The 113,146-nt window shown below is 62.5% G+C and carries 108 protein-coding genes, 4 tRNA genes and 1 riboswitch (1 of these 113 cut by a window edge); of the genes, 38 read left to right on the forward strand and 74 right to left on the reverse strand.

From position 1 onward, the window contains the following. From BUC24_RS19205 to BUC24_RS19235, 7 genes are all read right to left on the reverse strand, one after another. Positions 1 to 194, reverse strand: a 194-nt coding sequence (locus tag BUC24_RS19205; protein ID WP_229448425.1) for a GTP-binding protein, incomplete at its 3' end; no start/stop codon positions are given. An 84-nt stretch (positions 195 to 278) separates the two neighbouring features. Continuing rightward, positions 279 to 353 (reverse strand) — tRNA-Thr (locus BUC24_RS19210). Between the two features lie 40 nt (positions 354 to 393). After that, positions 394 to 467 (reverse strand) — tRNA-Gly (locus tag BUC24_RS19215). Positions 468 to 526: 59 nt separating this feature from the next. Further along, a tRNA-Tyr gene (locus BUC24_RS19220) sits at positions 527 to 611 on the reverse strand. Between the two features lie 284 nt (positions 612 to 895). After that, positions 896 to 2,452: an HDOD domain-containing protein gene (locus BUC24_RS19225; protein WP_073220407.1), complete on the reverse strand. Its 1,557-nt coding sequence runs from the start codon at positions 2,450 to 2,452 to the stop codon at positions 896 to 898. A gap of 19 nt (positions 2,453 to 2,471) precedes the next feature. Next, the gene (locus tag BUC24_RS19230; RefSeq protein ID WP_073220410.1) at positions 2,472 to 4,103 is read right to left on the reverse strand and encodes a response regulator; all 1,632 of its coding nucleotides are present in this window, start codon (positions 4,101 to 4,103) and stop codon (positions 2,472 to 2,474) included. A 113-nt stretch (positions 4,104 to 4,216) separates the two neighbouring features. After that, complete coding sequence (locus tag BUC24_RS19235; RefSeq protein WP_073220413.1) at positions 4,217 to 5,800, reverse strand: DUF3369 domain-containing protein; 1,584 nt, start codon at positions 5,798 to 5,800, stop codon at positions 4,217 to 4,219. 317 nt (positions 5,801 to 6,117) lie between these two features. On the opposite strand from BUC24_RS19235, the gene BUC24_RS19240 reads away from it, so the two are divergent. After that, entirely contained in the window at positions 6,118 to 6,600 is a 483-nt protein-coding gene (locus BUC24_RS19240) for a chemotaxis protein CheW (protein ID WP_073220417.1), read from the forward strand. Positions 6,601 to 6,609: 9 nt separating this feature from the next. Here the strand turns inward: BUC24_RS19240 and BUC24_RS19245 are convergent, their stop codons facing one another. Next, positions 6,610 to 7,593, reverse strand: coding sequence for a J domain-containing protein (locus BUC24_RS19245; protein WP_073220421.1), 984 nt, complete (start codon positions 7,591 to 7,593; stop codon positions 6,610 to 6,612). A 168-nt stretch (positions 7,594 to 7,761) separates the two neighbouring features. Between BUC24_RS19245 and BUC24_RS19250 the strand changes: the two genes are divergently transcribed. Beyond that, complete coding sequence (locus BUC24_RS19250; protein ID WP_073220424.1) at positions 7,762 to 8,982, forward strand: hypothetical protein; 1,221 nt, start codon at positions 7,762 to 7,764, stop codon at positions 8,980 to 8,982. Positions 8,983 to 9,000: 18 nt separating this feature from the next. Here the strand turns inward: BUC24_RS19250 and BUC24_RS19255 are convergent, their stop codons facing one another. Beyond that, positions 9,001 to 10,149, reverse strand: coding sequence for a class I SAM-dependent methyltransferase (locus tag BUC24_RS19255; protein ID WP_073220427.1), 1,149 nt, complete (start codon positions 10,147 to 10,149; stop codon positions 9,001 to 9,003). A 35-nt stretch (positions 10,150 to 10,184) separates the two neighbouring features. On the opposite strand from BUC24_RS19255, the gene BUC24_RS19260 reads away from it, so the two are divergent. Genes BUC24_RS19260 through ttcA form a run of 3 tightly spaced genes read left to right on the forward strand, consistent with a single transcriptional unit; the run spans position 10,185 to position 12,285 of the window. Then, positions 10,185 to 10,973, forward strand: a complete 789-nt coding sequence (locus BUC24_RS19260) for an SDR family oxidoreductase (protein WP_073220430.1) — start codon at positions 10,185 to 10,187, stop codon at positions 10,971 to 10,973. A 17-nt stretch (positions 10,974 to 10,990) separates the two neighbouring features. After that, a complete protein-coding gene (locus BUC24_RS19265) occupies positions 10,991 to 11,389 on the forward strand; it encodes a dihydroneopterin aldolase (protein ID WP_073220434.1) in 399 nt (132 codons plus the stop codon). After that, positions 11,386 to 12,285, forward strand: a complete 900-nt coding sequence (gene ttcA / locus BUC24_RS19270) for a tRNA 2-thiocytidine(32) synthetase TtcA (RefSeq protein WP_073220437.1) — start codon at positions 11,386 to 11,388, stop codon at positions 12,283 to 12,285. The genes BUC24_RS19265 and ttcA overlap by 4 nt, the downstream gene beginning before the upstream one ends. A 68-nt stretch (positions 12,286 to 12,353) precedes the next feature. On the opposite strand, the gene BUC24_RS19275 is transcribed toward ttcA, so the two are convergent. The 6 genes from BUC24_RS19275 to BUC24_RS19295 all read right to left on the reverse strand — a co-directional run bounded on the left by BUC24_RS19275 (position 12,354) and on the right by BUC24_RS19295 (position 16,784). Continuing rightward, positions 12,354 to 12,875, reverse strand: a complete 522-nt coding sequence (locus tag BUC24_RS19275) for an outer membrane beta-barrel protein (protein ID WP_073220440.1) — start codon at positions 12,873 to 12,875, stop codon at positions 12,354 to 12,356. Between the two features lie 13 nt (positions 12,876 to 12,888). After that, positions 12,889 to 13,137, reverse strand: coding sequence for a hypothetical protein (locus tag BUC24_RS26725; protein ID WP_143167594.1), 249 nt, complete (start codon positions 13,135 to 13,137; stop codon positions 12,889 to 12,891). 17 nt (positions 13,138 to 13,154) lie between these two features. Continuing rightward, positions 13,155 to 13,646, reverse strand: a complete 492-nt coding sequence (locus BUC24_RS19280; protein WP_073220443.1) for an outer membrane beta-barrel protein — start codon at positions 13,644 to 13,646, stop codon at positions 13,155 to 13,157. 189 nt (positions 13,647 to 13,835) lie between these two features. Further along, entirely contained in the window at positions 13,836 to 14,330 is a 495-nt protein-coding gene (locus BUC24_RS19285) for a porin family protein (protein WP_073220446.1), read from the reverse strand. Positions 14,331 to 14,410: 80 nt separating this feature from the next. Next, a complete protein-coding gene (locus tag BUC24_RS19290; protein ID WP_073220450.1) occupies positions 14,411 to 14,902 on the reverse strand; it encodes an outer membrane beta-barrel protein in 492 nt (163 codons plus the stop codon). 118 nt (positions 14,903 to 15,020) lie between these two features. Continuing rightward, positions 15,021 to 16,784 (reverse strand): M14 family metallopeptidase, encoded by a 1,764-nt coding sequence (locus tag BUC24_RS19295; RefSeq protein WP_073221561.1) that lies wholly within the window; start codon positions 16,782 to 16,784, stop codon positions 15,021 to 15,023. A gap of 135 nt (positions 16,785 to 16,919) precedes the next feature. Between BUC24_RS19295 and BUC24_RS19300 the strand changes: the two genes are divergently transcribed. After that, positions 16,920 to 17,312, forward strand: coding sequence for an MAPEG family protein (locus BUC24_RS19300; RefSeq protein ID WP_073220453.1), 393 nt, complete (start codon positions 16,920 to 16,922; stop codon positions 17,310 to 17,312). Here the strand turns inward: BUC24_RS19300 and BUC24_RS19305 are convergent. The 4 genes from BUC24_RS19305 to hppD form a co-directional block, all read right to left on the reverse strand. Further along, positions 17,305 to 21,174 carry a M48 family metallopeptidase gene (locus tag BUC24_RS19305; RefSeq protein WP_178372583.1) on the reverse strand — a complete coding sequence of 1,290 codons (3,870 nt, stop codon included), beginning with the start codon at positions 21,172 to 21,174 and terminating at the stop codon, positions 17,305 to 17,307. The genes BUC24_RS19300 and BUC24_RS19305 overlap by 8 nt on opposite strands. 111 nt (positions 21,175 to 21,285) lie before the next feature. Next, positions 21,286 to 21,678, reverse strand: coding sequence for a DUF3224 domain-containing protein (locus BUC24_RS19310; RefSeq protein ID WP_073220457.1), 393 nt, complete (start codon positions 21,676 to 21,678; stop codon positions 21,286 to 21,288). 341 nt (positions 21,679 to 22,019) lie between these two features. Further along, entirely contained in the window at positions 22,020 to 25,577 is a 3,558-nt protein-coding gene (locus tag BUC24_RS19315) for an indolepyruvate ferredoxin oxidoreductase family protein (RefSeq protein WP_073220460.1), read from the reverse strand. A 16-nt stretch (positions 25,578 to 25,593) separates the two neighbouring features. Further along, positions 25,594 to 26,724 (reverse strand): 4-hydroxyphenylpyruvate dioxygenase, encoded by a 1,131-nt coding sequence (gene hppD, locus BUC24_RS19320; protein WP_073220464.1) that lies wholly within the window; start codon positions 26,722 to 26,724, stop codon positions 25,594 to 25,596. 126 nt (positions 26,725 to 26,850) lie between these two features. On the opposite strand from hppD, the gene BUC24_RS19325 reads away from it, so the two are divergent. Continuing rightward, positions 26,851 to 27,360 (forward strand): Lrp/AsnC family transcriptional regulator, encoded by a 510-nt coding sequence (locus tag BUC24_RS19325; protein ID WP_073220467.1) that lies wholly within the window; start codon positions 26,851 to 26,853, stop codon positions 27,358 to 27,360. A gap of 112 nt (positions 27,361 to 27,472) precedes the next feature. On the opposite strand, the gene BUC24_RS19330 is transcribed toward BUC24_RS19325, so the two are convergent. The 9 genes from BUC24_RS19330 to BUC24_RS19375 all read right to left on the reverse strand — a co-directional run bounded on the left by BUC24_RS19330 (position 27,473) and on the right by BUC24_RS19375 (position 38,304). Next, positions 27,473 to 28,147 carry a GNAT family N-acetyltransferase gene (locus BUC24_RS19330; RefSeq protein WP_073220470.1) on the reverse strand — a complete coding sequence of 225 codons (675 nt, stop codon included), beginning with the start codon at positions 28,145 to 28,147 and terminating at the stop codon, positions 27,473 to 27,475. Between the two features lie 89 nt (positions 28,148 to 28,236). After that, positions 28,237 to 29,811 (reverse strand): chemotaxis protein CheW, encoded by a 1,575-nt coding sequence (locus BUC24_RS19335; protein WP_229448434.1) that lies wholly within the window; start codon positions 29,809 to 29,811, stop codon positions 28,237 to 28,239. Next, positions 29,798 to 30,289, reverse strand: a complete 492-nt coding sequence (locus tag BUC24_RS19340) for a chemotaxis protein CheD (RefSeq protein WP_073220473.1) — start codon at positions 30,287 to 30,289, stop codon at positions 29,798 to 29,800. The genes BUC24_RS19335 and BUC24_RS19340 overlap by 14 nt, the downstream gene beginning before the upstream one ends. Continuing rightward, positions 30,286 to 31,104 carry a CheR family methyltransferase gene (locus tag BUC24_RS19345; protein WP_083599038.1) on the reverse strand — a complete coding sequence of 273 codons (819 nt, stop codon included), beginning with the start codon at positions 31,102 to 31,104 and terminating at the stop codon, positions 30,286 to 30,288. Before BUC24_RS19345 ends, BUC24_RS19340 begins: the two co-directional genes overlap by 4 nt. A 1-nt stretch (position 31,105) precedes the next feature. Next, complete coding sequence (locus tag BUC24_RS19350) at positions 31,106 to 33,169, reverse strand: methyl-accepting chemotaxis protein (protein WP_178372584.1); 2,064 nt, start codon at positions 33,167 to 33,169, stop codon at positions 31,106 to 31,108. Positions 33,170 to 33,427: 258 nt separating this feature from the next. Beyond that, positions 33,428 to 34,576: a multifunctional CCA addition/repair protein gene (locus tag BUC24_RS19360; protein WP_073220476.1), complete on the reverse strand. Its 1,149-nt coding sequence runs from the start codon at positions 34,574 to 34,576 to the stop codon at positions 33,428 to 33,430. 18 nt (positions 34,577 to 34,594) lie between these two features. Continuing rightward, the gene (locus tag BUC24_RS19365) at positions 34,595 to 35,317 is read right to left on the reverse strand and encodes a glutathione S-transferase family protein (protein ID WP_073220479.1); all 723 of its coding nucleotides are present in this window, start codon (positions 35,315 to 35,317) and stop codon (positions 34,595 to 34,597) included. A gap of 13 nt (positions 35,318 to 35,330) precedes the next feature. Then, entirely contained in the window at positions 35,331 to 36,293 is a 963-nt protein-coding gene (locus BUC24_RS19370) for a complex I NDUFA9 subunit family protein (RefSeq protein WP_073220482.1), read from the reverse strand. Positions 36,294 to 36,333: 40 nt separating this feature from the next. Further along, positions 36,334 to 38,304, reverse strand: coding sequence for a lytic transglycosylase domain-containing protein (locus BUC24_RS19375; protein ID WP_073220485.1), 1,971 nt, complete (start codon positions 38,302 to 38,304; stop codon positions 36,334 to 36,336). Between the two features lie 118 nt (positions 38,305 to 38,422). On the opposite strand from BUC24_RS19375, the gene BUC24_RS19380 reads away from it, so the two are divergent. Then, the gene (locus BUC24_RS19380; RefSeq protein ID WP_229448436.1) at positions 38,423 to 38,980 is read left to right on the forward strand and encodes a 5-formyltetrahydrofolate cyclo-ligase; all 558 of its coding nucleotides are present in this window, start codon (positions 38,423 to 38,425) and stop codon (positions 38,978 to 38,980) included. A gap of 3 nt (positions 38,981 to 38,983) precedes the next feature. Here the strand turns inward: BUC24_RS19380 and metF are convergent, their stop codons facing one another. The 4 genes from metF to metK all read right to left on the reverse strand — a co-directional run bounded on the left by metF (position 38,984) and on the right by metK (position 43,229). Continuing rightward, the gene (gene metF, locus BUC24_RS19385; protein ID WP_073220492.1) at positions 38,984 to 39,817 is read right to left on the reverse strand and encodes a methylenetetrahydrofolate reductase [NAD(P)H]; all 834 of its coding nucleotides are present in this window, start codon (positions 39,815 to 39,817) and stop codon (positions 38,984 to 38,986) included. Next, positions 39,804 to 40,157 (reverse strand): phage holin family protein, encoded by a 354-nt coding sequence (locus BUC24_RS19390; protein WP_073220495.1) that lies wholly within the window; start codon positions 40,155 to 40,157, stop codon positions 39,804 to 39,806. Before BUC24_RS19390 ends, metF begins: the two co-directional genes overlap by 14 nt. 67 nt (positions 40,158 to 40,224) lie before the next feature. Further along, complete coding sequence (gene ahcY, locus BUC24_RS19395; protein WP_073220498.1) at positions 40,225 to 41,649, reverse strand: adenosylhomocysteinase; 1,425 nt, start codon at positions 41,647 to 41,649, stop codon at positions 40,225 to 40,227. A gap of 26 nt (positions 41,650 to 41,675) precedes the next feature. Further along, a riboswitch (S-adenosyl-L-homocysteine riboswitch) is annotated at positions 41,676 to 41,751 on the reverse strand. Between the two features lie 311 nt (positions 41,752 to 42,062). Then, positions 42,063 to 43,229, reverse strand: coding sequence for a methionine adenosyltransferase (gene metK / locus BUC24_RS19400; protein WP_073220501.1), 1,167 nt, complete (start codon positions 43,227 to 43,229; stop codon positions 42,063 to 42,065). 184 nt (positions 43,230 to 43,413) lie between these two features. Between metK and BUC24_RS19405 the strand changes: the two genes are divergently transcribed. From BUC24_RS19405 to dapF, 3 genes are read left to right on the forward strand one after another with little or no spacing between them, the layout of a single operon-like run. Then, positions 43,414 to 44,265: a lysophospholipid acyltransferase family protein gene (locus tag BUC24_RS19405; protein WP_073220503.1), complete on the forward strand. Its 852-nt coding sequence runs from the start codon at positions 43,414 to 43,416 to the stop codon at positions 44,263 to 44,265. Continuing rightward, the gene (locus BUC24_RS19410; protein ID WP_073220506.1) at positions 44,262 to 45,128 is read left to right on the forward strand and encodes an LpxL/LpxP family acyltransferase; all 867 of its coding nucleotides are present in this window, start codon (positions 44,262 to 44,264) and stop codon (positions 45,126 to 45,128) included. Before BUC24_RS19405 ends, BUC24_RS19410 begins: the two co-directional genes overlap by 4 nt. A 26-nt stretch (positions 45,129 to 45,154) precedes the next feature. Continuing rightward, complete coding sequence (dapF, locus tag BUC24_RS19415) at positions 45,155 to 46,021, forward strand: diaminopimelate epimerase (RefSeq protein ID WP_073220509.1); 867 nt, start codon at positions 45,155 to 45,157, stop codon at positions 46,019 to 46,021. Positions 46,022 to 46,082: 61 nt separating this feature from the next. On the opposite strand, the gene BUC24_RS19420 is transcribed toward dapF, so the two are convergent. Continuing rightward, a complete protein-coding gene (locus BUC24_RS19420) occupies positions 46,083 to 47,627 on the reverse strand; it encodes a tetratricopeptide repeat protein (protein ID WP_073220512.1) in 1,545 nt (514 codons plus the stop codon). A gap of 366 nt (positions 47,628 to 47,993) precedes the next feature. On the opposite strand from BUC24_RS19420, the gene BUC24_RS19425 reads away from it, so the two are divergent. The 11 genes from BUC24_RS19425 (at position 47,994) to BUC24_RS19475 (ending at position 59,526) form a co-directional block, all read left to right on the forward strand. Next, positions 47,994 to 49,055 (forward strand): porin, encoded by a 1,062-nt coding sequence (locus BUC24_RS19425; protein WP_073220515.1) that lies wholly within the window; start codon positions 47,994 to 47,996, stop codon positions 49,053 to 49,055. 232 nt (positions 49,056 to 49,287) lie between these two features. Next, the gene (locus BUC24_RS19430) at positions 49,288 to 50,559 is read left to right on the forward strand and encodes a porin (protein ID WP_073220518.1); all 1,272 of its coding nucleotides are present in this window, start codon (positions 49,288 to 49,290) and stop codon (positions 50,557 to 50,559) included. Positions 50,560 to 50,673: 114 nt separating this feature from the next. After that, positions 50,674 to 51,336 carry a DUF484 family protein gene (locus BUC24_RS19435; RefSeq protein ID WP_073221576.1) on the forward strand — a complete coding sequence of 221 codons (663 nt, stop codon included), beginning with the start codon at positions 50,674 to 50,676 and terminating at the stop codon, positions 51,334 to 51,336. 5 nt (positions 51,337 to 51,341) lie between these two features. Beyond that, complete coding sequence (gene xerC, locus BUC24_RS19440; RefSeq protein ID WP_073220521.1) at positions 51,342 to 52,286, forward strand: tyrosine recombinase XerC; 945 nt, start codon at positions 51,342 to 51,344, stop codon at positions 52,284 to 52,286. A 93-nt stretch (positions 52,287 to 52,379) separates the two neighbouring features. Further along, positions 52,380 to 53,447: a CobW family GTP-binding protein gene (locus BUC24_RS19445; RefSeq protein ID WP_073220525.1), complete on the forward strand. Its 1,068-nt coding sequence runs from the start codon at positions 52,380 to 52,382 to the stop codon at positions 53,445 to 53,447. A 147-nt stretch (positions 53,448 to 53,594) separates the two neighbouring features. Next, entirely contained in the window at positions 53,595 to 54,647 is a 1,053-nt protein-coding gene (gene dksA, locus BUC24_RS27340; RefSeq protein WP_229448439.1) for an RNA polymerase-binding protein DksA, read from the forward strand. A 221-nt stretch (positions 54,648 to 54,868) separates the two neighbouring features. After that, complete coding sequence (locus BUC24_RS19455; protein ID WP_073220528.1) at positions 54,869 to 56,185, forward strand: STAS domain-containing protein; 1,317 nt, start codon at positions 54,869 to 54,871, stop codon at positions 56,183 to 56,185. Positions 56,186 to 56,409: 224 nt separating this feature from the next. Beyond that, on the forward strand, positions 56,410 to 56,946 hold the full coding sequence (gene hslV, locus BUC24_RS19460) for an ATP-dependent protease subunit HslV (RefSeq protein WP_073220532.1): 537 nt from the start codon (positions 56,410 to 56,412) through the stop codon (positions 56,944 to 56,946). A gap of 4 nt (positions 56,947 to 56,950) precedes the next feature. Further along, positions 56,951 to 58,291: an ATP-dependent protease ATPase subunit HslU gene (hslU, locus tag BUC24_RS19465; RefSeq protein ID WP_073220535.1), complete on the forward strand. Its 1,341-nt coding sequence runs from the start codon at positions 56,951 to 56,953 to the stop codon at positions 58,289 to 58,291. 11 nt (positions 58,292 to 58,302) lie between these two features. Next, positions 58,303 to 58,491, forward strand: a complete 189-nt coding sequence (locus BUC24_RS19470; RefSeq protein WP_073220538.1) for a hypothetical protein — start codon at positions 58,303 to 58,305, stop codon at positions 58,489 to 58,491. Positions 58,492 to 58,791: 300 nt separating this feature from the next. Continuing rightward, the gene (locus BUC24_RS19475; protein WP_073221583.1) at positions 58,792 to 59,526 is read left to right on the forward strand and encodes a helix-turn-helix domain-containing protein; all 735 of its coding nucleotides are present in this window, start codon (positions 58,792 to 58,794) and stop codon (positions 59,524 to 59,526) included. A 116-nt stretch (positions 59,527 to 59,642) separates the two neighbouring features. On the opposite strand, the gene BUC24_RS19480 is transcribed toward BUC24_RS19475, so the two are convergent. The 18 genes from BUC24_RS19480 to gpmA form a co-directional block, all read right to left on the reverse strand. Further along, positions 59,643 to 61,895, reverse strand: coding sequence for a patatin-like phospholipase family protein (locus BUC24_RS19480; RefSeq protein WP_073220540.1), 2,253 nt, complete (start codon positions 61,893 to 61,895; stop codon positions 59,643 to 59,645). 8 nt (positions 61,896 to 61,903) lie between these two features. Next, positions 61,904 to 62,605: a type II secretion system protein N gene (locus tag BUC24_RS27475; RefSeq protein WP_143167595.1), complete on the reverse strand. Its 702-nt coding sequence runs from the start codon at positions 62,603 to 62,605 to the stop codon at positions 61,904 to 61,906. 12 nt (positions 62,606 to 62,617) lie between these two features. Further along, positions 62,618 to 63,838: a type II secretion system inner membrane protein GspF gene (gene gspF, locus BUC24_RS19490; RefSeq protein ID WP_073220545.1), complete on the reverse strand. Its 1,221-nt coding sequence runs from the start codon at positions 63,836 to 63,838 to the stop codon at positions 62,618 to 62,620. A 5-nt stretch (positions 63,839 to 63,843) separates the two neighbouring features. After that, positions 63,844 to 65,265, reverse strand: coding sequence for a type II secretion system ATPase GspE (gspE, locus tag BUC24_RS19495; protein WP_073220548.1), 1,422 nt, complete (start codon positions 65,263 to 65,265; stop codon positions 63,844 to 63,846). A 7-nt stretch (positions 65,266 to 65,272) separates the two neighbouring features. Beyond that, positions 65,273 to 67,474, reverse strand: coding sequence for a type II secretion system secretin GspD (gene gspD / locus BUC24_RS19500; protein WP_073220552.1), 2,202 nt, complete (start codon positions 67,472 to 67,474; stop codon positions 65,273 to 65,275). Then, the gene (gspN, locus tag BUC24_RS19505; RefSeq protein WP_073220555.1) at positions 67,474 to 68,247 is read right to left on the reverse strand and encodes a type II secretion system protein N; all 774 of its coding nucleotides are present in this window, start codon (positions 68,245 to 68,247) and stop codon (positions 67,474 to 67,476) included. Before gspN ends, gspD begins: the two co-directional genes overlap by 1 nt. Continuing rightward, complete coding sequence (gene gspM / locus BUC24_RS19510; RefSeq protein WP_073220558.1) at positions 68,244 to 68,765, reverse strand: type II secretion system protein GspM; 522 nt, start codon at positions 68,763 to 68,765, stop codon at positions 68,244 to 68,246. The genes gspN and gspM overlap by 4 nt, the downstream gene beginning before the upstream one ends. Beyond that, positions 68,762 to 69,979: a type II secretion system protein GspL gene (gspL, locus tag BUC24_RS19515; RefSeq protein ID WP_073220561.1), complete on the reverse strand. Its 1,218-nt coding sequence runs from the start codon at positions 69,977 to 69,979 to the stop codon at positions 68,762 to 68,764. The genes gspM and gspL overlap by 4 nt, the downstream gene beginning before the upstream one ends. A 17-nt stretch (positions 69,980 to 69,996) precedes the next feature. Next, positions 69,997 to 70,956: a type II secretion system minor pseudopilin GspK gene (gene gspK, locus BUC24_RS19520; RefSeq protein ID WP_073220565.1), complete on the reverse strand. Its 960-nt coding sequence runs from the start codon at positions 70,954 to 70,956 to the stop codon at positions 69,997 to 69,999. Continuing rightward, on the reverse strand, positions 70,953 to 71,573 hold the full coding sequence (locus tag BUC24_RS19525; RefSeq protein WP_073220568.1) for a PulJ/GspJ family protein: 621 nt from the start codon (positions 71,571 to 71,573) through the stop codon (positions 70,953 to 70,955). Before BUC24_RS19525 ends, gspK begins: the two co-directional genes overlap by 4 nt. Continuing rightward, positions 71,570 to 71,944: a type II secretion system minor pseudopilin GspI gene (gene gspI, locus BUC24_RS19530; protein WP_073220570.1), complete on the reverse strand. Its 375-nt coding sequence runs from the start codon at positions 71,942 to 71,944 to the stop codon at positions 71,570 to 71,572. Before gspI ends, BUC24_RS19525 begins: the two co-directional genes overlap by 4 nt. Beyond that, the gene (gene gspH, locus BUC24_RS19535) at positions 71,944 to 72,396 is read right to left on the reverse strand and encodes a type II secretion system minor pseudopilin GspH (RefSeq protein WP_073220574.1); all 453 of its coding nucleotides are present in this window, start codon (positions 72,394 to 72,396) and stop codon (positions 71,944 to 71,946) included. Before gspH ends, gspI begins: the two co-directional genes overlap by 1 nt. Positions 72,397 to 72,435: 39 nt before the next feature. Beyond that, positions 72,436 to 72,879 (reverse strand): type II secretion system major pseudopilin GspG, encoded by a 444-nt coding sequence (gene gspG / locus BUC24_RS19540; RefSeq protein ID WP_073220578.1) that lies wholly within the window; start codon positions 72,877 to 72,879, stop codon positions 72,436 to 72,438. 123 nt (positions 72,880 to 73,002) lie between these two features. Continuing rightward, entirely contained in the window at positions 73,003 to 75,114 is a 2,112-nt protein-coding gene (locus BUC24_RS19545; RefSeq protein WP_073220581.1) for an amidohydrolase family protein, read from the reverse strand. Continuing rightward, positions 75,111 to 75,875: a HesA/MoeB/ThiF family protein gene (locus tag BUC24_RS19550; RefSeq protein ID WP_073220584.1), complete on the reverse strand. Its 765-nt coding sequence runs from the start codon at positions 75,873 to 75,875 to the stop codon at positions 75,111 to 75,113. The genes BUC24_RS19545 and BUC24_RS19550 overlap by 4 nt, the downstream gene beginning before the upstream one ends. Before the next feature lie 34 nt (positions 75,876 to 75,909). Beyond that, positions 75,910 to 77,397 (reverse strand): S41 family peptidase, encoded by a 1,488-nt coding sequence (locus BUC24_RS19555; protein WP_073220587.1) that lies wholly within the window; start codon positions 77,395 to 77,397, stop codon positions 75,910 to 75,912. Positions 77,398 to 77,406: 9 nt separating this feature from the next. Then, entirely contained in the window at positions 77,407 to 78,819 is a 1,413-nt protein-coding gene (locus BUC24_RS19560) for a murein hydrolase activator EnvC family protein (protein WP_073220590.1), read from the reverse strand. Positions 78,820 to 78,858: 39 nt separating this feature from the next. Then, positions 78,859 to 79,605, reverse strand: coding sequence for a 2,3-diphosphoglycerate-dependent phosphoglycerate mutase (gene gpmA / locus BUC24_RS19565; RefSeq protein WP_073220593.1), 747 nt, complete (start codon positions 79,603 to 79,605; stop codon positions 78,859 to 78,861). 109 nt (positions 79,606 to 79,714) lie between these two features. Here gpmA and BUC24_RS19570 point away from each other — a divergent pair, with 109 nt between their 5' ends. From BUC24_RS19570 to BUC24_RS19590, 5 genes are all read left to right on the forward strand, one after another. Next, positions 79,715 to 80,116 (forward strand): rhodanese-like domain-containing protein, encoded by a 402-nt coding sequence (locus BUC24_RS19570; RefSeq protein WP_073220596.1) that lies wholly within the window; start codon positions 79,715 to 79,717, stop codon positions 80,114 to 80,116. 14 nt (positions 80,117 to 80,130) lie between these two features. Continuing rightward, positions 80,131 to 80,394, forward strand: coding sequence for a glutaredoxin 3 (gene grxC / locus BUC24_RS19575; protein WP_073220598.1), 264 nt, complete (start codon positions 80,131 to 80,133; stop codon positions 80,392 to 80,394). A gap of 140 nt (positions 80,395 to 80,534) precedes the next feature. After that, on the forward strand, positions 80,535 to 80,999 hold the full coding sequence (gene secB, locus BUC24_RS19580) for a protein-export chaperone SecB (protein WP_073220601.1): 465 nt from the start codon (positions 80,535 to 80,537) through the stop codon (positions 80,997 to 80,999). A 64-nt stretch (positions 81,000 to 81,063) separates the two neighbouring features. Continuing rightward, positions 81,064 to 81,507, forward strand: coding sequence for an SH3 domain-containing protein (locus BUC24_RS19585; RefSeq protein WP_073220604.1), 444 nt, complete (start codon positions 81,064 to 81,066; stop codon positions 81,505 to 81,507). Positions 81,508 to 81,528: 21 nt separating this feature from the next. After that, positions 81,529 to 82,548: an NAD(P)H-dependent glycerol-3-phosphate dehydrogenase gene (locus BUC24_RS19590; RefSeq protein WP_073220608.1), complete on the forward strand. Its 1,020-nt coding sequence runs from the start codon at positions 81,529 to 81,531 to the stop codon at positions 82,546 to 82,548. A gap of 163 nt (positions 82,549 to 82,711) precedes the next feature. Here BUC24_RS19590 and BUC24_RS19595 read toward each other — a convergent pair whose 3' ends face one another. The 4 genes from BUC24_RS19595 to mscL form a co-directional block, all read right to left on the reverse strand. Beyond that, positions 82,712 to 83,044 (reverse strand): cupin domain-containing protein, encoded by a 333-nt coding sequence (locus tag BUC24_RS19595; protein WP_073220611.1) that lies wholly within the window; start codon positions 83,042 to 83,044, stop codon positions 82,712 to 82,714. 84 nt (positions 83,045 to 83,128) lie between these two features. Further along, positions 83,129 to 83,818 carry a DUF2461 domain-containing protein gene (locus tag BUC24_RS19600; RefSeq protein WP_073220614.1) on the reverse strand — a complete coding sequence of 230 codons (690 nt, stop codon included), beginning with the start codon at positions 83,816 to 83,818 and terminating at the stop codon, positions 83,129 to 83,131. A 22-nt stretch (positions 83,819 to 83,840) separates the two neighbouring features. Further along, positions 83,841 to 84,992 (reverse strand): Do family serine endopeptidase, encoded by a 1,152-nt coding sequence (locus tag BUC24_RS19605; protein WP_073220617.1) that lies wholly within the window; start codon positions 84,990 to 84,992, stop codon positions 83,841 to 83,843. Positions 84,993 to 85,010: 18 nt separating this feature from the next. Continuing rightward, positions 85,011 to 85,427: a large conductance mechanosensitive channel protein MscL gene (gene mscL / locus BUC24_RS19610; RefSeq protein WP_073221586.1), complete on the reverse strand. Its 417-nt coding sequence runs from the start codon at positions 85,425 to 85,427 to the stop codon at positions 85,011 to 85,013. 282 nt (positions 85,428 to 85,709) lie between these two features. On the opposite strand from mscL, the gene petA reads away from it, so the two are divergent. The 6 genes from petA to BUC24_RS19640 all read left to right on the forward strand — a co-directional run bounded on the left by petA (position 85,710) and on the right by BUC24_RS19640 (position 89,913). After that, positions 85,710 to 86,318, forward strand: a complete 609-nt coding sequence (petA, locus tag BUC24_RS19615; protein WP_073220620.1) for a ubiquinol-cytochrome c reductase iron-sulfur subunit — start codon at positions 85,710 to 85,712, stop codon at positions 86,316 to 86,318. A 2-nt stretch (positions 86,319 to 86,320) separates the two neighbouring features. Beyond that, positions 86,321 to 87,733, forward strand: a complete 1,413-nt coding sequence (locus tag BUC24_RS19620) for a cytochrome b (RefSeq protein WP_073220623.1) — start codon at positions 86,321 to 86,323, stop codon at positions 87,731 to 87,733. Positions 87,734 to 87,767: 34 nt separating this feature from the next. Next, the gene (locus BUC24_RS19625) at positions 87,768 to 88,529 is read left to right on the forward strand and encodes a cytochrome c1 (RefSeq protein WP_073220626.1); all 762 of its coding nucleotides are present in this window, start codon (positions 87,768 to 87,770) and stop codon (positions 88,527 to 88,529) included. An 88-nt stretch (positions 88,530 to 88,617) separates the two neighbouring features. Next, positions 88,618 to 89,229: a glutathione S-transferase N-terminal domain-containing protein gene (locus BUC24_RS19630; RefSeq protein ID WP_054265664.1), complete on the forward strand. Its 612-nt coding sequence runs from the start codon at positions 88,618 to 88,620 to the stop codon at positions 89,227 to 89,229. 88 nt (positions 89,230 to 89,317) lie between these two features. Next, complete coding sequence (locus BUC24_RS19635) at positions 89,318 to 89,809, forward strand: ClpXP protease specificity-enhancing factor (protein ID WP_073220629.1); 492 nt, start codon at positions 89,318 to 89,320, stop codon at positions 89,807 to 89,809. 28 nt (positions 89,810 to 89,837) lie between these two features. Next, positions 89,838 to 89,913: transfer RNA gene (locus BUC24_RS19640), tRNA-Thr, on the forward strand. An 84-nt stretch (positions 89,914 to 89,997) separates the two neighbouring features. Here the strand turns inward: BUC24_RS19640 and BUC24_RS19645 are convergent. From BUC24_RS19645 to BUC24_RS19655, 3 genes are all read right to left on the reverse strand, one after another. Continuing rightward, positions 89,998 to 90,852 (reverse strand): nucleotidyl transferase AbiEii/AbiGii toxin family protein, encoded by an 855-nt coding sequence (locus tag BUC24_RS19645; protein ID WP_073220632.1) that lies wholly within the window; start codon positions 90,850 to 90,852, stop codon positions 89,998 to 90,000. Beyond that, positions 90,830 to 91,900, reverse strand: a complete 1,071-nt coding sequence (locus BUC24_RS19650) for a type IV toxin-antitoxin system AbiEi family antitoxin (RefSeq protein ID WP_073220636.1) — start codon at positions 91,898 to 91,900, stop codon at positions 90,830 to 90,832. Before BUC24_RS19650 ends, BUC24_RS19645 begins: the two co-directional genes overlap by 23 nt. Positions 91,901 to 92,099: 199 nt before the next feature. Beyond that, the gene (locus BUC24_RS19655; RefSeq protein WP_073220639.1) at positions 92,100 to 93,458 is read right to left on the reverse strand and encodes a heparin lyase I family protein; all 1,359 of its coding nucleotides are present in this window, start codon (positions 93,456 to 93,458) and stop codon (positions 92,100 to 92,102) included. A gap of 363 nt (positions 93,459 to 93,821) precedes the next feature. On the opposite strand from BUC24_RS19655, the gene BUC24_RS19660 reads away from it, so the two are divergent. Next, complete coding sequence (locus BUC24_RS19660) at positions 93,822 to 95,648, forward strand: heparin lyase I family protein (RefSeq protein WP_178372585.1); 1,827 nt, start codon at positions 93,822 to 93,824, stop codon at positions 95,646 to 95,648. Positions 95,649 to 95,733: 85 nt separating this feature from the next. Continuing rightward, a complete protein-coding gene (locus BUC24_RS27120; protein WP_218606522.1) occupies positions 95,734 to 97,596 on the forward strand; it encodes a polysaccharide lyase in 1,863 nt (620 codons plus the stop codon). 19 nt (positions 97,597 to 97,615) lie between these two features. Here the strand turns inward: BUC24_RS27120 and BUC24_RS19670 are convergent, their stop codons facing one another. From BUC24_RS19670 to BUC24_RS27355, 3 genes are all read right to left on the reverse strand, one after another. Continuing rightward, positions 97,616 to 97,909 carry a DUF5710 domain-containing protein gene (locus BUC24_RS19670; protein ID WP_073220645.1) on the reverse strand — a complete coding sequence of 98 codons (294 nt, stop codon included), beginning with the start codon at positions 97,907 to 97,909 and terminating at the stop codon, positions 97,616 to 97,618. 64 nt (positions 97,910 to 97,973) lie between these two features. Then, positions 97,974 to 98,573, reverse strand: coding sequence for a hypothetical protein (locus BUC24_RS19675; protein WP_143167596.1), 600 nt, complete (start codon positions 98,571 to 98,573; stop codon positions 97,974 to 97,976). 126 nt (positions 98,574 to 98,699) lie between these two features. After that, positions 98,700 to 99,308 carry a PEP-CTERM sorting domain-containing protein gene (locus tag BUC24_RS27355; protein WP_083599041.1) on the reverse strand — a complete coding sequence of 203 codons (609 nt, stop codon included), beginning with the start codon at positions 99,306 to 99,308 and terminating at the stop codon, positions 98,700 to 98,702. Positions 99,309 to 99,317: 9 nt separating this feature from the next. Between BUC24_RS27355 and BUC24_RS26735 the strand changes: the two genes are divergently transcribed. Genes BUC24_RS26735 through BUC24_RS19690 form a run of 3 tightly spaced genes read left to right on the forward strand, consistent with a single transcriptional unit; the run spans position 99,318 to position 100,629 of the window. Then, the gene (locus tag BUC24_RS26735; protein WP_143167597.1) at positions 99,318 to 99,566 is read left to right on the forward strand and encodes a hypothetical protein; all 249 of its coding nucleotides are present in this window, start codon (positions 99,318 to 99,320) and stop codon (positions 99,564 to 99,566) included. Positions 99,567 to 99,625: 59 nt separating this feature from the next. Continuing rightward, positions 99,626 to 99,829, forward strand: a complete 204-nt coding sequence (locus tag BUC24_RS19685; protein WP_073220651.1) for a hypothetical protein — start codon at positions 99,626 to 99,628, stop codon at positions 99,827 to 99,829. Positions 99,830 to 99,861: 32 nt separating this feature from the next. Further along, entirely contained in the window at positions 99,862 to 100,629 is a 768-nt protein-coding gene (locus BUC24_RS19690; protein WP_073220654.1) for a GIN domain-containing protein, read from the forward strand. Between the two features lie 62 nt (positions 100,630 to 100,691). On the opposite strand, the gene BUC24_RS19695 is transcribed toward BUC24_RS19690, so the two are convergent. The 13 genes from BUC24_RS19695 to BUC24_RS19755 form a co-directional block, all read right to left on the reverse strand. Beyond that, positions 100,692 to 101,006, reverse strand: a complete 315-nt coding sequence (locus BUC24_RS19695; protein ID WP_073220657.1) for a BON domain-containing protein — start codon at positions 101,004 to 101,006, stop codon at positions 100,692 to 100,694. Positions 101,007 to 101,090: 84 nt separating this feature from the next. Further along, on the reverse strand, positions 101,091 to 102,092 hold the full coding sequence (locus BUC24_RS19700) for a tetratricopeptide repeat protein (RefSeq protein WP_073220660.1): 1,002 nt from the start codon (positions 102,090 to 102,092) through the stop codon (positions 101,091 to 101,093). A gap of 13 nt (positions 102,093 to 102,105) precedes the next feature. Continuing rightward, a complete protein-coding gene (locus BUC24_RS19705) occupies positions 102,106 to 103,047 on the reverse strand; it encodes a type II secretion system F family protein (protein ID WP_073220663.1) in 942 nt (313 codons plus the stop codon). Between the two features lie 10 nt (positions 103,048 to 103,057). Beyond that, on the reverse strand, positions 103,058 to 104,035 hold the full coding sequence (locus BUC24_RS19710; protein ID WP_073220666.1) for a type II secretion system F family protein: 978 nt from the start codon (positions 104,033 to 104,035) through the stop codon (positions 103,058 to 103,060). A 16-nt stretch (positions 104,036 to 104,051) separates the two neighbouring features. Then, positions 104,052 to 105,395, reverse strand: a complete 1,344-nt coding sequence (locus BUC24_RS19715; RefSeq protein ID WP_073220669.1) for a TadA family conjugal transfer-associated ATPase — start codon at positions 105,393 to 105,395, stop codon at positions 104,052 to 104,054. Between the two features lie 14 nt (positions 105,396 to 105,409). Beyond that, positions 105,410 to 106,585, reverse strand: coding sequence for a CpaE/TadZ family protein (locus BUC24_RS19720; RefSeq protein ID WP_073220672.1), 1,176 nt, complete (start codon positions 106,583 to 106,585; stop codon positions 105,410 to 105,412). A gap of 22 nt (positions 106,586 to 106,607) precedes the next feature. Continuing rightward, positions 106,608 to 107,189 (reverse strand): TadE family protein, encoded by a 582-nt coding sequence (locus BUC24_RS19725; RefSeq protein ID WP_073220676.1) that lies wholly within the window; start codon positions 107,187 to 107,189, stop codon positions 106,608 to 106,610. A gap of 19 nt (positions 107,190 to 107,208) precedes the next feature. Continuing rightward, entirely contained in the window at positions 107,209 to 107,694 is a 486-nt protein-coding gene (locus BUC24_RS19730) for a TadE/TadG family type IV pilus assembly protein (protein WP_073220679.1), read from the reverse strand. Then, entirely contained in the window at positions 107,691 to 109,142 is a 1,452-nt protein-coding gene (locus BUC24_RS19735) for a TadE/TadG family type IV pilus assembly protein (protein WP_073220681.1), read from the reverse strand. The genes BUC24_RS19730 and BUC24_RS19735 overlap by 4 nt, the downstream gene beginning before the upstream one ends. Further along, positions 109,139 to 109,414 carry a hypothetical protein gene (locus tag BUC24_RS19740; RefSeq protein WP_073220684.1) on the reverse strand — a complete coding sequence of 92 codons (276 nt, stop codon included), beginning with the start codon at positions 109,412 to 109,414 and terminating at the stop codon, positions 109,139 to 109,141. The genes BUC24_RS19735 and BUC24_RS19740 overlap by 4 nt, the downstream gene beginning before the upstream one ends. A gap of 9 nt (positions 109,415 to 109,423) precedes the next feature. After that, on the reverse strand, positions 109,424 to 111,001 hold the full coding sequence (locus BUC24_RS19745) for a type II and III secretion system protein family protein (RefSeq protein WP_073220687.1): 1,578 nt from the start codon (positions 110,999 to 111,001) through the stop codon (positions 109,424 to 109,426). A 34-nt stretch (positions 111,002 to 111,035) separates the two neighbouring features. Continuing rightward, a complete protein-coding gene (gene cpaB, locus BUC24_RS19750) occupies positions 111,036 to 111,917 on the reverse strand; it encodes a Flp pilus assembly protein CpaB (protein ID WP_073220690.1) in 882 nt (293 codons plus the stop codon). Beyond that, positions 111,914 to 113,146 carry the 3' portion of a P-loop NTPase family protein gene (locus tag BUC24_RS19755; protein ID WP_073220693.1) on the reverse strand. The gene runs 162 nt beyond the window's last position, so the window shows 1,233 of its 1,395 coding nt (coding positions 163-1,395); its start codon lies beyond the right edge, outside the window; the stop codon is at positions 111,914 to 111,916. Before BUC24_RS19755 ends, cpaB begins: the two co-directional genes overlap by 4 nt.

A 113,146-nucleotide genomic window follows, 5' to 3' on the forward strand; every position in this document is an offset into this window, starting at 1 on the left:
GTGTTGATGGTAATGCCGCGTGCTTTTTCTTCTGGTGCTGCATCGATCTGGTCGTATGCTTTAGCTTCGCCGCCGAATTTCTTCGACAGAACGGTAGCGATAGCTGCAGTCAGGGTGGTCTTGCCGTGATCAACGTGTCCGATGGTACCGACGTTGACGTGCGGCTTGGTCCGTTCGAATTTACCTTTTGCCATTTTAGACTCCTAACGATTTTTAACGATTACCAGGCACACGCCTGACTGTCTTGAAATTACTGCGACCAGCGATGTTGCGAATTCTGGTGCCCTTTACGTGGATTGAACACGTGGCCTCTCCCTTACCAAGGGAGTGCTCTACCACTGAGCTAAAAGGGCTATTTTTTGCGATGAATTAACAGCGCATTGCGAGAACGTCTGGAGCGGGTGAAGGGAATCGAACCCTCGTCGTAAGCTTGGAAGGCTTCTGCTCTACCATTGAGCTACACCCGCGAGGACTGTCTTCTCAGACACTTTACAACTTCACCAACTCAAACATTCCTGCAATATCTTGGTGGAGGGGGCTGGATTCGAACCAGCGTACTCATAGAGAACAGATTTACAGTCTGTCGCCTTTAACCACTCGGCCACCCCTCCGCGAGGAACCGCAGAGTATGAAGCAAGCACAAAAAACTGTCAACTATATTTGCTGATCCGCTTGCGCAGATCCGTTGACGTCTTGCTTCGGGGCGTAATTGTAACCGGGGGCTGCGACAGAGTGCAAGGGGGTTAAAGCAAAAGGTGAAAAATGGGTGGAAAATATTTTTGGGGTGGGCGTGGTGCTGCGGCCACACATCGCCCTCGCGGAGGCGGGGGCCTATAGCACCCTGAACAACTTCGGCGGCGTGGTATAGGTCCCCGCCTTCGCGAGGACGAGGTAGCTATGGAGCGAGCGCCACCAAGACTTGGCCTTTTAGCGCCTTGATCAAGGCGGTTTCATCAGCCGGCACACCCTCCGGCGCCAGCTCGGTGCGGTCGGCGTAGAACAGGCCCAGCTGCAACTTGCCCACCACCAGCGGCAACACGATGAAGCTTTTGGCGTCGGGCAGCAGCTGGCGGTGCCAGGCCGGCAGCAAATCGCGGATCTTGGGCGTGGCCGCGTCGGCAATCATCAGGTCCGCATCATTTTCCATGGCCAGGTGAAACAGATCGCGCGAGCTTTCAAGCGGAAAAGCAAACCGGGCCTGGCGCTCCGCATGCGCTTCGCCAAACGCCACCCGCGCCCGGTACTGTCCGCTGCGAGGATCTTTCAGGCACACGGTCGCGAAGCGAAAGCCCATGCTGGTGTACAAGGTTTCAAGAACCGCAAGAATGACGTCATTCACCTTGCTCTTGCCCGCCGCCCGCATCTGCGTCACATCCTGCACGCCGGCCAGCAGCAGATCACGTGCATTGAGCGGCTTGCCACTGGGATGAAATCCCACCGGGGCCGCTTCGCCGCCGCCCATGGTCGCCAGCAGCAGCACATTCGGCAAGCCGCCCAGCGCATCAGGCTCGTCTTCCACGATCGGCGTGGGCTTCATGTTCATGCTCTCGAGCAGGGTATCCATCTCCCCCTGTACGGTCTCGAACAGGGCCGCCATGGCGTCATTGTCGAGGTCGAGTGCGGCGCCATAACGCACCAGCAGTGCACGCGCTTCATTGCTGCTCTTGGGGTCGCTGGAGCGTGCCATCAGGCGTGCCACATCGATACTGAACGAGGCCACCTGGCGCATCCACTCACCACGGTTGGCCGCCACTTTCAGCGTACCGGCAGGGAAAGGCGCCAGCGTGCGTATCAGCACATCCGGGATGTTCCACTCGGCCAGCACCGCTTCTGACAGGGTTTCGTAACTGCAGCCCAGGATCATTTGCGCGGCCTGGGCAAGGGTGTGTGCGTTGCCCACCAACAGCGCATTGATTTCGCGGTAGCGGTCCGGTTCGTGTGAGGCCACCAGCAAGGGTCCAAGGTTCTTGAACAAGGCCCCGATCGAGGCTTCTTCGGCGCCCTGGTAAAAACTGTGGCGCGCCATTTCACGCCCCACCAGGCTGGCGCACAAGGCTGCTTGCAGCTCGACCATGACGGCCTTGGCGTGGGCGCTGTTCGATAGCGCATCGACCAGCAGCATGGCCAGCGCCGTGGTCTTGACGTTGTCAAAGCCCAGCAGGGAAATGGCACGCGAAATGGTGGTCACGTTCGTGCCCGAGGCGGTGCGGTACTGGGCTGTATTCGACAAGCGCAAAATGCGCTGTGTCAGGGCCGCATCCGACAGCACGTAGTAGGCCAGATCGTGGGTGCCCTGGTCATCCGACGAAGCCATTTGCACCACGCGCGCCACCGAACTGCCCAGCGCGAACATTTCCTCGTCACCGCAGACTTTTTTCAGCAGCGCCGCGCGCACCTTGCGCGGTTCGACGGACGGCCCTGGTGGTGCGGGAGGTTGTGCTGGATTTGCCATGATCGTCTCGTGTGGGCTGCTACGCCGTCTTCAGGCGCGCGCCCTTGTCATATTTTGCCAGAATGGTTTGATGCAAGCCGGCCAGCGCCGGCAGCTTGGGATTGAGCGGGTCGAGCCGGCGCACGCTGTCGATCAGGGTCCGCGCGTACTGGCCCAGCTTGTCTTCCCAGCCCATATTTTCCAGACACTTGAGCACCGCCACAGCCGCATTGAAGACCACTTGCGGATTGTCGGGCAACTGGTCGACCGCATCGATCATCAGCGTGACCGCGCCGCGGTAATCGCCTTCCTTGGCCTTGTTGGCGCCGGCCGCCACCAGCTCGACCACGGCCTGCTTGCTTTCCTGCGCCAGGGCGTCGGCCAGGTCGCCCCGCCCCGCTTCTTCGAACACGCGCATGGCGCGCGCCATGGCGGCATTGTTGGAAGCATTGCGCATCACGTCGCGCATGACGTCGGCAGCGCCCTCTTCCATATTGTTGTTCAGACAGTTGCGCGCCAGTTCCAGCTTGACCTCGGACGACAACCCCGGGCTATCCTTGCAGGCAGCCAGGGCCGTGTTCAAGGATTCGGCCAGACGCGTTTCGTTGCCCGTGAATTCGTGCACCATGGCCGAGGAAATGGCGCTGCAGGCACCCACATGGCGCTGGCCCGCCATCGACTTGTCGAGATCGCGGATCACGGCGGCGGCCTGCACCGGGTCGCCCTTCTTGATCAGGGTCTGGACCAGCCGCACATGGTCTTCCGGATCGCGAAAGGCCGAATACTTGGCCTTGCTGACCACTTGCTTGAGCACGCGCTCGGCGGTATCGGTGTCCCCTGTTTCCAGCGCCACTTCGCCCAGCTTGCGCAGGCGCCGCACCGCATGCGGCGACACCGCCACGGCTTCGGCCAGCACTGCTTGCGACGCCGGCAATTCACCCATGGCAGCGAGGGTGCGCGCCAGCCAGTCGTAGGCATCGACAAAACGCTTGTTCCCGTCAATGAGGGCTTCCAGGATCGCGCGCGCCTCCGCGTAGCGTTCGCGCAGGAACAGGGTCTTGGCCAGGCCAAGCCGCGCCCAGCCGATCTGGCGGGCGTCGACCAGTTGCTGGAAAATGGCTTCGGCCTCGTCAGTCTGGCCCAGCACCAGGTGCAGCTCGGCGCGCAGGCGCATGAAGTCAATGGCGTAACGCGGATGACGGCTCACGCCCTCGACACAGGCGGCAATCGCCGCAGTTTGATTGCCCAGATCCATCAGATGATAGACCGGCAGGAAGGCCGAGCGCTTTCCCAGGGCACGCGCGATCCGCTCAAGCAAGCGGTCCGCCGTAAAGGGTTTGAGAATGTAATCGGTGGGGGCCAGCTCGGCCGCGCTGATGACTTTGCTGAAATTGCCTTCGGCAGTGACCATAAAGAACATGGTCGACAAGGAAATGAGCTTGTGGTGGCGCATGTCCTCGAGCAGCTGCTGGCCGTCCTGGCCGCCGTCGAGATCGTATTCGCACAAGATCATGTCGAACGGGCGCGAGGTCACCTGGCGAATTGCCCCGCTCGATTCGGCCGCATCTTCGATTTTGCTCAGCCCGCACAGATTGAGCATGTTATGGATGCTCGCGCGCATGCCCACATGGGGCTCGATAATCAATGCCGAGAGTCCGTCGAGTTCACTCATTGCTGGTGTTCCTTGGCTGCGCAGTCACGCCTGGGTCGCCTGAGTATAGTATGCCCCGACCATCCGTCAGGGCAATTCCGCTTAGCAAGATAGGGCCGGCCGGGAGCGCGGCCTCAGTGCCCTTCCGCCGGCGCCGGCGGGCTGCGCTCGATCACGTCGAGCAGCGCGTCGACCACGTCCGGATCGAACTGGGTGCCGCGCCGTTCGCGGATGTAGGACACCACATCGAGGTAAGGCCAGGGTTCCTTGTAGGGGCGGCGATGCAGCAGTGCGTCAAACACGTCGACCACGGCCACGATGCGCGCACACAGCGGAATGGCGCGCCCGCTGGCGCCATGCGGATAACCGGAACCATCAAAATGCTCGTGATGACCGCCCGCAATCATGGCGCCGTACGTCAGGTAGCTGACCCCGTCCACCATTTTGGAAGCACGTTCCAGAATGGCCCGTCCGATCTGCGCGTGCGTCTGCATGACGCGCCGTTCCTCGGGAGTGTGGGCGGCTGGTTTTAGCAAGACCTGGTCCGGCGTCGAGACCTTGCCCACATCATGCAGAATGCTGGCCAGGCCGATCATTTCCAGCAGCTGGGGCGTCAGTTCCGGGTCGTCCACATTGCGTTCGGCCATGCGCTCGGCAATCTGCGAGCTCAGGTTCTGCACGCGGCGCACATGGCCGCCGGTGCCATGGTCGCGGAACTCGGCCAGATCGGCCAGCGCCACCACGGTGGCTTCCTGAGCCTTGCGCAGCTGGCCAAACATGTACAGATTGTCGAAGGCGGCGGCAATGCGTTCGCAAAACACTTCCAGCAAATCGCGCTGGATCGCAGCCAGCGGCCAGGGCGGCGTGACCGAGATGCACAGCTCGCGCCCTTCCATGGTGTGAATGAACAACACATTGGCGGGATGCTCGAACTGGCTGTGTTTTTCTTCAAACGCTTTGTGAATGGCCGGCAGCAGCGCGTGCTCGGCCGGCATGACTTCGTTGTCGGCCAGCGGCGCGTAGCTGCCAGTGGCGGCCACCACCGTGGGGTCGCCGCCTTCGGCCGACATCACGCACAGCACGCCATCGGCGCCCACGTCCAGAATCGCGCTCACCTGGTTCAGCACACCCGAAGCAAATTCACGCAGCGAATGGATCTGGTACAGATTGGTGGCGCCGGCCAGGATTTTGCCCAGGCCAATGCGGCTGCGCTCGAGCATCATCAAGCTTTCGTAAGCGCGCAGGGCCGAAATGACGGTGGTGAACAGCTTCTGGGTGGTGAGCTCGGTCTTGGCCTTGTAATCGTTGATGTCGTATTCGATGATCACGCGCTGCTCGGGCGCCTGGCCCGGCTGGCCGGTGCGCAGCACCACGCGCACGATTTGATTATTCAGTTCTTCGCGGATGCGGCGCGCCAGAATGAGGCCGGCGTCATCGGTTTCCATCACCACGTCCAGCAGCACCAGGGCAATGTCAGGCGTGTCGCGCAGAATTTGGTAGCCTTCCACCCCGCTGTAGGCCGAATACAGTTCCAGCTCGCGGCCCTTGAAGCTGACGTTGCGCAGCGCCAGGCGGGTGACCGCGTGGACGTCGACATCGTCGTCGACAATGAGCACGCGCCACAGGCGCTGGTCGATGGCCGGCTGCACGCCGGCGCCGGCGTCGTCATCTTCGTCCAGAAGCCAGTTGTCGTCGGCTTCGGCGGTAAGGTCGGTCATACAGGCTCCTAACAGGCGCACCGGAACGGACTGCGGGCGCCATGCGATTGACGAGGCGGCGTCACTGCCACGCTGCATCCGGGGCGGTGATACGGCATCTATTTTTCTGACGGACCGGGCAGCGACTGTCACATCAGCGCTGCCAATTTCACATTTTTATTATAAACAAAGTATCACCCAAGTCTAGCTTTCCGACTTCTTATTTTGCGGACTGGCAACACTGTCAGACTCGTGTTTCGCCCCGGACTCTGGTAGGCTAGCCAGGTCTGCCCCTGCGCTGCCATGCAACCTTGTTCTTACAATAAGGAGAGACCATCATGCAAGCTTCCGCCACCGCCAAAGATGCCGCCGGCCACGAGTTCCTTGCGTTCACACTTGGCTCGGAAGAATACGGGATCGATATTCTGAAGGTCCAGGAAATCCGCGGCTACGAAGCGGTCACGCGCATTGCCAATGCGCCGGAATTCATCAAGGGCGTCATCAATCTGCGCGGCATCATCATTCCGGTGATCGACATGCGCATCAAGTTCAAGCTGGGCGAGCCGGTGTACGACCAGTTCACCGTGGTCATCATTCTCAACATTGGCGGGCGCATCATGGGCATGGTGGTCGACAGCGTGTCCGACGTGACCACCCTCTCGGCCGACCAGATCAAGCCGGCGCCTGAAATGGGCACGGCCTTCAATTCCGACTACATGATCGGACTGGGAACCATCGACGAACGCATGCTGATTCTGGTCGACATCGACAAGCTGATGTCGTCCGGCGAGATGGGGCTGATCGACAATCTCGCCGCTTGAGGCGCTGCGCTAAGGCGCTACTTGCGCCATCGGGTCCGAGGCGGCGGCCTTGCGCCGCACCAGGCAATCTTCGCGCGTGCCACCCACGCTGATGTTCTGGTAGCGCACTTCGTATTTGCCCACAGACAGGTCATCGACGGTAAAGGTATCGTGCGCCTGCACATACACATGGCGCACATTGCTGTGGCGCGCCATGTCGATCACTTTCACGAGCACGGGCGAGCCATTGCTTGAATTGTCGACCAGGATTTGCATGGCGCTGCCCTGGTTTTCGCGCGGGAAGCCATCGATATATCCGGATTGCACCGGCCAGCGTTCGCCATTGGGCGCCACCAGCGTGTGCAGTTCACGCTCGCAGTCGGGGGCCCGGGTGGGGATTACCAGTTGGGTGACAGCCAGTGCGCGCACTTCCGGCGCGGGGGCACTGTCTGGCTGCTGAGGCTGGCCGACCGCCCAGCTGTCGGCCGCATCGGCTTCCACCGGCGGTGCCGGCGGGCGTGGCGGCGTGGCCGCTGGCACGATGACGGGTGCCGGGTCCGGTTTCGCGCCCAGGGCCCGCGCCAGCGCGCCGGGCACCAGTGTGTCGTGCAGCACCAGGGCGCTGCCGGCGGCGCCCAGCAGCACACCCAGCGCCAGCGCCAGCCACCAGCGCCGCGCCGCCCCCGGCGCCACGGCCGGCACTGCTTCCTCGTGGGGAACGCTGCCGATTTCATGGTTGAGCAATTCGCGGTCCTCGGCGTGGGTGCTTTCCAGCCACGCGATCTCCCACTCCTCGGCCGCAATCCAGTCATCGTGTTCGCGCCGCCGCAGCGGGTCCGACAAGGTGCCATAGGCGCTGTTGAGAATGGCCATGATGCGCGCCGCTTTTTCGTCGCCCGGATTTTTGTCAGGATGGTATTTCTGGCTGAGCGCCTTGTAGGCCGCACGAATGACTTCCTGCGGCGCTTTGCGCGCCACTTTCAGGTTGTCATAATGCGTGTGGATCTTGGCCATGGCGTTCGGGTCAGGGGGCGGTTTCTTGCATGATAGCCGATGCGGACGCGATCCCGGCGTTGCGCCCGCGTCAAATTATAGCCACATGGCAATGCTTTTAAAGCAGTGCACGATTGTGTTTCAACGCCCGAGCTGCTATGTTTGCACTTTTTGCAAGCAAGGAAACCCATGCGCTCCCCTCTGGTTCTTACCCTGATCGCCGGCGCACTGCTGGCCGCCGCGCCAGCCCATGCAAACGGGCCGTCCGAGCGCCTGGCCGCGCTCACGGCTGCCGAAGCCAATCTGGCCGCCCAGCGCAGCAAGAGCACGACTGCTGCGCTCAAGCAGCAGCTGGTCGGCCCGCTGCAAACCGTGGGCACCTTGCAAAGCCTGACCGGCGCGCCCGACGCTGCCATGGTCACCTTCGACGAGATCGCCGCCCTGCAGGCCACCGCAGCCAATTCGGCGCCTGGCAACAGTGCCGCGATCGCCTGGACCACGGGACGCGACGCGGTTGGCGTCATTGTCGAGCAAGCCCGCAACCGCCAGGTGGTGATTTTGAACGAGGCCCAGCATGTGCCGGCGCAGCGCGCCTTTGCCATGCGCCTGGCGCGCGAACTGCGCAAGGTCGGCTTTACCCATCTGGCAGTCGAAGCGCTGGGCGACAATCCGCTGGCCAAAGGCTACCTGACCCCGGCCAGCGGCATGTATGTGGCCGAGCCAACCTTTGCCAACTTTTTGCGCGACGCCCAGCAGCAGAACTGGCACCTGATTGCTTACGAGTTCAAGTTCGATGGCCTGGGGCTCGGCGCCGATGACAACGTCAGCGCGCGCGAACAGGGCCAGGTGGACAATCTGGTCAAGCGCGTGCTGGCACGCGAACCCAAGGCACGTATCTTCATTTACGCCAGCGCCAACCACGTGCGCGAACGCATCGCGGCAGGCGACACCTGGATGGCGGGCTATCTGCGCGAGCGCACCGGCATCGATCCGCTGACCATCGATCAAGCCACCATGATCTCGCATGGCGGCGGCAGCGGCGAGCACCCGCTGTATCAGCAGCTGCTGGCCAAGAACGGCGGCAGTGGTCCATTTGTGCTCACGCGCGTGGGCAACCCGGAAGTGTTTGGCAAATACCGGGGTGAAGTCGACATGCAAGTGGTCCACCCGCCCTATCCGCTGGTCTCGTCCACCGGCCGTCCGCAGTGGATGACCAGTCTGGCCGGCTGGAAGTCGTACTCGATTCCGTCGGCGCTGTGGCCAAGCAGTGGCCGCCGCCTAATCGAGCTGCGCCGCAAAGGTGCGCCGCCGGATGAAGTCGCGCTGGACGCCGTGCTGGCGGTGGCCGGCCAAAAACCGCCCTCCATGATGGCGCCGGCGGGCGACGTGGAATTCAGCGCCAGCGAATAGCCCGGGCGCGCGCCACCGCTACAGGCGGTGGCTGCGGTCGGCGCGGACCAGCGCGTCGGGCAGCTGCACCCCGTGTCCGACCACCAGCACCTTGAACAACTCGCCCATCTCCGCGGGCGAGACCAGTTTTTGCACCGCATTTGCCTGTGGCAGGTAGGCCAGTGCATCGGCCGGATCGAGCGCCGCCATCAGCTCCCCCAGCCCCGCCCCCAGCAGAAACGCCGCCTGATTCATGTAGGCCAGCACTTCGGCGCCCGCGTCCTGGGCTGCCAGCGCCATGGCCGTAAAGTCCACGTGCGCCGTGATGTCCTGCAGCCCTGGCAAGTAAAACGGTTCCGGGTGGGCGTGATGCCGGTAGTGGCACATCAAGGTGCCGCCGACGCGCTGGTCGAGATAGTATTCATGCGCTGGGAAACCGTAGTCCAGCAGGATGGCAGCGCCCTTGCCGGCACCGAGCATGCGCGCCAGCGACGCCATGAAAGCACAGCCGGCAGGATGCAGTTCGGTGGTGTAGCCCGGCTCCAGCAGGGCCGCGTCGGGGATCTGCTGCGCCACCCGCGCTTCCAGGGCCGTGTCAGGCGCGCCTGCGATCAGGGCAAACGCGCCCCCCTCCACCGTCACCAGCAGTTCGCGCCAGCCGTCGCTGGCCTTGCGCACCAGTTGCACCGGCATGGCGTCGAGCACCTCGTTGGCCAGTACCACCCCGCTGAACGCGTCCGGCAGCGCATCGAGCCAGCGCACCTGGGGGAAGTCCTTGAGTGCTTCCTGCTGCCGCTGGCGCAGTTCGCCCGACAGTTCCAGAATGTCGTAACGGGCTAGCGTGACCCCGGCCGCGCCCAACGCGGTGAGCACGTCGCGCGCCAGTTTGCCGGTGCCGGCCCCGAATTCGAGGATGTGTGGCGCACTTTGGGCGATAATAGCGGCTGCCACCCGGGCCAGCGTGGCGCCGAACAGGCCGGACATCTCGGGCGCGGTCGTAAAATCGCCGGCCTGGCCCAGTTTGGCCGCGCCGCCGCTGTAATAGCCCAGCGCTGGCGCATACAGCGCCAGTTCCATGAAGCGGGAAAACGGGATCGCACCGCCGTTGCCGGCAATTTCGGCGGCAATCTGGCGTTGCAGGGCGTGGGACGCGGCCAGCGCGTCGCTATCGGGCAGGGGCAGGGACATGTCGGCATTGTAGCCATTACAGGACGGATCAACAATTGAAGCAGACCAGTAGCAGCGCAGCAGGCAGCACGCCCGCAGTGGCCCTCGTGACCGGGGCCGGCAAGCGGCTCGGGCGCGAGATCGCCCTGGGCCTGGCGCGCGCCGGCTGGGACGTGGCCGTCCACTACCGCCACTCGCGCGCCGAAGCGCTGGACACCGTGACCGAGATCGAAGCGCTGGGCCGGCGCGCCGTGGCGCTGGCCTGCGACCTGGCCGACGAAGCCCAGGTACGGCAGCTGGCGGCGCAGGCTGGCGCGGCCCTGGGTACGCTCGGCTGCGTGGTCAACAGCGCCTCCCAGTTCGAGTACGACAGCGCCGCTGATTTTTCGCCGGCCCTGCTGGCGGCCCACATGCAAGCCAATGTGGCGGCGCCCATTTTGCTGGCGCAGGCGCTGCACGCGGCCACTCCGCCTGGCAGCCAGGCCGTGGTGATCAATCTGCTCGACCAGAAGCTGTACAACCTCAATCCCGATTATCTGTCCTACACCCTGTCCAAGGCGGCCCTGCATTCGGCCACCACCATGCTGGCGCAAGCGCTGGCGCCGACGGTGCGGGTGGTGGGCGTGGCCCCGGGCCTGACCATGGTGTCGGGCGAGCAGACCGAAGCCGGTTTCGCCAAGGCCCACCAGGCCACCCCGCTGGGCCAGTCGAGCCGCGCCGGCGATATCGTCGACGCAGTCGTCTACCTTGCCGGCGCGCGCGCCGTGACCGGCACCACTTTATTAGTCGACGGCGGCCAGCACCTGATGCCGCTGCCGCGCGACGTCATGTTCCTCGCAAAATAAATCCTTAGAAAGCCTCTATGCTGTCCGCCCTGACCCATCCCAAACTGACCGATTGCCGCCGCCTGTTCCTGCGTAACTACGAAGTGATGATCAACATCGGTGTGCACGACTTCGAAAAAAAGGGCGAGCAGCGCGTGCTGATCAACGTTGACCTGTACATCCCGCTGGCCCAGTCCACGCCCAAGGACGACCAGCTGGAAGAAGTGGTCGACTACGACTTCATGCGCGTGACCATCGCCAACCGCATGGCCCAGGGCCATGTGCACCTGCAGGAGACCCTGTGCGACGATGTGGTGCGCTCGATGCTGGCCCACCCGCGCGTGCGGGCGGTGCGGGTCTCGACCATGAAACCGGATGTGTATCCCGACTGCGAAGGCGTCGGTGTGGAAGTCTTTCAGATCAAGGATGAAGCATGAATACGGCCGTGATGGAGCGTAGCGACGACAAAGTCGCCTACGAAAACAACAAGCTGCACAAGCGTCTGTGCCGCCTGGTGGGCCAGGCCATCGGCGACTTCAACATGATTGAAGAGGGCGACAAGGTGATGGTCTGCCTGTCTGGCGGCAAGGACAGCTACGCCCTGCTGGACATCCTGATGACGCTGCGCGAACGCGCGCCCATCAAGTTCGAGCTGATCGCCGTCAATCTGGACCAGAAGCAGCCCAATTTCCCGGCTGATATCCTGCCCGCCTATCTGAGCAAGCTCGGCATCCCCTTCCACATTGAAAACCAGGATACCTACAGCATCGTCAAGCGCCTGATCCCGGAGGGCAAGACCACTTGTTCGCTGTGCTCGCGCCTGCGCCGGGGCATTCTGTACCGCGTGGCCGACGAGCTGGGCTGCAACAAGATCGCCCTGGGCCACCACCGCGACGACATTTTGGAAACCTTCTTCCTGAATATGTTTTTCGGCGGTAAATTGAAAGGCATGCCAGCCAAGCTGGTCTCCGACGACGGCAAGCACATGGTGATCCGGCCCATGGCCTACGTGAAGGAAGAGGATTCGACCCGCTACGCCGAGGTCAAGCAGTTCCCGATCATTCCCTGCGACCTGTGCGGCTCTCAGGAAAACCTGCAGCGCAAGCAGATCAAGGGCTTGATGCGCGAATGGGAGAAAAAATTCCCCGGTCGCGTCGAGAGCATCTTCTCCTCGCTGTCGACGGTGGTGCCCTCGCATCTGATGGACCAGTCGCTGTTTGGCTTCAAGGACCTGAAGACCGATGGCGTGGCCAATCCGCTGGGCGACATCGCGTTTGACGAAGAACCCTGTGCCACGCCGGCACCCGGCACCATTGCCTTGCAGCCGCGCTAGCCGCGCGCTGCGCACGGAGACGAAAAAAAACCCGCACGCAGCGGGTTTTTTTACAAGACGGGGTGGGCTTAGAAGCTCACTGCCACGCCGGCGCTGATGTTGCTCACTTCTTTGTACAGGCGCTGGTATTCCAGACGGCCTTGTACAGCAGGGGTGAAGGCGTAAGCGGCGCCGATGCCGATCACTGGCTTGTTTTCGGTGAATTTCTTGTTGTTGCCGCGCAGGGAAACGCGGTTGTAGCCCAGACGGCCCAGCACGCTGAAGCCCGACTCGCCCAGAGGGATCGTGCCAACTGCGGACAGAGCGATCTGGTCGGCTTTGACGTCAACGCCGTTGACTTCGGTGTCAGCCAGCAGACGGGCGCTGCCTTCGATAGCGATGAACGGGTTGAACTGGTAGCCCAGGAAGGCGCCAGCGCCCATGCGGCTGATGTCGCTCTTCAGTGCAGGCGTGCCGTCAGCGTTCACGAACAGGTCCTTGTCGATGATGGTGCTGCCAAGGTCAACACCAGCGTACATGTGCGGTTCAGCGGCCAGGGCCGACGACGACAGAAGAGCAAAGGTTGCTGCGATTGCGATTTTATTGAACATGAAAATGCCTTATTTATTGTGAACGTTGCGCGGTCAGCGAGACTGCGACCGGAGCGAAATTATCGCATAATTCGTGGAACTTTTTCTTTGTGCAACGTTTTTTGTCCATTAAAACAACAGGTTGGCGGCTGCCCTTGGAAGCGACGCGCCACGCCGGCGTGTATCGAATTAGCAGATCGCAAACACAATTCCTGTCCTTACCGCCATGCCCGCGTGACCATCCAGAAATAAAACAACCCGCCGAAGCGGGTTGATTGGTCATGCCTGCACTGCGAACAATCAGAAGCGGAACGCCACGCCTGCGCTGATGTTGGTGATGTCGCCGTCCGGCTTTTGCACTTCGAGGCGGCCAGCCACGGTCGGGCTGAAGGTGTAACCCAGGCCAATGCCGTACAGGGCCTTGTTCTCGTGGTCCTTGGCGCTGACGTTGCCGATGGTCGCTTCGGCGCCGATGCGGTTGTAGCCCAGGCGGCCATACACGCTGAAGCCGTTGCTCAGCGGAATAGTGCCAATGCCGGACAGGGAAATCTGGTCGACCGTCAGGTCGGCGCCCAGCGCGGTGGTGTCGGCCAGGCGGCGGTAGCCGGCTTCGATGCCGAAGTTTTCGTTGATCTGGTAACCGGCAAAGGCGCCGTAGCTGGTTTCACGGTCGGCACCTTCGACCTTGCTGCTGCCGGCGTCAAGCCCGGCGTAGAAATACGGCTGGTCGGCAGCCATGGCAGCGGACGAGGCAATGGCAAAAGTGGCGGCAATGGCGAACTTTTTGAACATGATGAGGCCCTTAAAAGTTGTTAATCAAGAGCGGTCGATAACGCTGTATGGACCGGGGCACAAATTATGGCACGATTCAAAAAAGCGGCTTGCCACGCACGCAAGATTGTCATCTATGTACAACAGCGCTGGGCAGAATCGACGAAAAAAAACCCGCCGCAGCGGGTTTGATTTCTGGCAAAGCGGCAATCAGAAGCGGAAGCCGACACCAGCACTGATGTTGGTGATTTCCCGCGCCACCTTTTGCACCTCCAGGCGGCCCATGATGCTTGGCGTGAAGGCGAACCCTACGCCGAGTCCATACAGCGGCTTGTTTTCGGAGGATTTGTACGACTCGTTGTCACTGTAATTGGCCTTGCTGCTCAAGTGGCTGTAACCGAGGCGGCCAAACACATTGAACCCATTGCTTAATGGGATGGTCGCCACGGCGGACACGGCGATCTGGTCCAGCTTGATGTCGTACCCAAATTCCGAGTCAGACGCCAGACGATGGTAGGCGCCTTCCAGCGCGAAATTCTGGTTGATTTGATAGCCACCGAAGGCGCCATAGCTGGTCTCTTTGTCACCGTAGCGGAAGTCGGTGTTACCGATGTCGCCACCGGCATAGAAATACGGTTGGTCAGCTGCCATCGCGGCGGAAGACAGCAAGGCAAGGCTGGCTGCAATAATCAGTTTGTTGAACATGTGTCGGTCTCAAAAAGGGGTGAATGCCGCTGCCCGCGCAACAGCGCGCAGCAGCAGGCGAACAAAAGTGGCAGGTACGATCAGAAGCGGAAGGCGATACCGGTGCTCAAATTGGTCGTCTCGTCCGGCAAGCGCTGAACTTCAATGCGTGCCGCCACGGCAGGGGTGATGGCGTAGCTGAAGCCAACGCCGAACAGCGCGCCGCTATCCGACCCTTTGGCGGAGTATGGGCCGCTGCTCACCTTCTGGCTCACCCGCGCATAGCCGAGCCGGCCATAGACCGTGACTGCATCATTCAGGGGCATGCTGGCAGTCCCGGACAAGGCGGTCTGGTTCAGTTTTGCGTCGTACTCGCCGTCCGAAACGTGCGCCAGACGGCGGTAGCCGGCTTCAACGCCAAACGTGCTGTTGATTTGGTAGCCGACGAAGCCGCCAAAGCTGGTCTCGCTGCGGTAGCTCTGGAAGTCTGAGCGGCCCAGGTCGCCGCCAGCATAGAAGTAAGGCTGGTCGGCTGCCATGGCAGCCGACGACAGCGCGGCCAGCGCGGCCGCAAATGCGATTTTCTTGAACATGAAATGCCCTTGTATAAGTGAACGAAGAGCGGTCAATCTCTATGTATTGACCGGGCGCCCATTATGACGGCATTCCATCTGGAAATTAACTCACATTTAACAATACTTACAATTCGGGTCAGGGCGCCCTGTCGGTACGCACGACCGGATACAGGTTGAAGCGCTCATCCCACGAGTCGTGCAGGCGCGCAAAGAACTCCAGGCGTGCCTCGCCACTGGCGGCAAAGGCGGGATCGGCCGCCAGTTTTGCCTTGAATTCGGCCGCCAGGGCCGGCTTGGCCGCCATCATCTGGCGCGCCACGTCCTCGGCCACGTAGTCTTCCATGTATTCCTTGCGCTCGAAGGCATTATTGAAGCGGCCCCAGGCCAGCAGAGAGTCGGGCGCCTGGGGTTCCAGCAACGCCATGACCAGGCGCGCGCGCGGCTGCGCCAGCGGCACGTACAAGGCGCCCTGCGGCATGCTGCGCGTTTCCTTTTTCCAGGCGCCGCTCAGGGTCATGCGCTGGTGCGATTCGACCGAACCAGCTGCCGCAGTTGCCTTGTCGGCGCGGAAGGTTTCCACTTCGGCCGGGGCGAGCGCCGTGTCCAGCACCCGGTAGCTGATGTTGTGCTGCTTGAGCGCGGCAGCGACCATGGACGCATGGGCTGGCGGCACCAGGTAACCGCCCCGTGGCGCGTGCACCACCAGGCTGGGCACCATCTCGTCGCGCAGGGGCACGGTCCAGATCTGCGGCTTGGTTTCGTCGTAGCGTGTCATCAGCTGACCAGACACCTCGGACATCGTGCGGGTATAGGCATAGCCGCGGAAATCAATCATGCGCACCTTGTCGCTGGCCTTGTAGCTGAGCACCACATCGGTGCCGGGCAGCGCCTGGGCGCGGGCATCGGCAGCGCGCGCGGCCGCCAGCCATGCACTGCCATGCTGCGCCACCTGCGACAGTACGGAGACGACCGCATTGCGGGTGATGCGCACCCGGGTCGGGTAGTCTTTCCAGGAGTGGGTTTCGACCAGCATCGCCATCCGGTTACGCAACGGGAAGTAGCCGGTCGAAAAACGCGGATCGGAGACATTGTCGATAAAGCCTGACGCCGGGTTGTCGGTTTCGGCAAACGACATGTAGAAAGCGTGCGGCAGCGAGCCTTGCCTGGTCAGCTCGTCGATCACGTTCGTGCGCAGGGCTAGGCCAGCTTCGCGGAAGGCGGTGTCGGCCGAATGGACCGGCTCGACCTGGATCGAGACATCGTGCTCGAACTTGGCGCCGTCGGTCACGTGCAAGTCGACGTAGGCCAGCGGATCCCAGGCATTGACCAGGGCCAGCATGGCTTGCATTTCGGGCGAGTCGGCCTTGGCGTAATCGCGGTTCAGATTGAAATTCTGGGCCGTGGTGCGCCAGCCCATTTCCACCGGCCCGCGCTGGTTCGGACGGTTCCATTTGCCGAAGCGCTCATGGCCATCGACGTTAAAGACAGGCACGAACAGCAGCACCTGACGTTCAAGGGCACCGGGCGCTGCCTTGTTCTCGAGGATTTCGCGCAAGGCTAAAAAACCAGCATCCTTGCCATCGATTTCGCCGGCATGAATGCCGCCCTGGATCAGCACCACCGGCAGCTTGCGCTGTTGCGCGGCCTGCGCGCTCATGGCGCCGGTGCGGGTGACAATCAAGGCTTTCATGGGCCGCCCTTCCGGGGTGCGCCCGAAGTCGATGCACTTGACCGCCTTTGGATAGGCGCGCTGGAAGGCACTGCACAGCGCAATCACTTCATCGTAGCGGCCGGTCTGCTGGAACTGCGAGCGTTCCGACACAGTGGTCAAATCAGGCGCAGGCGCGGCAGTGGCGCTGGCGGAAACGGCAAGGGCAAGCAGCAAGGCAGAACGGATCATCGGCAGGTCTCCGGCAGTATTTGTGTGCCGGAAATTATAGTCGCCTTGCGCCATTGGCGCTGGCCTTGATGCGTGCTTACACCTGGCGCCCGATTTGCTATGCTGGCAACTCCACCATCGACCCGAAGGAATGCAATGACGACCGAACTGACACTGTTGGGATGGACCCTGGTACTGGCGCTGGTGCAGATCATGCTGGCCGCCAGCATGCGCAGCAGCGAAACCGGCCTGTCTTACAACATGGGCCCGCGCGACGCGCCAGCGCCACCCATGCGGCCCATGACGGCACGCCTGAAACGGGCCCAGGCCAATCTGTTCGAAACGCTGCCCCTGTTTGCCGCCGCCGTGCTGGCTGCCCACGTGGCCGGGCGCGAAGGCGACTGGACCTTGTGGGGCAGCTACGCCTACCTGGGCGCGCGCGTGCTGTACGTGCCGCTGTACGCGTTTGGCGTGCCGGTGCTGCGCTCGGTCGTGTGGACCGCGTCGGTGGCGGGACTGGTGATGGTGCTGGCCGCCCTGCTCAAATAAAGTACGGCCGTTCCGGCGCAAACAGCACCGTGCGCACGACCTTGCGCCATTCGTCCGGCGCTTTTTTGCCAAGCAAAACGATGGCGCCCGCGTACGCATGGGCGCGCAGTTCGGGGCCGACGCCCACCAGCAGGCGCTCGGCCTGAGGCGCCGGCATTCCCTTGCGCACGCCATCGAAGAACGCCATCATCGACGGACCGTAGCGACCGGTGATTTCGAGCGCCTGCGCGCGCCGGGCCGCAAGATCCTCGCCCTGGCGCGCTGCCACCGCCAGCATCACCCAGGCACTGCCCAGGCTTGTGCCCTGTTCGGGCGGCAAGGCCAGTGCTTGTGCAATCTGTACGGCGCTGGCGCCATCCGACGCTGCGACCAGGCGCAGCAGATAAGCCTTGGCTTGCGGGTCGGTCTCGGCCGCGTTCAGCGCCCCCGCCAGATTGCCTGCTGTCAGCAGGGAATACATCTGCCCCGGTCCGGCAAGCTGCCCTTCGCCACGCTCTTGCTTGAGCAGTTGCGCCAGGCGCGGCGAGCGCGCGGCCAGCGCCGCCAGGTCAAGCTGCCCGCCGCGATAGCGCTGGATGCGCGCGATGTTCAAGGCCAGCAAGGGTGCACGGAACGGCAAGGCTTGCATGGCCGCTTCCAGTTCCGGCAGCGCGTCGGCCCAGTTGGCCGATTCGAGCGTGAAGTAGGCGGCGGAAGTGCGCATCCAGCCGTTCTCCGGCCAGCGTGCCAGCGCGCGCCGCGTCCTCGCTTCGGCGCTGCTGTCTTCGCGCTGGCAGCGCAAGGCCAGGTAGGCGCGGTTACCATCGTCAGGCGCGCCAGCAGCGCGCGCGGCGGCCTCGGCGCACAGCGGCGCGCGCGCGTCGGCGGCGGCAGCATCAAGTTGCACACGGCGCAGCAGCACGTCGTCCGGGGTGCGTGCCAGGCGGTCGGCAAGAACCGGGGCAAAGCCGCTGTCCAGGCTGGCGTATCCCAGCCATTCTTCCGTGTCCGGGAGCGTGGTCGAATCCCAGCGTGCATGCGTCAGCGCCAGGCGCGCGCGGTCGGCGTCCTTTTTCAGAATGCCGAGCTGACTTTCCGGGAATGCGCCGGCGCCGCCAGCCAGGATGCTGCGATAACTGCCGCGCTGGTACTTGGAGCCGGAGACGGACGCTGGCGGCTCTTCGAATCGATGGTCGGCGTACGAATTGATCCAGCGCGGTGCGCCCAGGTGTTGCGGCGCCTTGTCCGGCACGCTGCCGTAGGGCGCATACCATTCAACCATGGGCGCCGCGCCGGCGACGTTGTAGACCGGATGGCTGCCCTCGAGTTCGTTTTCATCGAACTGCTCGATCAAGCTGCCGTCCGGGCTGCGTGCTTCGATATGGTGGCGCCCGGCCGCAGGCAGCACCAGCGGCGCGTGCGCACCCGGGGCCACCGTCACGCTGCGGCCATCGACCGTGACGCTGACGGCCACGCCGAGGCCGTTGTAGACGGAGAGGGCCGGCTCGGCGCTGAACACCGAAGTACCATGCCCTGCGCTGAAATTGCTGGCGCTCAGGACAGCGGCAACAATTGCGGCCGCTGCCAGCAGGCGGGCGCCGCCGGGCAACCAGCCATCGGCGCGCTGGAAGCGCGCCCACCAGTCCAGTTTGGTCTGGCGCTTGCGCTCGGCCCCTGGCAGCAGCAGCGCGTAACCCTGCGGCGCCTGGGACGGCGCCGGCGCCGCGTCCACGCTCTCGCCGCTGCGCGCAATGCGCGCGATCATGGTTTCGGTGACCAGCAATTCTTCCAGGGCGGCCGTGCGCAGCGCACTGTTGCTGTTGGCCAGGGCGCGCACCCAGCTGTCGACCACGCCCAGCCAATTGTCGATATTCTCCCGCTGGCACAGTCCCAGTTCGAAGCCGCCGACCGCTTGCTGCCAGCTGCCCTGCAATTCAAGGCGCTCGCGCAGGCGCACGTCCGGCGTCACCTGCCCGGCCTCCTGGTAGGCGCGTTCCAGGGCAAAGTGCAGCTCGTTGGCGGCAAAGATGACGCGCGCCACACCGGCTTCGCTGACCTTGCCCACGGCCGTGACCACGGCCGTCGTATTGTTCAGCAAGCCTTGCGCATCCTGCACATTGGCAAGGGCGTGTTCGGCATAATGGATCAGCGCAAGCAAGCCATCAAGATAAGCCTGCCAGCCGCCGCCCAGGCGCGCTGCCGTATTCTGGTGCCAGCTGCGGCACAGCAGATCGTGCTGCTGCAAGCGACCGTTCACGGTGGCGATTTCTTCTTTCACGCGCACCAGCGCTGCCGGCAAATCCTTTTTCCGGTAGGCGACCCCGCGCACGTGGACCAGTTTCGCCGCCGCGCTCATGGTGCCGGCGATCAGCGCCTCGATCTGCGCCGCCTCGGTTTCCAGCGCGCGCAGGGCCGTGATATCGGCCGTCAGCGAGGCCGGATACAGCGTGGCCAGCTGCTCGATCAATGCGGGACGGGCTGGATCGCGCAAGGCCTGGTAAGTCTCGGCGTGGCGCGTCAGCGAGCGGCCGAAGAAAATGCCGCAGTAGCGCCGGTTGTAATGCTCGCGCTTGAACTGGCGCCCGAGCGTCTTGAGTGATTCTTCCAGCTCCACCGGTTGGGCCTCGCCTTCCATGCTCTCGAGCAGGCGGCCGGTCATCTCTTCGCGCACCAGGTTGGGATAATCAAACAGCGACCAGGCACTGGCCGGATCGATGGGCGCCGCCACGTACAGCTTCTTGGCGTTGGCTTCGCGTTCATGATTGAGCGGGTGCGTCAGCCACATGCGCGGCGGCTGCGCCAGTTCGACCTTGAAAATGCGGTGCTGGTCCTGGCCCTGGGTCGGCAATGGCGGCACATTCTGGTAGGCGTCGTCATTGAGAATGGCGCTCATGCGCGCGAGCATATGGGTCTGCACCGCGAACACGTCACGGGTGGCGCGGCCGTTGGCTTTTTCGCCGTGCACGAACCCCAGCGCGCGATCCCAGGCATCATCGGCGCCTTGCAGGCGGTGCAAGGCGTGGATCAGGGCATCGCTGCCGGTGAGCGAGACCGCCACCAGGTCGGCCTGCATTTCCATTTCGCGTGACAAGGCCCGCTGCATCAGGATCACGGCATTGAACAGCGACTCAACCAACGAGCGGATCGACCAGATGATCAACTGCACCACCGCCACCACGGCGCGCACGCGCAAGTCGATATTGCCGACCGTGATCAGGAAGTCGTCGAGCGCATCGCGCCGGGTCACCAGGTGGGTGGCGATCTGCTGGGCCACATACACCCAGCGGCCGACGGCCATCGAACGCTGCGCAAAATGGCCAAATTCGTGGGCCAGCACTGCGCGCAACTCGCCCAGCGTGACCGTGTTCACCAGCGCCAGACCAATTTCCAGATTCTTCCTGGACGGGAAAATCAGATTGAACAGGGACAGGTCGTAGAACACGGCCGCGTTCACGCGCGCCGACAGAAATACCTTGTGCGGGCGCGGCGCGCCGGCCGCATCGGCCAGCTGGAACAGGTAGGCGAACAGGCGGGGCTGGTCTTTGGCCGTGATCTCATGCAGGTCGGTCGGCTTGGCGTTTTTCACTGAAAAGATCGCCTTGACCATGAACACACCAATGAACAGCGAGCACAGGGCCATGATCCAGGCAATCACGCCCAGATCACTGCCGGCATTGCGGAAAAAGACGCGGTAGGGCGTGTACAGGAACCAGCCTGCCAGGGCCATGTACACCGTCACGAACAGCAACAGGCCGGCCACAGCCAGCCGGGCGCTGTTTTTGTAAGACGGGGAAGGTTTGGTCAGCAGCGCGGCCAGCTCGGCAGGCGGCGCGGTAAAGTTGGCGTTGATGGAAGGCTCCCGGGAGATGCTACTTTTTAGCAAAAATTGTTGCCTAAATTCTAGTGCACAAAATGCATTTTTGCGAAACATTTCCCGTTTCTGCGGCGTCCTTACGACACTTTGGCGATCCGGACTAGGGACTGGGCGCTGCGTTCAGGGCAGCACATAGTCGAGCGCGTAATAATGCTGACGCTCGATGATATCGATCGTGAGCGTGCCTTGAATGCCCTCCAAGTCGCCCGTGCCGGAGCCGGGCACGATGGAGATGGACAACTGGCTGTCGCCGGCATGCATGACGCCGCTGTGCTGAAGCGCAAAACTGCCGCTGCCGCTGCCAAGGGTGGCGGTGACGTGCTCGATCGCGACATAGCCGGCCGAGCCGCTGGCGGGATTTCCTGCGGATAGCATCTCACCCTGGCCGACGCCGATCAGGTCGCCGCTGTATTGCTTGTCGATCAGCATACGACCAACGGCAACGCGGCCAGCGCCCTCGCCGGCAGGCGCCGGCTTCATTTGAATCTCGAAACTGCCTTTTGCCAGACTCATGTTTGCTCCTCATAGACGATAAGCCATGATATCGCAAACAGTCGACGTAAAAACATCGCCCTCGCGTAGGCGGGCTCGCATGCAAGCCCCCCATTCCATCTGACCGAATTCGGTGAAGTGGTATGGCCCCCCGCCTACGCGAGGACGATGTTGTTCAGGCGACGCGGGTGATCGCGCTGTCACGCATGTTTGCTCCTCAAAAACGAGAAGACACGATGAAGCAGACTGCCGACGCAAAACACATCGCCCTCGCGAAGGCGGGGGCCTATACCACTTCACCGAATTCGGTCAGGTGGTATGGCCCCCCGCCTGCGCGAGGGCGATGTGTTTCAGTGCCCGGATCAGGCGACGCGGGTGATCTCGCTGCCTGGCTTGCCAAAGTTGGCCAGCAGCGTGGCCTCTTTCTGCTTGGCCGCCTTCAGATGGCGTTCCTTCACGTGACCGTAGCCGCGGATGTCTTCCGGAACGCTGGCAATGGCCACGGCCTGGGTCAGATTGTCGGCATTGAGTTTGCCCAGCAGACCACCCACGGTTGCGTGATACTCCTTGATCAGCGCGCGCTCCATCTTGCGTTCGGCGGTGTAGCCGAAGATGTCAAACGCGCCGCCACGCAAGCCCTTGAACTTGGCCAGTACGCCAAACGCCTTCATCATCCATGGACCGAATTCCTGCTTGACCAGGTGGCCTTTGGAGTCGGTCTTGGCCAGCAGCGGCGGCGCCAGGTAGAACTTGAGCTTGTAGTCGCCTTCGAACATGCCGGCCACTTTTTCGGCGAACGCGCCGCTGGTGTACAGGCGCGCGACTTCATACTCGTCCTTGTACGCCATCAGCTTGTAGTAGTAACGGGCCACAGCTTCGGTCAGGCGGGTGCTGGTGCCAACCTTGGCTTCGGCCGCGCGTACCTGGTCGACAAACGCCTTGTACTGATTGGCGTAGTTGACGTCCTGGTAGGCGGTCAGCAGTTCGACGCGCTTCTTGATGATGTCGTCCAGGGTCTGGGTACGCTTGAACTCGATGACCTTGGCCGGCGTGGTCATCTTCACCAGCGACGGCAAATCGTGGGCAGCGGTGCGGCCCCAGTTGAAGGCGCTCTTGTTGAAGGCAACCGACACGCCGTTCAGTTCAATCGCTTTCAGGATCGACGCTTCGGTCAGCGGAACCTGGCCCTTTTGCCACGAATAACCCAGCATGAACATGTTGGTGGCAATCGAGTCGCCCATCAACGCGGTGGCGATCTGGCCGGCATCGATGAAGTCAACCTTGTCGGCGCCGCAGGCCTTGACGATTTCCGCCTGCGAGCTGGCACCCGGGAACTGCCAGTCCGGGTTCTTCACAAACGCGGCGGTCGAGGAACCGGTCGAGTTGATGGCCGCATAGGTGCGGCCTTCGCCCATGCGCGAGAGCGCATCGCGGCTGGCAGTGACGATCAGGTCGCAGCCAATCACCAGGTCGGCGCTGCCGGTGCCCACGCGGGTGGAATGCAGGTCGGCCTGATTGTCGGCCAGGCGCACGTGCGACATCACCGGGCCGCCCTTCTGGGCCAGTCCGCTCATGTCGAGCACAATGGCGCCCTTGCCTTCCACGTGTGCGGCCATCGCCAGAATCTGGCCAACGGTCACCACGCCGGTGCCGCCGATACCGGTGATCAGAATCCCGTACGGCGCTGCGGTGCTCTTGAGTGCCGGGGTTGGCAGCGGTGGCGGCGACTTCTCGCCGCTGGCCGCCTTCTTCGGCTTCTTGAGCGAGCCACCTTCCACCGTCACGAAGGACGGGCAGAAACCGGTCACGCACGAGAAGTCCTTGTTGCAGGACGACTGGTTGATCTGGCGCTTGCGGCCCAGTTCCGTTTCCAGCGGCTCCACCGACAGGCAGTTCGACTGCACTGAGCAGTCGCCGCAGCCTTCGCACACGGCTTCATTGATCACGGCGCGCTTGGCCGGATCCGGGTACTCATTGCGTTTCCGGCGGCGGCGCTTCTCGGACGCGCAGGTCTGGTCGTAAATCATGGCCGACACGCCTGGCTTGTCGCGCAGTTCGCGCTGCACATCCATCAGTTCCGAACGGTGACGCACGGTGACGCCCGGCGCCCAGTTGTAATCGTCCGGGTATTTTTCGGGTTCGTCGGTGACCACGATGATCGGGGTCACACCTTCGGCCGCGATCTGGCGGCTGATCATGCCCGGGTCGAGCGGACCGTCAAATTCCTGGCCGCCGGTCATGGCGACGGCGTCGTTGAACAGGATTTTGTAGGTGATGTTGACCTTGGCCGACACCGCCGCGCGGATCGCCAGGATCCCCGAGTGGAAGTAAGTGCCGTCACCCAGATTGGTGAAGACGTGCTTTTCGTTGGTGAACGGCGCCTGCCCAACCCAGGTGACGCCTTCGGCGCCCATGTGGGTAAAGGTCGAGGTTTCGCGGTCCATCCACAGCACCATGTAATGGCAGCCGATACCTGCCAGGGCGCGCGAGCCTTCCGGCACCTTGGTCGAGGAATTGTGCGGGCAGCCCGAGCAGAAGTACGGCGTGCGGTCGGTTTCCGGATTCGGTTTCAGGCCGGCGCTCTTCAGAACCAGCTCTTTCGCTTCCAGGAAGGCGATGCGTTCCTTGACGCGCTGCTCGACCGGATGGCCGGCGCAGTAGTGCGAAATGCGGCTGGCAATGGCGCGTGCGATCAGGGCCGGATTCAGCTCATACGTCGCTGGCAGCAGCCAGTCGCCGTGGCCGGTGCCGCCCTTGTTGGACCACTCGCCCGTGTCGTCGAACTTGCCGACCACGCGCGGACGCTCGCCGTCCGGCAGGTTGTACAGTTCTTCCTTGAGCGCGTATTCGAGAATCTGGCGTTTTTCTTCCACTACCAGGATTTCATCGAGGCCTTTGGCGAATTCGTGCACGCCGTCCGCTTCCAGCGGCCAGGTCATGCCGATCTTGTACAGGCGGATGCCGATATCGGAAGCGGCTTGCTCGTCGATGCCCAGGTCGGCCAGGGCCTGGCGCGTATCCAGGTACGATTTGCCGGCCGTGATGATGCCGATCTTCGGTTTCGGGCTGTCCCAGATGATTTTATTGAGCTTGTTGGCACGCACATAGGCCAGCGCGGCGTACCACTTGAAGCTGTTCATCCGCACTTCCATATCGAGCACGGTGTCCGGCCAGCGGATGTTCAGGCCACCTTCGGGCAGCGTGAAGTCGGTGGGCAGTTCAATCTTGACGCGGTCCGGGTCGAAGTCAACCACGGCGCCGGACTCGATGATGTCGGTCACGCACTTCATCGATACCCACAGGCCGGTGTAGCGGCTCATGGCCCAGGCATGCAGGCCGTAGTCGATGTATTCCTGCACCGAGGCCGGGTACAGCACCGGAATGCCGCAGGCGTTCAGGATATGGTCGGACTGGTGCGCAGTGGAAGACGATTTGGCAGCATGGTCGTCACCAGCCAGCACCAGCACGCCGCCGTGCTTGGCCGAGCCGGCGTTGTTGGCGTGCTTGAAGACGTCGCCGCAGCGGTCCACGCCAGGGCCTTTGCCGTACCACATCGAGAATACGCCGTCGTACTTGGCATCCTTGAACAGATTGGTCTGCTGGGTGCCCCACACCGCAGTGGCGGCCAGGTCTTCGTTCATCCCGGGATGGAACTTGACGTGGTGCGCGTCCAGGTGCTTCTTGGCCTTGACCGCGGTCATGTCGACCGAGGTGACAGGGGAACCGCGGTAGCCGGTGATGTAGCCGGCCGTGTTGAGGCCTGCTTTCAGGTCGCGTTCGCGCTGCATCATCGGCAGGCGGATCAGGGCCTGGGTGCCGGTCATGAAAGCGCGGCCGCGCTCGAGCGTCCATTTGTCGTCGAGCGAAATTTCGTGCTCAGGCTCGGCGCCCAATTTGCTTGGGTCTAGTGGTGCATTCATTGCTGTCTCCTGCCGCTTAGGCTGCGGTTTTAGTGGTGTCGGCCAGTACGCCGCGCTTGATTTGGTCCAGCTCAATCGATTCGAACAGAGCGCGGAAGTTGCCCTCGCCGAAGCCCTGGTCGCCCTTGCGCTGGATGATCTCGAAGAAAATCGGACCGATCACGGTCTGGGTAAAGATCTGCAGCAGCAGTTCGCGCTCGGTCTCGCTGCTGTGGCCATCGATGAGAATACGCAGGCGGCGCAGCTCGTCGAGGTTTTCGCCGTTGCCCGGCAAGCGGCGATTCACCAGCTCGTAGTAGGTCTCGATGGTGTCCTGGAATACGATGCCGCCATCGCGCATCTGCTGGATCGACTGATAGATATTGTCGGTGCCCAGGGCGATGTGCTGAATGCCTTCGCCGTGATACTGGTCGAGGTATTCGGCGATCTGGGATTTGTCGTCCGACGATTCATTGATCGGAATGCGGATTTTGCCGCAGGGCGAAGTCATCGCCTTCGACTTCAGGCCGGTCAGCTTGCCTTCGATGTCGAAGTAGCGCACTTCGCGGAAGTTGAACAGGTTCTCGTAGAACTCTGCCCACTCCTTCATGCGACCGCGGTGCACATTGTGGGTCAGGTGATCGATATAGGTCAGGCCATTGCCGACCGGGTTGGCGACCGCGCCGGGAATAGCGACGAAGTCGACGTCGTAGATGGAGATGTCGCCGATGGCGCCAGGTGCGAGCTCGCCCTCTTTCGCGCCCTTGCCGCGCCAGCGGTCCACAAAATACAGGAGCGAATCGCCCACGCCCTTGATGGCGGGGATGTTCAATTCCATCGGGCCGTTCTTGTTGTCGAAGCCCCAGGCGCCCAGTTCAAGCGCGCGCTTGTAGGCAAACGCGGCGTCGTCAACGCGGATCGCAATGGCGCACACGGAAGGGCCGTGGGTGCGCGCGAAGCGCTGCGCGAACGAGTCTTTTTCAGCGTTGATGATGAAGTTGATGTCGCCCTGGCGGTACAGGGTTACGTCCTTGTGGCGGTGGCGCGCAATGGCGCTGAAACCCATTTGCTCGAACAGGGCACCCAGCGCTTTCGGATCCGGCGCCGCGTATTCGACAAACTCGAATCCGTCGGTGCCCATGGGGTTCTCCCAAGGCGTAAATTGCATGACAGTCTCCTGATTTTATTAGCGCACAGTATAGTCCCGCAGGTCCGGCATTAAATTCCAAACCACGCACGCGACGCGGCGATTTGAGCAATAATATTGCGTATAAAATGGCCTTTTGGAGAAAATATGTCAAAAATCGAGCTGGATAAAACAGATCGCAAAATTCTGGCGATTTTGCAGCAGGATGGGCGGTTATCGAATCAGGACGTGGCCGACCAGGTCAGCCTGTCGCCGTCGCCCTGCCTGCGGCGCATCAAGCGGCTCGAGGAAGCGGGCGTGATTCGCCAGTATGTGGCGCTGCTGGACCCGGCCCAGATTGGCCTGGGTTTGCTCGCGTATGTGAACGTGCGCCTGGAAAAGCACAGCGAGGGCTCAAGCAATGCGGCTGGCGCGCGCCGCCCTACCAGCTCGCCGCATGCCGATTTTGCGCAGTCGGTCGCGCACTGGCCGGAGGTGGTGGCCTGCTATGCGATGACGGGGGAGATGGATTATCTGCTGCGCGTGCACGTGGAGGACATGGACCACTTTTCGCGCTTCATGATGCAGACCTTGCTGATTCACCCCGCCGTGGCCGATGTGAAGTCCAGCTTTGCGCTGCAGCGGATCAAGGATACGACAGCGCTGCCGTTGATGTGAGCGCTGACCGACATCGCCCTCGCGAAGGCGGGGGCCCATACCACTTTGCAGAAATCGGTAGTGTGCAATAGGCCCCCGCCAAGGGGGGTGCCGAGCCCGAGGGCGATGTCGGTCAGCGGCGGGTGCCGAAAAACTTTTCAGCAAAGCGCTTGTTGGCCTTGAAGTTGTAATCGATCGTGGCAACCTGTTCCTCGATCGCTTCCTGCAGCATGCTCGCCGGGTTTGGCGGCAGCAGGCGCAGGTAGGCATCGGCTTCGCCGCGGTCACGCACAATCTTCATGCCGGCCTTCTTCGCAATATGCATCATTGTCTGGTTGGACGACAGATAATGCATATACAAAGTATCAACATCGGAATTGCGGCAATGGATGGCCGCCCGCTCGAACAGCTTGGAGCCGATCCCCAGGCCCCGTGCACTGGCCGACACCGACACCCCAAACTCGGCAATGCGGTCCTTGGTGGTGCTGGACGGGCCAGCCGGAATTTTGTCCTTGGGCGCAAACGCCAAGTGGCCAACCGCCACCAGCTTGAACACGCGGTTGTACACGCCATACACCGTGTCGTGGCTGAAATCGATGCGCCCCACATAAGCTTCAATTTGTTCGTCAGGCAACACAGTACCGAATCTGAGTAAGCGGTCACTATCGTCAAGCGCCAGGAAGTGCTTGAGCATGCGGCGGCGATCGCGCTCTTCCAGTTGCTTGACGAGCACGGTCCGTTTCGGTTTGTTGCTGCTTGGCTTGCCTAGCCAGCGGTTCAGATTTCCAGGCAAGATCGTTGAGAACATATTGTTTTTCCTGCTATTGTGCATCGCACCATTACCCACATTCTATAGGAATGCCGAGTTCGGTTTCGAGCGCGCACTCTAGCGCACCCTTACTGCATGGCCCGCTCCAGGGAAGCAAACAAGTCTTCAGGATCGAACACATTCAGCACCGCCGGGCTGCCGTCCGGACCGGTCACATCGATCACTTCGCGCACATGGGCCAATGCGCCCTCCCCGGCCAGCATGCGCGGGCACGGGCGGCGCTCGTCACCAGATACGGTGAGCAGATTGTCGACTGAGTCGACCAGCAGGCCATAGCATTCGTCGCCGCGCTCGACGATCAAGATCTTGCTGGCCTGTGGATCGGCCGCCGGGCCCATCCCGTACAGGCAGCGCAAATTGACGACCGAGATCATCTGATGGCGCAGATTGAGCACCCCATGCACGCAGGGCGGCAAACCAGGCGGCTTGACCATACCCGGACGCCAGGAAATGATCTCGCGCAGCTGGCCGATTTCCACAGCCCACGGACTATCCATCCCAAACACCACATACACGCCGCGATTGCGGGCCGAGCGCACGCGCTGGCCGCCGCCAGCTGCCTCGGCCTCGGCCTGGTACAGACGCACATGGCCGGTGCCAATTTCCACCAGCTCGGTCTGCGAGAAAATGCCCTCATGATTGAGGAACAGGATGTCGTCGCCCTCGGCGCGGCTGACGCAGCCAATGAACATGGCGGCACGCGCTTTTGACAGCAGCGGGATCGGCAGGACCTCGCCCACTTCGAAATGGAAGATCGAGTCGACCGAGTCCACCATGAAGCCGATCAGGGTCTCGCCGACCAGCGCCACCAGAATGCGGCGCTCGGGCGCAGCTGCCGGTTGGTGGGCGCCGAAGTGCAGCAGCGCGGCAAAATCGACCACTGCCACCGCATGGCCGCGGAAGTTGATGCGCCCCAGGCACAGGGGGCTGGTCATCACGCTGGGCATCAGCTCGGGCACCATGATAATTTCGCGGATGGCGCACATTTCAAAGGCAAACGCGGTACCGCCCACACTGAAGCTCACGCATTGGCGGCGCTGGGCGCGCCGCTCGAACTGGCGTCCCTCGGCGTGGCGGCCAATATTGCGCAGCATTTGGACATGCGGGACGTTTTCGATATCGGCCAGCGCGCTGGGGTCGAGAATCTGCAGCAGGCGCGCGCCGTCATCGAGCGAGATGGTGCCCGAAACGACTTTGCGGATGCGCTCATCGCGGTACTGCAGCATGCTGCGCTGCTCGGGACGCACGCGCAGCACTTCGCCCGTATCGTGAAACAGCACCCCGACCTGCACCTCGCCATGGTCGACGATGGCAATTTTGTGGGTGCGTTCAGCGGCAGGTGCCGCAGCGTCAAAAATACGCGCCAGATTCAGCACCGGAATGACCTGGCCGCGCAGGGTGAACACGCCTTCCAGAAAGGCTGGCGCCAGCGGCACGGGAATCATCTTGTCGGGGAAGTTGACCACCTCGCGAATGCAGCTGGCCGCGAGCGCAAATTCCTGCCCGCCCAGGTGGAAGGAGCCGAACAGTTCGAGCGTGGCGGACGACACCCGCGCCAGCTCAAGCGCGCGCGCCGCCACCATCTTGGTGGCCGGTGGTACGACCGCGGCGACACTCTTTAATTGTTCTTCAGAGACTTGCATGATCCAACTCCTGGGGGTGGCGATCGACCGAAGCGATCGAGACGCGGTAAGTGCTGCAGTCGATGCGCAGGGTACGGCCACGGCGCCCACCCACATCGCGCTGGGCCACCAGCAGCCCGTGGGCGGCAATGCTGCGATGCGCCGCCTCGACATTCAAGGGACCCACGCCACTCGACATGCCGGCCGCGCCCAGCATGTTGGCGCCGCCAGTGAGAATGACCTCGACCTGGTCCAGATCCTTCTGACGCAGCGCCATCATCGACATCAAACTTGGCAAGGCGTGGTTAACATAGCGTGCGCTCATCGCCCATGCACCTTCTTTCGAATCGGGCAGAAGGCAGTGCGCCAGGCCGCAGCAGCGACCTTGCGGCCATACCAGGGCGATGCCCACGCAGGATCCAAGCAGGCAAGCCAGGACATCACCAGCACGTCCGACCTGCACCGCGCCGCTGGCAACCTGAATCAAGTTGGTGCTCATGCGGCATCCCGGTGGTAAATATGGGCCTGCTGATATTGCAGGGCGGTGCCGAGGCGGGTAATTGACTCCTGCTCACCAAGCACCAGGCGGGCGCCGGGCGCCATTTGGCGCTGGACCTGTTCGAGGACCTGGCGCTGATTGGTTTCATCGAAATAAATCAGCACATTGCGCAGCATGACCAGATCGAACGGTGCCGCATCGAGCTTGCGCAGCAGATTGTGGCTGCCGAACTGGACGTGCTGTTTCAGTTCGGGGTTGACCGTGATGCGCGTGCCACTGCGCCGGCAATAGCGAGCCAGCAGCTGCGGGTGCGAGGCTTGAAAGCGCTCCACCGATCGCCCCTCATATTGGCCAGCGCGCGCCGCTTCGAGCGCCGTCGCCGAAATGTCGGTGCCCACGATCTGATAGCGGAAACCCGGATGGCGTTGCAAAAACTGCTCGCACAGCATGGCCAGCGAATAGGCTTCTTCACCCGTCGCGGCAGCGGCCGACCAGATGCGCAGGCAGCGAGCGGCGTCCCAGTGCGGCAAAAAATCACGCTCGATGTAGTCCCACACCGCGGGCGTGCGGAAGAACAGGGTGTCGTTGGTGGTCACCATGTCGATAAACACCTGCACCTCGGCGCCGCCGGCGCGCACCAGCGCCATGTATTGTTCGTAGCTGGGGATGGCCAGCGCGCGCAGACGCGGACCAAGACGGCCCTGCAGCAGCACGCTCTTGCGCTCATTCATGGCGATGCCGGTGTACTGGCGTACCAGGGCAATGAGCGCTTCGAGCGTGCGCTCGCTTAACTGCGCCTCGCAATCGGCCAACATGTCACACCTTGAACATCGACACGGTTTGCTGCAAGCCACCGGCGCTGTTGTTCAAGCCATCGGTCGAACGTGCGATGCTGTCGCAGGCGGCAGCCGACTTTTCGGTTTCCTCGGCGATGTACTGAATGGCGACTGACACTTCGCGCGCCGTGACCAGCTGCTCGTTGGTGGCATTCGAGATGTCCGAAATGGCTTGGGTGGTCTTGGCCACGCCCGCGACGATCTTGTCGAAGGCTTCGCTGGCCTGGCGCGAAATATCGCTGCCGACGGACACCCGCTTGACCGACTCGTTGATCAGCTTGGAAATCTCCTTGGTGGCCTGCGAAGAGCGCTCGGCCAGCTTGCGCACTTCATCAGCCACCACCGAAAAGCCCAGCCCGTGCTCGCCCGCGCGCGCAGCTTCAATGGCAGCATTGAAGGCCAGCATATTGGTCTGGCTGGCGATCTCGCTGATGACCTTGACGATTTCGCCAATGTCTTCGGATGAGCGGTTGATCAGCTCCATGGCTTCGATCGACTTGGCCACTGCCTTGGCGCCCAACTCCGCCTCGCCTTGCGTGGCCTTGGCCAGCTGGTCGGCGCTGCGGCTGTTGCCGGCGATGGAATTGATCGATGAAGTCAGGCCATCGATCGATGCATTCATTTGTTCAACGGTGGCACCCAGCGCCTGGGCACCGGATGCCACGCCGTTGGAACGCTCGGCAATCACGCGCGAGGACGTTGACAGACCACCCGCCGCTTCCACCACGTTGCCGATGACTTCACGCAGGTCGGTGATCATCTTCAGCACGCCCCCCGCCAGCTGGTCGATCGGGTCCTGCCCGCTCACCTTGATCTGGCAGGTCAGATCGCCATGGGCCGCGCGGCCTACAGATTCCAGCAGACGCGCCACTTTCTCGCTGTCGCTGGCTGCCTTGGAGGCGACGCCCTCTTCCATCTTGACCTGCTCGGTAATGTCGACGGCAAACTTGACTACCTTGTACGGCTTGCCATTGACGTCGAGGATGGGATTGTAGGTCGCCTGCAGCCACACCGCCTTGCCATTGTTACCGATGCGGCGATAGCGGCCCGTATCGAATTCGCCCCGATTGAGCTTTTGCCAGAATTTGCGGTACTCGGCGCTGGCCGCGTAGTCGTCTTCGCAGAACACACGATGGTGCTCGCCGCGGATCTCGTCGAGTTCATAGCCCACCACGGCCAGGAAGTTGTCATTCGCGTCCAGCACATGGCCGCTCATGTCGAATTCAATCATGGCCTGGGCCTTGCTGATGGCACTGACCTTGCCTTCGTATTCGGCGTTGCGCACCTTCAGCGCGGTCACGTCGGACGCATACTTGACCACCTTGAACGGACGGCCTTCGGCGTCGAAGATGGGATTGTACGAAGCGTTAAGCCATATCTCGCGCCCGCCTTTGGCCAGACGCTTGTATTCGCCGGTATCGTAACGGCCTTCACCCAGCCGGCGCCAGAATTCGCTATATGCGTCAGTGGCGGCGTACGCCGATTCGCAGAACATGCGGTGGTGTTTGCCGATGACGTCGGCCTGCTCGTAGCCGGTGGTGGCGAGGAAGTGATCGTTGACCGACAGGACCGTGCCATCGAGTGCGAATTCGATCACGGCCTGCGACTTGTAGATAGCATTGATCTTGCCTTCGAATTCAGCATGGGCGCGCTTTTGCGCGGTGATATCAGTGGCGAATTTGATCACGCGCACGGGCTTGCCGTCGTCGTCGAAGACCGGATTGTAAGACGCGTTGATCCACACATCGCGCCCGCTCTTGTGCTTGCGTCGATAATCGCCGCGATCAAATTCGCCCTGAGCCAGGCGGGCCCAGAACTGCTTGTATTCGGTGGTGGCGGTGTACACCGGGTCGCAGAAAATCGCGTGGTGCTTGCCCTTGACTTCGTCGAGAGCGTAGCCGAGCGTGTTGAGAAAATTTTCGTTCGCGTCGAGGATGGTGCCATCGAGGTCGAATTCGATGATGGCCTGGACCCGGTTCAGGGCCGTATGTATGGCCTGCATATCCGCTTGCGAACGCGCGGCTGATGGGGTGCTGTTCTTCATGTCCAAACCTCTTTTGTCGAGCAAAAATGAAATGCCAGCCAATACTGCTGGCGAGAGCGCTACATAACTTGCGTGACGTGGTTTGGGTCAGCGATCTGATCAGTCTGCTTGAAACGCAAGACGAGCAGAGCACGCGGCGAAAAATAAATCGCGAAAGATGCCAAACAAAAAAGAAATGCGTTGCGATGGGCCAACACAAAATCACCCAATATTCACACTTGGATAGTATTGGTTACAAAGGGGGGTGGCGGGTCGGTGTCAGACAGACAGACGGGCGTTGACCGCGTCTATGCGCGCCGCATGAACGGCTGCGGGAATGGCCGCCTTGTCATCGCCACAACGGGCGGCAACGTCACCGGCGGGAACGGCGCGTGCGGCTGTCAGCGCCGTGTGCAGGCGAGCCGCGGGCGCCCATGCAGCACCGGGTTGGCCACCATGCTCGCAGGCGGCGACCTCCAGCATCTGGACAAAGCGCTCAGGCTTGCGCAAGGCGTCGCAGCGCACCAGCAGCGCCACCAGATCGGCGGCAGTCAGACCGGCGGCATGCTGTACGACTGCGTCTTCGCGCGCATGCATGACGGCCAGATCGCGGCAGTCGCTCGGCACCTTGAGGCGGGCGCACACCGTATCGATTGATGCCAGCGCGGCGTGGGCGTCGTCGCCACCGAGCGCGCGCATTAAAACAGCAAAACGCCCGCACAGCGGCAGAGCGCAAGCGGCGGCGTGGTCCAGCATCTGCAGTACGGCGGGTGCAGCGCCCGCCGCACCGGGCCACAAAGCATCGAGTTCCGGCAGGATGCGCACCAGCGCGCCGCAGTCGCGCAGCACGGCAAACATGCGTGAGGGCCGCGCTTCCATCAGCCCCCGTGCCAGCTCCTGCCACACCCGTTCCGCGACTAGCGCATCGACTTCGCCGGCGGCGACCATGCTGCGCATCAGCGCCAGCGTTTCCGGCGCGACCGTGAAGTCGGCAAAGCGGGCAGCAAAGCGGGCCAGGCGCAAGATGCGCACCGGGTCTTCCAGGAATGCGTCGGAGACGTGTCGAAACACCTTGTCGCGCACATCGCGCTGGCCGCCGAACGGGTCAACCAGGGTGCCGTCGTCGGCGCGCGCCATGGCGTTGATGGTCAGGTCGCGCCGCACCAGATCTTGCTCAAGCGTGACTTCTGGCGCGGCGTGGAATACAAAGCCGCGGTAGCCGGGCGCGGTCTTGCGTTCGGTGCGCGCCAGCGCGTACTCCTCGTGCGTGACGGGATGCAGAAACACGGGGAAGTCCTTGCCAACCGGGCGGTAGCCCTGGGCCAGCATGTCTTCCGGGGTGGCGCCGATGACGACCCAGTCGCGGTCCTGCACCGGCAGGCCGAGCAAGCTGTCGCGCACGGCGCCGCCGACGATGTACGATTTCATGCGCTTAGTCCGGCACCATCACGGCGCGCGGTCGATTTCGTCGTCGTGAATGCCGGCGGTTTCCGTTTCGAGCAGGGCTTCGCTGACCCAGCGCGCCACGGCCGGGTGGGCCTGCATGCGGTCGCAGTAGGCTTGCAGCGCAGGCGCCAGCGCCACGCCGTAGGTGCGGAAACGCATCACCACTGGTGCGAAGAACGCATCGGCAATCGAAAACTCGCCAAACAGGAATTGGTGGTGGCCAAAGCGCGACAGGCACTCTTCCCAGATCTCGCTGATGCGGCCAATGTCGCCCTGCGCCTCGGGCGTGCGGCCGCGACCTGGCAAGTGACGCCGAATGTTCATCGACATGGCGCTGCGCAGGCCGCCGAAGCCGGAATGCATTTCCGCCGTGACGGAGCGGGCCATCGCGCGCGCGGCCACGTCCTGCGGCCACAAGTGCTTTTCAGGGAACTGCTCGGCCAGGTATTCGCAAATGGCCAGGCTGTCCCAGATCGTCATTTCGCCAGCGACCAGCACCGGCACCCGTCCGGCCGCGGAATACTCGGCGATGCGGCTGCCGGTATCGGGCTGGTCGAGCAGGATGCGCACCTCGGTAAAAGGAATGCCAAAGGCCGTCATCGCGACCCATGGCCGCATGGACCAGGACGAGTAGTTCTTGTTGCCGATGACGAGCGTCAGGCCTGCCTTGCGGGCGTCGAGCAGGGTTTGCGAGAGCGTGGGATCGAGTTCAGTCGTTTGCATGGGCGGTATGGGATTAGCGCCCGGCGCGGGCGCGGAATTCGTCGAAACGGTCGTGCGGCGACAAATAATGCGGCGCCACCGCCTCTAGTGGTGTCAGTTTAATACCTAACGCGGCCGCCGTGGTGGCCTGGATGGCCGGATCGACGACGTTATCGACCGTCATGGAGTCGAGATTGTCGCGCGTGAGCATCGGCATCCCGGGCAGCATTTCAAAGAACAGCGCCTGCAACCGGCCCAGCGCCTCGGGCACGCCAAACACCGGACGCTGATGCCCGGACCATGCCCCGACCAGGCGCACCAGTTCGGCCAGCGAATAAATCTGCGGCCCGCCCAGGTCATACACCTGGTGACGCGTGCGCGGATTGGTCAGCGCATGGAAGAACGCTTGCGCCACGTCGCCCACATACACCGGCTGGAAATCGGCATCGGCGGCAGGCACCGGCACGAACGGCAGGAACTTCTGCAGGCGCGCGAAGGTATTGAGGAAGTTGTCTTCGGGGCCGAACACCACCGAAGGCCGGAAAATCGTCGCCGCCACCGTGGGCTGCGAGCGCGCGGCCAGTTCGCCGTCTGCCTTGGAACGCAGGTACATGGACGGACCGTCGGCAGCGGCGCCCAGGGCGCTCATGTGCAGATAGCGCGGCACGCCTTGCGCGGCGCAGGCAGCCACAATGCGGCGCGGCAGCTCAACGTGGGCGCGCTTGAAATCAGGGCCATACGGCATGGCGCGGCGTGAATGCAGCAGCCCGACCAGATTGATGGCGGCATCGCGCCCGTGCACCATGGCGCGCAGCGCCGCATCGTCGTAGATGTCGGTTTCAATCACTTCCACGCGCGGCAGCGAAATCAAATGCTTGGCGCGCTCGTAGCGGCGGGTTGGCACGATCACGCGCGCGCCCTCGGCCGACAAGCGGGCCACCAGGTGGGCACCAATGAAACCGGTGCCGCCAAATACCACTACCGTCAAATCTCTCATCTTGTTTCTCGCTCTTGTGGGCTGGTTTTTATCGTGTCAATCAGGGCAGATCGCTGGGCGCATCGGTGCGCGGCGCAACCCGGCCCAGGCGCGCCTTGAGCGACTGCGGCCGGTTTTCAAACAGGGCCGCGTAATTGGTGGCGTTGGCCATCACGTTCTTCACATACACCCGCGTTTCCATGTAGGGAATCGACTCCGCAAAGACCGCCCCTTCCATGGGCTGCGACAGGGTGGCGCGCCAGGCCCGCATGCGTCCCGGGCCGGCGTTGTAAGCTGCCGTGGCCAGGGTTTGCGAGCCACCCGCATTGGCCAGCACCATGTTCATGTAGTTCGAGCCCAGCACCAGATTGGTGTGCAGGTCGTTGAGCTTGTCCTTGACGTAGTCGCCCAGGCCGATCTTGCGCGCCACGTATTGGGCGGTGGCCGGCATGACCTGCATCAGGCCCGATGCACCGACTGACGAACGGGCATCGGTCATGAAACGCGACTCCTGGCGGATCAGGCCATATACCCAGGCCTTGTCGAGCCCAAGCTGGTTGGTGGTGGGGCTGAGCAGCTCGATGTGCGGCGACGGGAAGCGCTGGGTGTAGTCGAACTGGGTGCGGGTGCGTTCGGAGGTGTGCACCATACGGTCCAAAATCTCGTTACGGCGCGCGAATTCGGCCGCGGCCAGCAGTTCGCGCTCGCTGAACTTGCGCAGTTCCCAGTTCCATTCGCGCGTGCCTTCGGGGCGCAGACGCAGGCTGAAGAACTTGACGGCGCGGCGCAAGCCCGCGTTGGCAGCAACCGGCACCAGTTCCTCGGTGGTGAGCGCAGGGCCGGGAGGTGGAATCGAAATTTTCTGGCCCAATTCTTCCAGCGCCAGCTGGCCATAAAAATTGTTCTGGTCGGCGATGCGCTGATACAGGGCCAGCGCGGCCTCGGGCGGCGACGCAGGATCGGTCTGCATGGCACGCGCCTGCCAGTAGGTCCAGGCACTCTGGCTGCGCAGCGGGGCTGGCATATCGGCGATCGCACTGCGCACGGTTTTCCAGTCACCCTGGCGCAGGGCGATGCGCGTTTTCCACTGCACCTGTTCGGCCGTGAGGGGAGCGCCAGCGCTGTTGCGCCAGTATTCGGCCGCATCGGGATCGAGCTTGAGCGACGCGGCGTGCGCCAGCACGGCCCAGCCAATGGCTTGCTCCTGGGATGACAGCAAGGGCAGGTTCTTGCGCAGCGCTACCGCTGCCAGCTTCAGGCTGGAACGGGCCATGCGGCTGATCGCCACCAGATAGATTTCGTGCTCGGCGCGGGTGGCACCAACGCCACGCGCCATGGCCAGGGCCGGAAAATCGACCGCCTGGGCCGCGTGGGCGTCGGACGCGCCCAGCAGCGTGGCAATGCGCCGTGCCGGCCCGGTGGAGGCGGTTTCGCCGGCCAGGCGCAGCTGCACCAGCAGATCGTTGACATCGAACTGGTTGGCCTGGGCCAGCGCCACCAGCAAGCCGTTGCAGGCGTCGCCATAAGCTTGTGGATTGACCAGCGCGGCGCGGGCTTCTTCGGTGACGCGCTCGCCCCGTGCCACGCGCGACATCAGGCCGTAGCAACGGACCTGGGTGTCGTCGTTCAGAACAAACAGAGGCAGCTGCTGGTCAAAATTGACCCAGTCGCGCGCCCGGCCCAGTTCCAGCAGCCAGTCGTTGCGCAGGCGGTCGGCGATGGCCGAACCCTGATAGCGTATGAGAAAACTGCGGATTTCATCGGGCGAGGTGCTCGCCAGGCGCGGTTTAAGCCGATAATACTCGACATACGACGGCAGCGGATACTGCTGCAGGCGGGCGGCGTACGTGTCGACGCGGGCCAGATCGTTCAGGCGCGAGGCATCGCGCAGCATGACGAAGGTGTCGTCGTCAGGATGGGGGCCAGTCAGGCCGCGTTCGGGCACACTGGGTGCGGCGGCAACGGGAACCTGGGCATGGAGTTGGCCAAGGCAGACCACGCCGAGCACCCAACCCGCAAACAATTTCGGCAAAAACTTCAAGATGACCTTCTATGTATGCTGTATTTAAAGAATGAGCGGCGAACCAAGAATACCATGCGGCGATGCAGCGCAACCAGCTCCCATCGCACACAACTCGGCAAGCAGTCACATGGTTGACACAACGATGGAAAAGGCCGCGCTGCGCAAGGCCCTGCTGGCCGCGCGCGCCGCGTTGACACCCATGCAAAAAGCCGCATTCGACGCGGCGATTTGCGCGCGCGTGCTGGCCTGGTGGGAGGCCAATCTGGCAGGCAGTAATGCCGTGCTGGGGGTGTACTGGCCGCTGCGCGGCGAGCCCGATCTGGCACCGGCCTATGCGGCCCTGTCGGCGCGCGGGGCGGCGCTGGCACTGCCGGTGGTGCTTGAGCGTGACGCGGCGCTGGGCTTTGCCGCCTGGACCCCGGGCGAAGCGCTGCTGCGCGACGCCATGGGCGTGGCGGTGCCGGCAGCGTTGCGGATGGTGGCGCGCCCGCCGGCGCTGCTGATTCCCTGCCTGGGATTTAACGCGGGCCGGTTCCGGCTGGGCTACGGCGGCGGCTACTACGACCGCACGCTGGCGCCGCTGCCGCGCCCACTGACGGTGGGCGTGGCCTACACCTGCCTGGCGGCCGACTTTGCCAGCGCCGCCCACGATGTGGCGCTGGACTTGATCATCACGGAAGCCTGAGGCTCAGGCCTTGACCAGGCGCTGCCACAGCGCCGTGGTGGGCGCGGCCTGGTTCATGCTGTAAAAGTGCAAACCAGGCGCGCCGCCGGCCAGCAGGCGCTCGCACAACTGGGTCACCACATCCAGACCAAAGGCCTTGATGGAGGCAGAATCGTCGCCAAAACTGGCCAGCTTGAGGCGCACCCAGCGCGGGATTTCTGCGCCGCACATATCGGAAAAGCGCATCAACTGGGTGTAGTTGGTGATCGGCATGATCCCGGCCACGACAGGCACATCGATGCCCAGCTTGGCGGTCTGGTCCATGAACGAAAAATACGCGTCTGCATTGTAAAAATACTGGGTGATGGCGGCATCGGCGCCTGCCTGGACCTTGCGCGCGAAGCTTTGCAGATCGTCCTGGGGCGAACGGGCCTGGGGATGGGTCTCTGGGTAGGCCGCGACCTCGATGTGGAACCAGTCGCCGGTTTCGGCGCGGATGAACTCGACCAGCTCGCTGGCGTAGCGGAACTCGCCGCCGCCACCGTAACCGCTGGGCAAGTCGCCGCGCAAGGCCACCAGACGGCGGATGCCATGCGCCTGGAACTGGTGCAGGATATCGCGGATCGACTCGCGCGAGCCGCCCACACAGGACAAGTGCGGCGCGGCAGTATGGCCTTCGGACATGATCTCGAGCACGGTGTCGAGGGTGCCCTGCTGGGTGCTGCCACCAGCGCCAAAGGTCACCGAGAAATACTGCGGATCGAGCTGGGCCAGCTTGGCGCGGGCCACGCGCAGCTTGTCGGCGCCCTCGGGCGTTTTGGGCGGATAGAACTCGATGCTGAAATTATGATTGGCCATCTTTTTTCAGAAGTAAGGTCGACAGGGCCCAGGAAATGATGCTGTAGACAATGGAAGCGAGGAAAGCCGACCAGAAACCGGTCACGGCAATGCCTGGCACCAGATTGGTCACGCCCCAGAACAGCAAGGCATTGAGGACCAGAATGAACAGGCCCAGCGAGAGCAGGGTCACCGGCAAGGTCAGCAGGACCAGCAGCGGACGGATCAAGGTATTGACCAGACCCAGCACCAAGGCGGCAAGGATCGCGGCGCCAAAGTGGGTGACGGTGACAGAGCTGAGCAGGAAAGGCAGGGCAAACAGTGCCGCCGCGTTGATCAGCCAGGTTAGCAATAAGCGCATGGAGAGCCTGAATTATCGGGGGAAAAAAGCGGTGCTGTCCCCGCGCGGGGACAGCGCCGCATCTTGCTTAGTAGCGGTAGTGATCCGGCTTGTAAGGGCCTTCCTTGCTGACCGTGATGTAAGCGGCTTGCTCGTCGGTCAGGACGGTCAGTTGCGCATTGAGCTTTTTGAGCTGCAGGCGCGCCACTTTTTCATCGAGGTGCTTGGGCAGCACATACACGCCGACCGGGTACTTGTCGCGGTTGGCGAACAGTTCGATCTGGGCGATGGTCTGATTGGCAAACGAGGAGCTCATCACGTACGACGGGTGACCGGTACCGCAGCCCAGATTCACCAGACGGCCTTCGGCCAGCAGAATGATGCGCTTGCCGTTCGGGAAGATCACATGGTCGACCTGGGGCTTGATGTTTTCCCAGGTGTACTTCTTGATCGACGCAACATCGATTTCATTGTCGAAGTGACCGATGTTGCAGACTATGGCCTGGTCCTTCATGGCCAGCATGTGCTGTTCGGTCAGGATGTGATAGTTGCCGGTGGCGGTCACAAAGATGTCGGCGTGCTCGGCCGCGTAATCCATGGTGACCACGCGATAGCCTTCCATGGCTGCCTGCAGGGCGCAGATCGGATCGATTTCCGTGACCCAGACCTGGGCCGACAGGGCGCGCAGCGCCTGGGCCGAACCCTTGCCCACGTCACCATAACCAGCAACCACGGCAACCTTACCGGCGATCATCACGTCGGTGGCGCGCTTGATGCCGTCGACCAGCGATTCGCGGCAGCCGTACAGATTGTCGAACTTGGACTTGGTGACCGAATCGTTGACGTTAATGGCAGGGAAAGCCAGCTTGCCTTCCTTGTGCATCTGGTACAGACGGTGCACACCGGTGGTGGTTTCCTCGGTCACGCCCAGAATTTGCGGCAGACGCTTGGAATACCAGGTGGCATCCTTAGCCAGGTGCGCCTTGATCGAATTGAACAGGCAGATTTCTTCTTCCGAACCGGGATTGGCCAGCACCGAGATATCGGTTTCCGCGCGCGTGCCCAGATGCAGCAGCAGGGTCGCATCGCCACCGTCGTCGAGAATCATGTTCGAGTACACCGGCTGGCCGGCTTCGCTTGGCCACTCGAAGATGCGGTGGGTGTAATCCCAGTATTCATCCAGCGTTTCGCCCTTGACGGCGAACACCGGGGTGCCGGCGGCAGCGATGGCGGCAGCGGCGTGGTCCTGGGTCGAATAGATGTTGCACGAAGCCCAGCGCACCTTGGCGCCGAGTGCCTCCAGAGTCTGGATCAGCACGGCGGTCTGGATCGTCATGTGCAGCGAGCCGGTAATGCGGGCGCCTTTGAGGGGCTGGGACGCGGCGAATTCCTCGCGGATGGCCATCAGGCCCGGCATTTCGGTTTCAGCGATCTTGATTTCCTTGTCGCCCCAGGCGGCCAGGGAGATGTCGGCGATGTGGAAGTCTTGCGAAGTTTTGAGTACGGCGTTCATCACGCCCTCCTTTCAGTTAGAAAAAAGTAACGTGAGCGCAGTTGCGGTAGAAGTCCCGAGCCTGGCGAAAATTGTGTTTTCGTCGCAACGCTCCTCGGAACGGCCAAGTATACCAGCTTCTCCCCCACCCCGCCATCGCCACCCCAAAAGCAACACCGGGGTCAGACCTCAATACTGCAAGATTGCACGACGACCAAGATATCGGCGCTTGGGCCCGCTTCGGGACGCCGCTCGGCGCGATTTTCGGCGCATCCGGAACGCGAAGCGGGCGTATATTCGCGCTTCCACAACGAATTCGTTGCAGTATTGAGGTCTGACCCCGATTAAAAAATAAATGGGGCGTAAAAAAACCGGGGCGGGCCCCGGTTTGGCTGGTCCGGTGAGGGACCGTGTCTGGCTGCAGACCAGCTGTCTTAGGACAGGCCGGCTTCGGCGCGCAGCAGCGCGACTTTGTCGGTCCGCTCCCAGGTGAATTCGGGCTCTTCGCGGCCGAAGTGGCCGTAGGCGGCGCTCTTTTGGTAAATCGGACGCAGCAGGTCGAGCATCTGGACGATGCCTTTCGGACGCAGGTCGAAGTGCTCCATGACCAACGCGGCAATTTTTTCGTCGGAGATCACGCCCGTGCCTTCGGTGTACACCGTGATGTTGATCGGCTTGGCCACGCCAATGGCGTAGCTGACCTGCACCTGGCACTGGCGCGCCAGACCGGCTGCCACCACGTTTTTGGCGACGTAACGGGCCGCGTAGGCTGCCGAACGGTCCACTTTCGATGGGTCTTTGCCGGAGAAGGCGCCGCCGCCGTGCGGGGCGGCACCACCGTAGGTGTCAACAATGATCTTGCGCCCGGTCAGGCCGCAATCGCCTTGTGGACCGCCAATGACGAAGCGGCCGGTCGGGTTGACCAGGTAGCGCGTGCCCTGCAGCCATTCGGCCGGCAGCACTTTTTTGATGATTTCTTCGATGACCGCTTCTTCGATCTGGCTGTGGCTCACTTCCGGCGCGTGCTGGGTCGAGAGCACGACGGTGTCGACGCCAACCGGGCGACCGTCAACGTAGCGCAGCGTGACCTGGGACTTGGCATCCGGACGCAGCCATGGCAGGCGGCCATCCTTGCGCAGCTGCGACTGGCGCTCGACCAGGCGGTGCGCGTAGTGGATGGCGGCGGGCATCAGTTCGGCGGTTTCGTCGCAGGCATAGCCAAACATCAGGCCCTGGTCGCCGGCACCCTGGTCAAGGTCGAGACCGGCGCCTTCGTCCACGCCCTGGGCGATGTCGGGAGATTGCTTGTCATAGCAGACCATGACGGCGCAACCGCGGTAATCGATGCCGTAATCGGTGTTATCGTAGCCAATGCGCTTGATGGTTTCGCGCGCAACCTGGATGTAGTCCACATTGGCGTGGGTGGTAATTTCGCCCGCCAGCACCACCAGACCGGTGTTGCACAGGGTCTCGGCAGCCACGCGTGCTTTCGGGTCTTGCTCGAGGATGGCGTCCAGAATGGCGTCGGAAATCTGGTCGGCGACTTTGTCGGGGTGACCTTCCGAGACGGATTCGGACGTGAAGAGATAATCGTTTGACATGCAATGCTCCTGATACTGTTCAGATTGAAGTCGCAGTAACCGGGGCCTGCGACGCTTTAGCGACATTTATATTCCGCTTCGCAAGTTGTCTATTAACTCGGCGGATCCTGCACTACGTGGTATTTTACGCGCTTTGAAGAATTTTGGTCAGGCAACTGACCATTTATGATCGCTGCTCAAACCCATGCTTGTACATTTATTCCGTTTGTTGTCGAAGCTACCATTGCGCGTCCTGCATTGGCTCGGCAGTGCCATCGGCTGGCTCGTGTATCTGGCCTCGCCTTCGTACCGCAAGCGCTTGCGCGCCAATCTGGAAGGCGCCGGGTTTGGCCAGCATCTGGCTGCGGCCGTGGCCGAATCGGGCAAGGCGATCGTGGAACTGCCTTTTGTCTGGTGCGCCCCGCCTGAAAAGGTCGCTGCCCACGCCACCGATGAAAACTGGGATTATGTGCAAAGCGTGCTCGACAGCGGGCGCGGCATTGTCTTTCTGACACCGCATCTGGGTTGCTTTGAAATTACTGCCCAGCAGATCGCCTTGCGCACCAAGCTGACCGTGATGTACCGGCCGCCTAAAAAAGCGGCACTCAAGCCGCTGATCGAAGGGGCCCGTGCGCGTCACAATCTGCACCTGGCGCCAGCCAACCTGTCGGGCGTGCGGATTCTGGCCAAGTGCCTCAAGCGGGGCGAGCCGATCGGGGTCTTGCCGGACCAGGTGCCGCAGGAAGGCGAAGGCGTCTGGGCGCCGTATTTCGGCCGCAGCGCTTACACCATGACCTTGCCCGCCAAGCTGGCCCAGATGGGCGACGCCGCCGTGATCCTGGTGTACGCCGAACGGCGCCCGGCCGGGGCGGGCTTCATCGTGCGCTTCGTGCCTTTCGAAGGCCCCCTGAGCGGCACCGCGCAGGAACAGGCCACCATCATCAATGGCGCCATGGAGCAATTGATTGCACGCTGCCCGGCCCAGTATTTCTGGAGCTACAACCGCTACAAGCAGCCCGACGGCGTGGCCGCGCCCGACGCGCAGGTGGACGCGTGAGGCTGGCGCTTGGCCTGATGTGGCTGCTGCACTGGTTGCCGCTGCCGCTGCTGGGACGCTTTGGCGCTGCTGTCGGCAGTGTGCTGTTTGTGCTGCTGCGCAAGCGGCGCCGGATTACGCTGATCAACTTGCGGCTGGCCATGCCGGAACTGAGCGAGCAGGCACGCGTGCGTCTGGCGCGCCAGCATTTCCAGGCGTATTCGCGCAGCGTGTGGGAGCGTGCCATTCTGTGGTGGGCGCCGCAGTCGCGCTTGCGCCGCCTGATCCAGGTCGAGCCGGGCGTGCCACTGGACCAGATCGCGGCCGGCCCCACCATTTTGCTGTGCCCGCATTTTGTGTGTCTGGATGTGGCCGGCGTGGCGGTCATGTTGGAGTCGTCTTTGTGCTCCATTTATGTGGCGCAAAAGAACAAGGCCTTCGACGATGTGCTGCGCCGTGGCCGCTCGCGCTTCCGCCCGGTACAACTGTTTTCGCGCAAGGAGGGGGTCAAGCCCATCATCCGCGCCATGCGCGACAAGCTGCCTTATTTCATGCTGCCCGACATGGACTTTGGCGCCAAGGATGCCGAATTCGTGCCGTTTTTCGGGGTGCCCGCGGCCACCCTGACGGCGCCGGGCCGCATCGCCTCGGCCACCGGCGCGGCCATCATTCCCGTGGTGGCCACCTTCCTGCCCGGCTACCGCGGCTACAAGGTGACGTTTTACCCGGCCTGGGACAATTTCCCGGGTGAGCACATGGTGGCCGCGGCGCGCCGCATGAATGCCTTCATCGAGGAGCGCGTACGCGAGGCACCGGCCGAGTATTTCTGGACCCACAAGCGCTACAAGACCCGGCCCGAAGGCGAGACCTCGCCCTACGCCTGAGCCCTTGCTCGGCTATACTGGACGGCATGAAAATCCCGTTCACCAAAATGCATGGCGCCGGCAATGATTTCATTGTGATCGACGCCACCCGCCAGGCCCACGGCTTGTCCGAGACCCAGTGGCGCCAGCTCGCCGACCGCCGCTTCGGCATTGGCGCCGATCAGATCCTGGTGGTCGAGCCAGCCACCACGCCAGAGTGCGACTTTCGCTATCGCATTTTTAACAATGATGGTGGCGAGGTCGAACAATGCGGCAATGGCGCGCGCGCCTTTGTGCGCTTTGTCACTGACAAGGGCTTGACCAGCAAGGCGGCGATCCGGGTTGAAACCATGAAGGGCATCATCACGCCGCGCCTGGAAGCGGACGGCAGCATCACGGTCGACATGGGCGCGCCTGTGCTCACGCCGGCCGAGGTGCCGTTTGACGCTGCCGGGGCCGCCAGCGAGCAGCAAGGCAGCGACACCCTGTTCCGCCTGCCCTTGCGTCTGGATGGCGCCGAGGCCAGCGTGCTGGTATCGGTAGTCTCGATGGGCAATCCGCATGCGGTGCAGGTGGTGGCCGATGTCGAGCGCGCCCCGGTGGAACAGATGGGGCCGCAGATCGAGCACCACCCGCGTTTTCCGAACCGCGTGAATGCGGGTTTCATGCAGATTATCGACCGTCATCACATCCGCCTGCGCGTGTATGAACGGGGTGCCGGCGAAACGCTGGCCTGCGGCACGGGGGCGTGTGCGGCCGTGGTGGCCGGCATCCGGCGCGGCCTGCTCGATTCGCCGGTGCGCGTGTCGGCCCGCGGCGGGGAGCTGCGCGTGGCGTGGCAGGGCCCCGGTGCACCGGTCGCCTTGAGCGGCCCCGCGGTGACCGTTTTTGAAGGCGAAATCACGCTGCCTTGAACCAGGGCGGCCGGCGTCAGCGCCGCCATGGTGCAGCCAGCCCGGCACTTGCCGGGCAAACTCAGGCAGCCAGCCGGAAACCCTCGGCATCGGGTTCATCGCAGCCCACCGCTTCCGGCAGCAGGGTTTTAAGGCGGTACAGCCGCTGCCGGTAATTGCCTTCTGGCCCGCCGGGGCCACTGTCGATCCCGGCAAACTGGCGCAAGGCCTCGTCGATGGCGGCCCGTTCGGCTTCGCTGGCCACGGTAACCAGGCGCCGCTTGCTGCGGCCGTAGCTGGCGCGAATATCAATCACCAGGCAATGCCCCTGATCGGCGCTGCGCACGTCGAGCAGCAGGGCTTCGGCCCGGCTCAGCCCGAACACGGCGGCCAGCTGCAGCCTTGCGCCCAGCAAGGGCTGGCGTGCAGCGATGCTGGCGTGGGCGCCGGCAGCGAGCAAGCCAAAGGCCGACGCGCTCTGGCGCGGCGCGATTTTCTGCAAGCTGGCCGCGGCCTCGGAACAACCCTGCTCGGCAGCCCTTTGCAGCCAGTAAATGGCACGCACATCATTGCTTTCGTGTTCGCGCCTGGCGCGCCAGGCATTGCTGCCACATTCAAGCTGGGCATCGCGATAACCCATTTCAGCGGCCCGCTCCAGATACGTCTGGGCATCGGCGATGTTGCGTTGGGAGAATTCCGGCTTGACGTAGATGCGCGACAGGGCGTACCAGGCTTCGGCCAGTCCCTGCTCGCCTGCCAGGCTGAGCCATCGGATGGCCTTTTTGAAGTTGGCCGAGCCGGCCCCGCCGGGGATCCGCTTGCCGTCGACCCGCATGCGTGCATGCCACAGCCCCACGGCCATTTGCGCGTGCGGTTCGTGTTCGGCGGCTGCCAGCAGGCGGTAGCGCTCGATGTCGTCCGGCGCGCCAGCGGTATGCTCGAGCGCCTGAGCGCAGCGCGACAGCAGTACCGCGTCGGCCGGCGTCAGCGCGGCCGGCGCGTGGGCGCCGTACTGGGCGCTGGGCGCCGGCGCCAGCGCGCGCGCCTGCGGCAAGGCCAGGGCCAGATACGCGGCCCAGTCACCCTGGGCCCACAGCTGGTCGCGCTCGGACACCTGTTCTGGCGCAGCCGGGGCCGCTGGCGCCACGGGCCGGGCGGCACTGGCGCGGCCAGCCGCAGCGCCCGCCGCCGAAGCCGCGCCGCTGCCGGCATAGCGCGCATACAGGCACTGGGCTTCGACCACCCCGTCGCGGGCCGCCGCTTCGAGGGCGCGCAAGGCCTTGGCGCGGCGCGCCTGGTCGGGCGCCGCGCCATCGTTCTGTTCCAGCGTGAGGTGGGCCAGCACGATGCCGGCCCGCTGCACCCCGGCGTCATAAGCGTGTTCGTACCACTGGGCCAGGGGACGCGGGCTCTGGCGCGCCAGTTCGAGCGGAATATAGGTGCCGATCAGTTCGCATGCCTGGCCACAGCCTTGCTGGGCCGCGCGCTCGAGCCAGTGCAAGGCAGTGGGCAAGCTTTTGGGCAAGCCGGCGCTGCCATATAAATAGAGGCGCCCCAGTTCGAGCTGGGCGTGGGGCTGGCCGCCGCGCGCGCCACGGATGAGTCCTAGTTCTTCACGATTTGCCATCGGTATCCCGTGCCTGATCCAGGTGGAGTTGCGACGCCGCGAGGCCGTCAAAGCGGGCCGCGACACTGGATTCCAGTCTACGACAGGGCAGGCAGGCGTTTGCGGCAAACAAGCGCTTCCTTGATTTTGAACAAACTCGCTGTCGATGTATTGGCTGTGCAGGAACAAAAACCCGCTTGTGCGCCGTTGAACCTGCCCCCTATGACGCACCGTTGCAGGAGTTTCAAAAATACAACAGGAGCAATAGTATTATTGGATCAGATCCAATTCCTGCAGTCATAATCGGTTGGACCGGTCAGCAGTTCAGGAGACACCGGCAGCTTGCCAAAACCTACTCGAACGTCTCACTTTACAAGGACGCGATTCATGAAAAAATCCCTGTTGGCCATTGCCCTGCTGGGCGCCTACGCCGGCGGCGCGCACGCGCAATCTTCCGTTGTCATTTACGGCAACGTGGACGCGGGCCTGATCAAGCGCACCGACCAGACCCTGAACATCGGCAAACGTGCCAACAATACCCTGGGCTTCAAGGGTAGCGAAGACCTGGGCAACAATCTGAAGGCGATCTTCCAGCTCGAGATTCGCTACGAGCCCGATACCGGCACCCTCGAGCAAGGCGCGGGCGGGATCCAGCGCCCCTTGTTCCAGGGCCAGAGCCGGGTCGGCCTGACGGGGGGCTTCGGGACCTTCCGCATCGGGCGTGGCCTGACCGCGTTCCAGGAGTCGAGCATCGCGTTCGAGCCCTTCCATGGCATTCCTTCGCCGTCGGGCTTCCAGACCGATCTGACCGTGGCCGGGTATACCTCCGATCCGCTCGGTCTGCCAGGCAATTCCACCAACCGTTTCTCGAATGCGGTGTTCTACAACACCCCTGAATATGCTGGCTGGCAGCTCAACGCCACGGTGGCCACCAAGGAAGCCAATGGCGCCGCCGCGCTGGTCGGCACCGGCACCACCGCCCTGCCCCAGTACCCGGCCGGCTCGGCCGCCTCGGCCAACCCCTTCTCCATTTCGGCCACCTACAAGCAGGGCAGGATCGGGCTGATGCTGGCGCACGAGGAAAACGCCGTCGAGAGCAAAGTCAGCTCGGTGGCCGGTTATGTGATGGCCTTGCCTGAAACCAAACTGATGGTGTCGTACCAGGTGCAGGATCAGTCGCATACCAAGCTGATCAACACTGACACCAAGGCCTGGGTGCTGGGTGCCAACCACACCATTGGCGCCAGCAAGCTGATTGCCGGCTATGGCCAGAAACAGGTCGACGGCGCCAACAAGGTCAAGCAGCTGTCGCTGGGCTACGAATACAGCTTGTCCAAGCGCACCTATATTTATGCCGACATCTCGAACAAGAAAGGGGCTCCAGCCATTGCCCCCAGCACCAATACCAGCATCAACTTCTATTCGCTGGGCGTGAACCACTCGTTCTGATCCTTACCCCAGCCATCGAGGGCGAAGCCGGGTTTTCCCGCCTTCGCCCTTTGCCATTGAGAACGTATGCATGAGCCGTCGCGACACAATTGCAACGCTTTGTGTCATTTTCGCAACCGCACGCGCGCACAGCGCCCCGCCACCTGTACAAGGATGGTGATCGATGGCATATTGGTTAAAAGCGAATTAGTACGCACGTTCGTTTTTACATAAATTTAATTTCGGAGACGCAATGAAAACAAAATTAATCGCTGGTGTAATCGCTTCCTGTTTCGCCGCCCCGGTCATGGCCCAATCGAGCGTCCAGATCTACGGTATTGCTGACGCCGCCATCATGAAAACCCAGGGCGAAAAAGCCAAGCTGGTCAGCGGTGGTGCTGACGGTTCGCGTATCGGCTTCAAGGGCACGGAAGACATCGGCGGTGGTTACAAGGCGATCTTCAACCTGGAAGCGCGCGTCGAACTCGACACCGGTAGCCAGACCCCTTCCCTGATTCACAACAACGACGGCCTGTACCTGATGCGCGGCCTGGGCAGCCTGCCACCAACCATCCAGGCTGGTCTGCAAGCACAGCTGCGCCAGTTCGGCGTGGCCGCTGTCAACAGCGAAAAAGCCCTGTTCGACCGTACCGCCATGGTCGGCCTGGTGACGCCGGTCGGCGCTATCCTGCTGGGCCGCATGTACACCCCTGGCTATGAAGTGTTTGCTGCATCCGACACGTTCGAAAACGGCACCCCTGGCGCATGGGGCGGCATCACCGGCGGCACCGCCGGCTTCACCGCACTGGGCGCGGACATCCGTTCGGCGAAATCGATCCAGTACCGCGTCGCGACCCCGTCGGGTCTGGGCGGTTCGGCCATGTACGGCTTCAAGAATTCCGGTTACCTGGGCCGCTACAACAAGTTCTGGGGCGCTGCGCTGACCTACAAGGCCAACGGTTTCGACGTTGGTATCGCGCACAACCAGGGTTACGACCAGACCGACCAGAAATCGCTGACCACCTCGACCATCGGCGGCTCGTACACCTGGGGCGACTTCAAGTTCTTCGCTGGCTACCACGACCAGAAGAACGAACACTCGGCCCTGCTGCGCGACTACATCGCCGCCTGGGATACCTCGATTGCGCCATCGCTGGCACCACTGGGCGCGCCAACGGCCACCGCCCTGCGTACTGTGTTCGTCACCAACATGGCGCGTAACACCCAGATCGATGCCAACAGCGCGCAGATCGGTTTGCACTACAAGATCGGCGCTGGCCGCCTGATGGCATCGTGGGCACGTCAGAATGACCGCACCACGTCCAACAGCGATGCCACCCTGATGGCAGTCGGTTACGACTACAACCTGTCCAAGCGCACCGATATCTACACCGTGTTTGCCAACATCCAGAACCAGAATGATGGCCAGTACACCCCGGGTTCGGCCGGTTCGCCAGGCGGCTTCACCAAGGTGCCAGGCGAAGACAGCCGCGCACTGCAGGTTGGCATTCGCCACCGCTTCTGATCCACGGCGCGATCGCGCTGCATAAAAAGACGCCTGCGGGCGTCTTTTTTCATGGGCGGCCCGGTCCGCTCGGTTAGAATTGCGCTACCCACACTGAATGACTCCATGACTGACATGACCGACCCGCTGGACTCCACTGCCGTCGCCGCCTGGCTGGCCGACAATCCGAACTTCTTCGCTGAACACGCCGGCCTGCTGGGCCAGGTTCGCCTGTCCAGTCCGCTGACCGGCAAGGCCGTGTCGCTGCAGGAACGCCAGATGGAAGTGATGCGTGACAAATACAAGGCGCTGGAACTGCGCATGGCCGAGCTGATTCATCTGGCCCAGGACAACGCCGCCATTGCCAACAAATTCCACGCCTGGACCCAGGGCTTGCTGGCCGCGCGGCGCGATGCCGACCGCCCCAGCGCCGTGGCCGACGGCTTGCGTACCGGCTTTGCCGTGCCCCAGGTCACGCTGCGCCTGTGGGATGTGGACCCGATCTACAGCGACGCCTGGTTTGTCGAAGGCGTGTCCGACGATGCCCGCATTTTTGCCAACAGCCTGCTCACGCCTTACTGCGGCAGCAACCACGACTTCGAAGCGGTGCGCTGGCTGGGCGACGCCGCCGCCGTGCAATCGACCGTGATCCTGCCGCTGCGCGCCGGCGGCGTGGCCTTCGGCTTGCTGATCATGGGTTCGCCCGACCCCGAGCGCTTCTCGGCCCACATGGCCACCGACTTCCTGATCCACATTGGCGAAACCGCCAGCGCGGCCCTGGCCGCCTTGCGCGCCTGATCCCCATGGACGGCCAGGCCCGCGTGGACGACGACTGGGTCGCGCGCTACCTGGCCCAGCTGGAGACCCAGCGCAAACTCTCGGCCCACACGGTCCAGGCCTACCGCCGCGATCTGGCCCAGCTGACCACCCTGCTCGACGGCACCGCCTGGCAAGACGTGGTGCATGCCGATGTGCGCCGCCTGGCGGCCAAACTGCACGCGCGCGCGCTCGATCCGCGCTCGATCGCGCGCAAGCTGTCGAGCTGGCGCGGCTTTTTCCACTGGCTGGCGCGGCACCTGCCCCTGGCAGCCAATCCGGTGGAAGGGGTGCGTGCGCCCAAGCGGGCCAAGACCCTGCCCAAGGCCCTGTCGGTGGACGACGCGGTGCACCTGGTGGCGCCGCCCGCGCAGGCCACCGCCGGCATGGAGCCCCCGGCCCTGTGCGACCGCGCCATGTTTGAATTGCTGTATTCCAGCGGCTTGCGGGTGTCGGAGCTGGCTGGCCTGGACCTGCACTACAGCCCGGCCGCACTGGGCTGGGTCGACGCCGACAGCGCTGAAGTCACGGTGACCGGCAAGGGCGCCAAGATGCGCAAGGTGCCGGTCGGGCGCCATGCCCTGGAGGCGCTGGCCGCCTGGCTGACCGTACGCGAAGCGCCGCGCGACGGCAGCAATGCCCTGTTTTTATCCAGCCGCGGCAGCCGGATTTCACCGCGCGTGGTGCAACTGCGCCTGAAGGCGCACGCGCTGCGCGCCGGCACCACGGTCGACGTGCATCCGCACGTGCTGCGCCATTCGTTTGCCTCGCACGTGCTGCAATCGTCAGGCGACTTGCGCGCCGTGCAGGACATGCTGGGTCACGCCAGCATTGCCTCGACCCAGGTGTACACCGCCCTCGACTTCCAGCACCTGGCTGCCGTGTATGACAAGGCCCATCCGCGCGCAGCAGCCAAAACAAAAAAGTCCTGATCCGTATCAAGCCGCAACCGGGTATTCGGAAGCCTGGCGCGAATTACGGCATAATCGCTCGATTCATTTGACGTCCCCAGCTTAATGGAACCCATGGCACTCATTCCCAGCACCATCCTCACCGGCTTTCTTGGCGCCGGCAAGACCACCCTCCTGAACCGGATTTTGCGCGAAGACCACGGCTTGAAAATCGCCGTCATCGAGAACGAATTCGGCCAGGAGAATATCGACAATGAAATCCTGGTCCAGGACAGCCGCGAGCAAATTGTCGAGATGAACAATGGCTGCATCTGCTGCACCGTGCGTGGCGACCTCATCGTGGCGCTCAGTTCGCTGGCGCAAAAGCGCGCCGCCGGCGAGCTCGATTTTGACCGCATCGTGATTGAAACGACCGGCCTGGCCAACCCGGGCCCGGTGGCCCAGACTTTTTTTGTGGACGAAGAAGTTGGCGCCCACTATCTGCTGGACGCCGTGGTCACCGTGGTCGACGCGCGCCACGCCATGGCCCAGCTGGACGAGCACGAGGAAGCCCAGCGCCAGGTTGGCTTTGCCGACAAGCTGCTCATTTCCAAAACAGACCTGGTGGACGCGGCCAGCCTGGCCGAACTGAAGCTGCGCCTCAAGCGCATCAACCCGCGCGCGCCCATCAGCCAGGTGGACTTTGGCCACGCCCCGCTGACCGAGGTGCTGGACATTCGCGGCTTTAACCTGAATGACAAGCTGGAAATCGACCCCGCCTTTTTAACCGCCGATGAAGCGCTTGACCACGACCACAACCATGGCCACGACCACGACGGCGAGCACGAACACGTGCACACCGAGTTCTGCGACCACAGCAACGACCACCACCATGCCCACCACAGCGACGACATTGCCGCTTTCGTGTTCAAGAGTGAGCGTCCGTTCGACACCGCCAAGCTCGACGAGTTCCTTGGCAGCCTGGTCCAGGTGTTTGGCCCGCGCATGCTCCGTTACAAGGGCGTGCTCTTGATGGACGGGGCCGACCGCAAGGTGGTATTCCAGGGCGTGCACCAGATCATGGGCACCGATATCGGCGCCAAATGGGGCGAAAACGAAACACCGTGCAGCAAAATGGTCTTTATTGGCAAAAATTTACCGAAAGACGTCTTTATCCGCGGTTTGGAACAATGTTTGGTATAAACTATCCCGGTTTTGTGATGCACGGTCGGACGCCGGCAAGGTCGGCATCCCAGACGGCTCGCGTGCATTGCCTTTGTTTGACGACTGAATTGCCAACACGCCATAGCGGCGAGGGGAAGACATCGGGATGGCAATATGAAGGAAACCGTGACGAAGACCGTCAAGAAGACGGGCAAGGCGGGCGTGGTCAAAGCCGTTGCCGGCGCGCTGGCTAAAAAGATCGCGGGCGCATTGACGCCGGCAGTCAAGGCCAAGCCGGCAGCCAAACCAGCGGCCAAGGCGGCAGCGCGGCCCGCGCCCAAGCCAGCGCCGAAAAAAGCGGCCGCCGGCAGTAGCGCCAAAAGTGCGGCGGTCAAGGTGAAGGCAGCCGCCAAAGCGCCGGCCAAAACCGCGAGCAAGAGCGCCCCAACAAGCGTGCCGAAAAAAAGTGCAACAGCGGCAACGAAGGCAGCAAAAACGGTGACAGCCAAAGCAGTCACGAAGGTCGTCGCGAAGGCCGCCACGAAGGCGCCAGCCAAGGCGGCCCCAACGACGCAGGCCAAACCGGCCGCCACAACAGCCAGGCCGGCAAGCAAGGCGGCGCCAAAAGCGGCCGCGGCGGTGCCTCGGACCAGCACGAAACAGACGGTGCAGCAGCAGGCCGTCAAGGTAAGCGAATCGGGTACGCGTGCCACCACAGACAAGGGTGGCAGCGCCGAGATAGCTGATAAAATGAAAACCTCTGTCGTATCGAAGGTAAGTGAAGTCATGACCAAAACAACGAAATCCACCCCCGCCGTTGCCACAGAAGGCCGCCTCCTGTCCGAAGAAGAAATTCGGGCCATGAACGAGAAGGACTATATGAACCCGGCCCAGCTGGCGTTCTTCAAGGCCCGCCTGCAGCAGCTGGAAAAAGACCTGCTGAAAAATGCCGGCGAAACCACCGAACACCTGCGCGAAACCGTGCTGGTCCCCGACCCGGCCGACCGCGCCACCATCGAAGAAGAACATGCGCTCGAACTGCGCACGCGCGACCGCGAGCGCAAGCTGCTCAAGAAGGTGCAACAGTCGATTGCCGCCATCGATGCGGGCGACTATGGCTGGTGCGAAGAGACAGGCGAACCCATCGGCATCCCGCGCCTGATCGCGCGTCCGACCGCCACGCTGTCGCTGGAAGCCCAGCAGCGGCGCGAACTGAAACAGAAACTGTACGGCGATTGAAGCAGCTCGTACACTGAGCGAGGAAAGCATGCGGCGCCGCCGCATGCTTTTTTATTTGGAAGCATGCATTCGTGCGAACGCAAAGTTTGCCCATCGGCTACACTAGCACCGTGGGCGGCGATGTGATCACGTGACTCTACACAGCAGGCATGCTACCGTGCTAAGGTGTCGACGGTGCGCATGGCGCATGGTCCAGCCGGGCGAACGAAACAGGGAACGACGTGGGAATTTTCTCAATTTTCAAGGGAAAAAATAAACAGCCGGAGAGCGCCGAAGCGCCACCGGAGGCACGCCTGCGCGGCGAGCCGTCGCGTCTGATCATCGATGGCGACGCCGAACGGGCCCGCCAGCGCGAGATCGCCCGTGCCACCGCCGCCAAGATCGACGCCATCGAATCGGCCATGGCCGACGATATCTTCAACACCCCGGAACCGGCCTGGGGCAGCGGCACCCGCCGTAAACCGGGCCAGAAGGTCGACGACGACGGCGACACCCTGCCGATGCTCGAGATGGCCACCACCGAGCTGCTGTCCGACGACTACCTGACCGAGTCGCCGGTGCACCCGCAAACGGCGCCCGTGATCGAAGAAATCGCGATCATGTACGCCAACGACCAAAAAGAATTTGCCGAACAGATGCTGCAGGAAGCGCTGCGCGATGTCGGCCGCACCGACCGCACCGTGTGGTGGATGCTGTTTGACCTGTACCAGGTGATGGGCCGCCAGGACGAGTTCGACAACGTGGCCATCGATTACGCCAGCCAGTTTGAAACCTCGCCGCCGACCTGGGCGCCGCCCGTGGTCCCTGGGACCGAAGAAAGCAATTTTGCCGGGGTCACGCCGACCGAAGTGTTTGCCGGCGTGCTCGATGCCGAAGTCGCCCCGCGCCTGGAACGTCTGCTCCAGCTGGCCGAAGAAAATCAGGTCATGCGCCTGGAATTTGGCCGCATTGCCGATGTCACGCCAGAAGGTTGCCAGCTGCTGCTGGACACCCTGACCACACTGCGCAAGCGCGAACGCGAGCTGATCGTCGCTGGCGCCACCGAATTTGCCGAGCTGGTGCGTTCGACCATCACCATTGGCGACCGCGACGCCAGCGAAGCGCCCTGGATGCTGCTGCTGGCGCTGCTGCAACTGATGAACCGCGAAAAAGACTTCGAAGAAACGGCGATGGATTACTGCGTCACCTTCGAAGTGTCGCCGCCCTCTTTCGAAACGCCCAAGCACGTGGCCACCACCAGCACCATCACGGCGCCACCACGCACCGAATGCTTCATGCTGCCGGCGGTCATCAACAGCGGTGCCAATTCGCTGTTTGACGCCATCGACGCGTATGCATCGCAGTCGCCGACGCTGCTGATCGATTGCTCGCGCCTGGCGCGGGTGGACTACGGCGCGGCCAGCGCCCTGCTCAACCGCCTGCGTCCGATTGCCGCCGAAAAGAAGATCGAATTCCGCGACATGAACCACCTGGTCGCGGCCCTCTTCAAACTGCTCAGCTTTGCCGAAGTGGCAAGGTTATTCCCGCACAAGTACTAAGCCACTACATCGCAAGCGGACGCGCTTACCCACTACATCGCCCTCGGGCTCGGCGCCCCCCTTGGCGGGGGCCCATGCCCCGTTTCCGAATCCGGTAAGATGGCATGGGCCCCCGCCTCCGCGAGGGCGATGTAGCAGCAATTTCACTCCGCGTACATACAACAAGTATCTTGCAATTTGCGTTAACACCCCCATTCTTTGGGGGAGATAACTACGAGGCAGATATGGAACAATTTCACGGCACCACCATCCTGTGCGTGCGTCGCGGCAAAACCGTGGCGCTCGGCGGCGATGGCCAGGTCACACTCGGCAACATCGTCATGAAGGGCACGGCCCGCAAGGTACGCAAGCTGTACCAGGGCAAGGTCCTGTGCGGCTTCGCCGGCGGCACCGCCGACGCCTTCACCCTGCTCGACCGCTTCGAAGGCAAGCTCGAAAAGCATCAGGGCAACCTGTTGCGCGCCTCGGTCGAACTGGCCAAGGACTGGCGCACCGACCGCGTGCTGCGGCGCCTGGAAGCGATGCTGCTCGTGGCCGACCACGAATCAACCCTGGTCATCACTGGCAATGGCGACGTGCTGGAGCCGGAAGACGGCATCGGCGCGATCGGCTCCGGCGGCACCTACGCCCAGTCGGCCGCAAAAGCCCTGCACGAAAATACCGAACTGTCGCCTGCGGAAATCGTGTCCAAATCCCTGACGATTGCCGGCCAGCTGTGCATCTATACCAATCTGTCCCACATCATCGAAACGCTGGATTGAACCCATGAACCTGACACCCCAAGAAATCGTTTCGGAACTCGACAAGCACGTCGTTGGCCAGGGCAAGGCCAAGCGCGCCGTTGCCATCGCCCTGCGCAACCGCTGGCGCCGCCAGCAGGTGGCCGAGCCCCTGCGCCATGAAATCACGCCCAAGAACATCCTGATGATCGGCCCCACCGGGGTCGGCAAGACCGAGATCGCGCGCCGTCTGGCGCGCCTGGCCGATGCGCCCTTCATCAAGATCGAAGCGACCAAGTTCACCGAAGTGGGCTACGTCGGGCGCGACGTGGACACCATCATCCGCGACCTGATCGACATTGGCATCAAGCAGACCCGCGCCGCCGAAATGAAAAAGGTGCGCGAACGCGCCGTGGACGCGGCCGAAGAACGCATCATCGACATCCTGGTGCCGCCGGCACGCGACTTCGGCTTTAACGTCACGCCCGCCGCCACCGAGTCCAAAGATGGCGACACCACCCGCCAGACCTTCCGCAAGCGCCTGCGCGAAGGCGCTCTCGATGATCGCGAAATCGAACTCGAACTGGCCGACGCCGGACCGCAAATGGAGATCATGGCCCCGCCGGGCATGGAAGAAATGACGGAGCAGATCAAGTCAATGTTCTCCGGCATGGGCGCGGCCCGTAAAAAGCCGCGCAAGGTCAAGATCGGCGAAGCGCTCAAGCTGCTGATCGACGAGGAAGCGGCCAAGCTGATCAACGACGACGACATGAAGCAGAAAGCCATTGCCAACGTCGAACAGAATGGCATCGTGTTCCTCGACGAGATCGACAAGATCGCCTCGCGTTCCGAAATGGGCGGGGCCGATGTCTCGCGCGCGGGCGTGCAGCGCGACCTGCTGCCGCTGGTCGAAGGCACCACGGTCAATACCAAGTACGGCATGATCCGCACCGACCATATCCTGTTCATCGCGTCCGGCGCCTTCCATCTGGCCAAGCCAAGCGACCTGATTCCGGAGCTGCAGGGCCGCTTCCCGATCCGGGTCGAGCTGGAATCGCTGTCGATTGCCGATTTCGAATGCATCCTCACCAGCACCGACGCCTGCCTCACCAAGCAGTACGAGGCACTGCTCGATACCGAGGGTGTGAAAGTGGAATTTGCACCGGACGGCATCACCCGCCTGGCCGAAATCGCGTTCTCGGTCAACGAACGCACCGAGAACATCGGCGCGCGCCGTCTGTACACGGTGATGGAAAAGCTGCTGGAAGAGGTATCCTACGACGCGAGCGAAAACCGCGGCCAAGTGGTGCAGATCAACGCTGCCTACGTCAACGAACGGCTCGACAAGCTGGCCGTGGACGAAGACTTGTCGCGTTACGTACTGTAAGGAGAAGGCCAATGGCCAACAAGGCACTGGCCACGCGCCAGAAAATGCGCCTGACGGTGTCGCCATCGCCGCCGCCGCGCAACCCAGTGGCGGTGGCAGCCAAGCTGCGCGCGGCAGGTCCGCATGCCAAGGGGCCAGGTGCCGAACGGCAGGCGGCCAAGCGCGCGCTGAAAAAAGCCAAGCTGGAGCCGGAAGAGTAAGCCACATCGTCCTCGCGGAGGCGGGGACCCATAGCACCTCAGCTCAGAGATGTGATTTTTCTCTGACCATAGGTGATATAGGTCCCCGCCTTCGCGAGGACGATGTAGTGGTTTTTTGGGGGGGGGAATTGGGTGCTGCAGATAGTCGGGCCGCCAGCGGAAGCCCGTTCGGGGCTCCCGCTTTCTGGCCATCAGTGCGTAGTCTCCCCTGTTCTCCCCCGGCTTGCCATCACCTTGTGCGAAGCACCGTTATTCGGTACATTCGGTACTGCCAAACGCTACATCGACCACAAGGATTCCATGAGTTCACCCGAACAAGTCATTACCGTGCTGCGCGCCGAGCTGCGCGCGGCCAGCATCACCTATAAAGAACTGGCCGAGCGCATCGAAATGAGCGAATCGAGCGTCAAGCGCATGTTCGGCCAGAAGGACATGGCCTTGTCGCGCCTGGCGCAGATCTGCAAGGCCGCCGGCATTCCCATGGAAGACGTGCTGCGCCGCGCAGCCGATGCACGCACCCACGCCGACACTCTCACGGCGGCGCAGGAAAAGTCGCTGATGGCGAACCCGCACCTCCTGCTGGTGGCGATCTGCTGCCTTGGTCACTGGACGCTGGACCAGATCATCGAAACCTACAGCGTCAGCGAACCGGAATGCATTGGCCTGATGGTGGAACTGGACCGGCTTGGCCTGATCGAGCTCAAACCGGGTAACCGCTATAGCCTGCGCGTGTCGAACGCCTTCCGCTGGATTGCCGACGGGCCGGTGCAGCAGTACGTACGCGAGCACGTGGTGGGCGATTATTTTGGCGGCCGCTTCGACGGCCACGGCGAAATGCTGATGTGCGTGCCGGCGCGGCTGTCGGCTGCCAGCGCGCAGGAGATGACGCACAAGGTGCAGCAGCTGGCTGGCGAACTGGCGCGCCTGCACCAGAACGACCGGCGCCTGGCCAGCAGCGAACGCGATGGCTTCACGCTGTTGTTGGGACTGCGGTCGTGGGAGTTTGGCGCGTTCACGGCGCTGCGCCGCAAGTAGCTGCACTGAGAACATCGTCCTCGCGGAGGCGGGGACCCATAGCACGCTAAACGAATTCGGTCACGTGGAATAGGTCCCCGCCAAGGGGGGCGCCGAGCCCGAGGACGATGGTTTTTTTACCAGACCGGGCCGAGGAACAGATACAGGGTCCGACTGCCCTCTTTCGTCGCCCCGGCCCCCACATACGCCGGTCCAAAGCGCGTATCGACCGACAAAAAGCCCGACAGCGCCTGCTTCACCTTGCTGCCCTGCGAAGGCTGATTCAAATCGAAGCCGCCCCCCATCTCGAGCGAGAATCCAGCGCGGACAGTACCCCCCAGGGTCACCGGCAGCGCGCCAATCCGGCGCGCCATCACCAGGCGTCCGAAGGCCATGGTCCTGCCCTGAATCGAATCGGGCACGGTACCAGACAGGCGCAGGAAGCCGCCCAGACTGAGCGGCGCATAACCATTGTTCGAATGCGCAAACTCGCCATACAGGTGCCCGGCCCAATTGCCACCGCTGATTGCCGCCATGCCGATCAGACTCGAATGGGCTTCCGCCGCAGCGCCGCTGCCGCTGCCAGGCACGCGCTCCAGCCGCGCATCGAGCAGATAACCGCGGCTGGGGAAACCCAGCGAGTCGAGCGTGTCGGCCTGGTACTGCACGAACTGGGTGGTGCCAAAGCCGCGCAGCGCAGCCGAATCGGGTTCTTCGGGAATCACCGACTGGACGCCGGCCTTCTGACGCGTGACACCGATCCGGATATCACCCGAGGTACCCAGTTCACGCCCCAATACCAGGCTGGCACTGCTGCCGGAATAGGCGTAGCGCCGTTCACGCCGTCCTGCCACAAAGCTGTCGAGCGAGGTGGACCCGTATTCCAGCGCGGGCGCCACATACCACTGCGAACCGGCACCCAGCGGCTGGTAGAACTGCATACCCAAACCGCGTACATCGCCCGCCTGGGCCAGAGTACGCAGTTCGCCGCCCCAGCTGTTCATCGAGGTCCGCACGTGCATCAGCTTGAGCGCGAACCGGTTCGAATCATCGAAGTCGCTGGCCAGCTCCAGACCCACGCGCAGACGGCTGGTCGCCCAGGCGGCCTCGGTGGCCTTGATCGCCACGCTGCGCTTGCCGTCTTCGTCTTCGATATCGGTTTCCACCCGTTCCAGGTCGCCCCGGCCGTACAAGGTGTCGGCGGCCTGGCGCACTTGTTCGCGCGTCATGCTGGCGCCCTTGGCAATGCCGGTCTGCTTTTCCAGAATGGCCGGGTTGATGCGCTGCGTGCCAGTGACGGTGACCGAGGCAATCGCTGCCGGCGTGTCCGACAGCGGCGGCGGCGCCAGCCGGTTGTTCTCGAACAGCGCGTAGTCTGCCGGCTCCAGGGCCAGCGCCGCCAGACGCGGTTCCAGTTCATGCGCGGCCGTCTCGCCCGCCGTCATGGCCGCTTCGATGCTGCGGAAATCCAGAAATCCGATGCCATCGAGGGCAGGCGCAATCAGTATGTCCTGCGAGCGCAGCTCGCGGATCGAACGCTGCACATTCTGCTCGGTCAGGATATTGATCATCTGCTGCGCGACGCCAAGCGCGCTGCCCAGATTCTTTTCTGGCGCCAGTGGCGTTCCCACATTGACGGCAATGACGATGTCGGCGCCCATTTTGTGGGCGAGGTCGATCGGGAGGTTGCGCACCAGGCCACCGTCCACCACCAGGCGCTGATTGACGCGCACCGGTGCGAACACGCCCGGCACGGCCAGCGAGGCGCGCATGGTCAGAAACAGGGGCGTGTCGACCAGGTCCACCAGGTCGCCCGTGACCAGGTCGGACGCGACCGAGCGAAACGGCAGCGTGAGCTGGCTGACCGGGCGGTCGCGCGTACCTGCCGGCAGCAGGCGGCTGAGCGCCTGTTCAAGGGCGGCGTTGCCGGCCGCCGAAGGCGGCAGTGATATGCCATCGGAATGGACCCCGAATTCGAGGCGGGATGGCAGGATGGTGTCCTCTTCGCGGCGCCGGAATTCCAGGTCTTCGCGCGCGGGACGATCGGCTACCACGCGGTCCCAGTCGGTCTGGCGCGCCATTTTTTCCAGGTCGGAGACACCCGCGCCTGCGGCGTAGGCGCCGCCCACCACGCTGCCCATGCTGGTACCAACCACCATATCGATGGGAATGCGCATGTCGCGCAAGGCGCGCAGCACACCGATGTGAGCAAAGCCACGGGCGCCGCCGCCGGACAGCACCAGAGCGATGCGCGGCCGCGCCGCCGGTACGACGGGGCCGGCGGCGACGGGAGAAGACAGGGGAACCGTATCGTCAGACTGGGCGCACACGGCCGGTGCGCTGGTCAGAAGCGCGCACGCGAGCGCGGTCGCGAGAGCACGCAGGAACATGGGGAACCTTATCGAGTGGGATTACCGGACATATTGCGGGTTGGTGCCGGCATCTGGGCTGGGGGCGGCGGCGGTGGCACGCCCTGGGGCTGGCCCTGCTGACCTGGCTGCGGCTCGGTCGGCTGGCCTGGCTGCGGCGGCGGTACCGGCACGCTGCCCGACATGTCGGGCACCTGCATTGGATTGGGTATCTGCTGCGGCGGCGGGCTGTCGCCGCCGGTCATCGAATTTTGCGCCGGTGGCGGTGCCGGCTGCGGCTGCGGTGGCGGCATCGGGGTGCTGCCCATCGGCGCGGCCAGCGCCAGGCTGGTGCCGGCCTTGTCGTCCGTGGCCAGATCAATGCGCTTGAGGATGCCGCCTTCGGACAGCATCACATACTTGGGATGGACTTCCTGCAGCACCACGCCGCTGGAGAACTCGTGACCGACCTTGAGCGCCTTCGGCGGCTGGCCGTCGGCGACCAGAATCGCGACGCCTTCGGCGCCGGCAGCGACCACACCGGTCAGCTGGTAATTGCTGGCCACCACAGCCAGCGCCTGCCCGCCAAACAGCGTGGCGGCAGCGTCCGGGCTGGGCTCGGGCAAAGCGGCTTCGCTGATGGCCGCCAGCGGACGCTGGGGCGGCTTGTACAGTTCCAGCACCCAGTAGGCGACCGACGCCGACAGCGCGATCACGGCAAGCAGGCTCAACATTAATGGCAAACGCTTCATTACATTCCTTGGTTACCGCACCAGCTGATTAATTTCGATGATAGGCATGAGCACCGCGAGCACGATCAGCAGCACCACCACACCCATCGCCAGGATCAGCACCGGTTCAAGCAGACCTGCGATGGTCAGGGTGCGCCGCTCCAGATCCTGCTGCTGCGAATTGGCGGCCCGCTCCAGCATGGCTGGCAGCTCGCCCGTGATTTCGCCGGCGCGGATCATGTGGATCAGCATCGGCGGGAAGTGTTTTTGCGCCGACAGCGCGCGCGCCAGCGACACGCCCTCGCGCACCGCGCCGCTGGCCTGTTCGACCAGTTCTTTCATGGCCACGTTGGAGAGCGTGTCGCGGCTGGTATCGAGCGCGCGCAGGATCGGCACGCCCGAACCGGTGGTAATGGCCAGGGTGCTGGCGAAACGGGCAGTATTCAGGCTGCGCTCGAATTTGCCGTACACCGGCGCCGTCAGCAGCCAGGCATGCCAGCGCCGCTTGAGCACCGGATTTTTCAGCGCATTGCGCCAGGCCCAGAAGGCGCCGATCAGCGCAATCAGCACCACGATGCCGTAGGCGCGCACAAAGTTCGATACTCCCAGCATGATCATGGTCAGCAGCGGCAGCTTCTGCTTGGTGTTGGTGAACACCGAAACAATTTGCGGCACCACGTAGGTGAGCAGGAAGATCACGATCGAAAACGCCACCACGGTCACAATGGCCGGGTAGGTGAACGCCAGGCGCACTTTTTGGACCAGCGCGTTGCGGCGCTCGATGTAGTCGGCCAGGCGCGTGAGCACGCGCGCCAGATGGCCGATCTGCTCGCCCGAAGCCACCAGGGCGCGGAAGATTTCGGCAAAGTCGCGCGGGTAGCGCGACAGCGCATCCGAGAACGAGGCGCCGCCCATCACTTCGGAACGGATCGAGGCGATCAGGTCGCGCACATACGGACGCTCGGCCTGTTCCAGCAGCGCGGTAAAGGCTTGTTCCAGCGGCAGGCCGGCTTCCAGAAGACTGGACAGCTGGCGTGTGAACAGCGCCAGCTCCACTTGCGTCAGGCGCTCGCCAAAGCCGCGCCGCGTGGCCACGCCCTTGTCGTCGACCTGGGCGGCAATGGCTTCCACGTTAAGGGGCGTCAGTCCTTGCAGGCGCAGGTCCGAGCGCGCCGACTTGGCGCTGTCGGCGTTGACCACGCCCTTCTGGGTGGCGCCGGCGGCGTCCACGGCTTCATAGCGAAATGCTGGCATGGCCCTTAATCCTTGGTCACGCGCAGCAACTCGGCTTGCGTGGTGGTGCCGTCTTCAAGCCAGCGGTTGCCGTCTTCGCGCATGGTTTTCATGCCCACGCGCTGGGCCGCGGTGCGGATGTCCGCTTCCGAAGCGCGGTTGTGAATCTGGGCGCGAATTTCGTCGGTGGTCTGCAGCAGTTCGTACACGCCCACCCGGCCGTGGTAACCGGTAAAGCCGCACTTGTCGCAGCCCACCGCGCGCCACTGGGTGCCGTCGCTGACCTTGCAGTGCACGCACAGCTTGCGCACCAGGCGCTGGGCCATCACGCCCAGCAGCGACGACGACAGCAGGAACGGTTCGATCCCCATGTCGAGCAGACGCGTGACGGCGGCGGCGGCATCGTTGGTGTGCAGCGTGGCCAGCACCAGGTGACCGGTGAGCGAGGCCTGCACCGCGATCTGCGCTGTTTCCAGATCGCGGATCTCGCCGATCATGATGACGTCGGGATCCTGACGCAAAATCGCGCGCAAGGCCTTGGCAAAGCTCATGTCGATCTTGGCATTGACCTGGGTCTGGCCGACGCCGATCAAGTCGTACTCGATCGGGTCTTCGACGGTCAGGATATTGGTGGTCGACGCGTTCAGGCGCGACAACGCTGCATACAGCGTGGTGGTCTTGCCGGAGCCGGTTGGTCCGGTGACCAGCACAATCCCGTGCGGCTGGTTGATCAGGGTATCAAATTCAGGCAGCAGCTCGGGCGCCATGCCCAGGTGCGACAGGTCGAGGCGGCCGGCTTCCTTGTCCAGCAAACGCAGCACGGCGCGTTCGCCGTGGCCGGTCGGCAGAGTCGACACGCGCACGTCCACGCCCTTGCCGCCCACGCGCAGCGTGATGCGGCCGTCCTGCGGCAGACGTTTTTCAGCAATGTCGAGTTGCGCCATGATCTTGATACGCGAAATCAGCGAAGCGTGAATGGCCTTGCGCGGGCGTACGATGTCGCGCAGCGCGCCATCGATGCGAAAGCGCACCACCGAGGTCTGTTCGAACGGCTCGATGTGAATATCGGAGGCGCCTTCGCGCAGCGACTGCGTCAGCAGCGCGTTGATCATGCGGATCACGGGCGCGTCGTCCGAGGACTCAAGCAAGTCTTCGATGGCCGGCACGTCCTGCAGCAGCTTGGTCAGATCGAGGTCGGCATCGAACTCGTCGGCCACTTGCGAAGCGTCGCCGCCACCGCCCGCATACGCGCTGGCGATGGCCGCTTCCAGGTCGGCGCGTTCCATCGAGCGCAAGGCGATGCGGCCGAAGCGGCGCGAAACTTCCGCGATCGCCGCTGGCGCAGTCGCGCCCGAGATCCACACCTCGACGGTGTGCTCGGCCTCGTCGCTGTAGCGCGCCAGCACGCCAAAGTCGCGTGCGAAAGCGTAGGGTAAGAGATTGCTCATCGTTGTATCAGCGATTCGGTTGTGGCGCAGGCGCTGGCTGTTCGCCCGGACCCGGACGCGGATCGACCGGGACCAGAATCGGACGCGGTGGCACCTTGACCATGGTGCCGCCGTCCGGCGGCTGGCCGCCGTTCAGTTGCGGCAGCACCGGGGTTCCGTAGTCCGGCACCATGATGCTGTCCTTCTTGGCGGCGGCGTCCTGGCCGGCACTGCGCATGAAGTCGTAGCGGTCCGCTGCCACGGCATTGCTGTCTTCCTTGCTGCGGATGATGACCGGACGCAGGAACACCATCAGATTGGTCTTCTTGCGGGTCTTTTTACGGTACTTGAACAGATTGCCCAGCACGGGAATGTCACCCAGGCCGCGCACTTTTTCTTCGTTGCCGCCAGTGTCGTCGCGGATCAGGCCACCGAGCACGATGATCTGGCCATCGTCGGCGATGACGTTGTTTTCGATCACGCGCATATTGGTGGTCACGCCGGACGGGCTGTTCTCGGTGCCGGTCACCACGTCGGACGTCTCGTGGTAGATCGCCATCTTGATGGTGCCGCCTTCGGAAATCTGCGGACGTATCTTGAGCATCAGGCCCACGTCCTTACGGTCGATGGTCTGGAAGGGGTTGCCCGCCGCGCCGCCGGCATTGGTGGTGAAGGAGCCGGAAATGACGCCGATGTTTTGACCAACCTTGATGGTCGCCAGCTCGTTGTCAAGCGTGATCAGGTTCGGCGTCGAGAGCAAATTGGTAGACGTGTCCGCTTCCAGTGCCTTGGCAATGGCGCCCAGCCCGAGCGCACCGTTGATCTGCTTGAACACGCCAATTGACAGGCCCGCACCGGGGTTGGGTACCGTCGAGGTCAGCAGACCCGCCAGCGAGGCGCTGCCCGGGGTGGCAAAGTTCTGTATGCCGCCGACCCGGTAGTCACTCGTCTTGTTGCCGGACAGGCCAAGCCACTGCACGCCGAATTCGGCCGAGCGTTCGGCTGACACTTCGACGATCAGCGATTCGATATATACCTGGGCACGGCGCACGTCGAGCATGTCGATCACGGCGCGCAGATTGCGGTAAATCGCGTCTGGCGCGGTGATGATCAGGGTGTTGGTCGAGGCATCGGCCTGGATCCAGCCGGCGCCACTACCACCGCTGCCGCCGCTGGCGCCACCGGCGCCGCCGAATTTGTCGCCCTGCTGGTTGCCGCCCTGGCCCTGGTTCGACTGCATGCCGCCCTGGCCGCCATTCTGGCCGGTGGACGATTGCACGCTGCCGCCGCTGGTGCCCGACTGGGTTTGCTGCAGTGCTGATGAATCGGACGATACCACCGCGCGCAGCGTGGCGGCGAGTTTGGTGGCGTCCGCGTTTTTGAGGTAGACCACGTTTACGTTGCCCGCCACCGTGGTCGGCTGATCGAGCTTGGTGATGAGCGACTTGGCCAGGCTGGCGCGGGCGCGCGACGGCGCCTTGATGACCAGCGAATTGGTGCGCGGGTCGGCCACCACGGACACGCGGCCCGAGTCGCCGCCCGGTGCTGGCTGCAGCAGTTTTTCCACCAGCGTTGCCATGTCGGAGGCGATGCCGTAGCGCACCGGGACGATGTCGACGTCGGCCGCGATGGGCGCGTCGAGCGTGGCGATGATCTTCGACAGGCGCGCCAGGTTGTCAGCGTAGTCGGTGATGACCAGGCTGTTGTTGCCCGGGTTGGCCATGATCGAATTGTTCGGCGAAATCAGCGGGCGCAGTACGGCCGTCAGGTTGGCTGCCGATTCGTAGTTCAGATGGTAGATCTGGGTGGCGACCTGGTCGCCCTTGACGCTGTTTTTGCCGGTGCCGACCATGGTCGGCGAGCTTTGCAGCTTGGCTTCGGCTTCCGGCACCACCTTGGCGTAGCCGTCGCCGGTGACCACGGCGTAGCCTTGCAGGCGCAGTGCGGACGTGAGCAGGCTGAATGCCTGGGCCTTGGTGATCGATTTTTCCGACACCAGCGTCAGCGTACCCTTGACGCGCGGGTCGATGATGAAGGTCATGCCGGTGTAATGGCCGACCGCCTTGATCACCGATTCGATGTCGGCGCCCACGAAGTTGAGCGCCGCCTGATCTTCAGGCGCGGCCCACAATGGGGCAGGCGCGCCCGCTACTGCGCAGCACAGCATGACGCCGGCCGCAACGCGGCGCAGCGCCGGAAATTGGAGTGTGCTACCAGACTGTTTTTTCATCATTTGAACTCTAACGCGATAATTTTCTTGCCGCCCACCATTCGGCGCTGGCCCAGTAAATTCAGGAGATTGCCCAGCGTTTCTTCATATCCGTCCGCCGCCTGCGCCTGTCCAGAAAACTGGAAGCGGCCCTTGTCGAGCGCCCCGGTTCCCGATAACAGCAGCGCGCCGCGCACGGTACTCAAACTCATTTGCGCCTGCTGCCCGCGCCAATCCATTGTCAGCTCATAGCTGCCGAGCGGTTTGACCGGCGCCATGCGCGAGCCCATGTCCGCCAGCGACAACAGCGTGCGGCCCTGCACGTCCACGCTCTGGCCGGCCTTGGCCAGCTGCAGCGTGGTCCAGGACAGCTTGACCACCCCTGACGGCGCCAGCGTATTGAGCGGCGCCCCCAGACCGGCCAGGCGTTCGGCCGGCAGCAGCAGTTCGGCCGGACTGACCTGCCACTGGCTCATGCTGCCCGAGACGTTGACAGGCTGCGTCAGCGCTTCCGGGTTTTCCAGCGTCAGCTCGACCTGGCCAAGCAGCAGCATGGGCGACAAGCGCCAGCTGAAGCGCCCCGGCAGCAGCGGCGTCACCGCCCCGCCCACCCCGGCAGCACCGCCGATGAAGGCCGAGCCGCGCCAAAGCGTACCTTGGGCGTCTCCCAGAGTCAAACGCCCGCCAGTCTCGGTCTCGACCATCGAGCCAAGCCAGCTGGCCGGCAGGAACACCAGCACCGTCAGCGCAACCGCCAGAACGATGGCGAGCAGCCATAACACGGCACGCTTCATCGGGACGCTTCACCGGTGTTCTGGCGCAGCGTCAGCTGGGCATCCACCTGCCCGGCCGGGGTACCGGCCGTGAAGCTGGCGTCGTCCACCCCGATCCGGTTTTCGCGGCGCTGGGCGTCCAGCCAGCTGTATACATTGGCAAACGAGACATTCGTCAGCTGAATCTTGGCGTATTCGCCCGTGATGATCAGCGACGTTGGCGTGATCCCGCGCGCAGTCAGGCCGGCGGTCAGCGTTTCACGCGTCATGGGTGTGACTTGCGGCGCCGGACGGGCAGCCAGTTCGCCCGCTTCCAGCGCCAGCGCCTGCATGGTTGCCGCTTCCACCCGCAGTTGCGGCAAACTGACATTCAGTTTGGCCTTGCCTTCAATGGCCGGGCCAATGAACAACATGTAAATCAGGGCGCCCACCACGGTGGCGCCGCCCACGGTCAGATACTTGCGTTCCTGCTCAGTGCGGGCCAGCCAGTACAGCGCCAGCTGGTCCTTGAATTGGCCAATCACGGTCATGGCGCTCATTTCTTACCTCCCGCACTGCGAATCACATACACACCGGCACCCGAATCGGTCAGGTCCAGTTTGCGCTTGGCCAGGAAGTCGCGCAAGGCCGCCGTGGTGGAAGGCTCGATGCTGTCCGGTTTCAGCTTGACTGTGGTGGCGCGCTCGCGGAACTGCATCGTGGCCAGCACCGGCGGCTTGGGCAGGCTGCGCGCCGCTTCGCCAAAGGCCGCTGCCTGGAAGGTGAATTCGTCCGGCGTCAATTGCCCTTGCACGGCCTTGGCACGATTGATATTGAGGCGCATCTGCGCCGCAGGGTCGCTGCTGATCACGTTTTCCTTCGGATAAGCAGCCTTGAAGGTCTGCTTCATGCCCAGCGTGATGGCGTCGGCTTCGCGCTTCATGCGCAGCCACTGCACATTCAGGCCGACCAGGTTGATGACCACGGCCACCAGCGCCAGGCGCAGCGGCCAGCGCCATTTTTTCCAGTCGCGCGCCTGGGCACCTGCCGCACCAAGGGCAGGCACCAGGTCCATCGTGCTGCTCTTGGAGCCGGACACCCAGTGCGCCCAGTGTTCCGCTTCCAGGTTGATGCCTGGGCCGGCTTCGGCCACCAGCGCCTTGTATTCGCCCAGCTGAGCGTTGGGCACATACAGATTCAGGGGCGAATCGCCGGCCAGCGCGCGCGCCGTCTGCAGTGCGACCGCAGGACCGCCCGACACCGCCAGCCCCAGACCCTGGTACTGACCGTGGCGCAGCGTGATGCCGCTGGCGTCGATGCTGCCCGATACATTGCCAGGCGTGAGCGGCAGGCACAGTTGCGCCGGCATCGCAGCCACCGTGCGTGCCCCATGCGCCAGCATGCCCTTGACTAGCGACTCGAGGTAACCGCGCTGCACCACCGCGATGGTGCGCATGCCGTCTTCGTGCTGCACGGGCGCGGCCACCAGCACGCAGTCGTCCGGGTCGCCCAGAATGTGTTCTTCCACCAGGCTGGGCAAGGCGCTCTTGAGGCGCGCTGGCGACAGCGGCGGGGTTTTGACCTGCAACAGCGTGACGTCGGCCGCGGCCAGCATCAGCACCACGTGGCGGCTGGCGGCAACGGCGTCGCCCATGCTGCGCAATGCACCTTCACCTTGCTGGACCAGCGAGCCGCCGTCGGCCACCAGGGCGAAGCGCGCCAGGGCGCCTTCTTGCTCGGCGCGGGCGGGAAGCCGGATATATAAAGTAGTCAAACAGTCTCGCTTTCGTTCTAGTTTTGGCGTACCCAGACCGTACTGGTCTTGAAGGTCTGGTCATCGAGCTTGCGGTTGACCAGCGCTTCGGCGTCCAGCGCGGCGCGGTCCAGGCGCACACGCGAGAGCACCAGGAAGTACTCGCTTTTTACATCAAACAGCGCCTCTTGCGCCGGAGCGCCATAGAGCTGCTGTACAAAATCCGACTTCTGCCGGTAATACGCCTGCTTGCGCCGTTCGACCAGCGCATTGGCCTGCGATACCGAAAAATTGGGCAGCAGGGCCGCAATCACTTCGGGCGCCGCCGTGTTCACATTGACCGTCACGGCATCGGCCGGCAGCACAATGGCGAACTGGCGCAGCTTGTCGACAATGGCCGGGGTATAACCCTGGATGGCCAGCAGGTCGTCCAGCTGGGTCAGCGCAATGGGCGCGCCCGTGCGCACCACCACCGGCGAGGTATCGCCCTCTTCGCGCGGCAGCGGCGGCGCCGACGCCGCTACCAGCTTGGCGGTGCGTTCAGCCAGGGCCGGATCAAGCTGCAAATTGACCAGCAGGCGCTTGTACACCGCCAGATGATCAACATTGACCTTGGGCCCCGTTGCCAGATTCGTCAGATTGTACCGCGAGGTGGCGTCCACAATCCGGCCCGAGAGGCTGGCATCGAAGACTTCCCCCTCCACCCGCTCACGCTCAATGTACTGGTCCAGACGGGTTTCCGCCAGCGGCGTATTCCAGACCGAGGTCAGCGAAGTATAGGTACGCGTGTCCATGCCATCCTGGCGCAGCACCAGACGGGCCCAGTCCAGCGCGCCGCGCAGAATCCATTTGGTCTGCAGGTGAAGACGCTGGTTTTCCATCGAGCGCACCTGCACCTGCTGCGACCAGAACAGGCTGGCCACAATCGTCACCGCCAGGGTGGTCAAAAGCAGCGCCGTGATGACCGCCACGCCGCGCTGCCGATGCAAGCGCTTCATAGGCCCCCCAACAGGAAGGATTTGATCATCACCGCGCTCACACCCTGCACCTGCAGCGCGACCTGCAGACCCGAAGGCGGCAGTTCCAGCGCGGTGGGATTGTTTTCGCGCGGCTTGCCGCCGGTTTGCCAGCGGTTGGTTTCCCAGGTCTGGACCACCATGCCGGTGACGCCCTTTTGCAGCACCACGGGCGCGGTGGTGTCGGTATTCGAGGTGGCCGCCTTCCACAGCACGTCCAGCTGGACCAGGTCGCGCGTGCCGGGCGATTCGCGCCGCGTCAGCAAACCTTCTTCGACCCGGTACGACACCACCTGCAAGGTGGCCGCTTCGTTCTCGCGGTAGACATTGCGCACCAGGATCATGCGGTCGGTGTCGGCCAGCAGGAAGGGGCGCTTTTGCAGCGCGGCCGGATTGGCCATGTGTTCGGCGTCGCTCTGCAGCTGGGCAAAGGCAAGCTGCATGCCGCGCGTCGATTCAATCTGCTCGGTCAGGGCCACGCGCGAACGGATGATGCCGTCCAGCCCACGCCAGCCAAGGACGGCGACAATGGCCAGAATGCTGATGGCAACGAGCAGCTCGATGAGCGTGAAGCCGCGGCGGGAACGCAAATGCATCATTCGTTGAGCACCAGTTGGACCAGCTTGATGATGCGGCGATTCGGGTCGGCCATGTCATACACGCTCACCTCAACCCGGCGCAGGCGCGGATTGGGGCTGGCCAATACTTCCTCCTGGCAGACCAGTTTCAGGTCGCCCTGGGGACACTCGAAGCTGCGCTTTCCGGTACCGGGGAATTCGTGCTCGAGACGGATCTGCACCAGCCGGTTTTCGGCCGACCAGGTGGCCATCATGGCCGCGCGCAGGCCGGCGCTGTTGGCCGTCAGGCTGCCCACCGCGCGCAGCGACGCGCCCAGCGCGGTGCCGACGATGACCAGCGCCACCAGCACTTCAAGCAGCGTGAAACCACGGCGGGAGCGGAAATGGCGCATCATTCGACAACAAAATGGCCGATACCGTCGGCCCGGATGGCGACGCTGGCGTCACCACTGGTCATGGTCAGCACGAAGGGCTTGTCGACCGGCTCGCGCCCGAAGGTGATGCGCATCGGGTTGCCAGTGCCGGCCGACGCCGGGTCGATCAGCAGGTTGACCGGGCTGCTCTTGAACGGGCGTTCACGCAGCAGATCGTCCTTGGTGACCGGGTCCCAGGTTTGCTCGTTGCGCACCAGGAAGCGGTAATGCTCGCTGTCGGCCTCGAACGCGACCAGGCGGTTGCGCACAATGGCTTCGTCGCGCGCCAGCTGCAGCAGCAAGGCGATGCGGCTCGCCTCGGCCTGCAGGTTCTGACGCGGACTGGGAATGGCGTTGATCGAGACCATGCCAAGCGTGATCCCGATGATGACCATGACAACCATGATCTCGATGAGGGTAAAGCCGCGCATTGCGCGGCTTGTCCGTTTCAACGCCACGACCGTAACCTGTTATTCCCAGGAGCCGACGTCGGCGTCGTCGCCGGCACCGCCAGGCTGGCCGTCTGCGCCCAGCGAGAAGATATCCACCTCGCCTTTGACGCCTGGCGACAGGTACTGGTACGGGTTGTGCCAAGGGTCGTTGGGCAGCTTGTCGAGGTAGCCGCCGGTTTTCCAGCCATTGGCGGCCGGGCCGGTGGTCGGCTTTTCGATCAGGGCCTTGAGACCTTGTTCGGTGGTGGGGTAACGCTGGTTATCGAGCTTGTACAGCTTGAGCGCCTGCATCAGCGAACTGATGTCGGCACGGGCAGCGGTAATGCGTGCCTCGCCGGCACGGCCCATCAGCTTGGGCACCACCAGTGCGCCAAGAATGCCGATGATGACCACCACCACCATGATCTCTACGAGGGTAAAACCGCGCTGCAGGGCGGCGCGGCCAGATGATGCTTTTTGCATAATGTGTCAACAGATGAAATAGTTGGAAGGCAGAGTATAAGGCCGAAAGTGATTCGGACTACAACTTTTGTCAGCACATTGTAAGGCAGCGTGGCCCCGTGGGGACACGCGTTTTTACTTTAATCAGTGGCGGGCGCTGCCTTCGAGTTTTTGCCGCACTGCATCATTTCCGCCAGCGGCGATGTTGGATGACACCGGAGCCAGCGGTCGGACAGCTGGCGCATCTTTGACAAACGGGACGATGCCAAGTTCCTTGTCGACTTCATGCGGATACACCAGATAGCCACGGGTGATCACCGCCGCCACCTTGCGGATGTCGGCAATGTTCTTGGTCGGGTCACCATCGACCAGCACCAGATCGGCCAGTTTGCCCGGGGTGATGGAGCCGCGTTCGTGGCTGGTGCGGGTGTAGCGGGCACCGTTGCGGGTGGCCACTTGCAGGGCCTGGGACGGGGTCAAGCCCGCCTGGACCAGCAATTCCAGCTCGGCCTGGAGGGTGAAACCGGCCATTTCGTCGGTGCCGGCCACCAGTGGCACGCCGGACTTGTACAACAGACCGACGAATTCCACCATCTTGGCATACGATTTTTCGTAGCGCGCCTGAGTGGCCGCGTCGGCGATCTTCATGGCGCCCACATGGAAACCGCGCTGCACGTCAGGCGGCATGTGCGAAGCGATGGGCGCGAACGGCGTATTCATGTCGCCATCCTTCTGCTTGAGGAAGGCGAACGTGGCCAGGGTCGAATCGACCACGGTGCCCTGCTTTTTCAGGCGCGCGATGAACTGCTTGACCACAGGTGCGTTGAAATCGAGGCTGGCGACTTTTTCGGCCGGCAGAATAAAGCGTTCCAGGGTGCGCGTTTCGGTGGTGGGCGTGGCCAGGAAATTGAGCATCACCTGGTTGATGTGGTTGATTTCGTCAAAGCCTGCATCGAGCGCCTCGCGCGCACGCAGGCCGGCTGGAATGTGGCCCGATACCCGCATGCCGCGCGCGTGGGCGTACGCCACCGTCTCGGCCAGGATCGCTTTCGGGAAGGAGTTGTAGATCTTCAGCTGCGGGTAACCATGTTCGGCGTACCAGTCGATCGCGTTCTTCGCCTGCGGCAGGTCCTTGATCACGAATCCCAGGTTGGCCGAGTACGGGCTCTGGCCTTCCAAAAAGCCCGATGGCACCACTTGCGGTCCAAGCAGGCGGCCGTCGGCGGTTTCGTCGAGAATCTGCTGCATGGTGGCGTTGTCGTTGCCCATGTCGCGCACCGACGTGACGCCGGCAGCGATGTTCATGCCGCCTTCCCAGCGGCCCACGTGGCCGTGCATGTCGAACAGGCCAGGCAGCAGCACCCGGCCGGCGCCGTCGATTTCGTTCTGGGCGCCGCGAATCGGGGCACCGGTTGGCAGCACGGCCGTGATGCGCCCGCGCAGTACATACACGTCGGACGGCGCACCCAGGACGGCTTTTTCACTGTCGAACACGCGCACGTTCTTGACCACGGTCAGGCCATCGAGCTTGTGCTGCAAGCGCTTGGCCACGTCTTGCAGCATGCGCGTTTCAGCCACTTTCTGACGCTCGGCCAGTTGAGGACCCACGCTGGTCCAGCCTTCTTCGGCCATGGTCATGAAACCCGGCACGATCATGGCGAAGAGGCGCGGTTTGGCGCCGGTGGTGGCCCAGAAAAACTGGGGCGACAGGCCCAGGCCCGTCAAGGCCACCAGCTGTACTTTGGTGCTCTTGCCGCCGGCAGTGACTTCCATTTCGTCGAGCACGCGCTGCGACAAGGATCCCGAGGGCAGCAGCGGCAGCGGCGCGCCCTTGCGCTCGGCCAGCGCGGTCAGCGCGATGGAGACGATTTCCAGCGAATTATTCAGCGGTACATACATGGCGCCGGCAGCCTGCGCCTTCTCGCCTTTTTCGGAGGTGGAGCGCCAGCTGGCCTTGCCGTCCTTGAGCTCGAACTGCTCATCGACGACCGAACCGAAGGTGGTGTTGCCCTTGACCGCGAACTGGGTCATGGTGCCGTCCGGCGCCAGGCGGAAGGTTTCGTTCAGGTCAGGGCCGCGGCCATTGTTCTTGTAGCTGAAGCGCACCCGGGTCAGGCCGTCGTCGTCGCGCTCGACCACCTGCTCGCCCATGCGGGTGCCGTTTTCGGCCACCACGTCGTAGCGGATGGTCTGGGTGGCGGCGCTGGCGGCCGAGGCAAAGGCGGCCGCAATGGCCAGGACGATTATTTTTTTCATGTCGTGATGTCTCCAGGGGTAGAACAAACGGGGCAAACGGGGTTGCGGGCGACGCCGATACTGGTCCATTCCATGGCGCGGCCGTCCAGCAGCAGCAGGCGCCCAGTCAGTGCCTGGCCAATCTGCATGATGAGTTTGAGCGCTTCGGCCGCCTGCATGGCGCCAATCACGCCGACCAGCGGCGCAAACACGCCCATGGTGCTGCAGGCGGCGTCCTGGTAACCCTGGTCAAGCGGGAACAGGCAGTTGTAGCAGGGCGAGGCAGGTGTGCGCGGGTCGAACACGGCCAGCTGGCCGTCGAAACGGATCGCGGCGCCAGACACCAGCGGCACGCGCGCGGCGACGCAGGCGCGGTTGACGGCGTGGCGGGTTTCAAAATTGTCGCTGCAGTCCAGGACCACCGAAGCGCTGGCCACCAGTTCCTGCAGGCGCGCGCCCTGGGCCCGTTCGCGCAGGGCGACGACCTCGATTTCCGGATTGATCTGGCGCAGCGCGGCGCTGCCCGAATCGACCTTGGGCTGGCCCACGCGGGTGGTGGTGTGCATGACCTGGCGCTGCAGGTTGGTGAGGTCGACATCGTCATCGTCAACCAGCACAATGCGCCCCACCCCGGCCGAGGCCAGGTACATGGCGGCCGGCGAACCCAGGCCGCCGGCGCCGATCACCAGCACGCTGGCGGCCAGCAGCCGTTCCTGCCCTTCGATCCCAATTTCGTCGAGCAGGATGTGGCGCGAATAGCGCAGCAGCTGCTCGTCGTTCATGGGCGCGGGGTGACTCGCTGGGCCAATCGGTGGATCACTTCTTGGTGCCGTTTTTCAGTTCGGGGACGGTGGTCTCGGGCTTGAGCGGCGCGACCGGGTCTTCCTTCTCCGTCTTGTCTGCCTTCGCCGGCGCGCTGGACAGCTTGACCGGCAAACCCTTGAAGTGGTTCAGGGCCTGGGCCAGCTGGAAGTCGTCGGCGCTGCCGAATTCAAGCGGTTTGCGCGACTTGGCAAGCGCCAGCGCGCGTTGCTCTTCTTCCAGGCTGTCGCGCTTGAGTTTGAGGGCCGCATCTTCAGGCACGCCGCTGCCGTCGGACAGGTGTTTTTCAAGGTCGGATTCGCGCACGCGCAGGCTGTTGAGGCCATCGCCGTCAGCGTATTCATCGACCAGGATGTCAGGCGTGATGCCCTTGGCCTGGATCGAGCGGCCGGTCGGGGTGTAGTAACGCGCCGTGGTCAGCTTGACCGCGGTGGCATTGGGCAGCTCGCGCAGGGTCTGGACCGAACCCTTGCCGAAAGTCTGGGTGCCCATCACGATGGCGCGCTTGTAGTCCTGCAGCGCGCCCGCCACGATTTCGGAGGCCGAGGCCGAGCCGCCATTGACCAGCACCACGATCGGGATGTTCTTGAAGGCCGGCGGCAGTTTGGAGAGCGGATCGGCATTGCTGCCACGGTTGGCGTAGAACTCGCGGCGGCCATAGAACTTGCGGTTCGAGTCCGGCAGCTGGCCGAGGGTGGAGACGATTTCCTGGTCATGCGGCAGGAAGGCGGCCGACACGCCAATGGCGCCGGGCAGCAGGCCGCCCGGGTCGTTGCGCAGGTCCAGCACCAGGCCCTTGAGCTTGGGATCCTGGGCATGCAGGGCGGTGAGCTTTTTGGCCATGTCTTCGACCGTCAGCTCCTGGAACTGGCTGATGCGCAGCCAGGCGTAGCCCGGCTCCACCATTTTGGCCTTGACGCTCTGGACCCGGATTTCCTGGCGCACCAGCGGCACGATCCAGGGCTTGTCGTCACCCTTGCGAGCAATCGTCAGCACCACTTTGCTATTCGGTTCGCCGCGCATTTTTTTGATGGCTTCGTCCAGCGACAAGCCCTTGATGGGCGTGCTGTCGATGCGGGTAATCAGGTCGCCCGCCTTGATCCCGGCGCGAAACGCGGGCGAATCTTCGATCGGGCTGACGATCTTGACGTAGCCATCTTCCATGGCCACTTCGATCCCCAGGCCGACGAATTTGCCTTCCATGCTGTCGCTTAATTCGCGATAGGCTTTTTTGTCGAGGTAGACCGAGTGCGGGTCAAGCGAGGCGACCATGCCGGCAATGGCTTGCGAGAGCAGCTTCTTATCCTCGACCGATTCGACATAGTCGGACTTGATCAGACCATAGACTTCGGTCAGCTGGCGCAGCTCGTCGAGCGGCAGCGGCGCGTCTGCGCTTTTCTGGGCCATGGCCGAAAACTGCAGGGAGGCGCAAAAACCCAGTGCTGCGCCTATGCCCACCAGTCCGATTTGTTTGACTTTCATGTTGAACCCTTAAAAGCTGACCCAGGTCGCAGGATTGAAGGCCGCACCGCGATGCCGGAGCTCAAAGTATAGCCCCGAATCTTCGCCGCCGCCGGTGTTTCCCGCTGCGGCAATCGGGTCGCCGCCCTTGACGGCATCGCCCACGCGGCGCAGCAGGGATTGGTTGTTCCCGTAGATCGACAGGTATTCGCTGCCATGGTCGACGATGATCAGGTTGCCGAAGCCGCGCATCCAGGCCGCAAACACCACGCGCCCGGCGGCAATGGCCTTGACGTCGGCGCCTTCGGGCGCCTTGATGAAGACGCCCTTCCAGCTCGGCCCACCATCGCGCTTGGCGCCGAATTTGGCAGCGACCTGGCCGCTGACGGGCGCGCGCAATTTGCCCTTCAGGCTGGCAAACGCGCCATCCGGGGCGGCTGGCGCCAGCGCGATATCGGCAGCCTTGGCCTGGTTCGGGTCGGGCTTGGGTTCGGCTTGCGCCACGGTCGGCTCGTCGGCGTCGATTGGATCGGGCTTGAAGGTGGGCGGAATCACCGGCTTGCCGGGTTTGCCCGGTTTGGCTGCCGCTTCGCGCGCCAGACGTTCTTTTTCGGCCTGACGGGCCTTGGCGAGCTCGGCTGCTTCTGCCTTGGCCTTGGCTTTGGCGGCGGCAACGGCTTCAAGGCGGCGCTTTTCTGCGGCGGCGGCTTCGGCCTGCTCCTTGATCAGCTTGGACAGTTTGTCGACCAGGCCGGCCATGCGCTGTTCGTCACGCTCGAGGGTGCCGATTTCCTTGCGCTGGGCCACCAGCTTCTTGGACAAGCTGCCCAGCAAAGCGGCGCGGCGCGCTTTTTCTTTTTCCAGCACGGCCTTCTGGTCGCGCTCTTCCTGGGCGATTTCGTCGAGCTCGTCCTTGGCATTCTGTTCTTTTTGCTGCGTGCTTTCGACCTTGGCCAGGTTCACCCGCAGCGAGGCGAGCAGTTTGGCCTGGGCCTGCGACACGTAAGCCATCAATTGCAGGTCGCGGTTGATGCGGTTGGGATTGTCACCCGAGAGCAGCAGCTTGATGCGGTCCTCGTTGCCGGCCACATATTGCTCGCGCAAGAGCGTGGCGAGCTGCTTCTTTTGCGCGTCCACCACGCCGGCCAGACGCGTCTGCTCGCTGGTCAGGCGGGCCAGCTTGGCATTGGTTTCGACTTGTTCTTCCGCCAGCTCGTGCAGCTGCCGGTTGGCGTTGGAGATCGCTTCCTCGGACTCGGCCAGGGTGTCAGCCGCGTCTTCACGCGCGTCTTCGGTGCGCGAGACTTCGCTCTTGAGCTTGGCCAGCTTGGCGGCGATCTCGGCGCGGTTCTGTTCGGCTGCCAATTTCTGCTTGCTGCGCTCGGTCTGGCGCGGCGCGGCCGTGGCGGCGCCGACGGACAGGGCCAGGACCATGCATAGCATCGTCCTGCCCGGTAATAACTTCAGGTTCAAAGACAAAACTTACTTGGCCTTCCCTTGATTGGCAACCGCGGCAACAGCGGCGGCAATGGCGTCCTGGTCACCCAGATAGTAGTGGCGGATCGGCTTCAGGTTCGCGTCCAGCTCGTACACCAGGGGCTGGCCGTTGGGAATGTTGAGGCCCACGATGTCTTCGTCGCTGATGCCGTCGAGCATCTTGATCAGGGCGCGCAGGCTGTTGCCGTGGGCCGAGATCAGGATCTTTTTGCCTGCGCGAATGGCAGGGGCAATTTCCTCGTCCCAAACCGGCATCACGCGTGCGACGGTGTCTTTCAGGCATTCAGTCAGGGGAATGCTGTCTTTTGGCACGCCGGCGTAGCGCGGGTCGTTGAACGAAGTGCGTTCATCGTCGGCTGCCAGGGGCGGCGGCGGGGTGTCGTAGCTGCGGCGCCATACCAGCACTTGGGCGTCACCGTATTTGGCGGCAGTTTCGCCCTTGTCCAGGCCTTGCAGGGCGCCATAGTGACGCTCGTTCAAACGCCAATCGTTCTTGACCGGCAGCCACATCATGTCCATGTCGTCCAGCGCCAGCCACAGAGTGCGAATGGCACGTTTCAGGACCGAGGTGTAAGCCACGTCGAAGGTAAAACCGGCTTCCTTGAGCACTTGGCCAGCACTTTTCGCCTCGCGCACGCCTTTTTCGGTCAGGTCGACATCGGTCCAGCCGGTAAAGCGGTTTTCCAGGTTCCAGGTCGATTCGCCATGGCGCATGAAGACGATTTTGTACATGTGCTTTATTCCAAAAAAGGGTGGGATAGGAGGTAATGCATTCAGATTCGCCTTCTATTTTATAATGCGCGGATTGCCTTGTCTTAAACCATTGACCATTGGAACCTGTGTGAAATTTATTCTCGACAATATTTTGCTCGTCAGTATCGTGATTCTGTCCGGCGGCGCCCTCCTGATTCCAGCCCTGATCCCGCGCGGCAAGCGCGCCTCCACCCTGGAAGTGACCCAGTTGCTGAACCGCGGTAAAAACGTTCTGGTGGACGTGCGCACGACGGAAGAATTTGCCGCAGGGCATTTGCGCGACGCAAAACACATTCCGCTGGCAGACTTGACCTCACGTATCGGCGAACTCGACAAGTTCAAGGACAAGACCGTGATCGTCGTGTGCCAGACCGGTGCACGTTCGGACAAGGCCATGAATTTGCTCAAGGCCGCCGGATTCACCGACGTGGTCGCGCTGGATGGTGGCATTGCCGCATGGCAAGCAGCCAACCTGCCGACCGTCAAGTAAGGAAAGGAATTGCCATGACAGCCCCAGTCAAGATGTACACCTCCGCGTTTTGCCCCTACTGCACCCGGGCCGAACGCTTGCTCGACGCCAAGGGCGTGACCAACATTGAAAAGATCCGGGTCGACCTCGATCCGGATCAAAAAGTCGAAATGATGCAAAAGACCGGGCGCCGCACCGTGCCCCAAATCTACGTGGGCAGCACGCACGTGGGCGGTTTCGACGATTTGTATGCGCTCGATCAAGCTGGAAAACTCGATCCCTTGTTAAATGGGGCTTGACGAATTCATGCGATAAGCTAAAGGTTTGCGCAAAACTATTTCTAGCTCATTGGTTTTGATACAATTACCGTCGCCTTTGAACCAAGCACAATTTGGAACGGCTCCTGGCCGTTCTTTTTATTTCCCAACGAAAGCGTTCCATGTCTGACGAAAACCTGCAACCAGTATTCCAAATCCAACGCGTCTACCTGAAAGACATGTCGCTGGAACAGCCGAATTCCCCAGCCATCTTCCTCGAGCAAGAAGCGCCTGCGATCGAAGTATCGCTGGACGTTGGCGCCGAAGCCATCGCTGACGGCATCTACGAGTCGACCGTGACCATCACCGTCACCGCCAAGATCAAGGACAAGGTTGCATTCCTGGTTGAAGGCAAGCAAGCTGGTATCTTCGAAGCGCGCAACATTCCTGCGGACCAAATGGATCCACTGCTGGGAATCGGTTGCCCGAACATCGTTTACCCTTACCTGCGCGGCAACATCGCCGACGTGATCACCCGTGCCGGCTTCCCGCCAGTGCACCTGGCCGAGATCAACTTCGAAGTGTTCTACCAGCAGCGTCGCCAAGCTCTGGCCGAAGCCGCAGCAACCGCACCAGCAGCAAACTAAGCATCTGTAGCAAGGCGGGTGGGCAGTTCTGCCCGCCCTGCCAACCACTGGCGAAGGCCACTCCATGACATTCCCTCGTATTTTTGCCAGCGCCTTGCTGCTGCTTGCTTCGGCTGGCGCACAGGCATTTGACTTCAAGTCGATTGGCGCGGCTCCGGCCATCCTGTACGACGCGCCCTCGGTGCGCGGCGGCAAACTGTTCATCGCACCGCGCGGCATGCCGGTCGAAGTGGTACTCACCTACGGCGAGTGGGTCAAGGTGCGTGACGCCAGCGGCGACATGGCCTGGACCGAAGCGCGCACGCTCAGTCCCAAGCGCAATGTGGTGGTGCGCACCGCCAACGCCAAAGTGCGCCCGACTGCCGACGAGAACGGCATTCCGCTGATGACCGCCGACAAGGGCGTGCTGCTGGAACTGGCCGACCCGCAAGTGTCGACCTGGGTCAAGGTGCGCCACAAGGATGGCATAATCGGTTACATCAAGGCTGTCGACATCTGGGGCATCTGACCCCGGCCACACTGGGGCCCCATGCAAACAACTGCAATTTCTCGCAAGATCACCGTGCTGGGCGCTGGCGCCTGGGGCACGGCGGTCGCGCTGGCACTGTCCGCGCGCAATGACGTATTGATCTGGGGGCGCGATGGCGCCGCCATGCTCGCCATGGACGCGGCGCGCGAAAACACCCATTACCTGCCCGGCGTTGCCCTGCCGCCAGCACTGCGCGTAACGGCGGACTTCGATGCCGCCGTGGCCCACGCCAGCGGCGCCGATGCGTTGCTGATTGCAGCCTGCCCGGTGGCTGGCTTGCGCCCGCTGCTGCGCCAGCTGAAACCCTATCCAATTCCCAATGTCGTGTGGCTGTGCAAGGGCTTTGAATACGGCACCGGCTTGCTGCCGCACCAGGTGATGCAGGAAGTCATGGGCGACACGGTGGCGGGCGCGGCCTTGTCTGGCCCCTCTTTTGCCCAGGAAGTGGCGCGCGGCTTGCCTTGCGCACTGACCGTGGCGTCCAGTTCGGAAGCCTTGCGCGAGCGCGTGGTCGCCAGCGTGCACGGCGGCAATCTGCGCGTGTATTCCTGCGACGACATGGTGGGCGTGGAAGTAGGCGGCGCGGTCAAGAATGTGCTGGCGATTGCCACCGGCGTGGCGGACGGGCTTGGGCTGGGCTTGAATGCGCGCGCTGCGCTGATCACCCGTGGCCTGGCAGAAATTACGCGGCTGGGCAATGCGCTGGGGGCGTCCAGCGCGACCTTTATGGGCTTGACCGGCATGGGTGATTTGATTCTGACCTGCACCGGGGACTTGTCGCGCAACCGCAAGGTGGGGCTGGGACTGGCGCTGGGGAAACCATTGGATACCATCGTGGCCGAACTGGGGCATGTGGCGGAAGGCGTGCCTTGCGCCAAGGCGGTACGCGAACTGGCGCGCAAGCTGGGCGTGGATATGCCGATTACCAATGCGGTGGCCGATGTGCTGTTTGATGGCGGGACGCCGCAAGCGATGCTGGCGCAATTGCTGGCGCGTGATCCGAGGGATGAGCTGGCTTAGACCCACGCTGTTCGTCGCATAAAACCACATCGCCCTCGCGAAGGCGGGGGCCTATAGCACGCTGCCGAATTCGGACACGTGGAATAGGCCCCCGCCTTCGCGAGGGCGATGTTGTTTTAGCGCTGTGGTTTCTCGAGCGCTGTGGTTTCTCCAGCGCTGCGGCTCAGTTCTGATTCAGCAAAATCGTCAACAACGCCACGGCATCCACATTCGCCCGCAAGCCATGCGGCACGCCACCGAGCAAGTACAACATTTCCCCCGGCCGCAGCACGGTCGAATTGCCATGCGCATCGCAGACAATCTCCCCCTGCAGGCACAGCAAGGTAATCTCGCCATCCACCCGGTGCACCGGCATTTCGCGCTCTTTGGGCAGCACCAGCCGGATCAATTCCATGTGCTCGGTTTTAGCCAACGCCACCGACGTGAAATGCGCAATATCGTCGTCGCTGCGCTGCAGCCGAATCAGTTCGCCGGAAGCGGCATGTGGTAAAGCCATCGCTACTCCTGTCAGTCTGTTCCAGAACCTTATTCTTGCCGAATTCGCCAAACGGTGGCGCAGGATTGGCGCTTGCTCACGCGCTCATTCCTCGGCGGGCGCCACCTCGACCGAACGCAGCCAGGACACCAGCGCAAATGCATCCTTGTAGGCGCGCGCCAGTTGCGGCACCAGCTCGTCAGGCGAATTGAGCTTGAGCTTCACTTCGGTCCAGACGAAAAATCCCTTGAGCTTCAAATATTCGATGTGCGGGTGGTCGGGATCAAAACCCTTGGGTGGGCGCTGCAGCTTGTGCTCGGTTTCCATATCGCCAAAGGTAGCGCGCAAGGCCTTGTTCTTGACCAGCTTGCCGAAGCCGGCGGCATCGTCCACGATCTGTGCGCGAATGGCCTTCAAGCGGTCCGGCGGCGGCAGGTATTCCCCCGCGCCCATGCCCAGCGTGCCATCGCCTTCAATGTGGAAATAATAGGTCGGCCCGCCACCGGCACTGGGGCGGCGCAGGTCACGCGGGGTAATTCCCGCGGAAAAACGCGTCTTGTAAGGCCGCTTGTCATGGGAAAAACGAATATCCCGGTTGATGCGGAACATGGCTTTCTTGGGATTGCAGGCAACCACTTGCGGGTCGAAACGGGCAATCGCGGCAATCAGCTCGGTGACCACGGTCTCGAACTCTTCGCGCAAAATGTCATAGCGCGGCTTGTTGTGGATGAACCAGGGCCGGTTATTGTTATCGCTCAGCTCGGTGAGAAATTGCGTGAGGTCGCGCAAATGCATGCTTGAGAATCCAAAGAGTAAATTATTGAGGAAGGCGGGGCCGCTTGGCGACGTCAACGTCGATGGCGGCCTCGCGGTGATTGCGCATGACCGTCATGGTCGCTTTCTGGCCTGGTTGTAGCTGAGCGATCAGGTTCAGCATTTCGCTGGTGTTGGCAACCGGCTTGCCGGCCACGGTCAGCAAGATATCGCCCGGTTTGATGCCCGCCTTGTCGGCCGGCCCGTTGCGCACCACGCCAGCAATGATGGTGCCGGATTCTTTGTCGAGGCCAAAGCTTTCCGCCAGTTCCGGCGTGATGTCCTGGCTTTCGATGCCGATCCAGCCGCGCACCACCTGGCCGTGCTTGATGATGCCATCCATCACAGTTTTGGCAGTGCTGACGGGAATGGCAAAGCCGATGCCCACCGAGCCGCCACTTTGCGAGTAGATAGCCGAGTTAATGCCCAACAGATGGCCGTTGCTGTCGATCAGCGCCCCGCCCGAGTTGCCAAAGTTAATGGCCGCATCGGTCTGGATGAAGTTTTCAAAATGGTTGATGTGCAGATTGTTGCGGCCCAGCGCGGAAATGATGCCCATCGTGACCGTCTGCCCCACGCCGAACGGGTTGCCAATGGCCAACACCACATCGCCCACCCGCGCATCTTCCGCGTGGCCCAGCACAATCACGGGCAGATTTTTGGCGGCAATGCGAATCACGGCCAGATCGGTTTCGGGGTCGGTGCCCACCACCTTGGCCGGCGCCTTGCGGCCGTCGGCCAGCACAACATCGATTTCGTCGGCGGCTTCAATCACATGGTTGTTGGTGAGGATGTAACCGTCCGGACTGACGATCACGCCGGAGCCCAGGCTCGATTGCTGTTCCGGGCGCGGCGTGCGGTCGCCAAAAAAGCGGCGGAAGAACGGGTCCTTGAGCAGTGGGTGCTCGCGCCCAAGCGACTTGCTGGTGAGGATGTTGACCACGGCCGGCATGGCGCGCCCGGCTGCTTCCCGGTAACTGCCCGCCAGCGCCGGCACGCGCGCCGATTCGATCACTGGAACCGCATTGCCAACCCTCCCCACCTGGGCTTGCTGGCCCAGTCCCCGCAGCCACTCGGGCCGCAGGGATGCAACGACAAAGTACAGCGCCAGCGCAACAGTAACAACTTGTGCAAACAACAGCCAGAGACGTCGCATTGCGGGCGCGGCCTTTCCTTACTTTTTGAGGGAATCGCGGATTTCGCGCAGCAGCACGATATCTTCGGGCGTGGCGGCCGGGGCGGCGACCACTGGTTGGTTGCGCTTGAGACGGTTCATCAGGCGGATCATCTGGAAGATCACGAAGGCCAGAATGATGAAGTTGAGCAGCACGGTGAAGAAGTTACCGTAAGCCAGCACGGCGCCCAGCTTTTTGGCTTCGGCCAGCGACAGGCCCATGGCTTGGCCATTGAGGGGAAGGTAATAGCTGGCGAAATCGAGACCGCCAAACAACAGGCCGATGGGGGGCATGATCACGTCCGCCACCAGGGAATCGACAATCTTGCCAAAAGCACCACCGATGATCACACCGACAGCCAAATCGACGACATTGCCCTTCATTGCGAACTCGCGGAACTCGCTCATCATGCCCATGTTTTCCCCTTTTGTGTTGTGAAAGAATGACAGGCCGATCATACAGCGAACTGCTTAGAAACCAAACGCCGCCACGCAGTTCCAAACCGGCCTGGACGTGAAAACCGCGAAAAAGCGTGTTTACTACGCCCAAACGGGTCGGAAACGGTTCAAAATGCGCGCAGCTTGGGCACGCGGCATCATTTTTTCTTCATTTCGATCACCGCTTCCCTTATAATTTAAGGTTGCTAGAAGCTCTAAGTGGCTTTTTAAGATTTCGCATTTTGACTGATTGGGGTTGGTATGAGTAACGAAAAGCAGGTCGATTCAGGCCGCCGCGTTTTGCTCGGAGCTACATGCGTGGCGGGTGGCGCAGTAGGTTTGGGCGCGGCGGGCGCCTTGGTAAGCACCTTCCAGCCGTCGGAAAAGGCGAAAGCCGCCGGCGCACCGGTGGAAGTAGACATTGCCGGCATGGCGCCGGGCGAAATGAAAACCGTGGAATGGCGCGGCAAACCCGTATGGATTCTGAAGCGTTCGCCAGAAATGGTCGAGTCGCTCAAGAAGACCGACGCTGCCGTGGCCGACCCGAAATCGGAACGCGCCCCGGACGAACTGACGCCAGAGTACGCCCGCAACGAACACCGCTCGATCAAGCCTGAATTCCTGGTCGCCGTCGGTATCTGCTCGCACCTCGGCTGCTCCCCAACCAGCAAATTCGCAGCCGGCGCCCAGCCCAACCTGCCAGACGACTGGGCCGGCGGCTTCCTGTGCCCATGCCACGGTTCGACCTTCGACCTGGCCGGCCGCGTATTCAAGAACAAGCCAGCGCCGGACAATCTGCAAGTGCCGCGCCACATGTTCACCAGCGACACCCATCTGGTCATCGGTAAAGACGAGAAAGGCGAGGCATAATCATGGCCGCTTTTAAAGAAACCAAATTGCCGGCCAACGCGCCAGTCGCCGAAAAAGGCCTGGCCTGGGTGGACGACCGTTTCCCGCTGACCAAGCTGTGGAATGATCAGTGGGGCAAGTACTACGCTCCAAAAAACTTCAACTTCTGGTACATCTTCGGCTCGCTCGCGATGCTGATCCTGGTACTGCAGATCGTCACCGGTATCTTCCTGACGATGCACTACAAACCAGACGCTAACCTGGCTTTCAGCTCGGTTGAATACATCATGCGCGAAGTTCCGTGGGGCTGGCTGGTGCGCTACATGCACTCGACCGGCGCTTCCGCGTTCTTCATCGTCGTCTATCTGCACATGACGCGCGGCCTTCTGTACGGTTCGTATCGCAAACCGCGCGAACTGATCTGGCTGTTCGGCTTTGCCATCTTCCTGGCGCTGATGGCCGAAGCCTTCTTTGGCTACCTGCTGCCATGGGGTCAGATGTCGTACTGGGGCGCACAGGTGATCGTCAACCTGTTTGGTGCAATTCCTTTCATCGGCCCTGATCTGTCGCTGTGGATTCGCGGTGACTATGTTGTGTCCGACGCGACCCTGAACCGCTTCTTCGCCTTCCACGTGATCGCGATTCCTCTGGTTCTGCTGGGCCTGGTTGCTGCCCACTTGATCGCGCTGCACGAAGTTGGTTCGAACAATCCTGACGGTATCGAAGTCAAAGAGAATCTGGGCCCGGATGGTCACCCTGTGGACGCGATTCCTTCGCATCCTTACTACTCGGTGCACGATCTGTTTGGCGTGTCGGTGTTCCTGTTGATCTTCAGCGCAGTGGTGTTCTTTGCCCCGGAAATGGGCGGCTACTTCCTGGAATACAACAACTTCATTCCAGCTGACTCGCTCAAGACCCCGGCGCACATTGCACCGACCTGGTACTTCACGCCGTTCTACTCGGTACTGCGCGCCACGACCGCTGACTTCATGTACGTGCTGATGGCTGCCATCGCCCTGTATGTGGTCTTCATCTGGCTCAAATCGCGTCTGCCACAGCTGGTGAAAATCGCGATTGCCGTTCTGGCCATCCTGATCATTATCGGCATGCTGCCGCAGGTGCTCGATGCGAAGTTCTGGGGTGTGGTGCTGTTCGGTTCGTCGGTGATGATCATTGCCGCGCTGCCATGGCTGGATCACTCGCCTGTCAAGTCGATCCGCTATCGTCCGGACTGGCACAAGTATGTCTACGCAGTATTCGGTCTGTCGTTCGTGACCCTGGGCTACCTTGGTACCCAGCTCCCGACTGCGGCATTCACGATTCTGTCGCAAGTGTGCACGCTGATTTACTTCAGCTTCTTCCTGCTGATGCCTTGGTGGAGCTCGATGGGCACCTTCAAGCCGGTGCCGAAACGTGTGACGTTCCATCCGCACTAATCGACGACACCACACAAGCGAAAAAGGACATTACATGAATTTTCCGAAGAAACTGATCGCTATGCTGGCATTGCTGCCAGCGATGGCATTCGCCAGCTCCGGCACGCATCCGCTGGATCGCGCGCCAGAGCGCACCAGCATGGCCGCCCTGCAGAACGGCGCCAAGCTGTTCGTCAACCACTGCCTGAACTGCCACTCGGCCTCCTCGATGCGCTACAACCGTCTGCGCGATCTGGGTCTGACCGAAGACCAGATCAAGGCCAACCTGCTGTTCAGCCAGGACAAGGTCGGCGGCATGATGACCACCGCCCTGCGCGCTGAAGATGCCAAAGCCTGGTTCGGCGTGGTTCCGCCGGACCTGTCGGTGATTGCCCGCGCCAAGGCCTCCTCGGGTGGCACCGGTGCCGACTATCTGTACACCTACCTGCGTACCTTCTACAAGGACGACACCCGTCCGACTGGCTGGAACAACCTGGTGGTACCGAACGTCGCCATGCCGCACGTAATGTGGGAGCAACAGGGCGTGCGCACCGTCAAGATGGTGGAAGAAAAAGATCCGCATGATGAAACCAAGACCGTGCACAAGTTCGCTGGCTTCGAGCAAGTCTCCAAAGGCACCATGACGCCGCTGGAATTCGATGAAGCGACGTCCGATCTGGTCGCCTACATGGAATGGATGGCCGAACCGGCCGCCGGCACGCGCAAGAAACTGGGCGTGTGGGTAATCTTCCTGATGACCATCTTCGCGACCTTCGCCTGGCTGCTGAGCAAGTCGTACTGGAAAGAAGTTAAGTAAGTCATTTCATTGCCCGCCTGTGCGGGCAATCATTTTCGGGGTGATCCGCTAGTCGTTTCACCCCCTTTGTTTCTAAGGAACTATAAAGATGATGGTTCTCTACTCTGGCACCACGTGCCCGTTCTCCCAACGCTGCCGCCTGGTCCTGTTCGAAAAGGGCATGGACTTCGAAGTGCGCGATGTGGATCTGTTCAACAAGCCAGAAGATATTTCGACGATGAACCCGTACGGCCAGGTGCCGATTCTGGTTGAGCGCGAATTGATCCTGTACGAATCGAACATCATCAACGAATACATCGACGAACGCTTCCCGCATCCGCAACTGATGCCAGCCGATCCGTTGATGCGCGCCCGCGCCCGCCTGATGCTGTTCAATTTCGAAAAAGAATTGTTCGTGCACGTGCACGTGCTCGAAAGCGAGCGCGCCAAGGCCAACGACAAGAGCCACGACAAGGCGCGCGCGGAAATTCGCGACCGTCTGACCACGCTCGCGCCGCTGTTCCTGAAGAACAAGTACATGCTCGGCGACGAGTTCTCGATGCTGGACGTCGCTGTTGCCCCGTTGCTGTGGCGCCTGGACCACTACGGTATCGAACTGTCGAAAACCGCTGCCCCGCTGATGAAGTACGCCGAACGCATCTTCTCGCGTCCAGCCTACATCGAAGCGCTGACGCCGTCCGAAAAAGTCATGCGTCGTTAATAGCCGTTCCGGCTGCCTGCACACCGGCGCGCGCCTTGCGGCGCAAGGCCTTACACTGGTGTGCAGGCTGTCCCCCACTCAGAAGAACATGTCCGAACTCTCAACCAAGCCCTACATGCTGCGCGCCATTTACGAATGGTGCACCGATAGCGGCTTCACGCCCTACCTGGCGGTCAAGGTCGATGCCGCCACGACGGTGCCGATGGAATACGTCAAGAAGGGTGAAATCGTCCTCAACATCAGCTTTGGCGCCACTTCGGGCCTGAAGATGGACAATGACGCGATTCATTTCCACGCACGCTTCGGCGGCGTCTCGCGCGAGATTTACGTGCCTGTGCAAAACGTGCTGGCGATTTACGCCAACGAAAACGGTCAGGGCATGGCGTTTGAAGTAAGCACCACCGCCTCGGAAACTCCGGCACCAGTTGCTCCGGAAGCCCCACTGGCCAGTGTGCCGTCGCTGGCATCGGTCCCGACCGCGCCGGCGGAAGCACCAGCCAAAGACAGTGCCCCTGCCCCGGACGACAACAACGATCCGCCGAAAAAGGGTGGACGCCCGACGCTTACGCGCATCAAATAGCGTATAATTTGGGCCAGTAAAAGTTTTCGCCGACTTAGCTCATTTGGTAGAGCAGTTGATTTGTAATCATCAGGTGGCCAGTTCGAAACCGGCAGTCGGCACCAGTCTTAGTAGCAGAGAATCACGGAAAACCCAGGGTTTGCTTAAGCGGCGAATCCTGGGTTTTTTGTTTGAACTTGCAGATCGCCTCAAACCAGCGAAAGCCCGTTGCGAAATTGTTGGAACCTGGCTTCCACACGCTCCTGAGCGTTCTCCGAATGTCGGATTGCGCCGGCCATAGCGCGTATCAGCAAATCTCGTTGCCCGTCTATCAGCTCGATGATTGCCGCCCGCGTTTCGTCCTTCACTAGCCGCGCCACATCTTTCCCAAGCAGACATGCGCCAGCCAAGTCCGGATCGTGATCGGCCGCCTCCAGCAGCGAATACTCCGCATCGTACAGCCGTGCTTCATTGCCAGCAGCGGCATAATTGTTCATTAGTTGAAGCAGATCGTGTGCGTCCTTGGGATTACCACGGCCCCGGTCAGACCAGGCGATCAGCTTGAGCACCGCCAATCCAGGCAGCGAGGCGACGCGGCCCACCAGGCCAGGAGCAAACTCCACTTCTTCGGCTGACGCCAAAACGTCCTCGTAACCAATCACACTCATGACCACGGCCATGTCGGGCGGCCAGACGATCGCACTCTGCTCGCCGGCAATTGCACCGAAGGGCACCAGATCCAGCGGGTAACGCTGCGGTGATGCGTCTTCCTTGTAGTAGAGACGCTGGGCTGCTGTGTAATCCAAGGTGAAACCGGGCCGTGCAGAAATGCCTGTCTTCAAGCGCTCGAACTGCGCCCAGCTGGCCACGGCCACTGCAAAATCAACGTCGTAGGTAGCACGTCCCGCGGGCAGACCGAACACATGCGTCAACAGGATGTCACGCGCTGTCGCCCCGACCAGCATGTACTCGATGCCCGCCCGTGCGGCCTCTTCTGCGACTGCGCGCAGCACCTGCAGCAATATAGGGTCGAGCGGCCGCTCAGGCCGGATTGAGGTCGCCATTGGTCCATTCCTTACGCATCAGGTGCGCCGTCTCCGCAGAACGTGGATCAAGCGACGCCAGCAAATCAGCGTATACCAGCGCAAACGGTGCGATACCAGGTCCCGATTCCAGACCCTCGCCCCAGAACTTATCCAGCACTTCCAGCGAACCGTTCGGATCCGGCTTGGCGCGGTAGGTCGTGACAAGTCCCTTCAACCAAGCGCCGCGCGCGGCCGGGGCGACGTAAATGGTTTGCGTCGCAGGCTTCAGATAGCCGGTAAGGTGATGGGCAGCTACTTCACCGCCCCACACCGCGCCAGACATGTCCAACTGGGCATCTTTCCACCAGTCTGTGCTGGGCACGCTGTAGCGCCTGCCGTTCAGCTTGGGCCGCAACTGAATCGGATAGTTTAGGGTCCATTCTTCGAGCAGTTTCTCCGGCTCCAATAGTGCACGGCGCTTCCCTGCTCCGCCCGAAATGACGTAACCACGCCGCTCCAGATCCTCCACGGCATTGCTCACCGCGCCCAGCGAGACCCCAGCCTTGCTGGCGATTTCGCGATAAGGGGCCGCCACCATGCCCGAACTAGTTAGCAACGTGAACGCTACCCGCAGTCCGGCGACCGTCGTAACGGCGCCGGTCGAACGGCCGGGTTTCGCGCCCGTCTCTCGACGTTCCCCCGTGACATACACGAGCAGACCCGGCCCCTTCAAAAACGCATTGCCGTGTGTGTCGATGAACTGTAAATCGATGTCGCGGCAATACGCAGCCATTTCCTTGCTGAGATAGGATGTAATCAGGAGGCCGGGCGTAGCAACACTTTTGAGTTGCTGTTTTACCTGTTGCGCCACATCGCGTCGATCGACGAAGGTCTTGCACTCGACAGCATAACGACGCGGCTCGCCTTGCACGAACAGGTCGATTTCAGCGTCGTGGCGTCGCTGTAAGTCCGGATAGGGGCCCATGCTTGAGATCTCGGTCTCAATGTCCAGCCGTTCACGCAGGGCGGCACGAGCGTGTTCAAGCAGCTCGCTTTCAAGAATAACGCCAGTGATTAGCGCGCCCATGCAGCCCCCTGTTCATAAAAGTTTAGTGTACATGTTCCGTGAACATTAAACCATAATGAACGCAATTACTCATATTTTCTTTGTTCACGATCCGTGAACATCTGAAAAACTTGAACAAAAGTACGCAAATGCCTGCTTGGTGTGGGAATCCTGCCAAAGATCGCCGCGCCAACGAAGGTCAGCACGGCGAAGGGTGAGACTAAGGCATCACGGGAACGAAGCTTGGCTGGCCAAACTGCATGCCGGGAACATTAATCGGCGTGACGCGTGCGATCATCAGCGGCGAGAAGTACACCACACCTGTGCCCGGCGGCTGGGCTGCGGAATTCATCCGCTCGTTGGCGCGGTAGTAGCCGTAATGGAAGTTGTAGTCGGCTGCGGCAGATTCAATGGTGGCGCCGTCGCGACGGCGTACCAGGCGGTCGTTGACGTACAGCTCGAAGAAGCCATCCGATCCCGTCGACACCTTCTCGTGAATCTTGAAAGTCATCCACTTGCCGCGTGAGGACGATACCGAAGCGATATAGCTCTGGCTGTAGTCGCAGGAATTAACCGGGCAAGAACCAGGCAGCACGAAGTCCAGCTTGTCACCATGCGCGTTGATGCTGAACCAGGACTTGGTCACACTGGCATTGGCCAGGTTGTCGAACTTACGCTGGAACAGCGTTGCCCATTTATGGTTGGTAGGGAAATCCGCTGCCAGGTACATCGACCAGGTGGCCCAGTATTCATCACCCTGCTTGACCACATTCTGGCGCGGTGGTGTACGGCCGCGGCGCGCCTCTTCACCATCGACGGAGAAGAATTCCGCGCGCGGATGGTCCCCTGCGGTACCCGGCGACGCATGATCGCTTGGCTTGACTTCAAACCGATACGACGGATAGCTGGGTGAGCCAGGACTCGGCACCGTGGTCACGGAGGTATTGCGCATGGTATCGGCCCAACGCCACTGCAGTGAATTCCACACGCCATCCGAGTAGGCATAGTTGCCCTGCACATTAGGCGCCTTGCCGGGCGACTGTGCCCAGGATGTCTGGTGGATCTGTGCATTCGGCACGGACCAGAATGTGCGCGAGCCACCATAGATATTCTGGCTGCCTGGCGGAACATAACCGTAGACCAGGCGATGGGTTGTCGATGGCGGCACACCCACGCCCACCTTCACCACCACTGGCCAGTTCTTGTGCAGTGTGCCGGAATCATATTTGACGAGCACGTTGACGTCGCCAGCAGGCGTTCCGGCAGCGACATTGAAACGCAGTGTGGCCTGGGCAGTCTGACGCAGCGGCACATTGACCGCCACTGGCGGCATCGACACACCGTTCATGCTGGCCATCGAGACCATCACGGTCCCGGCAAAGCCGCCGTGCGACTCCACATCCAGACCGATGGTGCCGCTGCCACCCGCTGTGATGTTGACCGTGGTTACTTTAAGGATTGGTGTGAAGGTGCCGACAGTGGCTGCTGCCAACCGGATATCAGCCGCAGCCGCATACGGCGCGTGCGTAAGGAAGGCGCTGGAGATAGCCGCGCACAGCACAAGTTTTTGCAGATTCATATCAGCCTTGATTGAGGGCGCGCACCGGGATGGCGCACGCAAACGCAGCCTTGTGGCTGCGGAGTTGGAAAGATGGAATGGAGTAGAACAGGCGGAATTGTCACACCGAAAACTATCGAAAAATCACGCTGTTGCGTGGATGCGAACGCAAGTTTCGAATCAGTAGGCGATGTGTAGGGCCGCTCGGCGTAAGTGCGCTCCACGGTGTTGTGTTGCGCGCGGATGGCAAATTTATTGCCCATCGGTGCGTGATCGGTACATATGCCCCCTTTACATTCACTGCGGGCCTGATGCTGGCGACGTAACACGTCGGCAATTCAAGCGCCTGGTTCGCGCACTTGCGCTATGCAAACAGGAGAAGCAATGAAAATAACAAGAAGGTTAGGCAATTTCGCCCTCATCGCGGCAGTGGCCGCGGCCGTGGCGCCAGTGACGGGCGCGGCGCCCGTCGGCAACCGGGGCGTGTCGGTGCTGATGGGTGCGCCCATGCAGTTCAATTTCACCGCGCCAAGCGGCAATCAAACCATTTCAAACGGCGGCAGTACCTGGACCGTGCCGAACGGCCAGATTCACCAACGCGCAGCCGGCCCGAATATCACGGGTACCTGGGCAGTGCCGGTCTCCCACACCACCGGCGGACGCTGGAAGAATATGTACTTCCGCTGGGCCGATACCACGCGCAACAACGCGATTCAGGTAACGCCGGGTACGGGTGGCACCGGGCCAGTGCCGGCCTACCGTATGGAAATCTCGCCAGCCGATGGCAGCGCCACCAGCACACCCCGCGCCGAACTGATCTCCGTTGATCCGAAAGAAGATGCGCGCTTGAAAGAACCGCCGCTCGAAAACGTCATCCAGAATGGCAACGATTACTGGGTCACGTATGCGATGCATCTGGATCCGAAATTTCCGCTGAATCATCGCTGGGCGACGCTGTTCCAACGCATCGGCGACGCCAAGCAAGATGCGGTGACCAAGATGACGGGCTTCGAAATTGCGGTCCACGGCGACAAGCTGTCTTACTGCATGCCCGGCGGCGTGCGCAATCAATGCGACTACAAGCAATTGATGACCGTGAGCGAAGCGCGCGGCAAATGGATTCAGTTCACCTTCCACGAAGTCGCGTCGACCGATCCGGCCAAAGGCTTGTTTGAGGTGTATGCCAACAATGCCTTCGTGGCACGCTACACGGGTGCAACCATCGACAGCACTACCGCCAACTATGCCTTGCACTACGGTTACTACCGCTCCAACGCGGCGCGCAGCAACGACATGGCGCCTGGCGTCGGCGTGGCTTACTTCAGCCCGCTGATGATTCGCCGTAACGATGTGTTCGACATGCCGCAGGTGCCACTGATTAATGGTACCGCCCCCGGCACGCCGATCATCGTGCAGCCGGAAGTGCTGGTCAATGCACCGGCCCAGCCTTTCTCCAACGCGAGCAACGAGCGTGCTGTACTGGACGAGAACTTCGATCAGTTCCCAACCGACCTGCAATGGGGTTCTTCCTACGTCAAGCGCAGCGATGGCACGTCCGACCGTTTCCAGCTGAGCAGCCGCGGCCGCTCTGGCAAGGCAATGAAGTTCACAGTGCAACCGGAAGACAAGGTCTCGAACGGCAATCGTTCAGAAGTGCACCTGGTATCGCGCAAGTTTGGCTCAGTTGGCAACGAGGCCTGGTATCAGGGCTACGTGATGATTCCAAAAGACTATTGCGACACGTGCTGGACCGGCAGCGAGCCCAAATTCCAGCGCATGGTGATCATGCAATGGCACGACAGTCCGGAAAATGGCGACTGGAATAATTTCGTCAGCCACAGCCCATTGGCCTCGCTACGCTATACGGGCGAAGGCGGCGTGCCGCGCTTCACCCTGAACCACGGCTGGGTAACATCCAACAACACGACCGCGATTGCTGAAAAGCCGATTGAAAAAGGTCGCTGGTACAAGTTCACCGCGCACATCCGTTGGGCCAAGGACACCAGTGGCTTCATGGAAGCGTTCCTCGATGACGTGCCGTTCGGGCCGAAACATTACGCCCGCAACATGACGAACAACTATCCGGCCTACATGAAGATCGGCATGTATCGCCATACGAGCAACATTGAGAACATTAACTTCCGCTGGACGGTGCCACGCAACAGTATCTACTGGGATGACGTGACCATCAGCGATCAGCGCATGCCTTAATCGCGCACCGTGCAGACCGGCGTACCCACACGGACGCCGGTCATTTTCTTTCTGGCGCAGTCGCGCCCTCCTCTTTCGAGACTCTATGAAACTGACAAAACCACTTTGCCTGCTCGCGCTTGCGACAGCGGCAGCGGCTCTCGTCGCGCCTACCTTCGCCGGCAGTACGCTTGGCAACAAGGGCGTCGCCGTACTGATGGGCACGCCAATGAAGTTCAACTATCAGCCACCGGAAAGCAGCACCACCGTTTCCAACGGCAGCAAAAGCTGGACGCTGTCGCGCAACGTGATTCATCAGACGGCCACCAGCGCCGGTACGGCTGCGCCCAACATCAAGGGTACCTTTGCTTATCCCGTGGACATTCCCAATAGCGATGGCTGGCACAACCTGTATTTCCGCTGGGCCGATACCACGCGCGCGGACGCGATCACCATGGTGCCAGCAGCAGGCGCGGATGGCATTCCCGCGTACCGGATGGAGCTGGGCCCGGTGGACGGCGGCTTGCCAGGTACGCTCAACAATGCACCGCGCGCCGAACTGGTCTCCGTCGATCCGCGTGAAGACTTGCGCCAGAAAGATGCCCCACGCAACAATGTGGTCAAGAATGGGGACGAGTATTGGGTCACGTATGCGATGTTCCTGGATGCGAACTTCCCGCTGAACCACAAATGGGCCGACCTGTTCCAGCGCAAGTTTGACAAGGTGTTCGAGCCCAGCGCCAAGAAGACATGGTTTGAAATTGCAGTCCATGGGGACAGCTTGTCGTACTGCATGCCAGGCGGCATCCGCAATCAATGCGACTACAAAACAATCATGCCAGTGCGGGAAGCACGCGGCCGCTGGGTGCAGTTCACCTTCCATGAAGTGGCATCAACCGATCCAGCCAAGGGCTTGTTTGAAGTGTACGTGGACAATAACTTCGTCGGCCGCTACAACGGGGCCACGCTGGAAAGCGCCGCGGCGAATTACAGCTTCCACTACGGCTACGAGCGCAGCAATGCCGCGCGCAATGGCGATACCGCGCCTGGCGTTGGGGTTGCCTACTTCACGCCCCTGATGTTCCGGCGCGGAGACGCGCGGGACAATCCACTGGTGCCTCGCATCAGCGGCGGTGCGCCGGGCACAACGCCCCCAACGATTCCACCCACCATCCCGCCAACAACACCGCCAGGCGGCACGGACGTCTTTGGCGTGACCATGCTCAATCCGTCCAAACCGGGCGGCGAAAGCTGGGCGCTGGCAGCAGACGCCACGCATGACAGCCGCTTCGACCCGCAAAACACGATCACCCGCAATGCGGACGGTTCGTGGAAGATCAAATCGAATCAGGTGCGCATGTCGGTGTTCACTTCCACCGGCTACAACGCAGGCCGCATCGCCACTTACGACCGCGACGATCTGGCGCGCCAGGGCTACATGCAGGCGGCTAATGACTGGAAGAATATTGAAATGACGGGCTACGTCAAGCTCAATGCGGCGTCGGACATGAGCGACAATTTCGACTGGTACGCCCGCGGCGGCAAGCACAATGACAATCTGTCCGGCTGCGAAGGTTCTTCCTACAAAGGCGCGCTGCATTACGATGGCCGCACCCGCTGGCAGAAGGAAACCTGGCACGTGAGCTACGAGCAGGCGCCCTACAAGAATGCCACTACCTCACTCAAAGGCCGCTGGGTTGGCTTCAAGGCGGTGATGCGCAACACGCCTGTCAATGGCAAAACGGCGGTGCGGCTTGAGCTGTTCTTGAACGACAATGCCGACAAGGTCAGCTGGCGCAAGATTTACGACTTTGTCGACGCCGGCGACTGGGGCGGCGATGCCAGCCATTGCGGCGGCAGCGTGAATGCAGCCCCGATCACCTGGGGCGGACCGATCTCGGTATTCCGTTGGGATAACGCGAACGATGTCGACTTCAAGTGGCTCAGCGTGCGCGAAATCGCACCTTGACCACGGCTGGCTGTCCCGGTCAGGCTTTTGGCAGCCAGCGCTTGAAGGACTCGCGGTCCTTGTCCGAAGGAATGTACCACTTGCGCGCGGCTGCATCCCAGCGCGCGCCCATGGATTTCGCTTCGTCCTTTTCGGCAAACGGGACCACGAGATAGAACGCGCCTTCCTTTGGGGCAGCTGCAGCCGGCCGGCTCTTGTCCTTGCCAGGCGCAACGCTAGTGGCCGATGGTGCGCTTCGATGTTCTTCCATGGCGCGCGCAAACTCCGGCGACAGCGCCTGGTACGGTGGTTCAAATGGGAGCGGATTGGTCATGAATCACAGTCAGGGCGGATGATCGTTCGATTATAAGCCGCCCGGACCGATGATTCGGGCACTGTCAGGGCGCGCAGCTCATGCCAGGCTGTCGCGCAGGGTCGCTGCCCGCTTTTTCAACAATAAAGTGATACACCTCCGAGACACCGGTGGTCGAGCCAAAGTTGCGCGCGGTGGCTCGCAGCGATGCGCGGGTGGCGCCGCCCTTGAACTGGTAGACCGACATCAGGGTCACAGTATCGAAGGCTTTGACGGTGCTGTAGCCCACTTGCACCACCGCAGTGTTGGGCCGCAAGCCCGGATTGGGAAACGTATCGCCGTTGGTCTGGGTTGGTTCAGCCGGGCCGGGAATTGCGGCAATGTCGCCGGGGTTGGTACGCACCGACACGGCGTCGAACAATTGCGACGGTCCAATAATGATCGAGCGTACCCCGCCGGAGTCCGCCACATTGGCCACCACGCCAAATGTTTCGTTCACGAAGATGCAGCGGTTGGCATGCAAGGAGGTGTCCGTCGTGATCTCCACATGCGGCGTCGTCAGACCCGGCGTTTCGTAGTGGATCCGAAAACGCATGGTGGCATTGGTGGTGTCCTTGAGATCGGGAATGGTCTGGCAAGCTGCCAGCATGGATGACGCGCAGATCAATACGGATGACATTTTCACGCTGAACCTCCTTGGGTTGTTGAAAAGACATCCCCAGTATCGGCATCCGCAAACTTGTCGTCAATACAATTTTTTAAATAAAAAAGCCCGCACGCGGCGGGCTCCTGCACCAGCTTGCGGGCTGACTTATTTTGCTTTAGCGGCGCGGCGGCGGGCAGCACCCAGGCCCAGCAGACCCAGACCCAGCAGGGCGATCGAGGTTGGCTCAGGTACGGCCGTGATCTTGGTGCTGAAGTAGGCAGCATCGTTGTCCCATGCGTGGCCAGCCCAGATCCAGGTAGCCGAGTCGTCGATGTTTGGACGGTTGCCCCATGGACCAACACCATCCACGCCCAAGTTGCCCAGAGCACCGTATGCGCCGTTGAAGCCGGTCGTGTTGCCGGTCCAGTCGGTCGTGTTGGTGGTCATGAAGGTGCCGCCGTTGGCAAACTTGTGGCTGCCGCCGGTCAGGCTGAAGTCGCCCAGTACGCCGGCGATGCCGCCTTGGTCGTATGCGAACAGGTGCAGGTAATACGACACGCCCGGGGTCAGGACGGTGCTGTCGCTGTAGGTGCCGTACCAGTTGTTGGCGCTGCCGAAAGCGGCGCCCGCTGCGTTGTCGGTCGTGGAGATGTAGATCACGTAGCCGTTGTCGACGCTCAGGTTGCTGCTCAGGGTGGCTGCCGAGCTGGCGCCTGCGCACAGCATCAGAGCAGCAGCGATCGGGGCCAACAGAGTGCGGATGGTTTTTTTCATGGTGTCGTCATGGATGAAAGTTATGATGATTTACCAGAAGCAATTAATATGCCAATAAATTGCAAATCGGAAAAATCTTTTGTTATCAAGCACTTGCTCTGCCATCGCCGAGAGGACAGCAAAAGTACTGTAAAGAATTTCGACAAGGAAATTGAAGATTCTTTATTGAAATTCCATGCTTTGCCGTCGAACCCTTCCTCAGGCGTTTTCCGCATTTCAGCCCGCCAAATCCGCAGTCCATCGCATTCCGCTCGTTGACAAGATGGGGCTTGGCTATAGTTCACTCAACCCAAACGACTTACACAAAGGAAGACATCATGAACATCGCAAAAAACATGGAAATTATTTTCGTCGCCGCCCTGGCCATCATCTCGACGACGACCTTCGCTACCGCTGGCGCACAGCCGCGCAAGCTGGCCGCACCCGAAGTCGTTAAAGTCGGCGCCGCGCCCACCATGACCGTCATCACTGTCAGCGCCAAGCGTCTGACGGCCGCCGAAAAAGCCCAACTGGCCGACTAAGCACAACGAACCAATCATCTACGGAGCGCGCAATGAATAAATTTTTCGGCACGGCAGTCATGGCGGCAACGCTGGCAGTTTCGGGCGCGGCGCTCGCAGATGAACAAATGACGCAGCAGCGCGCCATCGATGCGCGCGCGGTCAAAATCAAGCTGGGCGGCATTGTCGACTTGCGCGTCAAACAGGGACCGACGCCATCCTTGACCATCATTGGCGACCGTCGTCTGGTGGAAAAAGTGAGCGTGGTCCAGGACGGCGAAACCATCACCATCGACACCGAGTCGCGCGGCATCAATTTTGGCAATAAGTCGCGCGGTGAGCTGCGCGTCGAACTGACAATGCCCGCTCTGACGCAACTGGTGTCGAACGGCGTCGGCGCATCCGATGTAAAAGGCTTCACCGGCCCGGAAATCAAGGTCTCGCTGGAAGGCGCAGGCGCCGTGAATTTGGATAGCAACTATCGCAGCATCGTGGCCCGCCTTGGCGGCGTCGGCAGCATGACATTGAACGCGACGGATGCCGACCAGGTCGATCTGAAGCTCGGTGGCGCAGGCGCAATTGCCGTCAATGGCAGCAGCAAGTTGCTGCGCGCGCAGTTGGGTGGCGTTGGTAGTCTGGATGCCAAAAAACTGATGGCCGATACGGTTGTACTCGACATGTCCGGCCTGGGCGGCGCCACTGTGTATGCAAAAACCACCGCCAATCTGAAATTGAGCGGCCTGGGTTCTGCCACGGTCTACGGCAAGCCTGCCACGCGCACGTCGGAAGCACGCGGCCTGGGCAGCGTCTCCTGGCAATAAGTTACCTCACAATGACGAAAGCCGCCTGCTCGGACCAGGCGGCTTTTTTCTTTTGCGGGTACTTAGCGCTTGACGGTCATGTCGTTTTTCACCGATTTGACGCCGGAAATATCGCGCGTCATTTGCACGGCCTTGGTAATGTCTTCCGCTGAGCTGACGAAGCCGCTCAGCTGCACCGTGCCCTTGTAGGTTTCGACATTGATTTCGGTGGCCTTGAGCTGCGGGTCGGCCACCAGTGCCGCCTTGACCTTGCCGGTGATGACGGCGTCGTCAATGTATTCGCCCGTGCCTTCGCGCTTGGCGGTCGGTGCGCAGGCAACCAATGCGACAACGAGTATGCTGGAGATAAATGCAGTGAAACGGCGTGCGATCGTCATGTGGAGCTCCTTGAAGGGTAAAAGTCTCCACTGATTGTCCTGTGACGCTTTTGCACGCGTTTGATCTCGGCCAATCGAACAGACTTAACCCGCACCCGGCTGGGACTTTTCGACCGCGACCAAAGCAGCCTTGTTCGCGGCAACTCGGTCATGTCCCAGAACCACGCGAATATCCGCACGTCCTGACGCGCCAGGCATGAGCATGGGCACGCCCCCAACACGCGTGGCCAGGCGCTCGGCCGCCAAGCGGAAACTAGCCTGGTATTCCACCCGCGTCTGGCGCACGCCGAAGCCTTTTTGATTGGTCAGGCGCACGACCCTGCCCTGGTCGGCGCCGATGCTGCGCGCCACCGCGCGCGCCATGCCTTTCACGCCATTACCGTTGCTGATCTCCAGCGTCAGCGTTTCGCGCGGCGCCGCTTCGATTCGCTCCAGAACGAACATGCCGCTTTGGTCCTGCCGAATTTCGGTGCGGGCCCAGCGTGTGTCTTCATTGCTGTCGACCTTTACCGCCTTTTCAATGGCTGGTACGCCGGCAACCGCCGCAATCGCGTAGTCCGACTTGAAATCGTGCCCGCGCAGTGCGGCGGCTTGACGGTACATGGCTTGCGCCCGCTCGCGCTGCCCTAGCTTGCCCAAAACATTGCCCAGATGGTGCCAGGCGCGATCATTCAAAGGATCTTGCAGGCAGGCGCTTTCAAGCGCGGTCTGTGCGGAACTGAGGTCGCCGCGCAAATAATAGGCGTAGCCCAGATTGCTCAGCAGGTAACCGCTGTCGACGCCGGCGGCGTTCGCCGTCAAGCCTTCCCAAAGCGCAATTGCAGCATCGAGATCGCCTGCTTCAGCGGCCAGCACGGCCAGGCCGTTGCGGGCGTTGACATGCCCTGGGACCGCGCGCAGCACTGCTTCGTAGTCCGCCCGGGCCTGCTCGAACTGATGGGCCAGATGGTGGACTCGGCCGGTCCGATACGCATGCTCGGCCGAGGGCACGGGGTCGGACTGCGGCATCCGGTAACCCATATCCGCGCACGCAAGCAAAAGCGCGCCGCTACACAAGATGACAATGCGTTTGAGCGAGGGTTTCATGTTGCTCTCCAGTTCAGTCAGTGCCTGCAATCTTGCCCATGGTGCGTCCGATCTGGATGGCCGCCGGACCGACCAGCACAATCATCAAGGTAGGGAAAATGAAGAAAATCAAAGGGAACAAGAGCTTCAGCGCAATTTTTGCGGCAGCTTCTTCCGCCATCAACTGCCGTTTCGAGCGCAGATTATCCGAGTGCACGCGCAGCGAGGTACCCATGCTGGTGCCAAACCGCTCGGACTGGATCAGCATCGCCACCAGCGTATCCACATCCTCTACCCCGCTGCGCAGGGCAAAGTTGCGCAGCGCGCGTTCCTTGGTGAATCCGGCCCGCATTTCCATCAGCACCAGTTGCAGCTCCTGCGCGAGAACCATGCTTTTGATGTGAATTTCGCCTGCCACCTTCACCATGGCGCGCTCCAGGCTCAGGCCTGCCTCCACGCACACGGTCAACAGATCGAGGGCGTCGGGGATGATTTCGAAAATCTCGCGCTGGCGCCGGCGCGCCACCTGTTCCAGGACCACGTTCGGGATGTAGTAGCCAAAGGCGGCGGCAGCGAGCAGACAAAACATGAAGCGCTGCCCCGGCATGGCGGGCACGTAGTGCATCAGCACCATGGCGATGATGCCGGGCAGCAGAAGAGCAAGCAGCGTTTTGGACGCAAAGTACAGGGGTGCCGCCGCGCTGTTGCGCCAGCCGGCATTCATGAAACGCGTGCGCAGGGCCGAGCGCTCCCACCCTTCCTCCGGCAACGATAATTTGCTGAACGGCTGGGCGACCTTGACGATTTTTTCGACCCAGCCATCGCCGCTTTGCAGTGCACCGGCTTCCGTCTTGGCGCCAAAATGATCGAGCCGGCTACGCATCGCACCGGGCACGAAGACGGCCATGCCCATCATCGCCAGGCCGCAGACGATGCCAAATACAACCAGCAGGAAGATCACGTTTGCAATCGTCATGTCGTTCTCCTTATACCCGAATGTGAATCACGCGGCGGATCCACAGCACGCCGATGAGGATCATGCCGGCGCCGTACCACAGCATCGTCTGCCCGGTAGGGTCGGTCCACAGCACGCTGACGTATTTGGGGTTCGCTATCAGCATGAAGAACATCGCGCAGAACGGCATCAAGCCCAGAATCCAGGCCGACATGCGCCCTTCCGCCGACAGCACCCGCACTTTGCCCAGCAGCTTGAGGCGGGCGCGAATGATATGGCTGATATTGCCCAGGATTTCAGCCAGATTGCCGCCCGACTCGCGCTGAATCACTACGGCGATGACCAGGTAACGCAAGTCGGTCAGCGGAATCCGGTCGGCCAGGCTATATAACGCCTCATTAAGCGGCACGCCGTAGTTGATCTCCTCGTGGGCAGTACGGAATTCGCCAGACAAGGGTTCCGGCAGTTCCGAGCCAACCATCTGCAGCACATTGGTAAACGAATGCCCGGCGCGCATGGCACGGGCCAGAAAATCAGCCGCTTCCGGCAGCTGTTCCTCTATCTTGATCAAGCGCGCGGTGCGTGCGCGCCGCGCAAGCACGTAGGGCGCCGACATGAACATCAGCGCGATGACCACTTGCGCCACCGGAGGCGCGGGCCGCATTTGCAGCAACAGCAGCGCCACGCACATACCGCCGAACGCCGCGCCCATGAACTGCGCAACCGACCAGCGCAAGCCCGCCTGCAGCAGCAGCCGGTCGATGGCCTGGGCCAGGCGGCGCCGATGCAGAAAAGCGTCCAGCCAGTCGTTGTCGCAATAGCGGCGCTGCTTGAGGATGGAGACCTTCTCGCCGTTGGCATCCATCCCGCCCGACATCAGCCGCAGGCGACGCGCAATGCGCTTGGCGCCGCCGCCGTGAGTACCCGACCACCACAGATACGCCCCCTCGATCATCAGGATGACTGCTGCGAACAGCAGGACCGTAAAGCCGTAGAACACTGCATCCATCATGGTCTCCTGGCGGTTATTCGTACACGCGGGCGGGATCGAAGGCGGCGTCCGGCACGGCGGCGCCAAACAGGCGCAGGCGGTCGGCAAAACGCGGGCGTACTCCGGTGGCGCAGAAGTGGCCCATGACCTTGCCGTCGGCCGCCACCCCGGTTTGCTCGAACTTGAAGATCTCCTGCATGGCGATCACTTCGCCCTCCATGCCGGTGATCTCCTGCATGCTCACCAGCTTGCGGGCGCCGTCGGTCAGGCGCGTCACTTGCAGCACCACTGTCACGGCCGACGAAATCTGCTGGCGCGTGGCGCGCGGGGTCAGGTTCACGCCGGCCATGCCGACCATGTTTTCCAGCCTGGCCAGGGCGTCGCGCGGTGTGTTCGAGTGGATGGTGGCGAGGGAACCTTCGTGGCCGGTGTTCATCGCTTGCAGCATGTCGAGCGCCTCGGCCCCACGCACCTCGCCCAGGATGATGCGGTCGGGGCGCATGCGCAGGGCATTGCGCACCAGCGCCCGCTGCGACACTTCGCCCTTGCCTTCGATGTTGGGCGGCCGGGTTTCCAGGCGTACCACGTGCGGCTGGCGCATCTGCAGCTCGGCCGCATCTTCAATCGTAATGATGCGTTCATTGGCGGGAATGAAACCGGACAACAGGTTCAGCAAGGTGGTCTTGCCGCTGCCGGTGCCGCCCGAAATCAGAATATTGATCTTCGAGTGGCCCAGTGCCTGCAGCACCTGCACCATGGGCGGTGTCACGCTCTTGAACGAGAGCAGATTTTCAGCCGTCAGCGGGGCAGCGGAAAAGCGCCGGATCGACAGGATCGGCCCATCCACCGCCAGTGGCGGAATGATGGCATTCACGCGCGAGCCGTCCGGCAGGCGGGCGTCGACCATGGGGCTCGATTCGTCGACGCGGCGGCCCACCCGCGAAACGATCTTCTCGATGATCTTCATCAGGTGGGCGTTGTCGTGGAAGGTGATGTCGGTCAGTTCCAGGCGGCCGCGCCGCTCCACGTACACCTTGTTCGATGTATTGACCAGAATGTCCGAAATGGTGGGGTCGACCAGCAAGGGCTCGAGCGGACCGAAGCCCAGCATTTCGTGCTGGATGTCGAGCACCAGGTTGTGGCGCTCGTGCTGATTTAGGACGATGCGTTCTTCTTCGATGATGCGCTGGATCAGCAGCGCCAGCTCATGCTTGAACTGCTCCGTGGTGAGCCGCTTGAGCCGCTCCAGATCGATCCGGTCCAGGATCATCTGGTGCATATTTTTCTTGAGCTCCTGGTAGGCATGGTTCGAGGTTTCGGAAGTGGGGGCGGCGGGCCGCGTGTCATCGACGGCGCTCAGGCGTTCACGTAAGGTCATGTTGTCTCCAGGGTTCATGCTTCGCCGTCGCCACGCCCGAACAGGCGGTCGAACAGGCCTTTGTTTTCGGGGACGCGGCGCGCCGTGATGGTTTCAACCAGTTCCGCCATGCTGCGCGAGACCGGCGATGAGCGTGACAGGCGCAGCACCGGCACGCCCTGATTGACCGAGTCGGTCACGGCGATGTAGTCGTTGGGGATGGTGTGCACGATCTCGGCACCCAAGGCGCTTTGCAGATCCTGCAGGCGTAGCTTGCCGCCCTTTTCGTAGCGATTGACCACCAGACGCGTGTTTTCCAGCGGATAGCCCAGCGAGCGGAAGATATCGAGCAGACGGCGGCCATCGCGAATATCGGGCAGGCCCAGTTGCAGTACCGGGTAGATGCCGTCGGCGCTGTCCAGCGCGCGCAGGGAGATCGCATCGATCTGGCGGCCGACATCGAGCACGATGTAGTCGTAATGCTGGCGCGCCACGCGCAAAATCGCATCCATGTGCTCGGGTTTCAGGTCCACTGCGTGGGCCGGGTCATCCGCTGCGGCCAGAATGCCGAAGCCGCCCGTCACGTGCACCAGGCACGACTCAAGAAAGGCGCCGTCCACGCGCGCGATCTGGCTGCACACATCCGACAAGGTCATGGCCGGGCGCTGGTCCGACACATACAACGTGGCGTCGCCAAACTGGCCATGCAAGTCGATCAGCAGTACTTTCTTGTCGGCCAGCGTGGCCAGGGCGTAGGCAAAATTGGTGGAGATGAAGGTGGCGCCGCTGCCACCCTTGCAGGAGATGAAGGCCAGCACTTTACCGTCGCGCATTGTGGTTTCGCCGGCCACGGCGGCGATCCTGTCCATCGCTTCATGGAAGGCGCGGTGCACCAGCGGCAGCTGCAGCACTTCACGCACGCCGGCGCGCATGGCGCGAATCAGCAGGTCTTGCTGGTGCTCGTGCGTGAGCAGCATGAAACTGGCGTCGGGATAGTGCTTGGTCAGGCGCTCCAGCATGTCAGCCTCGCTCGGCTCGAAATCGCTGGCGTCGACAATGACCAGGGCCGGCGCATCCGGAACCGGCCGGTCGAGCGCATCGCGCATGCTGGCGCGTGTTGCGGCCAGGTTCAGCGGCGGCACTCTGGCCGCGCCTTGCGACGCGATTTCCGCGTGCAAGGCGTTGTCACGGGTGATGAGTAGGGCTTTCATGGGCGGTCCTCGTTGGTGGGCTTTACAGGCAGTTGCCTGCCACGCCAGGCTGGTAACCCAGCGTTGCGACTGGGGTGACGGTGGCGAAGCTGGGGAAATGCAGCGGCGCACCGGGGAAGAAATTGGCGCCGATGATGGGCACGTACTCCACCCGTGAGCAATCCGGTCCCGACCCTTGGTAGCACAGGCGTACACGCACGAAGCGGATACAGCTGGCTCCTTCCGGATCCTGATTGCAGTTGATGATGTTTTGCTCCGGGCAGGCCGGCATGGGGCTGACCTGCTCAAGCGTGCCATTGAGGTAATCGATCGCCAGATGCTGTTCCTGCAGATTGCCGCGCAGCGGCATGCCACCCGGAATGTCCCCGAACATGGCTACCCGGCGAACGCCATCGAGCGCACCTGCGTTGCTGAAGTCCGTAAAGGCGGCAGCGCGCGCCGCGCGCCGGGTCACTTCGACCATGGTGCTGTAGGCATACAGGGCGCGCGCCAGTTCCAGCACCCCAAACACAAAGGTGAAGAACAGCATGGAGCCCAGCGCAAACTCGACTGCGGCAACTCCAAACTGGGAACGCGGCGATGACTTGGGTGTGAAATGGCGCATGGCGGGCTCGTTCTCGGGCTTATTTGGTGAAGGGGACGGTGGAACGTGCGGTGACTTCCCACGTGCCTTCTTCGGGGTCGGTCCAGCGGCCGGTCAGCGCGTTGAACATGGCATCGTCAATCGTGAAGGTCACCGTCACACCGAACAGCTGCGGCACCATGCCGGCGCAGGAGTGGTTGTCGCATTCGACGTAGGCCTGTTCCACCCTGGTGGACCCGCTCATGCTCGCGCCCATCGCGGCTTCTTGCACCATCCGCTGTGCCAGGACGATGGCGCGGGCACGCTCGCCGTCATCCTTGATTGCCGCCGGCGGCAGGCTGGCCAGATAAGAAGCCGCATCTCGGGTCGCTTCTTTCATCACGCTGTATTGAAAGAAGACTTTCGCAAACAGTGCCACGGCCGGCAGCAGCACAATCGTGGCCGACAGAATGACTGCCAGCTCGATGGCTGCCGCGCCACGGGCCAGCCGCCGGATTGCGCCGCGAGGGGACGCTGCCGGTTTCATTTGTACAGGACTGCGGAAGCAGCCAGTTCGCCGTACGTGGTCAGGCCGCCGAATTCGGCATGGATGGCCGGTGGCGATTCAGTGGCGGGCGTTGTCATCAAAAACCTCCCTATGGCTAAAACACGGGCGCTGCCGCCGCTGACGGGGCAGTCGAGCAGTGGCACATTCAGTACCCGGCGTTTGGTGATGCCGGACATGCCAACAGGGGACTGACGGTGTGGCGAAAGACCGCGCTCGTAGGGCGAATCGGCAAAGGTGTAATTGGAGCTGAGGGCGGCGCCGGCGGTGACCGGATACAGCTTGCTCCAGTCATTGCGTGTGAACGGCGCGCCCAGGGCGCCGCCCGCATAGCGCACAGGCCGGCCGAAGGACCATAGCGTGCCGTAACTGGCGGCGGTGGTCCCGGGTGGCAGCACGTCGGCGTCGGCCACTGTGAACAGTTTGCCTTGCGCAAAGTAGGAAGCTGCACTGCCGTTGAGCGGGGTCGGTGCGCCCGAAATGTAAAAGCCGCCATACGGTCCGCGGAAGTCAATCACATTGCTGTCGGGCGGCGCTCCATAGCGGGTGCAAACCGAGCCCCCGTTAAAGCTGGCAAAGCGGGCATTCAGTTCGCGCACCATCGATACGGGAAATGGCTCGCGCACATACAGACTGCTGCCGCCTTCGATGCGTGGCGCCGGCATGTGGCCGGTGCAGACGAAGGGGCGCAGTGCGTCGTCGGACTGGTGCGACACGCGTGCTGGTGCCGGTGGAAAGTCGAGCGGGTTCACAATGAAGCTGCGCGCCGTATTGCCATGCGAGTTCAAATTGAGCAGGTTGTAGCCGACCCCGCGCCGAAAGCCATATTCCACTGCTTCCTCGGCATTGGCTGCCGGCGCATTGCTGCGCATGGCCAGCGGCGACTGGCTGAGCGCGCACACGGCCACGGGACCAATGCTGCTTTCCTTGCGCCCGGCCACGGCACGGCGGGCCAGATGCTGCTCGCCCGCCACGCCGACCACGCGCAGGAAGGCAATTGCCACCCGCCCGTACCGCTCATCGAGCGCGCCTGTGTCGACCCGCGCAAACAGCATGTTGGGCAGGTCGCTGCCGTTGGCTGAGTCGGCCAGCGTCCAGGGCCCGTCACGAGTGGGACCCACGCTCAGCGCGCTCGAGGTCCAGTCGATTGTCTCGGGCCGCAGGAAGCGGTATTCCGCCGTGCGCGCAGTAGTCCTGGCATTCTCCTTGGCGCGCGCCAGGCCATCCGGCGTGCCATCGAGCGCACGCGCTGCCGCCAGCGCGGCGCTGTCGGCAATGGCTTGCAATTCATGGCCACGGGCGTACATCATGGACAGGTCGATGGCCAGACCGACCATGCCCAGCATGACCGGCAGGATGATCGCGTAGATCACCCCAAAGGCGCCGCGTTGCCGGCGAATGCGCCGGCGCGGCTGATGCGGCGTGCTCATTTTGCGCTGCCCGTGGTCATCGAGCTTTGCGGCTCGGGCGGCATGAGGAAGGATTGCTCATAGCGCTGCTGGCTGGCGCGCGCGGCACGCCCGTCGATGCCGGTGACCGGATTGGTGTTGGCGGCAGCGGCTGGGTCGGACACCTGCGCGGCCACCGCGGCACGCACGCTGTTGCCAAAATTGCGCTCCGCTTCGGGCGCGCTGGCGGCGCATCCGGCCAGCAGCCCCAGGGCGGCCAGCGCGGCAAGGGCCGTGTTCGATGTGGTTTTCATGGTCACTCCTTATTTGAGTTCGAAGCCGGACGCGGTTTCTGCTGACGGCTGCTCGGCCGGTGCGGATGCTGCGGGCACTGGCGCCGCGGCCGGTGCTGGTGCGTCAGGCCTGCCTTCCAGGCGCCCGCCCAGCAGCAGCTCGGCGCGGCTAGGCGTCTTGACTTTGTCAGTCGGTAGCGTGAAGTTGGCCGGCAAAGGCTTGACCAGATGGACGGTGGCCACGAAGACCAGCTCAGTTTTGTCCTGCTGGTAGTCGGCACTGCGGAACAGCGCACCCAGGATCGGCACCTCGCCCAGGACCGGCAAGCCTTTCAGGCTGTTGACCATATTGTTTTTGATCAGGCCGCCAATGGCGAAGCTTTGGCCGTCATACAGCTGGACAGTGGTGCTGGCGCGGCGCGTGGTGATCAGCGGCAGTACCGCGCTGCCATTGAAACCGCTGGCGGAAATACCGATCCCTTCGCGCGAGACTTCCGACACTTCGGGCGACACCCGCAGATTGATGCGCCCGCCAGCGAGCACGGTGGGCGTAAAGCGTAAGCCAACCCCGAATTCCTTCTCTTCCAGCGTGATCTTGTTGTTGTCCTGCGCTACCGGAATGAAGATGCGGCCGCCCGCGAGGAAATTGCCCTCCTGGCCACTGACCGCCATCACGTTCGGCTCGGCCAGGATGCGCACCAGGCTGTCCTGCTTCTGGGCGTCGGCGCGCAGGCGGTTGCCGTTGGCCTTGGTGGCCCTGAGGGAGCCCGGCGCGCTACCTGTGAGGAAGTTCGAGACAAGCGTGGTGGCCCAGCTGCCCGATCCGGTGCTCCAGGTAACGCCGCCTTCCAGACGTTCGAGCAAGGTTTTCGACACCTCGGCGATTTTGACTTCCAACATGACTTGCTGGGGCGCCGTCACGCTCAGCAGATTAATCACCCGCAGATTGGCAGGCTGGCTGCGGTCGGGCGAGGCGGCGCCATTGGCGTTTTCGCCAGCGTCATCGTTCTTGCGTGCCAGCGTACGTGATGATTCGTACACGAACGCGCGCGCCAATTCCTCGGCGCGCACCAGGGCGTTGCTGTCGGATACGGTGCCGGTCAGGACCACCGATTCGTTGGCGCTACTGACTTTGATGTTTTTTTCATCGGGCAATGCAGAAGCCAGACTTGCTTCAATTCCAGCCAGATCCATGACCACCATCAGGTCGACTACACTGCATGCCCCGCTGCGGCCCTGGATGATCATATTCGTGGTGCCCACATCGACGCCCAGCAAGTACAGTGTATCGGGCGAAACCAGCATTGCCTGTGCCACGCCGGCATTGCCGACGCTGCGGTGACGTACCGGTTCTGGCAGGCGCATCAGCGTCGATTTGCCCATCAGCAGTGTCATCTTGCCAGGCCGTGCTGCCTCGCCCACACATTGGGGGCCGCTGTCGGCGCGGTCTTGCGGCGGCTTGGCCGGCTGGCTTTTGGGCGCGGGCTGGCCGGTGCGGGCTCTGGCTGGTGTCGTCAGCGGATCGGCAGCCAGGGCGGTGCCCGAGGCAAGGGCCAGCACCAGGCCGGCGGCGCCATAACGGCGGACGTGACAATGGGGTTTGTTCATTTCGCTCATCCCTAAAAGGTCGTTGCGTGAAAAATCAGAAGCATTCTTGCGATGTTTGCAGGCCGTTCAGCACGCTGACGCAGTCGCGTTTGGGCTGGGGCGCGGCCACTGCTCCCGGCGCGCTCACGGGCCGGGAGCGCACGGCAACGTGCTTGACCGGCGCGACAGGCGCTGGCTTGGGTTTGGCGGCGACCTGGGCCAGTTCGTCGAGCAAGGTGCGCTTGGTGGCACCGGCTGTTTCGGGCACCGTATGGTCGATTTGATTGCGCAGAGCCAGCGACAAGGTGCCCACGCCGCGCGCCAGGTCCAGGTTTTCGGCTTGCTCAGGCGTCACTTCCAGTGTGACCGCGTTGACGACCTTGGGCTTGGTTTCGTCGCGGCTGACTTCTTGCGCCACGGCCAGCACCAGGATCCGTTCCAGCACAATTTTCGATACATCAAGCTGGCCGTGATTGCTGCGCTCGCCTTCGGCCGGGTCACGCTCGGTGTGGACGATGATGTCGACGTAGTTGCCCGGTAAGGCAAAGCCGGCCACGCCAATCACATCGTTCACGCGCACCGTGATGGCGCGCTTGCCCTCACTGATGAGGGCGGACAAACCGCCCATGGTGCCGGCCGGCGCCAGCTTGGATTCGGCCACCACCTCCCCTTTTTGCAGATTGACCTTGAGTACACGCTCGGTCAGGGTCAGGGTGTCGGTGAACGCATCTTTCGGGATCTCCTTGGCCGGGCGCTCGACCAATTTAAGCATTTCCGGGGCCAGGCGCTGCCCTCGGTTGACGTCCGTGGTGGCCACCACGACGCGATTGGAGTTGGCGTTGGCCTGGCCTTGCAGCCACTTCCAGGCCAGCGCCACTGCGGCGATCCCGAACAGGACCGCGACGGCCATCATTACAAGAGCACGCTTGTTTTTCATGAGATTCTCTCAAGCAAGGAGTCGCCGCAATCGGCGAGGAAGGGGACGGTGGGCTGGGACGGCACCGGAGTGCCGCTACGACTTCCCGCAAACAGACTGGACCAGGCCTGGTCGAGCGCGGGCACAGTCAGGCGTGGTTCAATGCCTGCAAAGCGCGCGAAATCGGCAAGCCGGTCCAGCAATTCACGGGGGGTGCTCGCTAACAATGCACGCCCGCTGGCAGCGTGCAGATCGTTGAGCAAATGCTCGACCACGGCGTCGTCACAGCCAAGGCCGTTCACGCGGCACTGGCGCCGGAACAGCGCCCTGTAATGGGGCTCGCTCAGCGCGCCCACATGAATCTTGTAGGCGATGCGGCGCATGGATGCATCGTCCAGCAACAGCTGGGGCGGCAAGTTGGTGGCGAACACCAGTGTCACATCGAAGGGCACGCCCAGCTTGCAACCGCCGTGCAAGGTCAGGTGGTCGGTATGGGTATCGAGCGGCGCGCTGAAACGGTTGAGCAGATCGGCGCTGGGCATGCGCTGGCGGCCCAGGTCGTCAATCACCAGCATGCCGTTGTTGGCCATCAGGTGAGGCGGCGCGTGGTAGACACCGCCAGCAGCATCGTGGCGCAGATCGAGCATGTCGGCGCAGAATTCAGCGCCCACCTGGATCAAGGGACGCTGGCACAACATCCAGCGGGTATCGCAAGAGCGGCGGTCTTCGGCCTGGCGTGCCTGGGCGGCGGGCGCCAGATGCACGAGCGGGTCGTGCACCAATACAATCTCATTACCGGCCAGCACCGCGCACGGCACGGCAACAATGCCTTGCTGCAGCTTGCCGAGCTTGCGGGCGATCATGCTTTTGCCGCTGCCCGAGGGACCGTACAGCAACATGGAACGGCTCGATTGCATGGCGGCGCCCACCATGTCGCGCACGGCGGGGTCCAGGCTGTCTTCGCCGAAGGCCGCTGCCACACTGGCGGCGCTGACCCGATCCATGCTGGCGTGGCGCGAAGATTGGCGCGCAATCAGATCGCAGTAGGCTTGCAGGGTGACGGGCGCCGGGCCCAGATAGCGGCAGCGGTTCATAAAATCGCTGGCGCGCAGTTTGCCTGTGTGGGTCAATTGGTAGCTGACGTCCAGATCGGAATCGCCGCGGGCAGCCACTTCGACCAATTGTTCGGTGAGCATGAAGCCCAGGACTTCGCGCAAAACATTGATGGAGAGACGGAGTTTTCCGGTCAG

Source organism: Massilia sp. CF038 (assembly GCF_900129765.1).
Lineage (GTDB): Bacteria > Pseudomonadota > Gammaproteobacteria > Burkholderiales > Burkholderiaceae_D > Telluria_A.

Bases quoted from the DNA above. Each gene is read 5' to 3' on its own strand.
- BUC24_RS19225 (WP_073220407.1), bottom strand. From the start codon at position 2,452: ATGGCAAATCCAGCACAACCTCCCGCACCACCAGGGCCGTCCGTCGAA.
- BUC24_RS19230 (WP_073220410.1), bottom strand. From the start codon at position 4,103: ATGAGTGAACTCGACGGACTCTCGGCATTGATTATCGAGCCCCATGTG.
- BUC24_RS19235 (WP_073220413.1), bottom strand. From the start codon at position 5,800: ATGACCGACCTTACCGCCGAAGCCGACGACAACTGGCTTCTGGACGAA.
- BUC24_RS19240 (WP_073220417.1), top strand. From the start codon at position 6,118: ATGCAAGCTTCCGCCACCGCCAAAGATGCCGCCGGCCACGAGTTCCTT.
- BUC24_RS19245 (WP_073220421.1), bottom strand. From the start codon at position 7,593: ATGGCCAAGATCCACACGCATTATGACAACCTGAAAGTGGCGCGCAAA.
- BUC24_RS19250 (WP_073220424.1), top strand. From the start codon at position 7,762: ATGCGCTCCCCTCTGGTTCTTACCCTGATCGCCGGCGCACTGCTGGCC.
- BUC24_RS19255 (WP_073220427.1), bottom strand. From the start codon at position 10,149: ATGTCCCTGCCCCTGCCCGATAGCGACGCGCTGGCCGCGTCCCACGCC.
- BUC24_RS19265 (WP_073220434.1), top strand. From the start codon at position 10,991: ATGCTGTCCGCCCTGACCCATCCCAAACTGACCGATTGCCGCCGCCTG.
- ttcA (WP_073220437.1), top strand. From the start codon at position 11,386: ATGAATACGGCCGTGATGGAGCGTAGCGACGACAAAGTCGCCTACGAA.
- BUC24_RS19275 (WP_073220440.1), bottom strand. From the start codon at position 12,875: ATGTTCAATAAAATCGCAATCGCAGCAACCTTTGCTCTTCTGTCGTCG.
- BUC24_RS26725 (WP_143167594.1), bottom strand. From the start codon at position 13,137: ATGACCAATCAACCCGCTTCGGCGGGTTGTTTTATTTCTGGATGGTCA.
- BUC24_RS19280 (WP_073220443.1), bottom strand. From the start codon at position 13,646: ATGTTCAAAAAGTTCGCCATTGCCGCCACTTTTGCCATTGCCTCGTCC.
- BUC24_RS19285 (WP_073220446.1), bottom strand. From the start codon at position 14,330: ATGTTCAACAAACTGATTATTGCAGCCAGCCTTGCCTTGCTGTCTTCC.
- BUC24_RS19290 (WP_073220450.1), bottom strand. From the start codon at position 14,902: ATGTTCAAGAAAATCGCATTTGCGGCCGCGCTGGCCGCGCTGTCGTCG.
- BUC24_RS19295 (WP_073221561.1), bottom strand. From the start codon at position 16,784: ATGATCCGTTCTGCCTTGCTGCTTGCCCTTGCCGTTTCCGCCAGCGCC.
- BUC24_RS19300 (WP_073220453.1), top strand. From the start codon at position 16,920: ATGACGACCGAACTGACACTGTTGGGATGGACCCTGGTACTGGCGCTG.
- BUC24_RS19310 (WP_073220457.1), bottom strand. From the start codon at position 21,678: ATGAGTCTGGCAAAAGGCAGTTTCGAGATTCAAATGAAGCCGGCGCCT.
- BUC24_RS19315 (WP_073220460.1), bottom strand. From the start codon at position 25,577: ATGAATGCACCACTAGACCCAAGCAAATTGGGCGCCGAGCCTGAGCAC.
- hppD (WP_073220464.1), bottom strand. From the start codon at position 26,724: ATGCAATTTACGCCTTGGGAGAACCCCATGGGCACCGACGGATTCGAG.
- BUC24_RS19325 (WP_073220467.1), top strand. From the start codon at position 26,851: ATGTCAAAAATCGAGCTGGATAAAACAGATCGCAAAATTCTGGCGATT.
- BUC24_RS19330 (WP_073220470.1), bottom strand. From the start codon at position 28,147: ATGTTCTCAACGATCTTGCCTGGAAATCTGAACCGCTGGCTAGGCAAG.
- BUC24_RS19335 (WP_229448434.1), bottom strand. From the start codon at position 29,811: ATGCAAGTCTCTGAAGAACAATTAAAGAGTGTCGCCGCGGTCGTACCA.
- BUC24_RS19340 (WP_073220473.1), bottom strand. From the start codon at position 30,289: ATGAGCACCAACTTGATTCAGGTTGCCAGCGGCGCGGTGCAGGTCGGA.
- BUC24_RS19345 (WP_083599038.1), bottom strand. From the start codon at position 31,104: ATGTTGGCCGATTGCGAGGCGCAGTTAAGCGAGCGCACGCTCGAAGCG.
- BUC24_RS19350 (WP_178372584.1), bottom strand. From the start codon at position 33,169: ATGAAGAACAGCACCCCATCAGCCGCGCGTTCGCAAGCGGATATGCAG.
- BUC24_RS19360 (WP_073220476.1), bottom strand. From the start codon at position 34,576: ATGAAATCGTACATCGTCGGCGGCGCCGTGCGCGACAGCTTGCTCGGC.
- BUC24_RS19365 (WP_073220479.1), bottom strand. From the start codon at position 35,317: ATGCAAACGACTGAACTCGATCCCACGCTCTCGCAAACCCTGCTCGAC.
- BUC24_RS19370 (WP_073220482.1), bottom strand. From the start codon at position 36,293: ATGAGAGATTTGACGGTAGTGGTATTTGGCGGCACCGGTTTCATTGGT.
- BUC24_RS19380 (WP_229448436.1), top strand. From the start codon at position 38,423: ATGGTTGACACAACGATGGAAAAGGCCGCGCTGCGCAAGGCCCTGCTG.
- metF (WP_073220492.1), bottom strand. From the start codon at position 39,817: ATGGCCAATCATAATTTCAGCATCGAGTTCTATCCGCCCAAAACGCCC.
- BUC24_RS19390 (WP_073220495.1), bottom strand. From the start codon at position 40,157: ATGCGCTTATTGCTAACCTGGCTGATCAACGCGGCGGCACTGTTTGCC.
- ahcY (WP_073220498.1), bottom strand. From the start codon at position 41,649: ATGAACGCCGTACTCAAAACTTCGCAAGACTTCCACATCGCCGACATC.
- metK (WP_073220501.1), bottom strand. From the start codon at position 43,229: ATGTCAAACGATTATCTCTTCACGTCCGAATCCGTCTCGGAAGGTCAC.
- BUC24_RS19405 (WP_073220503.1), top strand. From the start codon at position 43,414: ATGCTTGTACATTTATTCCGTTTGTTGTCGAAGCTACCATTGCGCGTC.
- dapF (WP_073220509.1), top strand. From the start codon at position 45,155: ATGAAAATCCCGTTCACCAAAATGCATGGCGCCGGCAATGATTTCATT.
- BUC24_RS19420 (WP_073220512.1), bottom strand. From the start codon at position 47,627: ATGGCAAATCGTGAAGAACTAGGACTCATCCGTGGCGCGCGCGGCGGC.
- BUC24_RS19425 (WP_073220515.1), top strand. From the start codon at position 47,994: ATGAAAAAATCCCTGTTGGCCATTGCCCTGCTGGGCGCCTACGCCGGC.
- BUC24_RS19430 (WP_073220518.1), top strand. From the start codon at position 49,288: ATGAAAACAAAATTAATCGCTGGTGTAATCGCTTCCTGTTTCGCCGCC.
- BUC24_RS19435 (WP_073221576.1), top strand. From the start codon at position 50,674: ATGACCGACCCGCTGGACTCCACTGCCGTCGCCGCCTGGCTGGCCGAC.
- xerC (WP_073220521.1), top strand. From the start codon at position 51,342: ATGGACGGCCAGGCCCGCGTGGACGACGACTGGGTCGCGCGCTACCTG.
- BUC24_RS19445 (WP_073220525.1), top strand. From the start codon at position 52,380: ATGGCACTCATTCCCAGCACCATCCTCACCGGCTTTCTTGGCGCCGGC.
- hslV (WP_073220532.1), top strand. From the start codon at position 56,410: ATGGAACAATTTCACGGCACCACCATCCTGTGCGTGCGTCGCGGCAAA.
- hslU (WP_073220535.1), top strand. From the start codon at position 56,951: ATGAACCTGACACCCCAAGAAATCGTTTCGGAACTCGACAAGCACGTC.
- BUC24_RS19470 (WP_073220538.1), top strand. From the start codon at position 58,303: ATGGCCAACAAGGCACTGGCCACGCGCCAGAAAATGCGCCTGACGGTG.
- BUC24_RS19475 (WP_073221583.1), top strand. From the start codon at position 58,792: ATGAGTTCACCCGAACAAGTCATTACCGTGCTGCGCGCCGAGCTGCGC.
- BUC24_RS19480 (WP_073220540.1), bottom strand. From the start codon at position 61,895: ATGTTCCTGCGTGCTCTCGCGACCGCGCTCGCGTGCGCGCTTCTGACC.
- BUC24_RS27475 (WP_143167595.1), bottom strand. From the start codon at position 62,605: ATGAAGCGTTTGCCATTAATGTTGAGCCTGCTTGCCGTGATCGCGCTG.
- gspF (WP_073220545.1), bottom strand. From the start codon at position 63,838: ATGCCAGCATTTCGCTATGAAGCCGTGGACGCCGCCGGCGCCACCCAG.
- gspE (WP_073220548.1), bottom strand. From the start codon at position 65,265: ATGAGCAATCTCTTACCCTACGCTTTCGCACGCGACTTTGGCGTGCTG.
- gspD (WP_073220552.1), bottom strand. From the start codon at position 67,474: ATGAAAAAACAGTCTGGTAGCACACTCCAATTTCCGGCGCTGCGCCGC.
- gspN (WP_073220555.1), bottom strand. From the start codon at position 68,247: ATGAAGCGTGCCGTGTTATGGCTGCTCGCCATCGTTCTGGCGGTTGCG.
- gspM (WP_073220558.1), bottom strand. From the start codon at position 68,765: ATGAGCGCCATGACCGTGATTGGCCAATTCAAGGACCAGCTGGCGCTG.
- gspK (WP_073220565.1), bottom strand. From the start codon at position 70,956: ATGAAGCGCTTGCATCGGCAGCGCGGCGTGGCGGTCATCACGGCGCTG.
- BUC24_RS19525 (WP_073220568.1), bottom strand. From the start codon at position 71,573: ATGATGCATTTGCGTTCCCGCCGCGGCTTCACGCTCATCGAGCTGCTC.
- gspI (WP_073220570.1), bottom strand. From the start codon at position 71,944: ATGCGCCATTTCCGCTCCCGCCGTGGTTTCACGCTGCTTGAAGTGCTG.
- gspH (WP_073220574.1), bottom strand. From the start codon at position 72,396: ATGCGCGGCTTTACCCTCATCGAGATCATGGTTGTCATGGTCATCATC.
- gspG (WP_073220578.1), bottom strand. From the start codon at position 72,879: ATGCAAAAAGCATCATCTGGCCGCGCCGCCCTGCAGCGCGGTTTTACC.
- BUC24_RS19545 (WP_073220581.1), bottom strand. From the start codon at position 75,114: ATGAAAAAAATAATCGTCCTGGCCATTGCGGCCGCCTTTGCCTCGGCC.
- BUC24_RS19550 (WP_073220584.1), bottom strand. From the start codon at position 75,875: ATGAACGACGAGCAGCTGCTGCGCTATTCGCGCCACATCCTGCTCGAC.
- BUC24_RS19555 (WP_073220587.1), bottom strand. From the start codon at position 77,397: ATGAAAGTCAAACAAATCGGACTGGTGGGCATAGGCGCAGCACTGGGT.
- BUC24_RS19560 (WP_073220590.1), bottom strand. From the start codon at position 78,819: ATGCTATGCATGGTCCTGGCCCTGTCCGTCGGCGCCGCCACGGCCGCG.
- gpmA (WP_073220593.1), bottom strand. From the start codon at position 79,605: ATGTACAAAATCGTCTTCATGCGCCATGGCGAATCGACCTGGAACCTG.
- grxC (WP_073220598.1), top strand. From the start codon at position 80,131: ATGACAGCCCCAGTCAAGATGTACACCTCCGCGTTTTGCCCCTACTGC.
- secB (WP_073220601.1), top strand. From the start codon at position 80,535: ATGTCTGACGAAAACCTGCAACCAGTATTCCAAATCCAACGCGTCTAC.
- BUC24_RS19585 (WP_073220604.1), top strand. From the start codon at position 81,064: ATGACATTCCCTCGTATTTTTGCCAGCGCCTTGCTGCTGCTTGCTTCG.
- BUC24_RS19590 (WP_073220608.1), top strand. From the start codon at position 81,529: ATGCAAACAACTGCAATTTCTCGCAAGATCACCGTGCTGGGCGCTGGC.
- BUC24_RS19595 (WP_073220611.1), bottom strand. From the start codon at position 83,044: ATGGCTTTACCACATGCCGCTTCCGGCGAACTGATTCGGCTGCAGCGC.
- BUC24_RS19600 (WP_073220614.1), bottom strand. From the start codon at position 83,818: ATGCATTTGCGCGACCTCACGCAATTTCTCACCGAGCTGAGCGATAAC.
- BUC24_RS19605 (WP_073220617.1), bottom strand. From the start codon at position 84,992: ATGCGACGTCTCTGGCTGTTGTTTGCACAAGTTGTTACTGTTGCGCTG.
- mscL (WP_073221586.1), bottom strand. From the start codon at position 85,427: ATGGGCATGATGAGCGAGTTCCGCGAGTTCGCAATGAAGGGCAATGTC.
- petA (WP_073220620.1), top strand. From the start codon at position 85,710: ATGAGTAACGAAAAGCAGGTCGATTCAGGCCGCCGCGTTTTGCTCGGA.
- BUC24_RS19620 (WP_073220623.1), top strand. From the start codon at position 86,321: ATGGCCGCTTTTAAAGAAACCAAATTGCCGGCCAACGCGCCAGTCGCC.
- BUC24_RS19625 (WP_073220626.1), top strand. From the start codon at position 87,768: ATGAATTTTCCGAAGAAACTGATCGCTATGCTGGCATTGCTGCCAGCG.
- BUC24_RS19630 (WP_054265664.1), top strand. From the start codon at position 88,618: ATGATGGTTCTCTACTCTGGCACCACGTGCCCGTTCTCCCAACGCTGC.
- BUC24_RS19635 (WP_073220629.1), top strand. From the start codon at position 89,318: ATGTCCGAACTCTCAACCAAGCCCTACATGCTGCGCGCCATTTACGAA.
- BUC24_RS19645 (WP_073220632.1), bottom strand. From the start codon at position 90,852: ATGGCGACCTCAATCCGGCCTGAGCGGCCGCTCGACCCTATATTGCTG.
- BUC24_RS19650 (WP_073220636.1), bottom strand. From the start codon at position 91,900: ATGGGCGCGCTAATCACTGGCGTTATTCTTGAAAGCGAGCTGCTTGAA.
- BUC24_RS19655 (WP_073220639.1), bottom strand. From the start codon at position 93,458: ATGAATCTGCAAAAACTTGTGCTGTGCGCGGCTATCTCCAGCGCCTTC.
- BUC24_RS19660 (WP_178372585.1), top strand. From the start codon at position 93,822: ATGAAAATAACAAGAAGGTTAGGCAATTTCGCCCTCATCGCGGCAGTG.
- BUC24_RS27120 (WP_218606522.1), top strand. From the start codon at position 95,734: ATGAAACTGACAAAACCACTTTGCCTGCTCGCGCTTGCGACAGCGGCA.
- BUC24_RS19670 (WP_073220645.1), bottom strand. From the start codon at position 97,909: ATGACCAATCCGCTCCCATTTGAACCACCGTACCAGGCGCTGTCGCCG.
- BUC24_RS27355 (WP_083599041.1), bottom strand. From the start codon at position 99,308: ATGAAAAAAACCATCCGCACTCTGTTGGCCCCGATCGCTGCTGCTCTG.
- BUC24_RS26735 (WP_143167597.1), top strand. From the start codon at position 99,318: ATGGATGAAAGTTATGATGATTTACCAGAAGCAATTAATATGCCAATA.
- BUC24_RS19685 (WP_073220651.1), top strand. From the start codon at position 99,626: ATGAACATCGCAAAAAACATGGAAATTATTTTCGTCGCCGCCCTGGCC.
- BUC24_RS19690 (WP_073220654.1), top strand. From the start codon at position 99,862: ATGAATAAATTTTTCGGCACGGCAGTCATGGCGGCAACGCTGGCAGTT.
- BUC24_RS19695 (WP_073220657.1), bottom strand. From the start codon at position 101,006: ATGACGATCGCACGCCGTTTCACTGCATTTATCTCCAGCATACTCGTT.
- BUC24_RS19700 (WP_073220660.1), bottom strand. From the start codon at position 102,092: ATGAAACCCTCGCTCAAACGCATTGTCATCTTGTGTAGCGGCGCGCTT.
- BUC24_RS19705 (WP_073220663.1), bottom strand. From the start codon at position 103,047: ATGACGATTGCAAACGTGATCTTCCTGCTGGTTGTATTTGGCATCGTC.
- BUC24_RS19710 (WP_073220666.1), bottom strand. From the start codon at position 104,035: ATGGATGCAGTGTTCTACGGCTTTACGGTCCTGCTGTTCGCAGCAGTC.
- BUC24_RS19715 (WP_073220669.1), bottom strand. From the start codon at position 105,395: ATGACCTTACGTGAACGCCTGAGCGCCGTCGATGACACGCGGCCCGCC.
- BUC24_RS19720 (WP_073220672.1), bottom strand. From the start codon at position 106,585: ATGAAAGCCCTACTCATCACCCGTGACAACGCCTTGCACGCGGAAATC.
- BUC24_RS19725 (WP_073220676.1), bottom strand. From the start codon at position 107,189: ATGCGCCATTTCACACCCAAGTCATCGCCGCGTTCCCAGTTTGGAGTT.
- BUC24_RS19730 (WP_073220679.1), bottom strand. From the start codon at position 107,694: ATGAAACCGGCAGCGTCCCCTCGCGGCGCAATCCGGCGGCTGGCCCGT.
- BUC24_RS19735 (WP_073220681.1), bottom strand. From the start codon at position 109,142: ATGAGCACGCCGCATCAGCCGCGCCGGCGCATTCGCCGGCAACGCGGC.
- BUC24_RS19740 (WP_073220684.1), bottom strand. From the start codon at position 109,414: ATGAAAACCACATCGAACACGGCCCTTGCCGCGCTGGCCGCCCTGGGG.
- BUC24_RS19745 (WP_073220687.1), bottom strand. From the start codon at position 111,001: ATGAACAAACCCCATTGTCACGTCCGCCGTTATGGCGCCGCCGGCCTG.
- cpaB (WP_073220690.1), bottom strand. From the start codon at position 111,917: ATGAAAAACAAGCGTGCTCTTGTAATGATGGCCGTCGCGGTCCTGTTC.